Source organism: Cupriavidus sp. SZY C1 (genome assembly GCF_032190535.1).
In the GTDB taxonomy this organism is placed as follows: Bacteria; Pseudomonadota; Gammaproteobacteria; order Burkholderiales; family Burkholderiaceae; genus Cupriavidus; species Cupriavidus pauculus_C.
In genome coordinates, this window is record NZ_JAUANU010000007.1 from 1 (window position 1) to 112,736 (window position 112,736).

At 66.9% G+C, this 112,736-nt stretch carries 108 protein-coding genes and 1 tRNA gene (1 of these 109 running past the window's edge); 52 read left to right on the forward strand and 57 right to left on the reverse strand.

Annotated features, from left to right (window positions below):
* Positions 1–389: 389 nt before the first annotated feature.
* From QTN24_RS12640 to QTN24_RS12660, 5 genes are all read right to left on the reverse strand, one after another.
* Positions 390–1,583: a class I SAM-dependent rRNA methyltransferase gene (locus tag QTN24_RS12640; RefSeq protein WP_124682610.1), complete on the reverse strand. Its 1,194-nt coding sequence runs from the start codon at positions 1,581–1,583 to the stop codon at positions 390–392.
* A gap of 4 nt (positions 1,584–1,587) precedes the next feature.
* Entirely contained in the window at positions 1,588–1,896 is a 309-nt protein-coding gene (locus tag QTN24_RS12645; RefSeq protein ID WP_124682609.1) for a DUF493 family protein, read from the reverse strand.
* A 16-nt stretch (positions 1,897–1,912) separates the two neighbouring features.
* On the reverse strand, positions 1,913–3,118 hold the full coding sequence (locus tag QTN24_RS12650) for a D-alanyl-D-alanine carboxypeptidase family protein (RefSeq protein ID WP_124682608.1): 1,206 nt from the start codon (positions 3,116–3,118) through the stop codon (positions 1,913–1,915).
* 44 nt (positions 3,119–3,162) lie between these two features.
* The gene (locus QTN24_RS12655) at positions 3,163–3,807 is read right to left on the reverse strand and encodes an alpha/beta hydrolase (RefSeq protein WP_313837481.1); all 645 of its coding nucleotides are present in this window, start codon (positions 3,805–3,807) and stop codon (positions 3,163–3,165) included.
* Between the two features lie 76 nt (positions 3,808–3,883).
* Complete coding sequence (locus QTN24_RS12660; RefSeq protein ID WP_124682606.1) at positions 3,884–4,204, reverse strand: (2Fe-2S) ferredoxin domain-containing protein; 321 nt, start codon at positions 4,202–4,204, stop codon at positions 3,884–3,886.
* Between the two features lie 473 nt (positions 4,205–4,677).
* On the opposite strand from QTN24_RS12660, the gene QTN24_RS12665 reads away from it, so the two are divergent.
* The 3 genes from QTN24_RS12665 (at position 4,678) to QTN24_RS12675 (ending at position 9,493) form a co-directional block, all read left to right on the forward strand.
* Entirely contained in the window at positions 4,678–5,967 is a 1,290-nt protein-coding gene (locus tag QTN24_RS12665) for a dicarboxylate/amino acid:cation symporter (protein ID WP_124682605.1), read from the forward strand.
* Positions 5,968–6,109: 142 nt separating this feature from the next.
* The gene (locus QTN24_RS12670) at positions 6,110–8,137 is read left to right on the forward strand and encodes a sensor histidine kinase (RefSeq protein ID WP_313837483.1); all 2,028 of its coding nucleotides are present in this window, start codon (positions 6,110–6,112) and stop codon (positions 8,135–8,137) included.
* Between the two features lie 33 nt (positions 8,138–8,170).
* Positions 8,171–9,493: a sigma-54-dependent transcriptional regulator gene (locus QTN24_RS12675; protein WP_124684990.1), complete on the forward strand. Its 1,323-nt coding sequence runs from the start codon at positions 8,171–8,173 to the stop codon at positions 9,491–9,493.
* A gap of 350 nt (positions 9,494–9,843) precedes the next feature.
* Here the strand turns inward: QTN24_RS12675 and QTN24_RS12680 are convergent, their stop codons facing one another.
* The 3 genes from QTN24_RS12680 to QTN24_RS12690 form a co-directional block, all read right to left on the reverse strand.
* Positions 9,844–12,045, reverse strand: coding sequence for an ATP-dependent helicase (locus QTN24_RS12680; RefSeq protein ID WP_313837485.1), 2,202 nt, complete (start codon positions 12,043–12,045; stop codon positions 9,844–9,846).
* Between the two features lie 95 nt (positions 12,046–12,140).
* A complete protein-coding gene (locus QTN24_RS12685; RefSeq protein ID WP_124682602.1) occupies positions 12,141–12,677 on the reverse strand; it encodes a TlpA disulfide reductase family protein in 537 nt (178 codons plus the stop codon).
* Between the two features lie 132 nt (positions 12,678–12,809).
* Positions 12,810–13,304, reverse strand: coding sequence for a thioredoxin (locus QTN24_RS12690; RefSeq protein ID WP_124682601.1), 495 nt, complete (start codon positions 13,302–13,304; stop codon positions 12,810–12,812).
* Between the two features lie 117 nt (positions 13,305–13,421).
* Between QTN24_RS12690 and QTN24_RS12695 the strand changes: the two genes are divergently transcribed.
* Both QTN24_RS12695 and QTN24_RS12700 read left to right on the forward strand, forming a co-directional pair.
* Positions 13,422–14,030 carry a hypothetical protein gene (locus tag QTN24_RS12695; protein WP_313837489.1) on the forward strand — a complete coding sequence of 203 codons (609 nt, stop codon included), beginning with the start codon at positions 13,422–13,424 and terminating at the stop codon, positions 14,028–14,030.
* Positions 14,031–14,058: 28 nt separating this feature from the next.
* Positions 14,059–14,712: a LysE family transporter gene (locus tag QTN24_RS12700; protein WP_313837491.1), complete on the forward strand. Its 654-nt coding sequence runs from the start codon at positions 14,059–14,061 to the stop codon at positions 14,710–14,712.
* Between the two features lie 242 nt (positions 14,713–14,954).
* On the opposite strand, the gene QTN24_RS12705 is transcribed toward QTN24_RS12700, so the two are convergent.
* Both QTN24_RS12705 and QTN24_RS12710 read right to left on the reverse strand, forming a co-directional pair.
* On the reverse strand, positions 14,955–16,493 hold the full coding sequence (locus QTN24_RS12705) for a YifB family Mg chelatase-like AAA ATPase (protein ID WP_313837492.1): 1,539 nt from the start codon (positions 16,491–16,493) through the stop codon (positions 14,955–14,957).
* An 82-nt stretch (positions 16,494–16,575) separates the two neighbouring features.
* Positions 16,576–16,839 carry an accessory factor UbiK family protein gene (locus QTN24_RS12710; protein ID WP_124682597.1) on the reverse strand — a complete coding sequence of 88 codons (264 nt, stop codon included), beginning with the start codon at positions 16,837–16,839 and terminating at the stop codon, positions 16,576–16,578.
* Between the two features lie 528 nt (positions 16,840–17,367).
* Between QTN24_RS12710 and QTN24_RS12715 the strand changes: the two genes are divergently transcribed.
* The 4 genes from QTN24_RS12715 to QTN24_RS12730 all read left to right on the forward strand — a co-directional run bounded on the left by QTN24_RS12715 (position 17,368) and on the right by QTN24_RS12730 (position 20,328).
* Positions 17,368–18,171 carry a TorF family putative porin gene (locus QTN24_RS12715; RefSeq protein WP_124682596.1) on the forward strand — a complete coding sequence of 268 codons (804 nt, stop codon included), beginning with the start codon at positions 17,368–17,370 and terminating at the stop codon, positions 18,169–18,171.
* A 66-nt stretch (positions 18,172–18,237) separates the two neighbouring features.
* Positions 18,238–18,576, forward strand: coding sequence for a P-II family nitrogen regulator (locus QTN24_RS12720; RefSeq protein WP_124682595.1), 339 nt, complete (start codon positions 18,238–18,240; stop codon positions 18,574–18,576).
* A 32-nt stretch (positions 18,577–18,608) separates the two neighbouring features.
* A complete protein-coding gene (locus tag QTN24_RS12725; protein WP_313837497.1) occupies positions 18,609–20,144 on the forward strand; it encodes an ammonium transporter in 1,536 nt (511 codons plus the stop codon).
* Between the two features lie 31 nt (positions 20,145–20,175).
* On the forward strand, positions 20,176–20,328 hold the full coding sequence (locus tag QTN24_RS12730; RefSeq protein ID WP_313837498.1) for a hypothetical protein: 153 nt from the start codon (positions 20,176–20,178) through the stop codon (positions 20,326–20,328).
* A gap of 254 nt (positions 20,329–20,582) precedes the next feature.
* Here the strand turns inward: QTN24_RS12730 and QTN24_RS12735 are convergent, their stop codons facing one another.
* The 13 genes from QTN24_RS12735 to QTN24_RS12790 form a co-directional block, all read right to left on the reverse strand.
* Positions 20,583–20,978 (reverse strand): hypothetical protein, encoded by a 396-nt coding sequence (locus tag QTN24_RS12735; protein WP_313837500.1) that lies wholly within the window; start codon positions 20,976–20,978, stop codon positions 20,583–20,585.
* Between the two features lie 28 nt (positions 20,979–21,006).
* Positions 21,007–21,543, reverse strand: a complete 537-nt coding sequence (locus QTN24_RS12740; RefSeq protein ID WP_313837501.1) for a hypothetical protein — start codon at positions 21,541–21,543, stop codon at positions 21,007–21,009.
* Positions 21,544–21,656: 113 nt separating this feature from the next.
* Positions 21,657–21,932, reverse strand: coding sequence for a hypothetical protein (locus QTN24_RS12745; protein ID WP_313837503.1), 276 nt, complete (start codon positions 21,930–21,932; stop codon positions 21,657–21,659).
* Positions 21,933–22,157: 225 nt separating this feature from the next.
* On the reverse strand, positions 22,158–22,499 hold the full coding sequence (locus QTN24_RS12750) for a DUF2489 domain-containing protein (RefSeq protein ID WP_313837504.1): 342 nt from the start codon (positions 22,497–22,499) through the stop codon (positions 22,158–22,160).
* A gap of 1,087 nt (positions 22,500–23,586) precedes the next feature.
* Positions 23,587–23,943, reverse strand: coding sequence for a hypothetical protein (locus QTN24_RS24940; RefSeq protein ID WP_409559018.1), 357 nt, complete (start codon positions 23,941–23,943; stop codon positions 23,587–23,589).
* Positions 23,944–24,160: 217 nt separating this feature from the next.
* A complete protein-coding gene (locus QTN24_RS12755) occupies positions 24,161–24,619 on the reverse strand; it encodes a hypothetical protein (RefSeq protein WP_313837506.1) in 459 nt (152 codons plus the stop codon).
* Entirely contained in the window at positions 24,616–25,185 is a 570-nt protein-coding gene (locus QTN24_RS12760; RefSeq protein WP_313837508.1) for a VENN motif pre-toxin domain-containing protein, read from the reverse strand. Before QTN24_RS12760 ends, QTN24_RS12755 begins: the two co-directional genes overlap by 4 nt.
* Positions 25,185–25,457, reverse strand: a complete 273-nt coding sequence (locus QTN24_RS12765) for a hypothetical protein (RefSeq protein WP_313837510.1) — start codon at positions 25,455–25,457, stop codon at positions 25,185–25,187. The genes QTN24_RS12760 and QTN24_RS12765 overlap by 1 nt, the downstream gene beginning before the upstream one ends.
* Before the next feature lie 585 nt (positions 25,458–26,042).
* On the reverse strand, positions 26,043–26,579 hold the full coding sequence (locus QTN24_RS12770) for a hypothetical protein (protein ID WP_313837512.1): 537 nt from the start codon (positions 26,577–26,579) through the stop codon (positions 26,043–26,045).
* 330 nt (positions 26,580–26,909) lie between these two features.
* The gene (locus QTN24_RS12775) at positions 26,910–27,275 is read right to left on the reverse strand and encodes a hypothetical protein (RefSeq protein ID WP_313837514.1); all 366 of its coding nucleotides are present in this window, start codon (positions 27,273–27,275) and stop codon (positions 26,910–26,912) included.
* Positions 27,272–28,315: a VENN motif pre-toxin domain-containing protein gene (locus tag QTN24_RS12780; protein WP_313837516.1), complete on the reverse strand. Its 1,044-nt coding sequence runs from the start codon at positions 28,313–28,315 to the stop codon at positions 27,272–27,274. The genes QTN24_RS12775 and QTN24_RS12780 overlap by 4 nt, the downstream gene beginning before the upstream one ends.
* A 246-nt stretch (positions 28,316–28,561) precedes the next feature.
* Positions 28,562–36,196, reverse strand: coding sequence for a hemagglutinin repeat-containing protein (locus QTN24_RS12785; RefSeq protein ID WP_313837518.1), 7,635 nt, complete (start codon positions 36,194–36,196; stop codon positions 28,562–28,564).
* A gap of 32 nt (positions 36,197–36,228) precedes the next feature.
* Positions 36,229–38,010 (reverse strand): ShlB/FhaC/HecB family hemolysin secretion/activation protein, encoded by a 1,782-nt coding sequence (locus QTN24_RS12790; protein WP_313837520.1) that lies wholly within the window; start codon positions 38,008–38,010, stop codon positions 36,229–36,231.
* Between the two features lie 381 nt (positions 38,011–38,391).
* On the opposite strand from QTN24_RS12790, the gene QTN24_RS12795 reads away from it, so the two are divergent.
* The 8 genes from QTN24_RS12795 to bfr all read left to right on the forward strand — a co-directional run bounded on the left by QTN24_RS12795 (position 38,392) and on the right by bfr (position 45,316).
* A complete protein-coding gene (locus QTN24_RS12795; RefSeq protein ID WP_124682582.1) occupies positions 38,392–38,754 on the forward strand; it encodes a NirD/YgiW/YdeI family stress tolerance protein in 363 nt (120 codons plus the stop codon).
* A gap of 418 nt (positions 38,755–39,172) precedes the next feature.
* The gene (gene gshA, locus QTN24_RS12800; RefSeq protein ID WP_124682581.1) at positions 39,173–40,468 is read left to right on the forward strand and encodes a glutamate--cysteine ligase; all 1,296 of its coding nucleotides are present in this window, start codon (positions 39,173–39,175) and stop codon (positions 40,466–40,468) included.
* A gap of 92 nt (positions 40,469–40,560) precedes the next feature.
* Positions 40,561–41,514, forward strand: a complete 954-nt coding sequence (gshB, locus tag QTN24_RS12805) for a glutathione synthase (protein ID WP_313837522.1) — start codon at positions 40,561–40,563, stop codon at positions 41,512–41,514.
* A 123-nt stretch (positions 41,515–41,637) separates the two neighbouring features.
* Positions 41,638–42,093: a PTS sugar transporter subunit IIA gene (locus QTN24_RS12810; RefSeq protein WP_124684986.1), complete on the forward strand. Its 456-nt coding sequence runs from the start codon at positions 41,638–41,640 to the stop codon at positions 42,091–42,093.
* Positions 42,062–42,331: an HPr family phosphocarrier protein gene (locus tag QTN24_RS12815; protein ID WP_019449710.1), complete on the forward strand. Its 270-nt coding sequence runs from the start codon at positions 42,062–42,064 to the stop codon at positions 42,329–42,331. Before QTN24_RS12810 ends, QTN24_RS12815 begins: the two co-directional genes overlap by 32 nt.
* 49 nt (positions 42,332–42,380) lie before the next feature.
* Positions 42,381–44,138 (forward strand): phosphoenolpyruvate--protein phosphotransferase, encoded by a 1,758-nt coding sequence (ptsP, locus tag QTN24_RS12820; protein WP_124682578.1) that lies wholly within the window; start codon positions 42,381–42,383, stop codon positions 44,136–44,138.
* 239 nt (positions 44,139–44,377) lie between these two features.
* The gene (locus QTN24_RS12825) at positions 44,378–44,683 is read left to right on the forward strand and encodes a bacterioferritin-associated ferredoxin (RefSeq protein ID WP_124682577.1); all 306 of its coding nucleotides are present in this window, start codon (positions 44,378–44,380) and stop codon (positions 44,681–44,683) included.
* Positions 44,684–44,836: 153 nt separating this feature from the next.
* Positions 44,837–45,316, forward strand: coding sequence for a bacterioferritin (gene bfr, locus QTN24_RS12830; protein ID WP_313837527.1), 480 nt, complete (start codon positions 44,837–44,839; stop codon positions 45,314–45,316).
* A gap of 227 nt (positions 45,317–45,543) precedes the next feature.
* Here bfr and QTN24_RS12835 read toward each other — a convergent pair whose 3' ends face one another.
* The 3 genes from QTN24_RS12835 to gpmA form a co-directional block, all read right to left on the reverse strand.
* Positions 45,544–46,296, reverse strand: a complete 753-nt coding sequence (locus QTN24_RS12835) for a molybdopterin-synthase adenylyltransferase MoeB (protein ID WP_313837528.1) — start codon at positions 46,294–46,296, stop codon at positions 45,544–45,546.
* Positions 46,297–46,389: 93 nt separating this feature from the next.
* Positions 46,390–48,000, reverse strand: a complete 1,611-nt coding sequence (locus QTN24_RS12840; RefSeq protein WP_313837529.1) for a S41 family peptidase — start codon at positions 47,998–48,000, stop codon at positions 46,390–46,392.
* Positions 48,001–48,202: 202 nt separating this feature from the next.
* Positions 48,203–48,949, reverse strand: a complete 747-nt coding sequence (gpmA, locus tag QTN24_RS12845) for a 2,3-diphosphoglycerate-dependent phosphoglycerate mutase (protein WP_313837530.1) — start codon at positions 48,947–48,949, stop codon at positions 48,203–48,205.
* Between the two features lie 145 nt (positions 48,950–49,094).
* Here gpmA and QTN24_RS12850 point away from each other — a divergent pair, with 145 nt between their 5' ends.
* From QTN24_RS12850 to QTN24_RS12870, 5 genes are all read left to right on the forward strand, one after another.
* Positions 49,095–49,508 (forward strand): rhodanese-like domain-containing protein, encoded by a 414-nt coding sequence (locus QTN24_RS12850; protein WP_313837532.1) that lies wholly within the window; start codon positions 49,095–49,097, stop codon positions 49,506–49,508.
* An 85-nt stretch (positions 49,509–49,593) separates the two neighbouring features.
* A complete protein-coding gene (gene grxC / locus QTN24_RS12855) occupies positions 49,594–49,851 on the forward strand; it encodes a glutaredoxin 3 (protein WP_124682572.1) in 258 nt (85 codons plus the stop codon).
* Between the two features lie 191 nt (positions 49,852–50,042).
* Positions 50,043–50,561 carry a protein-export chaperone SecB gene (gene secB, locus QTN24_RS12860; protein WP_124682571.1) on the forward strand — a complete coding sequence of 173 codons (519 nt, stop codon included), beginning with the start codon at positions 50,043–50,045 and terminating at the stop codon, positions 50,559–50,561.
* Positions 50,562–50,733: 172 nt separating this feature from the next.
* Positions 50,734–51,759 (forward strand): NAD(P)H-dependent glycerol-3-phosphate dehydrogenase, encoded by a 1,026-nt coding sequence (locus QTN24_RS12865; RefSeq protein WP_313837536.1) that lies wholly within the window; start codon positions 50,734–50,736, stop codon positions 51,757–51,759.
* A gap of 76 nt (positions 51,760–51,835) precedes the next feature.
* The gene (locus tag QTN24_RS12870; protein WP_313837537.1) at positions 51,836–52,816 is read left to right on the forward strand and encodes a tripartite tricarboxylate transporter substrate binding protein; all 981 of its coding nucleotides are present in this window, start codon (positions 51,836–51,838) and stop codon (positions 52,814–52,816) included.
* Between the two features lie 21 nt (positions 52,817–52,837).
* Here the strand turns inward: QTN24_RS12870 and trmL are convergent, their stop codons facing one another.
* Both trmL and QTN24_RS12880 read right to left on the reverse strand, forming a co-directional pair.
* Complete coding sequence (trmL, locus tag QTN24_RS12875) at positions 52,838–53,308, reverse strand: tRNA (uridine(34)/cytosine(34)/5-carboxymethylaminomethyluridine(34)-2'-O)-methyltransferase TrmL (RefSeq protein WP_124682568.1); 471 nt, start codon at positions 53,306–53,308, stop codon at positions 52,838–52,840.
* A gap of 52 nt (positions 53,309–53,360) precedes the next feature.
* Positions 53,361–54,173, reverse strand: a complete 813-nt coding sequence (locus tag QTN24_RS12880; protein ID WP_313837539.1) for a ComF family protein — start codon at positions 54,171–54,173, stop codon at positions 53,361–53,363.
* On the opposite strand from QTN24_RS12880, the gene QTN24_RS12885 reads away from it, so the two are divergent.
* From QTN24_RS12885 to QTN24_RS12920, 8 genes are all read left to right on the forward strand, one after another.
* Positions 54,162–55,100 carry a methyltransferase domain-containing protein gene (locus QTN24_RS12885; RefSeq protein WP_253699966.1) on the forward strand — a complete coding sequence of 313 codons (939 nt, stop codon included), beginning with the start codon at positions 54,162–54,164 and terminating at the stop codon, positions 55,098–55,100. The genes QTN24_RS12880 and QTN24_RS12885 overlap by 12 nt on opposite strands.
* Positions 55,101–55,362: 262 nt before the next feature.
* A complete protein-coding gene (locus tag QTN24_RS12890) occupies positions 55,363–55,944 on the forward strand; it encodes a DUF2244 domain-containing protein (protein WP_124684984.1) in 582 nt (193 codons plus the stop codon).
* Positions 55,941–57,209 carry a cytochrome c oxidase subunit II gene (gene coxB / locus QTN24_RS12895; protein WP_124682566.1) on the forward strand — a complete coding sequence of 423 codons (1,269 nt, stop codon included), beginning with the start codon at positions 55,941–55,943 and terminating at the stop codon, positions 57,207–57,209. The genes QTN24_RS12890 and coxB overlap by 4 nt, the downstream gene beginning before the upstream one ends.
* 42 nt (positions 57,210–57,251) lie before the next feature.
* Positions 57,252–58,862 carry a cytochrome c oxidase subunit I gene (ctaD, locus tag QTN24_RS12900; protein WP_313837543.1) on the forward strand — a complete coding sequence of 537 codons (1,611 nt, stop codon included), beginning with the start codon at positions 57,252–57,254 and terminating at the stop codon, positions 58,860–58,862.
* A 57-nt stretch (positions 58,863–58,919) separates the two neighbouring features.
* Positions 58,920–59,066, forward strand: coding sequence for a cytochrome oxidase small assembly protein (locus QTN24_RS12905; RefSeq protein WP_313837545.1), 147 nt, complete (start codon positions 58,920–58,922; stop codon positions 59,064–59,066).
* A gap of 37 nt (positions 59,067–59,103) precedes the next feature.
* Positions 59,104–59,703 carry a cytochrome c oxidase assembly protein gene (locus tag QTN24_RS12910; protein WP_313837547.1) on the forward strand — a complete coding sequence of 200 codons (600 nt, stop codon included), beginning with the start codon at positions 59,104–59,106 and terminating at the stop codon, positions 59,701–59,703.
* Between the two features lie 13 nt (positions 59,704–59,716).
* Positions 59,717–59,932: a DUF2970 domain-containing protein gene (locus QTN24_RS12915; protein WP_124682563.1), complete on the forward strand. Its 216-nt coding sequence runs from the start codon at positions 59,717–59,719 to the stop codon at positions 59,930–59,932.
* A gap of 96 nt (positions 59,933–60,028) precedes the next feature.
* Positions 60,029–60,889, forward strand: a complete 861-nt coding sequence (locus QTN24_RS12920) for a cytochrome c oxidase subunit 3 (protein WP_124682562.1) — start codon at positions 60,029–60,031, stop codon at positions 60,887–60,889.
* A 91-nt stretch (positions 60,890–60,980) separates the two neighbouring features.
* Here the strand turns inward: QTN24_RS12920 and QTN24_RS12925 are convergent, their stop codons facing one another.
* On the reverse strand, positions 60,981–61,190 hold the full coding sequence (locus QTN24_RS12925) for a twin transmembrane helix small protein (protein WP_124682561.1): 210 nt from the start codon (positions 61,188–61,190) through the stop codon (positions 60,981–60,983).
* Positions 61,191–61,247: 57 nt separating this feature from the next.
* Here QTN24_RS12925 and QTN24_RS12930 point away from each other — a divergent pair, with 57 nt between their 5' ends.
* The 5 genes from QTN24_RS12930 (at position 61,248) to QTN24_RS12950 (ending at position 65,500) form a co-directional block, all read left to right on the forward strand.
* Positions 61,248–62,054 (forward strand): SURF1 family protein, encoded by an 807-nt coding sequence (locus QTN24_RS12930; RefSeq protein WP_313837549.1) that lies wholly within the window; start codon positions 61,248–61,250, stop codon positions 62,052–62,054.
* On the forward strand, positions 62,051–62,707 hold the full coding sequence (locus QTN24_RS12935) for a cytochrome C oxidase subunit I (RefSeq protein WP_313837551.1): 657 nt from the start codon (positions 62,051–62,053) through the stop codon (positions 62,705–62,707). Before QTN24_RS12930 ends, QTN24_RS12935 begins: the two co-directional genes overlap by 4 nt.
* A gap of 44 nt (positions 62,708–62,751) precedes the next feature.
* Positions 62,752–63,855: a COX15/CtaA family protein gene (locus QTN24_RS12940; protein ID WP_313837553.1), complete on the forward strand. Its 1,104-nt coding sequence runs from the start codon at positions 62,752–62,754 to the stop codon at positions 63,853–63,855.
* An 8-nt stretch (positions 63,856–63,863) separates the two neighbouring features.
* Positions 63,864–64,790 (forward strand): heme o synthase, encoded by a 927-nt coding sequence (gene cyoE / locus QTN24_RS12945; protein ID WP_409559024.1) that lies wholly within the window; start codon positions 63,864–63,866, stop codon positions 64,788–64,790.
* Positions 64,791–64,885: 95 nt separating this feature from the next.
* Complete coding sequence (locus QTN24_RS12950) at positions 64,886–65,500, forward strand: SCO family protein (protein WP_313837557.1); 615 nt, start codon at positions 64,886–64,888, stop codon at positions 65,498–65,500.
* A 92-nt stretch (positions 65,501–65,592) separates the two neighbouring features.
* On the opposite strand, the gene rpoH is transcribed toward QTN24_RS12950, so the two are convergent.
* Entirely contained in the window at positions 65,593–66,528 is a 936-nt protein-coding gene (gene rpoH / locus QTN24_RS12955; protein ID WP_124682556.1) for an RNA polymerase sigma factor RpoH, read from the reverse strand.
* A gap of 369 nt (positions 66,529–66,897) precedes the next feature.
* On the opposite strand from rpoH, the gene QTN24_RS12960 reads away from it, so the two are divergent.
* A complete protein-coding gene (locus tag QTN24_RS12960) occupies positions 66,898–67,770 on the forward strand; it encodes a pirin family protein (protein ID WP_124682555.1) in 873 nt (290 codons plus the stop codon).
* 42 nt (positions 67,771–67,812) lie between these two features.
* On the opposite strand, the gene ybiB is transcribed toward QTN24_RS12960, so the two are convergent.
* The 5 genes from ybiB to QTN24_RS12985 all read right to left on the reverse strand — a co-directional run bounded on the left by ybiB (position 67,813) and on the right by QTN24_RS12985 (position 73,028).
* Positions 67,813–68,814 (reverse strand): DNA-binding protein YbiB, encoded by a 1,002-nt coding sequence (gene ybiB / locus QTN24_RS12965; RefSeq protein ID WP_313837562.1) that lies wholly within the window; start codon positions 68,812–68,814, stop codon positions 67,813–67,815.
* 88 nt (positions 68,815–68,902) lie between these two features.
* Positions 68,903–69,706, reverse strand: a complete 804-nt coding sequence (locus QTN24_RS12970; protein ID WP_313837563.1) for an ABC transporter ATP-binding protein — start codon at positions 69,704–69,706, stop codon at positions 68,903–68,905.
* 15 nt (positions 69,707–69,721) lie between these two features.
* Positions 69,722–70,630 (reverse strand): nitrate ABC transporter permease, encoded by a 909-nt coding sequence (ntrB, locus tag QTN24_RS12975; protein WP_313837564.1) that lies wholly within the window; start codon positions 70,628–70,630, stop codon positions 69,722–69,724.
* A 37-nt stretch (positions 70,631–70,667) separates the two neighbouring features.
* Positions 70,668–71,978 (reverse strand): CmpA/NrtA family ABC transporter substrate-binding protein, encoded by a 1,311-nt coding sequence (locus QTN24_RS12980; protein WP_124682552.1) that lies wholly within the window; start codon positions 71,976–71,978, stop codon positions 70,668–70,670.
* Between the two features lie 414 nt (positions 71,979–72,392).
* On the reverse strand, positions 72,393–73,028 hold the full coding sequence (locus tag QTN24_RS12985; RefSeq protein ID WP_124682551.1) for an ANTAR domain-containing response regulator: 636 nt from the start codon (positions 73,026–73,028) through the stop codon (positions 72,393–72,395).
* A 177-nt stretch (positions 73,029–73,205) separates the two neighbouring features.
* On the opposite strand from QTN24_RS12985, the gene QTN24_RS12990 reads away from it, so the two are divergent.
* From QTN24_RS12990 to QTN24_RS13005, 4 genes are all read left to right on the forward strand, one after another.
* Positions 73,206–73,907: a fumarylacetoacetate hydrolase family protein gene (locus QTN24_RS12990; protein WP_313837566.1), complete on the forward strand. Its 702-nt coding sequence runs from the start codon at positions 73,206–73,208 to the stop codon at positions 73,905–73,907.
* A 7-nt stretch (positions 73,908–73,914) separates the two neighbouring features.
* Positions 73,915–74,559 carry a maleylacetoacetate isomerase gene (gene maiA / locus QTN24_RS12995; protein ID WP_313837759.1) on the forward strand — a complete coding sequence of 215 codons (645 nt, stop codon included), beginning with the start codon at positions 73,915–73,917 and terminating at the stop codon, positions 74,557–74,559.
* Positions 74,560–74,707: 148 nt separating this feature from the next.
* Positions 74,708–75,607 (forward strand): PAAR domain-containing protein, encoded by a 900-nt coding sequence (locus tag QTN24_RS13000; RefSeq protein WP_313837568.1) that lies wholly within the window; start codon positions 74,708–74,710, stop codon positions 75,605–75,607.
* 25 nt (positions 75,608–75,632) lie between these two features.
* Positions 75,633–75,914 carry a hypothetical protein gene (locus QTN24_RS13005; protein WP_313837570.1) on the forward strand — a complete coding sequence of 94 codons (282 nt, stop codon included), beginning with the start codon at positions 75,633–75,635 and terminating at the stop codon, positions 75,912–75,914.
* 116 nt (positions 75,915–76,030) lie between these two features.
* On the opposite strand, the gene ftsY is transcribed toward QTN24_RS13005, so the two are convergent.
* The gene (gene ftsY, locus QTN24_RS13010; protein ID WP_313837571.1) at positions 76,031–77,284 is read right to left on the reverse strand and encodes a signal recognition particle-docking protein FtsY; all 1,254 of its coding nucleotides are present in this window, start codon (positions 77,282–77,284) and stop codon (positions 76,031–76,033) included.
* Positions 77,285–77,344: 60 nt separating this feature from the next.
* Here ftsY and QTN24_RS13015 point away from each other — a divergent pair, with 60 nt between their 5' ends.
* From QTN24_RS13015 to QTN24_RS13035, 5 genes are all read left to right on the forward strand, one after another.
* Positions 77,345–78,880: a M16 family metallopeptidase gene (locus QTN24_RS13015; protein WP_124682546.1), complete on the forward strand. Its 1,536-nt coding sequence runs from the start codon at positions 77,345–77,347 to the stop codon at positions 78,878–78,880.
* A 14-nt stretch (positions 78,881–78,894) separates the two neighbouring features.
* Positions 78,895–80,259 (forward strand): pitrilysin family protein, encoded by a 1,365-nt coding sequence (locus QTN24_RS13020; RefSeq protein WP_313837574.1) that lies wholly within the window; start codon positions 78,895–78,897, stop codon positions 80,257–80,259.
* Between the two features lie 73 nt (positions 80,260–80,332).
* Entirely contained in the window at positions 80,333–80,974 is a 642-nt protein-coding gene (gene rsmD, locus QTN24_RS13025; protein WP_313837575.1) for a 16S rRNA (guanine(966)-N(2))-methyltransferase RsmD, read from the forward strand.
* A 237-nt stretch (positions 80,975–81,211) separates the two neighbouring features.
* Complete coding sequence (gene coaD, locus QTN24_RS13030) at positions 81,212–81,697, forward strand: pantetheine-phosphate adenylyltransferase (RefSeq protein ID WP_124682544.1); 486 nt, start codon at positions 81,212–81,214, stop codon at positions 81,695–81,697.
* Between the two features lie 67 nt (positions 81,698–81,764).
* Positions 81,765–82,025, forward strand: coding sequence for a YfhL family 4Fe-4S dicluster ferredoxin (locus QTN24_RS13035; protein WP_124682543.1), 261 nt, complete (start codon positions 81,765–81,767; stop codon positions 82,023–82,025).
* Positions 82,026–82,159: 134 nt separating this feature from the next.
* Here the strand turns inward: QTN24_RS13035 and pth are convergent, their stop codons facing one another.
* From pth to QTN24_RS13070, 7 genes are all read right to left on the reverse strand, one after another.
* Complete coding sequence (gene pth / locus QTN24_RS13040; protein ID WP_124682542.1) at positions 82,160–82,756, reverse strand: aminoacyl-tRNA hydrolase; 597 nt, start codon at positions 82,754–82,756, stop codon at positions 82,160–82,162.
* Between the two features lie 101 nt (positions 82,757–82,857).
* Positions 82,858–83,469, reverse strand: coding sequence for a 50S ribosomal protein L25/general stress protein Ctc (locus QTN24_RS13045; RefSeq protein ID WP_124682541.1), 612 nt, complete (start codon positions 83,467–83,469; stop codon positions 82,858–82,860).
* 167 nt (positions 83,470–83,636) lie between these two features.
* The gene (locus tag QTN24_RS13050; protein ID WP_124682540.1) at positions 83,637–84,590 is read right to left on the reverse strand and encodes a ribose-phosphate pyrophosphokinase; all 954 of its coding nucleotides are present in this window, start codon (positions 84,588–84,590) and stop codon (positions 83,637–83,639) included.
* Between the two features lie 94 nt (positions 84,591–84,684).
* Positions 84,685–84,761, reverse strand: a tRNA-Gln gene (locus QTN24_RS13055).
* Positions 84,762–84,821: 60 nt separating this feature from the next.
* The gene (gene ispE, locus QTN24_RS13060) at positions 84,822–85,709 is read right to left on the reverse strand and encodes a 4-(cytidine 5'-diphospho)-2-C-methyl-D-erythritol kinase (protein WP_172966004.1); all 888 of its coding nucleotides are present in this window, start codon (positions 85,707–85,709) and stop codon (positions 84,822–84,824) included.
* Complete coding sequence (gene lolB / locus QTN24_RS13065; protein WP_313837580.1) at positions 85,709–86,323, reverse strand: lipoprotein insertase outer membrane protein LolB; 615 nt, start codon at positions 86,321–86,323, stop codon at positions 85,709–85,711. The genes ispE and lolB overlap by 1 nt, the downstream gene beginning before the upstream one ends.
* Positions 86,324–86,436: 113 nt before the next feature.
* Complete coding sequence (locus tag QTN24_RS13070; protein ID WP_313837582.1) at positions 86,437–88,257, reverse strand: tetratricopeptide repeat protein; 1,821 nt, start codon at positions 88,255–88,257, stop codon at positions 86,437–86,439.
* 269 nt (positions 88,258–88,526) lie between these two features.
* Here QTN24_RS13070 and mutM point away from each other — a divergent pair, with 269 nt between their 5' ends.
* From mutM to mutY, 3 genes are all read left to right on the forward strand, one after another.
* Positions 88,527–89,426, forward strand: a complete 900-nt coding sequence (gene mutM / locus QTN24_RS13075) for a bifunctional DNA-formamidopyrimidine glycosylase/DNA-(apurinic or apyrimidinic site) lyase (RefSeq protein WP_313837584.1) — start codon at positions 88,527–88,529, stop codon at positions 89,424–89,426.
* Positions 89,427–89,786: 360 nt separating this feature from the next.
* Entirely contained in the window at positions 89,787–91,730 is a 1,944-nt protein-coding gene (locus QTN24_RS13080; protein ID WP_124682535.1) for a dynamin family protein, read from the forward strand.
* A 137-nt stretch (positions 91,731–91,867) separates the two neighbouring features.
* Positions 91,868–93,019 (forward strand): A/G-specific adenine glycosylase, encoded by a 1,152-nt coding sequence (gene mutY, locus QTN24_RS13085; RefSeq protein ID WP_313837587.1) that lies wholly within the window; start codon positions 91,868–91,870, stop codon positions 93,017–93,019.
* A 24-nt stretch (positions 93,020–93,043) separates the two neighbouring features.
* On the opposite strand, the gene QTN24_RS13090 is transcribed toward mutY, so the two are convergent.
* The 11 genes from QTN24_RS13090 to QTN24_RS13140 form a co-directional block, all read right to left on the reverse strand.
* Positions 93,044–93,697: an LON peptidase substrate-binding domain-containing protein gene (locus tag QTN24_RS13090; protein WP_313837589.1), complete on the reverse strand. Its 654-nt coding sequence runs from the start codon at positions 93,695–93,697 to the stop codon at positions 93,044–93,046.
* Between the two features lie 56 nt (positions 93,698–93,753).
* Complete coding sequence (gene rapZ, locus QTN24_RS13095) at positions 93,754–94,644, reverse strand: RNase adapter RapZ (RefSeq protein ID WP_124682532.1); 891 nt, start codon at positions 94,642–94,644, stop codon at positions 93,754–93,756.
* 126 nt (positions 94,645–94,770) lie between these two features.
* Entirely contained in the window at positions 94,771–95,106 is a 336-nt protein-coding gene (locus QTN24_RS13100) for a PsiF family protein (protein WP_124682531.1), read from the reverse strand.
* A 189-nt stretch (positions 95,107–95,295) separates the two neighbouring features.
* On the reverse strand, positions 95,296–96,267 hold the full coding sequence (gene hprK / locus QTN24_RS13105; protein ID WP_124682530.1) for an HPr(Ser) kinase/phosphatase: 972 nt from the start codon (positions 96,265–96,267) through the stop codon (positions 95,296–95,298).
* Positions 96,268–96,334: 67 nt separating this feature from the next.
* Positions 96,335–96,790 (reverse strand): PTS IIA-like nitrogen regulatory protein PtsN, encoded by a 456-nt coding sequence (gene ptsN, locus QTN24_RS13110; RefSeq protein ID WP_066739687.1) that lies wholly within the window; start codon positions 96,788–96,790, stop codon positions 96,335–96,337.
* Positions 96,791–97,265: 475 nt separating this feature from the next.
* Entirely contained in the window at positions 97,266–97,619 is a 354-nt protein-coding gene (hpf, locus tag QTN24_RS13115) for a ribosome hibernation-promoting factor, HPF/YfiA family (protein ID WP_019449655.1), read from the reverse strand.
* A gap of 50 nt (positions 97,620–97,669) precedes the next feature.
* A complete protein-coding gene (locus QTN24_RS13120) occupies positions 97,670–99,151 on the reverse strand; it encodes an RNA polymerase factor sigma-54 (RefSeq protein ID WP_124682529.1) in 1,482 nt (493 codons plus the stop codon).
* A 144-nt stretch (positions 99,152–99,295) separates the two neighbouring features.
* Positions 99,296–100,096 carry an LPS export ABC transporter ATP-binding protein gene (gene lptB / locus QTN24_RS13125; RefSeq protein WP_124682528.1) on the reverse strand — a complete coding sequence of 267 codons (801 nt, stop codon included), beginning with the start codon at positions 100,094–100,096 and terminating at the stop codon, positions 99,296–99,298.
* A gap of 21 nt (positions 100,097–100,117) precedes the next feature.
* Complete coding sequence (gene lptA, locus QTN24_RS13130) at positions 100,118–100,765, reverse strand: lipopolysaccharide transport periplasmic protein LptA (protein WP_124682527.1); 648 nt, start codon at positions 100,763–100,765, stop codon at positions 100,118–100,120.
* A gap of 64 nt (positions 100,766–100,829) precedes the next feature.
* Complete coding sequence (lptC, locus tag QTN24_RS13135; protein ID WP_124682526.1) at positions 100,830–101,459, reverse strand: LPS export ABC transporter periplasmic protein LptC; 630 nt, start codon at positions 101,457–101,459, stop codon at positions 100,830–100,832.
* A 3-nt stretch (positions 101,460–101,462) separates the two neighbouring features.
* Positions 101,463–102,446 carry an SIS domain-containing protein gene (locus QTN24_RS13140; protein ID WP_124682525.1) on the reverse strand — a complete coding sequence of 328 codons (984 nt, stop codon included), beginning with the start codon at positions 102,444–102,446 and terminating at the stop codon, positions 101,463–101,465.
* A gap of 149 nt (positions 102,447–102,595) precedes the next feature.
* Between QTN24_RS13140 and QTN24_RS13145 the strand changes: the two genes are divergently transcribed.
* Positions 102,596–104,575, forward strand: a complete 1,980-nt coding sequence (locus QTN24_RS13145; RefSeq protein WP_313837599.1) for a monovalent cation:proton antiporter-2 (CPA2) family protein — start codon at positions 102,596–102,598, stop codon at positions 104,573–104,575.
* Between the two features lie 12 nt (positions 104,576–104,587).
* On the opposite strand, the gene QTN24_RS13150 is transcribed toward QTN24_RS13145, so the two are convergent.
* Both QTN24_RS13150 and QTN24_RS13155 read right to left on the reverse strand, forming a co-directional pair.
* Positions 104,588–105,010 carry a ribbon-helix-helix domain-containing protein gene (locus QTN24_RS13150; RefSeq protein ID WP_313837601.1) on the reverse strand — a complete coding sequence of 141 codons (423 nt, stop codon included), beginning with the start codon at positions 105,008–105,010 and terminating at the stop codon, positions 104,588–104,590.
* Between the two features lie 48 nt (positions 105,011–105,058).
* Positions 105,059–105,637, reverse strand: a complete 579-nt coding sequence (locus tag QTN24_RS13155) for a DJ-1/PfpI family protein (RefSeq protein WP_313837603.1) — start codon at positions 105,635–105,637, stop codon at positions 105,059–105,061.
* Between the two features lie 118 nt (positions 105,638–105,755).
* Between QTN24_RS13155 and QTN24_RS13160 the strand changes: the two genes are divergently transcribed.
* Both QTN24_RS13160 and QTN24_RS13165 read left to right on the forward strand, forming a co-directional pair.
* A complete protein-coding gene (locus QTN24_RS13160; RefSeq protein ID WP_124682522.1) occupies positions 105,756–106,328 on the forward strand; it encodes an adenine phosphoribosyltransferase in 573 nt (190 codons plus the stop codon).
* A 160-nt stretch (positions 106,329–106,488) separates the two neighbouring features.
* Entirely contained in the window at positions 106,489–108,165 is a 1,677-nt protein-coding gene (locus QTN24_RS13165) for a Na/Pi cotransporter family protein (RefSeq protein ID WP_124682521.1), read from the forward strand.
* A gap of 175 nt (positions 108,166–108,340) precedes the next feature.
* Here the strand turns inward: QTN24_RS13165 and uvrA are convergent, their stop codons facing one another.
* Positions 108,341–111,205: an excinuclease ABC subunit UvrA gene (gene uvrA / locus QTN24_RS13170; protein WP_313837606.1), complete on the reverse strand. Its 2,865-nt coding sequence runs from the start codon at positions 111,203–111,205 to the stop codon at positions 108,341–108,343.
* A 398-nt stretch (positions 111,206–111,603) separates the two neighbouring features.
* Between uvrA and QTN24_RS13175 the strand changes: the two genes are divergently transcribed.
* On the forward strand, positions 111,604–112,736 hold the 5' portion of the coding sequence (locus QTN24_RS13175) for an MFS transporter (protein ID WP_124682518.1). 118 nt of this gene lie beyond the right edge of the window; the window shows 1,133 of its 1,251 coding nt (coding positions 1–1,133); it begins with the start codon at positions 111,604–111,606; the stop codon falls past the right edge of the window.

Here is a 112,736-nt window from a genome sequence, read left to right on the forward strand (position 1 = left end):
TGTGTGGGGGGGGGGGGGCGGCCCCGGGCGCGGGGGGGGGGGGGGGGGGGGGGGGGGGGGGGGGGGGGGGGGGTGGCCCCCCCCCCGGGGGGGGGGGTGGGGGGGGGGGGGGGGGGGCGTCGAGGCTCTGCTTGCCGACCTGTGGCAATTGGCACCGCCGGCCCTCTCCCCCGGCCCCTCTCCCGCGCGCGGGAGAGGGGAGGCAACAAGGCGCGATCGGCTTGCCCCACGCCCAAAAAAAACCCCGCTGCAAGAGCGGGGTGATTACCACGAAGACTGATAAGAAGAGACGGTCAGGCACCTGCCAATGCCTTACCGCGAGACGAATGTTAGAGGGCGTATGTGACCACCAGAAGACAGTTCCGAGGCAGTTCCGGTAAATCCGGGGCTCAGACCTTTTCCAGCAGCAGGCCCTTCAGGTATTCGCCTTCGGGGAAGGCTGCCGACATCGGGTGGTCGGTGCCCGCCGACAGCCGGCGCAGGATGCGGGCATCGGCGCGGGCGTCGGTGGCGGCGCCGGCCACGATCTTCTGGAACAGCTCCATGCTGATGGCGCCCGAGCACGAGTACGTGAACAGCAGGCCGCCCGGCCGCAGCAGCTGCATGCCCACAAGGTTGATCTCCTTGTAGGCCCGCGCGGCGCGGTCGATGTGCTGGGCCGATGGCGCGAACTTGGGCGGGTCCAGCACGATCAGGTCGAACTGGCGGCCCTCGGCGCGGAATTCGCGCAGCGTCTTGAAGACGTCGGCGTCCAGCCACGTGGCCCGGTCCGGGTCGAAGCCGTTCAGCGTCACGTTGCCGGCGGCAATCTTCAGCGCCTCGCCAGACGAATCGATCGACGTGACCGCCTTCGCGCCGCCGCGCAGCGCGGCCAGCGAGAAGCCGCCCGTGTAGCAGAAGCAGTTCAGCACCTCGCGGCCCTCGGCCAGGTCGCCCACCAGCTTGCGGTTGTCGCGCTGGTCGACGTAGAAGCCGGTCTTGTGGCCGTTGCGCACGTCCACGTAGTAGCGCACGCCGTGTTCGGTCACCGACAACTGCGGGTCCGGTTCGGCGCCGGCCAGCACGCCGGTCACCAGCTCCAGGCCCTCGCGCTGGCGCACGGCGGCGTCGGAGCGCTCGTAGACGTTCGGGCAGCCCGTTTCCTTGACCAGCGCCTGCACCAGCGCGTCCTTCCACTGCTCCACGCCGGCGGCGTTGAACTGGCAGACGAGCTGGCCGGTCTCGCCCTGGCCGTAGTAGTCGACGATCAGGCCCGGCAGGCGGTCCGATTCGCCGAACACCAGGCGCACGGCGTCGGTGTCGCGCACCCAGCGCTTGCGGTGCGCCATGGCGGCCGCCACGCGGCGCTTGAACATGGCGTGGTCCACCGGCTCGTTCTCGTCGAAGGTCCACACGCGCGCGCGGATCTGCGACTCCGGGCTGTAGGCGCCGCGCGCCAGGAATCGGCCGTCCGCGCTGCGGATGACCACGGTGGCGCCCGGCTCGCAGCGGCCCTCGGTGGAGGCGATGCCCGTGGCGTAGACCCACGGATGGCGCCGCAGCAAGGACTTTTCCTTGCCCGGCTTCAGGGTGATGACGTTCATGTGGCTACAGCACCACCTTGACCATCGGGTGCGACGTCAGCGCGCGGTACACGCTGTCCAGGTGGTCGCGGCTGGTGACCCAGACAGTCACGGTCAGCCCCAGGTAGTTGCCGTTGCGGGACGGGCGCATCTCCATCTTGCCGGCGTGGAAGTTCGGGTCGAACTCCTGCAGCAGCGTCACGATGGCCTCGGCAAAGCCGTCCTGCATCGCGCCCATGACCTTGATGGGGAAATCGCTCGGATATTCGATCAGCGACTGCTCGGGCGGGATGTCGCCCGGGATCAGCGGACCGTCTTTGGAATCTGTCGTCATGTCAGCACCTGAGGCGTTACTTGCGCTTGAACCAGAGGCGGATCGTATCCCACAGCCGGCCGAAGAAGCCGGCCTCTGGCACTTCTTCCAGCGCCACCACGGGGAATTCGCCCACCTTGTTGTTGCCGTCCATCAGCTTGACCGTGCCCACCTGCTGGCCGGCCGCGATCGGGGCGATCAGCAGCTCCTGGCGCTCCAGCACCGGCTTCAGGCGCCCGCCCGTGCCCTTGGGCACCGTGACGAACGTCTCGTTGGCCACGCCGATCTTGACCGTGCTGGCGCGGCCCTTGTAGATGTCGGGCGTGGCCAGCACCTGGCCCTTGTCGTACAGGCGCAACGTGTCGAAGAACTGGAAGCCGTAGTTCAGGATCTTCAGGCTTTCCTGCGTGCGGATCTGCTCGGACGCCGTGCCGATCACGATCGACACCAGGCGGCGCTGGCCGTTCGGCACGTTGGCCAGCGGGCGCTGGGCCGACGAGATCAGGCAGTAGCCGGCGGACTTGGTGTGGCCGGTCTTCACGCCGTCCACGGTCGGGTCGATGTACAGCAGGCGGTTGCGGTTGGGCTGCCTGATCTTGTTATAGGTGAACTCCTTCTGCGAGTACATCGCGTAGTACTCGGGGAAGTCCTTGATCAGGCGCGTGGTCAGCGTGGCCAGGTCCACCGCCGTGGTGTAGTGGTTCGGGTCGGGCACGCCGTCGGTGTTGGTGAAGTGCGTGCCCTTCATGCCCATGCGCTGGGCCTCGCGGTTCATCATCGCGACAAAGCCGTCCTCGGACCCGCCCACGGCCTCGGCCAGCGCCAGCGCGGCGTCGTTGCCCGACTGCACGATCAGGCCCAGCAGCAGGTCGTTGACGGTGACCGGCTTGCCGGCCTCGATGAACATGCGCGACTCATCGCTTTTGACCTTGCGCACGATCTCGGTGGGCGTCACGGTCTGGTCCAGCGTCAGGCGCTTTTCCTTGAGCGCCTCGAACGCCAGGTAGGCGGTCATCAGCTTGGTCAGCGACGCGGGCTCGATGCGCAGGTCGGCGTTCTGGGCGGCCAGGGCCTGGCCGCTGGTCACGTCGTACAGCATCCAGGACTTGGCGGCCACCTGCGGCATCGGCACGCCCTGCGCCAGCACGGCGGCGGGGGCGGCGGCAAGCGCGGCGGCGAGCGTCGCGGCAACGGCGACGGGAGCAAGGGCGGATGCGAAGTGCGGCGTGGCTCTGTTCAGCATATGCGGTTATCCAACGAGAAAAAGAGAAGCGCGGGCGGGACGGTTCACCGTTCCCACGCGCTGACGACAAGCTGCTTGATCAGGTGCAGCTTGCGATGAAAAAAGTGGTCGGCGCCGGGAATGACGATGACCGGCAGCTCCTGCGGGCGCGCCCAGTCCAGCACGCTGGCCAGCGGCACGGTGTCGTCCTGCTCGCCATGGATCACGATGGTGTCGGCCGGCACGGTGGCCACGTCCCAGCGGCTCGTGGCCGTGCCCACCAGCACCAGCCGCTGCGCGGGCGTGCCGGCTTCGGCCAGGCGGCGCGCCACGTGCGTCTGCACGAAGCTGCCGAACGAGAACCCGCCCAGCGCCAGCGGCAGCGCGGCCACGTCGGCCGACCACGCGGTCTGGGTGCGCATCCAGTCGATCGCGGCCAGCAGGTCGTCCTGCTCGCCCATGCCCTGGTCATGCTCGCCGGCCGTGCCGCCCACGCCGCGGAAGTTCGGCCGCACCGTGGCGTAGCCCAGCGCCACGAACGTGCGTGCCAGCGTCTGGGCCACCTTGTTGTCCTTGGTGCCAGCGAACAGCGGATGCGGGTGCGCCACGAGCGCCAGCCCGCGCACGGGTTCGTTCTGGGGCAGATCGATCGAGATGTCGATGGCGCCGACGGGGCCGGCGATGGTGGTGACCTGGGTATGCGCGTTCATGGTGACGGGGCAGGAGGAACAACGGCACAACAAAAAACCGGGCATCGGACCCGGTACGGCCTGCGGGTACGCGGCTTCAGCGATCCACCATCAGGCGCTCAACGGGCTTGCCGTTGACCAGATGGCTGTCGATGATCTCGTCGATGTCCTGCTCGTCGACGAACGTGTACCAGACGGCCTCGGGGTAGACCACCAGCACCGGGCCGAGTTCACAGCGGTTCAGGCAGCCGGCCTTGTTGATCCGCACGCGGCCCTCGGCGCCGGCGATGCCCAGCGCCTTGCAGCGCTTCTTGGCGTATTCCTGCATGGCCTGGGCGTTGTGGTCGGCGCAGCAGGCCTTGCCGTCGTCGCGCTGGTTCAGGCAGAAGAAAACGTGGTGTTTGTAGTAGCTGCTCATGGCGGCGAACGGAACTGCGCGGCGCCGGGGCCATGGAGCGGGCACCGGGACACGGCGTGAATCGGGGAAGGTCGGAATTATACGTGCTCGCGCCACGCGTTCCCCGCCGCGCCGGTGCCCGGAAATCCGGAATGGCCGCCATCGATCGATGCCGGATGCCACCCGCCGGGCCCCGGTCGGGCGTGGTGGATGCCTCCGGCGACACTTTTCGGCCGAAACCCTGCCGGCCGGGCGCCCCCCCCGCGTCCGGATCCCCGGAGCCGGCCATTCCGGAATTCCGGAATCCCGGAGCAGTGGGGCCGTACCGCCGCCTCGCTTTCCTTGCAAATCAACGACTTGGCCGCGCCACGCCCCGTGGCACGGCCGTTGCAAATAGTTACGTCCAGACGCGCCCCCCGGCTCCTCCGGGCCCAGGCGCGCAACGTGGACGCCGCCGAGCGTCCGGCACCGGTCAAAACACCGAGGAAGACATCATGAGGAAACCCTTCTACAAGATCCTGTACGTGCAGGTGCTGGCGGCCATCGCCATCGGCATCCTGCTCGGCCATTTCGCGCCGGCCACCGGCGTGGAGATGAAGCCGCTAGGCGACGCTTTCATCAAGCTGATCAAGATGATCATCGGCCCGATCATCTTCTGTACCGTGGTGTCCGGCATCGCCGGCATGCGCGACATGAAGAAGGTGGGCCGCGTGGGCGGCAAGGCGCTGCTGTACTTCGAGGTGGTTTCCACGTTCGCGCTGCTGATCGGCCTGGTTGCCTCGCACGTGCTCAAGCCCGGCGTGGGCTTCAACATCGACCCGGCCACGCTGGACACCAAGTCGATCTCGCAGTACGTGTCGAAGGCGCACGGCCAGAGCACGGTCGAGTTCTTCATGCACATCATCCCGGACACGATCTTCAGCGCGTTCGCCAACGGCGACATCCTGCAGATCCTGCTGGTCTCGCTGTTCTTTGGCTCGGCGCTGGCCGTGGTGGGCGACCGCGCGCGCGTCATCCACGAGATGGTCGACCAGGTGTCGAAGGTCTTCTTCCACATCGTCCACGTGATCACCAAGGTGGCCCCGATCGGCGCGTTCGGCGCCATGGCGTTCACCATCGGCAAGTACGGACTGGGCTCGCTGGTGCCGCTGCTGAAGCTGATCGGCACGTTCTACTTCACCGCCATCGTGTTCGTGCTGGTGGTGCTGGGCACCGTGGCGCGCTTCACGGGCTTCTCGATCATCCGCTTTGTCGCGTACATCAAGGAAGAGCTGCTGATCGTGCTGGGCACCAGCTCGTCGGAGGCCGCGCTGCCGCACCTGATGGAGAAGATGGAAAAGCTGGGCTGCTCGAAGTCGGTGGTGGGGCTGGTGGTGCCCACGGGCTACTCGTTCAACCTGGACGGCACCAACATCTACATGACGATGGCCGTGATCTTCATCGCGCAAGCCACCGGCATCGAACTGACGCTGCTGCAGCAGCTGACCATCCTGGCCGTGGCCATGGTGACGTCCAAGGGCGCCAGCGGCGTCACCGGTTCCGGCTTCATCACGCTGGCGGCCACGCTGGCCGTGGTGCCGACCATCCCGGTGGCCGGCATGGTGCTGATCCTGGGCATCGACCGTTTCATGAGCGAATGCCGCGCGCTGACCAACATCATCGGCAACGGCGTGGCCACCGTGGTGGTGTCGGCCTGGGAACGCGAGCTGGACCGCGCCCGCCTGAACCGCGTGCTGCGTGGGGGCGGCGATGACAGCGTCGAACTGGCAGACGCCAACGCCTGACGTGACCTCCGGGCCCGCCGCCGGCACCCCCGCCGGGCGGCCCCAGCCGGGCGCGGCTGGCCCGGGCCCGCATCCCGCTGGCCAGCCCCACCCGGGCGCCGGCCAGCGAGTATCATCGGCGCGACAGCTCCCCCGCGCGCCGATGCCCCATTCCGACGACTTCCTTGCCGTGCACGATTCCGCTGCGCCAGGCTCCGTGCACGCGCCGGAGAACCCCGCGCGCTGGTGGCGCTTTGCCGTCCTGCTGGTGGCGGGCCTGCTGGCGCTGTGCGCGCTGACGTGGCTGGTGTCCGTCCAGCGCGGAATCGCCGCGCTGCAGCAGTCCACCGCCATGCGGGCCGACCGCTATGCCGGCACGCTGGAATCCACGCTGGACCGCTACGAATTCCTGCCCGCGCTGGTGTCGCTGCACCCGTCGGTGCGGGCGCTGCTGGCCGCGCCGCAGGACGCCGCGCGCATTGCGGCGGTCAACGACTACCTGTCCGAGGTGAACGGCCGCGCCCGCGCGTCGGCCACCTACGTGATCGCCGCCAACGGGCTGGCGCTGGCCGCCAGCAACCACGGCGAGCCGGGCAGCTTCGTCGGCACCGACTACCGCTTCCGCCCGTACTTCCAGATGGCCTCGCGCGGCCAGGTGGGCCGCTTCTACGCCATTGGCGTCACCAGCGACGAGCCCGGCTACTACATCGCCCAGCCGATCGAGGCCGGCGGCAAGGTGATTGGCGTGACCGTCGTGAAGCTGAACCTGGAGTGGTTCCAGCGCGCCGGTTCGGGCCGTGGCGAGCCGCTGATGGTGTCCGACGACCATGGCGTGATCTTCCTGTCGTCGGTGCCGGGCTGGCAGTACCGCACGCTGCGCCCGCTGCCGCCCGCGCTGCAGGCCGAAATGCACCGCACGCGCCAGTACCACGATGTCGACGTCACGCCGCTGCCGCTGCAGCCGCTGACGTCGCCGGTCATGCGCTGGCTGGCGCGCAACACGCTGGCGGACAACCAGCGGCTTGTGCGCGTGGGGCCGACGGACCGGGGCGGCGCCGATGCCGCCGCGTCGGAGGCCGCGCCGGACGGCATCGACGGCATCGGCTGGAGCCTGGCCGAACTGTCCGGCGGCGGCGCCGACCGCTACCTGGAGATCAGCCGCGCGGTGGGCCCGGCCGGCTGGAACATGCAGGTCATGGCCCCGCTGGACCCGGTGCTGGCCAACGCCCGCAGCGCGACGATCGGCGCGGCGCTGGCCTACGCGTGCGTCTGCCTGCTGCTGGTGAACCTGCGCCAGCGCCGCCAGCGCGCGCGCGACATGCTCTACAGCCGGCGCCTGCTGGAGGCCGCCTATGACGAGCTGGAGCGGCGCGTGGAAGCCCGCACCGCCGACCTGATGGCCATCAACGAACAACTCGAAGCCGAGGTCGCCGAGCGCACCCGCGCCGAAAGCGAGCTGCGCGCCACGCAGGACGAACTGGTGCAGGCCAGCAAGCTTGCCGCGCTGGGTCAGATGGCCGCCGGCATCACCCACGAACTGAACCAGCCGCTGGCCGCGCTGCGCACGTTTTCGGACAACACGCGCGTGCTGCTGGAGCGCGGGCAGCTTGACGCCGCCACGGGCAACCTGTCGGCCATCGCCGACCTGACCGAGCGGATGGGCAAGATCACGGGCCAGTTGAAGCTGTTCGCCGGCAAGGCGCGCCCGCGCCGCCACGCGGTGGCCGTGCGCGCGGCGGTGGACCATGTGCTGCAGCTCATCGCGCCACGCCTGGGGCCGGTGGCGCTGACGGTGCGCGGGCTGGACGGCGACGCGGGCGACCTGGCCGTCTGGGCCGACGAACTAAAGCTGGAACAGGTCCTGCTGAACCTGGTGGGCAACGCGCTGGACGCCATCGCCGCCCAGGGCCGCCCCGACGGGCGCGTCGGCATCGACATCGACGCCGACGCCGAGCGCGTGCGCATTGCCGTGCACGACAACGGCACCGGCATCGCCCCGGACGCGCTGCCGCACCTGTTCGAACCGTTCTATACGACCAAGGAGATCGGTCAGGGGCTGGGCCTCGGGCTGGCGATCTCGTCGTCGATCGTGCGCGAATTCGGCGGCCAGCTCGTGGCCGGCAATGCCGCGGGCGGCGGCGCGGAATTCGTGGTGACGCTGCGCCGGGCGCGCCAGCCGGTGGCGGCGTAGCGCGGTGTGATGGGGATAAAGGACATGATTGCGATGCAAGACGGGCTGCGGGTGCTGTTTGTCGAGGACGAGCCGCTGGTGCGGCAGGCCACGGCGCAGAGCCTGGAACTGGCCGGGTTCGCGGTGCTGGCGCTGCCATCGGCCGAGGCGGCCATGCCGCACCTGGCGGCCGACTTCCCGGGCGTGCTGGTGACCGACGTGCGGCTGGGGGGCGCCAGCGGGCTGGACCTGCTGCACCACTGCCGCAACGTGGCGCCGGGCGTGCCCGTGATCCTGGTCACCGGCCATGGCGACATCACGATGGCCGTGCAGGCGATGCGCGAAGGCGCCTACGACTTCATCGAGAAGCCGTTCGGCGCCGACCGCCTGACCGACACCGTGCGCCGGGCGCTGGAGCGCCGCGCGCTGGAACTGGAAAACGTGGCGCTGCGCCGCGAACTGGCCGGGCCGGCCGCCGGCACGCGGATCATCGGCCGGTCGCCGGCCATGGCCCAGGTGCGCGACCTGATCGCCAACGTGGCCGAGACCGACGTGCCGGTGATGATCAACGGCGAGACCGGCACGGGCAAGGAACTGGTGGCGCGCAGCCTGCACGCGCTGTCCACGCGCCGCGACGCACCGTTCATCGCGCTGAACTGCGGTGCCGTGCCCGAGGCCATCTTCGAGTCCGAGATGTTCGGCCACGAGGCCGGGGCGTTCACCGGCGCCGGCAAGCGCCGCATCGGCAAGCTGGAGCATGCGTCGGGCGGCACGCTGTTCCTGGACGAGATCGAAAGCATGCCGCTGGCGCTGCAGGTGAAGCTGCTGCGCGTGCTGCAGGAGGGCACGCTGGAGCGGCTGGGCTCGAACGCGTCGCTGCCGATCGACGTGCGGATCATCGCCGCCGCCAAGGGCGACATGGAGGGGCTGGTCGCGCAGGGCGCGTTCCGGCAGGACCTGCTGTACCGGCTGAACGTGGTCACGATCCCGCTGCCCCCGCTGCGCGACCGCCGCGAGGACATCGTGCCGCTGTTCGAGCATTTCATGCTGGTGGCCGCCGTGCGCTACCAGCGGCCCGCGCCGATCCTGTCGGAAATGCAGCGCCAGCAGCTCATGCAGCGCCCGTGGCCCGGCAACGTGCGCGAACTGCGCAACGCGGCGGACCGGCTGGTGCTGGGCGTACCCGAAGGCGGCCAGGCCGCCCGCACCGAATCCGCCGACGAAACCACCCCGCTGCGCGAGCGCATGGAACGCTACGAACGCGCCGTCATTGCCGACACACTGGCCCGCACCGGCGGCGCGGTCAGCCAGGCAGCCGACCTGCTACAGGTCGGCAAGGCCACGCTGTACGACAAGATCAAGCGGTACGGGCTGTAGGGGCTGCCGGGTTTGCTCCCCTCGCCGGCATCGCGGGAGAGGGGTTGGGGGAGAGGGCAAGGCGGTGCAAATAGCCACCGTGGCATCTCGACACGCCGGCCCTCACCCCCAACCCCTCTCCCGCAGGCGGGAGAGGGGAGCGAAAACCCAGCGAAAACGCTGGCCTGGCTCCCGGGTTTCTCCCCTCTCCCGCATCGCGGGAGAGGGGCCGGGGGAGAGGGCCAGGCGGTGCAAATAGCCGCCGTGGCATCTCGACACGCCGGCCCTCACCCCCAACCCCTCTCCCGCAGGCGGGAGAGGGGAGCGAAAACCCAGCGAAAACTCAGCGAAAACGCTGGCCTGGCTCCCCGCTACTTCCACATCCCGCGCATCCGGCTGGCCAGGTCGACCTGGGGCAGCGCGGGCTTGGGTTGGCCTTCGCCAAGCATGGGCGGGGGCGGCCAGGACCGGCTGTAGAAATTCGGCATCACGCGGTTCGGCAGGAAGCGCGTGCGCGACGCGTAGACGTGGCGGTCGCCGAAGCCCACCTGGTTGTGGACGTAGAAGCGCTGCGGCACCACCACGTCCAGATGGTCGCGCGCGCGGGTCATGGCCACGTACAGCAGGCGGCGTTCCTCCTCGATTTCCTCGGTGGTGCCGGTGGCCAGGTCCGACGGCATGCAGCCGTCCACGGCGTTGAGCACGTAGACGGCTTTCCATTCCTGGCCCTTGGCCGAATGGATCGTGGACAGGATCAGGTAGTCCTCGTCGCGCGACGGTACGCCCGATTCGTCGCTCGATGCGCTGGGCGGGTCCAGCGTCAACTCGGTCAGAAAGCGCTCGCGCGAGGCGTACGTGGCGGCAATGCGCTCGATCTGCTGCAGGTCGGCCTGGCGCGCGGCGGCGTCGTCGTGCATGCGTTCCAGATGCGGCTGGTACCAGGCGATGACCTGCTCGAACTCCGACGGCCACGGCGACGCCGGCGCCATCAGCGTGCGCGCCAGCGCCAGCAGGTCGTGCCAGGCGGGCGCGGCCGCGGGCGGGGCTTCGAACGCCTCCAGCGCCACCAGCGGCTCGGTGGCCGCTTCCAGCCCTTCCAGCACGCGCGCGGCCGTCTTGGGGCCGATGCCGGGCAGCAGTTGCAGCGTGCGGAAGCCGGCCATGCGGTCGCGCGGGTTTTCCAGCCAGCGCACCACGGCCATCACGTCCTTGACGTGGGTCGATTCCAGGAATTTCAGGCCGCCAAACTTCACGAACGGGATGTTGCGGCGCGCCAGTTCGATCTCCACCTGCGCGCTGTGGTCGGCCGCGCGGAACAGCACGGCCTGCTGCATCAGCGCCAGCCCGGCCTCGCGGCGCGCCAGGATCTGCTCGACGATGTAGCGCGCCTGGTCGGCCTCGTCGTTCACCACCACCACGCCCGGCTTTTCCGCCGACTCGCGCAGCGACCAGAGGTCCTTGGTGAACCGTTCGGCGGCCAGCCCGATCACGGCATTGGCGGCCTGCAGGATCGGCTGCGTGGAGCGGTAGTTCTGCGACAGCGTCACCTGCTGCGCGGCCGGCGTGAACTGCGCGGGGAAATCGAGGATGTTGCGCACCGTGGCGCCGCGGAAGGCGTAGATCGACTGGGCGTCGTCGCCCACCACGGTCAGGCCGCGGCCGTCGGGTTTCAGCGCCAGCAGGATCGACGCCTGCAGCGCGTTGGTGTCCTGGTATTCGTCGACCAGCACGTGGTCGAAGCGCGCGCCCATGTCGCGCGCCAGCGCGGGCTCGGTCATCGCCTGCGCCCAGTAGAGCAGCAGGTCGTCGTAGTCCAGCACCTGCTGCTTCTGCTTGGCCTCGACGTAGGCGGCGAACAGCGTCTTGAGCGCGTCGGCCCACATCGCATAGCGCGGGAACTGCGTCTTGAGCACCACTTCGATCGGCAACTGGGTGTTGACCACGCGCGAATAGATTGCCAGGCAGGTTTCCTTGCGCGGGAAGCGCGACGCCTGCTCGGACAGGCCCAGGTCGTGGCGCACCACGTGCATCAGGTCTGCCGAGTCGCCACGGTCGCTGATCGTGAAGGTCGGCGCCAGGCCCAGCGTCTCGGCGTACTCGCGCAGCAGCCGGGCGCCGATGGCGTGGAACGTGCCCGACCACTGCAGTGCCGCGCGGCCCGCGCCGGACTGGATGCCCAGCGCCTGGTCGACGATGCGCTCGACGCGGCGCCCCATCTCGGCGGCGGCGCGGCGCGAGAACGTCAGCAGCAGGATACGGCGCGGATCGGCGCCGCCGACCACGAGGTGCGCCACCCGGTGCGCCAGCGTATTGGTCTTGCCCGACCCCGCGCCGGCGATGATCAGCAGCGGGGCGTCGCCCGCGTATGTCACGGCGGCGCGCTGTTCCGGGTTCAGCTTGGACAGATAGGCGGGCGCCTCGGACGCCTCGGACGAACCGGCCCCGGCCGGGGCGTGGGCATCGGGGGCGGCTTCCGGGGCGTTATCCGGGGCAACTTCGGGGACGAGATCCGGCAACACGGCGCGATGGTATTGGGCGGGATGAGAAAAATCTGGCGCCCACTGTATATCCATACAGCTTTGGCTGGCAAGCCGCAGACGCCCGCGGCGCGCCTGCGCAACAAAAAAGGTGCCGCATGGGCACCTTTTTGGCTCGGGGGGCGGCTACGTCAGGCCGCGCTGGCCAGCGCGCCGTCCAGCAGCTTGTGCAGCGCGTCCCACTCGGGCTCGCCGACGTAGCGCTTGAGAATCTTCCCGTTCTTGTCGACGACGAACGTGGTCGGCGTCAGTTGCACGTCGCCGAACGCCTTGGCCGCCGAGCCGTCCGAGTCCATCGCCACCTTGAACGGCAACTCGCGCGTCCTGGCGTAGTTGGCCACGTACATCGGCGGGTCGTAGTTCATGGCCACGGCCACGAAGTCCAGGCCCTTGTCCTTGTATTGCTTGTAGGTGTCGATCATCTGCGGCATTTCCTTGACGCAGGTGACGCAGCTCGTGGCCCAGAAGTTGACCAGGTAGACCTTGCCCTTCAGGTCGCCGGTGCTGACCTTCTGGCCCGACAGCAGCGTGAAGGTGGCGTCTGGGACGCTGCTGGCCGGGGTCATCGCCCGGTAGCCAAAGACGCCAAGCACCGCGGCGATCACGATCGCGGCGACGATGGGCCAGCGCTTGCGCGCGGGGCGGGCGGGGGTTGCGGTATTGGACATGGGATGACGGGGTTGGGGGCCAGGGCCCGGAAGCCAGCGGCGGACAGCGGCCATTCTACCGCCGGGCGCCGCCGTCGGCAGCGCGGCCGGGGCGGCGGTGCGCGGCTGCGGCAATTCGCCGCGCGCGCCGGTTCAGGGGCGGGCGGCGGACTTGGCGGCCACCTTGGCGCGTGCCTCGTCGATGGCCTGCTCCAGGTAGGCGCCGTAGAAATCGGCCTGCATGCCGCGCAGCGGGGCGGCCAGGTTGCGGCCGTTGCGGTCGAGGAACAGCACGGTTGGCGCCACCGAGATATTGCGCGCGCTGGCCCACTGGCGGGCCGTGGTCATCGTGCCGTCGGCGTCGCGGATCGGCGTGTCGGCGGTCATGTCGATCTCGCGCGCGGCAATCTCGCCGGCCGCGAGCTGCGGACCCAGGTAGTTGCGCCGCACCGTGTCGCAGTAGCTGCAGCCGGGCAGGCTGACCAGCACCACCAGCGGCTCTCCATGCCGCGCGGCCGCGGCGGACTGGGCGCCGATATCGGTCACGGGCGGCAGGTGGGCGGTGGCGGCAGCGGCGCCGGCGCAGGCCAGCAGCGCCACGGCGGCGAACGCGGAAGACAGGAAACGGGGCAGGGGGCGTACGGACATGGGCACCTCACGAACTTGCGGCGGCCCGCCAGCGGCATCGGGTGCAACGTGCGCGATGCGCGGCCGGGCGGCTTCCCGGATAATAGCGGCTTGCGCCCGATCGCGCCGACCTTGCCGATGCCCCCGACCCCGTTCCCGTCCCATTTCCGCCCCGGCCTGCGCCACCTGCTGCTGCTGCTGCTGCTGGCCGCCGCCTGGCTGGCGCTCGCGGGCTGCACGCCGCGCTATGACTGGCGCACGATCGTGTCCAGCGACGGCAAGTACGCGGCGCTGTATCCGGCCAAGCCGACCAATGCGGCCCGCGACGTGTCGATCGCGGGGCGCAAGCTGCCCATGACGATGGAGGCGGCCAATATCGACGGCACGCTGTTCGCCGTGGGCGTGGTGACGCTGCCCAGCGACGACGCCGCGCTGCGGCGCGAGGCGCTGGACGCCATGCAGGCCGGGCTGCTGGCCAACCTGGGCGCCCAGCCGGGCCAGCCGGCCAGCGCGCGGCCGGTCACGGTGATGTCGGCCGCCCAGCCGCCGGTGTCGCTCGACGGGATGGAATTGACCGTCGCCGGTGTTTCGCCGCAGGACAAGGCGCCGCGCCGGCTGACGGCCCGGCTGGTGGCGTCGGGCGCACGGGTCTACCAGGCCGTGGTGCTGGAAGCCGGCGACGCCGCGCGCGATACGCGCCAGGCCGAGCAGGTCGAACAGTTCCTGACCGGCTTTCATCCGTTTTGACCATTTTTCTGGATCGAGGAGTGCAGTGATGCGTTGGGAAGTGTGGCTGGCCTATTTCGCCGCGTGCTGGGTGATCGCGGTATCGCCGGGGTCCGGCGCGGTGCTGTCGATGAGCCATGGGCTGTCGTATGGCCTGAAGAAGACGTCGACGACGATCCTGGGGCTGCAGACCGGGCTGGTCATCATCCTGCTGGTGGCCGGCGGCGGGCTGGGCGCGCTGCTGCTGGCGTCCGAGCAGGCGTTCCTGGTGGCCAAGACCATCGGCGCGATGTACCTGATCTACCTGGGCATCCAGCAATGGCGCGCCCGGGTGGAGACGGCCCCGGCCGACGCCCCCGGCGGCCAGCCGGGCACGGTGCGCGTGGCCGGGATGAGCCGGCGCCGGCGCTTTGCCACGGGCCTGCTGACCAACGTGACCAACCCGAAGGGCATCATCTTCATGGTCGCCGTGCTGCCGCAGTTCATCGACCCCGGCCACCCGCTGGCCATCCAGCTCGCCATCCTGGCGGCCACGATGTGCTGCGTGGACCTGATCGTGATGCACGGCTACGCGCTGCTGGCATCGCGGATGCAGGGCCTGTTCCGCAACGCGCGCGCCGTACGCTGGCAGAACCGCTTCTTTGGTGGCGTGCTGGTGGCGGTGGGCACGGCGCTGTTCTTCGTGCGCCGGCACCACGCGTAAGCCGCAAGCCGCTGGCATAGTGCGCCGGCCTTTGCTTCAATGGGAGTGACCTGGAATTCATGGAGACCCAGATGCGCGATGCCGGCCTGAACGCCCACCGGGAACCGCCCCCCGGCGAACCGCCGCCCCCCGGCTTCCCGCCGGACCAGGCACCCATCGAGGACCCACCCCCGCCGCCGGTGGAACCGCCGGTGTAAGGCCATCAGCCCGCTTTCGCGGGCTTTTTTGTTTCCGAGCACTTTTTAGCCCGTCCGCAGCACCCGCCGGTACTGGATGGCCTCGGCCACGTGGCCGGCGTCTAGTGTGTCGGCGTCGGCCAGGTCGGCGATGGTGCGGGCGACCTTCAGTACGCGGAAGTACGCGCGGGCGGACCAGGCCAGCTTTTCCATGGCGCCGCGCAGCAGGGCCTGGGCGTCGGTGGTCAGCGGGCAGTGGGTGTCGATCTGGCGGCCGGACAGTTCGCTGTTGGGCGTGCCCTGGCGGGCAATCTGGCGCGCGCGGGCGTCCATGGCGCGGGCGCGGACGGCGGCGCTGGGTTCGCCAGGCGGGCCGTCCAGCACGTCGCGGTGGTTCTGGGCGGGCACTTCGATCTGTAGGTCCACGCGGTCCAGCAGCGGGCCGGAGATGCGCGACTGGTAGCGCTGCACCTGGTCGGGCGTGCAGCGGCACATGCGCGTGGGATGGCCCAGGTAGCCGCATGGGCACGGGTTCATGGCGGCGATGAACTGGAAGCGGGCGGGAAAGTCGACCTGTGCGGCGGCGCGCGAGATGGTGATGTGGCCGGTTTCCAGCGGCTCGCGCAGGACTTCGAGCACACGCCGGTCGAACTCGGGCAGTTCGTCAAGGAACAGCACGCCGTGGTGGGCCAGCGAAATCTCGCCGGGGCGCGGATTGCCGCCGCCGCCCACCATGGCCGGGCCGCTGGCCGTGTGGTGCGGACTGCGGAACGGGCGCCGGCCCCATTGCGACGGCTGGAAGCCGCCCGGGGTCAGGCTCAGCACGGCGGCGGCTTCCAGCGCCTCGGTTTCGGTCATCGGCGGCAGCAGGGCCGGAAAGCGCTGCGCCAGCATCGACTTGCCGGTGCCGGGCGGGCCTACCAGCAGCACCGAGTGCTGGCCCGCGGCGGCCACTTCCATGGCCCGGCGGGCCTGTAGCTGGCCGCGCACGTCGCGCATGTCGGGGTTGGCGCCGGGGTCGGTGGCGGGCGGGGCCGGCCGGGCGCGGGGCAGCGGCTGCTCGGGCAGCATGCCGACGTGGTGGCAGATGTCGCGCAGCGTGGCGCCGGCGTGGACGGTCAGGTCATCGACCAGTGCGGCTTCCGGGCCGTTGTCGGTGGCGACGATGAACGCGCGCGCGGGCTCGCCGGCCGCCAGCCGGGCGCGGTTGTCGCGTGCCAGCCCCATCGCCATCGCCAGCGCGCCGCGCACGGGCCGCAGGTCGCCGGCCAGCGACAGCTCGCCGGCAAACTCGAAGCCGTCCAGCGCGGTGGCCGGCAACTGGCCGCTGGCCGCCAGGATGCCCAGCGCGATGGCAAGGTCGAAGCGGCCGGACTCCTTGGGCAGGTCGGCCGGCGCCAGGTTGACCGTGATCCGGCGGTTCGGGAATTCGAACTCGCAGTTCAGCAGCGCCGCCCGCACGCGCTCGCGGCTTTCGCGGACTTCGGTGTCGGCCAGCCCGACGATGTTGAAGGCCGGCAGGCCATTCGCCAGGTGGATTTCGACGGACACGGGCGGCGCGTCGATGCCGTTCAGCGCGCGGCTGCGCAGGACTGCGAGGCTCATACGTTTGCGGAAGTGTTAAAGAAAAAGGCCACCGGAATCCGGTGGCCTTTCTGGCGATGCGTGGGTGGCTGGGCGCCGGGGCTCATACCCCAGGGGTGGGCGGGATGCCGCCGCTGCCGCGGGCTTCCAGCGCGGCGATGCGCGCTTCCAGCTCCTCCAGCCGGGCCCGGGTGCGCGCCAGCACCTGCGATTGCACGTCGAATTCCTCGCGCGTGACGAGGTCCAGGCGCGCAAAGCCCTGGGTCATCATGCTGCGGACGTTCTTCTCGATGTCCTTGGCCGGCGAGTTGCGCAGCGCTTCACTGACCTTCTGCTGCAGGTCGTTGAAGAGATCGGTCGGTTTCATGGTGAAGCTCCTGTGTTGACCAATTTGGATCGTTCGGGTCAGCGGCCGGCGGCGGCTACGCCGCCTGGCACCCGCGATGCACCGCCATGGGGCGTCCGGGGCGGTCCTCCCGCACACCGGTATCCCCGGTCGATGCACCTGAGTGGGGCGCGGCGACCCGGTCGACCGTGCCCGGGCCCGGTCTGGCCGGCGGGACGCCAAGCGCGCAGCACTTGACCCTTCATGACGCGGATTATGGCGCGTGATCGGCCGCCATGAAAGCGCCAGCAAGGCCCGGACACATCTTTTAACGCCTTTTGCCCGCCGCGGCGCCGCCCGCGTGCCGCCCCGCCGGGTGGAGAAGCGGGCGCCCGGCCACCTCTTCCGACTGTTCCCGTCCGTGCGCCGCCACGGGGCGCCTGCCCTGGCACGGCAGTTGCAGTACCAGAGCCAGGAGCGTCAAGACCCAAAAAGCAACAAGCCATCAAGGCAAGCAGCAGTCCCTCAAGAACGAGCCCGCGAAGATTTCAAGGAAAAGGAGAGAACCAGATGAAGACGTCGAGCCTCGCAGTCAGCGCCGCTGCCCTTCTGCTCAGCCTGGCAGCCCCGGTGGCACTGGCCCAGACCGCCCCGGACGCCGCCGCGCCTGCAGCCGCACCGGCCGCGGAGCCGGCATCGCCGCACACCTTCACGGCCAACGTGTCGGTGGTTTCCGACTACCGCTATCGCGGCATCAGCCAGACCAACCTGCGTCCGGCCATCCAGGGCGGGTTCGACTACGCGCACGAGAGCGGCTTCTACATCGGCAACTGGAACTCAAGCATCAGCTGGCTGGAAGACGCCGATTCGTCGGTGTCGGCGCCGATCGAGATGGACTTCTACGGCGGCTACAAGAACAAGTTCGCGCTGGGCGGCCAGGAATTCAACTATGACGTGGGCGTGCTGGAGTACTTCTACCCGGGCGGCTACACGACCACGCGGCCGTACACGACCGAGCTCTACGCCGGCATCGGCTGGGGCCCGGTGTTCCTGAAGTACTCGCACGCGGTGACCAACCTGTTCGGCATCGACGACAGCAAGAACAGCTACTACGTCGACCTGACCGCCAACGTGCCGCTGAACTTCTGGGACCTGACGCTGAACGCCCACGTGGGCTACCAGGGCGTGACGCACCACAGCGACGCGTCGTACACCGACTGGAAGATCGGCCTGACCAAGGACCTGGGCAAGGGCTTTGCGCTGTCCGTGGCCTATGTCGACACCAACGCCAAGGAGTCGTTCTACACCAGCGCCAACCGGGGCCGCTATCTGGGCAAGGCCGCGGCGTGGGCATCCATTACCAAGACTTTCTGATTCCAAACAGCACACATCCGGAGCCGGGCGGCATGACCCGACAAGCCGCCCCCAAGGAGAATCCCAATGAAACTCATCATTGCAGTCATCAAGCCGTTCAAGCTCGACGAGGTGCGTGAAGCGCTCTCCGACGTGGGCGTGTCCGGCATCACCGTGACCGAGGTCAAGGGCTTCGGCCGCCAGAAGGGCCACACGGAGCTGTACCGGGGCGCCGAGTACATCGTCGACTTCCTGCCCAAGGTGAAGATCGAGGTGGCGGTACCCGACGACGTGGTCGAGCGCGCCATCGAGGCAATCGAGAAGTCGGCCCGCACGGGCAAGATCGGCGACGGCAAGATCTTCATCGCGCCCGTCGAACAGGTCATCCGCATCCGCACCGGTGAGACCGGCGGCGATGCGCTGTGACACCAGAACTACGAGAGACAGAGGTTAGACACATGAAAACCTGGTTCAAGCGATTCCTGACGGCTGGCGCGATGGCGCTGGCGCTCGGCACGGCCGGTCTCGGCCTGTCCACCCATGCCGTGGCGCAGGACAAGCCCGCCGCCGAGGCATCGGCCCCGGCAGCGGCCGCCGCCCCCGCGGCCGCCCCGGCAGCCGCTGCGGCAGCCCCCGCGGCCGCGGCCCCGGCAGAAGCCGCACCGGCCGCCGCGCCGGCCCCGGTGCCCAACAAGGGCGACACGGCCTGGCTGCTGGTGGCCACCGCATTCGTGATCCTTATGACGCTGCCGGGCCTGGCACTGTTCTACGGCGGCCTGGTGCGGTCGAAGAACATGCTGTCGGTGCTGATGCAGTGCCTGGTGATCTTCTCGCTGGTGGCGATCCTGTGGGCCATCTACGGCTACAGCTTCGCGTTCACGGAAGGCAACGCGTTCTTCGGCGGCACGGACCGGCTGTTCATGAAGGGCCTGAACGTCGACGCCGTGGCGGCCACGTTCAGCAAGGGCGTGGTGATCCCGGAACTGGTGTTCTTCGCGTTCCAGTGCGCGTTTGCCTGCATCACCTGCGGCCTGATCATCGGCGCCTTTGCCGAGCGCGCCAAGTTCTCGGCGGTGCTGGTGTTCGTGGTGCTCTGGTTCACGTTCGCCTATATCCCGATGGCCCACATGGTCTGGTTCTGGCCGGGTCCTGACGCCTACACCGATGCCGCCGCCGCCACCGCGGCCACGGCCAAGTCGGGCTGGCTGTTCCAGAAGGGCGCGCTCGACTACGCGGGCGGCACCGTGGTGCACATCAACGCCGCCGTGGCCGGCCTGGTGGGCGCGTTCATGTTCGGCAAGCGCATCGGCTTTGGCCGCGAAGCCATCCGCCCGCACAGCCTGACGTTCACGATGGTGGGCGCATCGCTGCTGTGGTTCGGCTGGTTCGGCTTCAACGCCGGCTCGGGCCTGGAAGCCAACGGCGGCGCCGCGCTGGCGTTCGTCAACACGCTGCTGGCCACCTGCGCCGCCGTGCTGTCGTGGACGTTCGGCGAGTGGATCGGCAAGGGCAAGCCGTCGATGCTGGGCGGTGCCTCGGGCGCCGTGGCCGGCCTGGTGGCAATCACCCCGGCCGCCGGCTTCGTCGGCCCGATGGGCTCGATCGTGATGGGTCTTGTGGCCGGCCTGCTGTGCCTGTGGGGCGTGAGCGGCCTGAAGCGCATGCTGGGCATGGACGACTCGCTGGACGTGTTCGGCGTGCACGGCGTGGGCGGCATCGTCGGCGCGCTGCTGACCGCGGTGTTCGCGGCCCCGAGCCTGGGCGGCGTGGGCATCTACGACTACGTGGCCAACAAGGTGGCGGACGACTACTCGATCGCCGGCCAGCTCTGGATCCAGTTCGAAGGCGTGCTGACCACGGTGGTGTGGTCGGGCGTGGTCGCGCTGGTTGCCTACAAGCTGGTGGACATGCTGATTGGCCTGCGCGTGCCGGAAGAAGAGGAGCGCGAGGGCCTGGATATCACTTCGCACGGCGAAACGGCCTATGAAGCCTGATATCCACAACAGGGTTGTGCTGGAGAGCTGATTGGGAATCTTCTCTCAGGAGTTTTGCCCCGGCCATGTGCCGGGGCTTTTTTATTGGATCAACGAGGCGTTCCGGGGATACATCATCGACATGCGCCAATTTGTCTTTGTCGAATGTATTAATGCCGATCTGGGCGGGTGGGATTATCGCTAAGGCAAGCATTCGCAACGGCTCGAGGCAATTCCGATTTTAAGGCGTCATCCACCTCGGACTGTGAAATTCTCACTATGTCCTGATATTCATCGTCATCTGACTATTGCACTTCGCACTCACGTAGCCATCGAAGCAACCTCGGAAAATCGGTTCCGCAATATTCCACTGGTTGTAAAGGAGTTAGGATCCAGTTACGGTGCGGGTATCGAATGCATTACCATTCTCGATGAGCCTCCGCCCTCATTTCACTCAAATTATTCAACATAGCCATATTCCTCGGGAATATTAAAACCGTCTGGAATCTCTGGCCATCTCATATCTGGATTGGTCGCGGCGCGTCGCAAATCGCTCATCAAATCATCGAAAAATCCCTCCAACTTGTGCGCAAAAATCGAAGCCCGTAACAAGGCGACACACTGAGTAAGTTCATCATTCTTGCGGCTAGCCAAATCAAACAATTTCATTGCTCGCATCAAATGTTCTACATCTTTCTCAAAAGCTCTGTCGAGATCATCACTCAGAATCAACGTCCAATCATATTTCCCCGTCATCTCATCAAATTGTCGTAGCTGGTCTTCGACTAAACCGCGAGATAATGCCAAATCCAACAATGCAATCCGAATGGATTCAAAACCGTTACCACTATTCATTTTAATCTCCTGCCTTCCTTTATTGCCTTCACGGTTTTAACTTCATTGACTGAGCCATCCAGATTAAGCACGACCCTAATCTTCCCTTATTATCGAAGACTTCAAGGTGGTTCATATGCGCGCTGTCAATATAAAATTGATCGCCGGTGCGAATCTTTTCACCAACGTCCTTTCTCGCCACGAATATCCTGGATCCCTTGTAAATTCTGGGCGTTCCGCGTGACCCGCCGTTCAATTGAGAACCAAATCCATCACTGGAGAGAAACTTCCTCATATTGTCAACCCTACCGGCGTTCGGGGAATATTTATCGGTCGCCCCACCGACCCCAAACCCCGCTGCCGCCCCAATCCCCACATCCGCCACCAGCCGGGCGACCTCTTGCGGATCCAGAGGCTGATCGCCTGCCAGCTTATTTGCATTGGCCATAGCGACGGTTCGCAATTGATTTAGGCTGGCATCGCCAAACCGTATATCTGCGTACTCGGCCTTCTCTGCGTCTGACCAATTGCCAGGCCCTTTTTCCCGGAGTTCGGCCATTCTCTCGCCCTGGGCCTGTTGTTCCAATCGCAGGTCCCGCGCGAGCGAGTTCAATGTCAGGTTTTTGAATCCGCTTTGGGGCAGAGTATTGCAATGTCATATTTGAACACGGCCCCAGCCATAACCTTCGCGCAATAGGTTTAGTGTGAGCGATTATATGTCAGTAATTCATTTGCCACTTCCTTTGCGATCGCCAACCTCACAGGGAGACCAATTCTCTCCGCCTCTACCCAGACCAAGTAACTTGACAGAACATCCAAGTCCGCACCTCTTTCTATTAGTTCTAAGATTGCAGGAATGTACGAGTCGTATTCATCCCACGCCTCGGGCACGTCCTTGATGCCTATAGGATCCCATTTATTAATCAATACATTTCTTATTTTTAGCTCACGACCCTCATCGCTATCGTGCTTCATTTTCCTGGGCTCCCTAGAATGACTGTAGTACTGCGGCGGCGCCTGCCGCGCCCGCCACAAACTTGCCCCATTGCCTCAGCCATCAAACCGCCGACGAGGGCGTGCACCGCGACCTTCGCTTTAGTCGGTTGGCGCTGGATCAGATCATCCACCGCCGTGTAAATCAAAGGGGCCGCCTGCTGCGCCACCTCGCTCTTGAGCCGGTTCAGGTTGGCTCTACGACCATCACGTCGCAGTCAGTCGCCGAAGCAAATTCCGACAATCAGCCTCAGCAAACTGCTTCGCCCACTCTTCCGACTCCGTTATTTTTCCTTCAAGATCCTTGAGTGCCTGTTCCGACCAGAACTTGCGTTGCGCGTGCCTAGGTAAGGCATCAGTTTCCGATTGAATCAGCAAGAACATATAAAAATCCTTGGAGTCGAAGATCGATAATCCTTGGCTTTCAAACCAGCGGATCATCGCATCAGCACCCTCAATATACGAAACACGCCCCTCGACCATGTCTTCCAGCAACGATATACATTCGTCGAGATGCTCACATTTATCTTTATCGAAAATTATCGTCATAACACTATGGCGTACTCTTCCTCGGAATTGATTTTGGTTCTACCAATTGGCCCGTGACGGGGTTTATCGGAATCAAAATCTGCAATAAGTTGCAATTTATTCCATTGCCAACTCGATGCCGTGGTAACCGTTCCGGGCCGAGCCGTACTCCAAGAGGTACAGCCCTGAAATCGCCACCAATTGTTCCCTGTGGTCCACGAAGCGCCTTTTGGAATCCAAAGCAGGTGCGTCAAGTCATACGCCGGCTTCCCTTACCTCTCCAAAAGAGTATGCGGTTAGTCATTGGCCGAAGGCCGAGAACTCCATCCATGAAATTTCTCGGCTCTCCGGACAACCTCGGATAACACCGATCCGGCACGGAGGTCGCCATCATAAAACCTATCCCAAAAATCTCCTCCGAATTCGGTTGGTCTCAGGCCGTATCCCACTGCCTCGAATGGGATAACCGCCCAGTTAGGTGGTATAGAACTATCGACAATATCGAAAAACGCCAACTCAATTAGAACTGGGCTTCGATCTTCGTCACATAGGATGGAAACCGTAGACTCACGCCCATCGGTGCGGAATGACATTCCCAATGCAATATATTCTTTGCCAACTGTAAAATATGGATCGACCGCGCCAACATAGCCACGACCACCTTTATATTTGACTATCACGGATTCGCCACTCCTTTAACTCTAAAATCTAAAGTTTCGTAGTCGATCTTTCCTGTTGCATTATTCATTTAAAATGAACCTGCAATGATTGTCCATTCGATCGGATAGAGCGAGTTGTATATTTTCCCCAGTCCGCAATATTTGAACCATCGCTAGTCAACGTTTTTACCACCTCTGGATTTCTGATTACTTCATCAGTCAAAATTATTCTCGTAGATTGACGTACAGCGTCCTTGGTCAGACGACCATTCCCGTCCAGAATCCCTCCTTGCGGTAATCAAAGCTCCACACGCATTTTAGTTGCCGAGGTCATGCTCGTAGCACTCCGAGTCGCCCCACCAACCCCGATCCCCGCTGCCGCCCCAATCCCCACATCCGCCACCAGCCTGGCGACCTCTTGCGGGTCCATGGGCTCATCGTCTGCCAGCTTATTTGCATTGGCGATAGCGACGGTTCGCAATTGATTTAGGCTGGCATCGCCAAACCGTAGATCTGCGTACTCGGCCTTCTCTGCGTCTGACCAATTGCCAGGCCCTTTTTACCTGGAGTTCGGCCATTCTCTCGCCCTGGGCCTGTTGTTCCAATCGCAGGTCCCGCGCGAGCGTCAGACATTTTGACTGCGTCGAACAGTCCGTCACTTCCCGCTTGTTCTTCTCCCATACGGCGGCGTATTCGGCGCGGACTTTGTCCCGGCAGGCTTTGTCCGCGCAGGCGGCCATGGCTTCGGCGCGATCTCGTTTTTGCGTATGGTTCAGGTAATTATTCTCCGTCGCCACCTTCCCCACATTCGCCCCGGCCGCCGCGTCTCAAATCGTCACGTCTGCACCGGACGTCCGGTCTTGGAAATATCCAGAGAGATCGACCGTCGCCCCGGATCGGGTTTCAAATTATGATGTAATAATCTACTGGGGCCAGAGGTTAGAACGGAGACCGTGCGCTGTCCATGGAAATCACCGCGATCTTCCACCCTGCTGATCAGCAGTCTAAAAATAAATCCTCCACTCATTGGCACTCTCGCCACTCGTGACATGTGGTATCCCTTTTATATATCTTCCCGTTAAATGAAACGAGCTTCTCTGCCTCTCGAAGCCGGTATGTCGGCGAGTATTCAAACCGATCCGGAAGTTCAGGCCAATCCAGATTCTTCATTCCTGTACGATTAAGTCCGTCCTCGGCTGCCCGCAGGAGGTCTTCTTTCAGCGCGTAGAACAATGAACTGATATTGTGCGCGAATCCTTGCGCCTCCACGAGAGCGCATCGAGCCGTCAGCAAATCACCTTTTGCTATGGCCTCTTGATGCACGCGCATTAATTCCATGAGCTCTATTATATCTGTCGTAAAATCGACATCCATATCTCTCGTATAGTCCAGCCCCCAATCATCCTGCATCTTGCCGATGCTAATACCACGCGAATTTGCTAGTTGTGCAATTACTTGTTTAATGTTTTCGAGAAACTTCATTTATCTAACCTCCTTCCTCTTGCGCCCATCGTTTTCTTCTCATTTATTGAACCATCTAGATTTAGAACCCACTTAGATATTTTCATGCTGTCGTACACTTCCAAATGGTCCCCATGTTTTCCGTCAAGGTATACAAAATCACCCTTCTTTATATAGTCTCCGACCTTAACTTTAGCTTCGTAAACGCTTTGCCCGTGTTTGAGCTCTTTAGTCTTGCGAATTGCATCACTTAGCGCTGAGCCAAACCCCTTGTCCCGGCAGGCTTTGTCCGCGCAGGCGGCCATGGCTTCGGCACGATCCCGTTTTTGCGTATGGTTCAGGTAGTTATTCTCCGTCGCCACCTTCCCCACATTCGCCCCGGCTGCCGCGTCTCCAACCGAACCGCCCGCAATACCTCCCGCAGCCCCTCCCACGATCGCCCCGGCCAGTTGCACCAGCGCCTTGCGGTCCGATTCACTGAGGTCTTTTTGGTCGAGCAGGGCCTGGCCGAACGCCTCCATGGCCAGTGAGGCGGCTGCGCCGCCAGCCGCGCCGGCGGCGAAGTTGCCTCCCATGGCTTCGGCCATCAAGCCGCCCACCAGCGCGTGGACGGCGGCTTGGTCCCGGGGGAGCTGCCTACCAACACATCGCCGACCTTGTTGTAGATCAAAGGCGCCGCCTGCTGCGCCACCTCGCTCTTGATCCGGTTCAGCTCTTGCTGGTCCTTGACCTTCTGCTCGTCGAAGATCTTGTCGATGCTGTCGTGCGCGTTTTCGGTGTCGCGGTTCAGGTTGGCGAGGGTTTCGTCGGCGGTCTGGCCGGCCTTGGCCAGTAGGCCGGCCTCGTCGGTGATCTGCACCGTGCCCGCCGCGATGGCGCTCCCGATCTCGCCGGAGGCGTCGCCGCCAAGGTCTGTCTGGGCATTGCCGGCACGGGGGGAGCAACCACAACGGGCCTAAGGCTCTAATCCAAGAGGTAGAGCCCTGAAGCACCCACCGATTTCTCGACAGTGGTCCATGAGGCGCCTTTAGGGAGCCATAGTAGATGTGTCAAGTCATACGCCGGCTCCCATATAACCCCAGCGCCGTCGAAGCAGACAGAATATCCGTCGATTTCTCGCATTACCTCTTTGCCAAGTTTTATTGTGTCTTCAAGATCTCCAAGTTCACAAATGCGTCCAGATCGAATCGTGAAGTTCTTGCCTTGGCCTGCAAAAAAGCTCCATAAATACATTAATCTATCCTCTGTCACATAATACGAAGCTAGAGTGTTACTTCTCTTTGCCAACTCATAATATATATAGTTACAATTTTCCGCGACACTTAGAAAATGATCAAAATACGAGACTCGACGACATGTAAAAGCCGCATCGAAACTCGGAGTCGAATCCTCGTCGAATTTTATCAGTGGAATCAACGGAATTTTATTAATTATACTCACCTTATCATTTCGAAACGCGCACCATCTGTTTACCATCCCAGATCGCCGTACCTAGTCTATTTCCCTTCTTATCAAATATCTTCCATGCATTATCCGCGCGACGACCCGTCTTATCCGGCGAATAGTACAAACCATCCTTCGGATTATAAAAAACTGGATAATCTCCTGCCGCTTTCTTTACGTTATCCGGACTAGTTTTAGACCAACCATTGGCGACTACAATTTCCTTTGCCTGGGGGTTCGTAAGTACATCGTACTTTCCAGGGTCGCTGAAAATCGCCCCCAACCCCTCCACCAGCTCAACCGGATTGGGCAAGACACCGCCAACAACTCCGGAAAGCAGATCACCCGCCTCCTTCAACCGATCGACAGCATCGGCTATGGGTTGATACATCGGAAGCTTGTCGTTCGCCGCTGACTCGTCCGGGGTGCCCGTGAGCACGCGCTCCCCGCCACCGTCAATCGGCTTTCCTGGTGGAGATTTCTGCCCCTGACTGTCAGCCGGGGTCGGCGGAATACCCGGGTCCTTGGGGACATGCATCAGCCAATTGAACTGAGTACCCAGCCCCCCCCAACCGCCCCCGCAGCAGCGGCATCCTGCGTGGAACCACCCGCCGCCGCCCCGGCACCGGAGGCGATGATCGTGCCGGCGACGGGGGAGAGGGTGGTGTTTTGATCGCTGCGGCTGTTACACCGGCGCCTTGAAGCCCGATTCGCTAAGTGCTTCTGATTATGATTTATTTATCGAAAATACCAACCACCCCAACATTTCCCGACGGGGACTTTCAGTATGATCCACCCGAACATATTCCACATGACACCGGCTGCATGATGCATTGATCCAGATAAAACGATAACCAGCAGAAAAAGCTTATCCGTTATCTGCATCGATTCTACCGCCGAAGATTTTTAGGTCATCCAGGGCATCCGATGCTGCCCCAGAAATTTTTGGGTCATTTGCGAACTGCTCAAGAATGTGCCTCATAATGTCAGTGTTCGCTGTGGGATTTGTCCGCACGACGTGTCCAATACAGGTGACGGCGAGATTCCTCAATGAACTCAATTGGCTTACATCATTGGCGACCCCGCACAGTCTCTCCAGAACCCACTTCCAGTCTTTCTCGAAGTGAGCAATGCTAAGGCAAGCATTCGCAACTGTCTCCGGCAAATTAGATCCCAATGCGAGGTCTACCTGGGACTTCGGAAGTTCCATAATATCTTGATACTTCATCGTCATTTTACTTTTCCCTTCCGATTCACATAGCCTGCTCTAACCAAAGCATTCTGCATATCGACGCCAAGATCGTCCCATGCGCGGACGTGGCCATGGTAAACATTCCCCAACGTGCGATCGAATACCACAAATTCTCCGGTTTTCGAATCAAATCCTACACGTCGTGGTGATGTCCCTTTTACCCGTACAGATTTCTCGAGCGCGTCTTGTCCATTGACAGGACCGCGGCTCTTAATCGGGTTGTCAGTGGACCCGTGATACGGAGCCGCTTGATAGGCAAGATTCTTGGGAGTGGTTGATCCACCAATCCCCGCTGCCGCCCCAATCCCAACATCCGCCACCAGCCGGGCGACCTCTTGCGGGTCCATCGGCTCATCGCCAGCCAGCTTGTTTGCATTGGCGATAGCGACGGTTCGCAATTGATTCAGGCTGGCATCGCCGAACCGTAGATCAGCGTACTCGGTCTTCTCTGCGTCTGACCAATTGCCAGGCCCTTTTTCCTGGAGTTCGGCCATTCTCTCGCCCTGGGCCTGTTGTTCCAATCGCAGGTCCCGCGCGAGCGTCAGACATTCTGACTGCGTCGAACAGTCCGTCACTTCCCGCTTGTTCTTCTTCCATTCGGCGGCGTATTCGGCGCGGACTTTGTCCCGGCAGGCTTTGTCCGCGCAGGCGGCCATGGCTTCGGCGCGATCCCGTTTTTGCGTATGGTTCAGGTAGTTATTCTCCGTCGCCACCTTCCCCACATTCGCCCCGGCCGCCGCGTCTCCAACCGTCCCGCCCGCAATTCCTCCCGCAGCCCCTCCCACGATTGCCCCGGCCAGTTGCACCAGCGCCTTGCGGTCCGACTCGCTGAGGTCTTTCTGGTCGAGCAGGGCCTGGCCGAACGCCTCCATGGCCAGTGAGGCGGCTGCGCCGCCAGCCGCGCCGGCGGTGAAATTGCCACCGATGGCTTCGGCCATCAGGCCGCCCACCAGCGCGTGGACGGCGGCCTTGGTCCCGGGGGAGCTGCCTACCAGCACATCGCCGACCTTGTTGTAAATCAAAGGCGCCGCCTGCTGCGCCACCTCGCTCTTGATCCGGTTCAGCTCCTGCTGGTCCTTGACCTTCTGCGCGTCGAAGATCTTGTCGATGCTGTCGTTCGCGTTTTCGATGTCGCGGTTCAGGTTGGCGAGGGTTTCGTCGGCGGTCTGGCCGGTCCTTTCCAGCTGTGCGGCATCGTCGGTGATCTTGACCGTGCCGGCGGCGATGGCGCTCTTCGTCTTGCCCGACGCGTCGCCGCCGAGGTCCTTCTAGGCGTTGCCGGCGGCAGTGGCCGCGAGGCTGCCGGCCACGCCCTGCAGCAGGTTGCTGTCGCCGCCCCACTTCACCTGGGCCGGGGCGACCGGGCCGACGTCGGGGGTGTCGGCCGGCACGCTCTTGCCGCCGCTGTAGCTGCCGACGAACGTCGACGAGCCGCTCGTGTACGACGCGTGGTTGTCGATATCGCTTGTGGTCAGCGTGCCGGTGACCAGGCGGTTCTTCTCCGGGTCCGCCGTGCTGGCGAGGATGCCGCCACGGAGGTCGGTGTTGCCCTTGACCGGGATGTCGAAGCCGCCTTGGCCCGCGTAGATGCCGCTTTGTTCCCTGACCGAGCTGTAGGTGCTGTCGGTCTTGCCCTGTGTGTGGGTGCCGCTGGCGTTGACGGTAGTGCCGACGCAGAACGGTGGTACGCAGATACTGGCCTGCATGCCCGATGACGTTTCGCGCGAGGTGAAGTCGTCGGTATCCGGGCGGCTCTCGATGTTGAAATCGCGGCCCACCGAGCCGCCGATGGTGTCGGCGATCAGTTGTGCGCCCCGGAGATTGGCGTCGCGGCCGCTCGTGACGGTCAGCTTGTCGGCGGCCGTCACGCTGGCATTGCGGTTCGTCACCGAGTTGCCCCGCGCGTTCCCCTGCTGCTGGCTCGCGGCCAGTTCGAGGGTGAAGCCGTTCTGGTCGCCGCCGATGCCGAAGCCCACGCCCACGCTGGCGTTGTTGCCGCTGCTGCGGCTGTCCAGGCTAGTGCGGTCCCGGGCGCTTTCCAGATCGACATCCAGAGCGGCGCTGAGGTCCACCGTCCTGCCGCTGATCTGGACGCCACGGCCGCTGATGGTGCCGTCGCTGGCAAAGCCGTCCGCGTCCTTGCCGCCCGATCCGGTCGCCACGATGGCCACGGCGTTGCCGGCCTTCACCGTCGTGCCCTGGAACGTGTTCGACTGGCTGCGCGATTCACTCGACTGGCTGCCGCCGCCCACGCTCGCCGTCACCTTGATCGCGGCGGTGGGGCTGGTGCCACCGCTGGTCACCGCCTGGATGCCCTGCACGCCATTGGCCACGGCCAGGCCGGCCTGCACGCCGTACAGCGTCGCCACGCGGCCGTCCTTCTTCTCCTCCACCGCCCGCGCGGCGTTCTCGACGGCCTGCGCCGCCGTGACCGTATAGCCGGACAGCGCGAGCGTGGTGCCGTACTGACTCACGCGGTGGCGCTCGTTCAGGCTCGCCGCATCGTCGGCGGGGTCAAGCACGACGTTGCGGCCGATCATCGTCAGGTCGTTGCAGGCGGCGATGTCGGCGCCGCGCGCGGTGATGTCGTCCTTCGCCACCATCGTCACGTTGCCGGTCTGGCTGACCACCTGGCTGCGGATCGTGTTCTGCGTGGCCTGCGTGCCGTCCGCATGGCGCGATTCGCTGCGCATGCCCACCGTGCCCGCGTAGCCGGTGCCGCCCAGGTCGCCGATCTTCCGGCTGGCGCTGTCGCTGCGTTGTGACAGCGTGTCCTGGCCGGACAGGATGTCGATCCTGCCCTGGGCGGCCGACAGGCCGATGTCGCCCTCGGCTGCAAGGCCGCTGCCTGTCAGCGTGATGTCGCCAGTGCGTGTCTTGATGCCGACGGTATTGCCCGTCACCATGCTGGCGTTCTGCCGGCTGCTGGCAACCTCGCCGCTACTGCTGGCGCGCTCGGTGCCGAAAGGCACCATGCCCACGCCGCTGTTGTTCGGTCCGCCGCCGATATGCCGGGCCACGTCGCCGAGCGAGGGCGAGGCGCCACTGATCTTCCAGCCGCTGTTGCGGGCGCTGCTGCGCTCGCTGTAGGTGTCGGTCGAGGCCTGTATCGTCACGCCGCGCTCGGCGTCCAGCAGCGCAGCGCCGCCAGCGCTGATGGTGCTGCCCGAGGCGAGGATATTGCCGTCGAGCGCCTTGCCGGCAGCATCGGTCTCTCCGCTGCCGATTGCGCGGACGCGAACGTTGCCGGCGCCCGTCAGGCTGCTGCCGCTACTGACCGTGGCGACGCTGGAGAACTCGCTGCTGCTGCGCTGGCTTCCGGCCGACACGGCGATCTGGGGCGTGGTCAGCGCCGAGGCGCCCAGTTCCTTGACGGTGCCAAGCGCGCGGGACACGGCGCTGCCGTCCTTGTGCACCGCGTCGAGGTTCTTGTAGGTGTCGAACGGCGTGCCCACCAATGCCACCGACAGGCCGCTCGACCTGCGGCTGGCGCTGGCATCCTGCGCGATACGATCCACGCCCTCGGCGACCATCACGTTCTTCGCCTGGATATCGATGTTGCCCGCCGCTGGATCGGCTTCGGCGGCATGGCGCCCAGCCACGAGATCGCTGCCGATGATCGCCGCGTCCTTGCCGGCCACGATCACCACGTTGCCGTTGCTGGCGCCGACCATGCTGCGCGCGTCGCTCTGGGTGACGGCCAGCGCATGGCTCGCGCTGCTGGCGCGGCTGCTGCCTACGCCCACGCCGATGCCGCCCTGCCCGGCGAAGCCGGACACGCCCGAGGTCTTGCGCGATTGCGACTGGCTTTCCTCGCGGATGTTCTGTCCGGCCGTGACGAGTACGTTGCCCTCGGTGGCACGCAGGGTCACGCCGGTGGTGCCGGCAATCTGGCTCTGGCGCACCAGCAGGTCGTTGCCGGCCTGGATCTTGACGGAATCGCCGGACAGCGTGCTGCCCACGCCGAGGTCGGCGTGGCTGCTCGTGCTGGCATTCTTCGACGTGCGGCGCACGAAGCTGCCGCTGCGCGAGCTGACATCGAGGCTGCTGTCGTGCAACTCGCGCGCTTCGGCCACGGTGACGTTGCGGTCACCCACTACCGTCAGGGCGCCTTCGCCCTTGCCATCGGCGCCGGCCGTGACCGTCGCACCGATCAGTTCGACGTTGCCCTTGCCGTCCGTGCGCTTGACGCCGCCGCCGTTGTCGCCGGCCTTCACGGCCGCCAGCGTGGCGTTGCCGCCCGCCGAAATCGATACACCCACCGTGGTCTGGTCGCGGCTGTGTTCTTCGCGCTGGTGCTTGCGGCTGCGGCCGACGCTGTCGTGCGTGCGCTCGTCGGTCACGGCCTGGGCGACGAAGTCACCGCCGGCGATCATCGTCAGGTCCGCCCCAGCCTGCACCTGGGCGCCACGCAGCGTGGTGTCGCCGCCGCTGCTCGTGGCAAGGCTGCCGCCTGACCGGAGGCTCGACACGGCGTGCCGCACCTCGCTGTCGGCGCTGTTCTGCCTCGGGCTCTCATAGACCGACTGCGCCGTCCGGCCGGCTAGCGCGTCGAGCGTCAACTGTCCGCCGGCCACCACCGTGCCGTTTCCGCCGGCTGCCAGCGTGGCGCCCGCCAGCCTGACATCGCGCCCGGCGGAGACCAGCAGGTCCCCGGTCGAGGTGATGCCAGCCTGCCTGCCGAACAGGCTCGCCGACGCCTTCGCGTTGCCCACCGCGTGCGTCACGCCTTGCTGGTCGAACAGCGTCTCGTTGCGCATGTCGCGGCCGGCCACGAGCCCGAGCTGGTCGGCCCGGATCTGGCCTGACTCGTTGACGATGTCGCGACCCGCCGTGATCGCCGCCACGCCCGCGCTGCGCAGCATGCCGCCGCGGTTGTGCAGGTCCTGCGCGGCGCCGATCGACAGCCGGCTGCCGGCGTCGATCACGCCACTGTTGCGCATCGATCCCGACTCGCGCAGTTCGATATCCTCGGCGGCGATCAATGCCCCGTTGGGCTTCAGGTCCGCGGCGTTGGCTTGCGCCAGGTAGACACGCGGGACCATGACGCTCTGCTTACCGCCATCGGGCAGCGTGACCGTCTCGGAGACCAGCCAGACAATGTCGGTGGTCAGCGCCGACATCTGCGCGGCGGTCAGCGCCATGCCGGGCAGGATGTTGAACTGCTGTGCTGCCTGCACGCCCGACGCCATCAATGCCGTGTACTGGTCCTCGGCATTGTCATGGCCGGCCAGGTACACGCGGCCGCTCAGTTCGGTAATCTGGTCGCGGATCAGCTTCTGCTCGTAGAAGCCGTCGCCAAGGCGCTTCTGCGTCAGCGATGGATCGATGCCGAGCAGACCCAGCATGTAGTCCGACGACAGGAAGTTGCCGTAGTTGGCGAAACGCGGGTCCGACTCGATCAGGTACGTGGCGTCTGGGTCGCTGCGATAGTGGAACAGCCCGTTCGACGGCAGCGTCAACGGGGTATTGGCCAGCGACGCCGTGCCGCCCGTGGCCCCGCCATCGATGCCCGGCAGGCCGGTGCTGCCCGTGCCGGCCTGCGGGTCCAGCTTGCCGACGTCCTCGTTGCGGATGCCGCCGCCGTATATCGTCAGCCTGTTTCCGGCGGTGATCGTGCCGCCGATCGAGCCGACTTCCTTCGGCGTTTCGATGATGCTCGGCTGCACCACCGGCCCCACGTCCTTGTCGATCTCCTTGTTCCAGGCGTAGGTCGAGACAATGTCATGGCGCGTGCGTTCGAACAGCGTGCGGCCCGTGTTGACGACCTTGGTGGAGCCGAACTGGCCGGAGGCGACATCGCCCGACTGTTCCATGTCGCCGATCAGCATGTCGCCGCCCGAGGCGATCTGGCTGTAGGCGTTCGTCAGCGTGCCGACGTTGGCCAGTATCATGCCCCCGCCGCTGATCAGGTTGGCGCCGCGCTGGTCGGGATTGGCGTCGCGCTCCGTAGTGGTGGTGGTCGTGGTGTCCCGGGCGATCTCCACCCGCTGCCAGTTCTTGCGCGCGTCGTTGCGCGTGGCGTACTCGCTGGCCGGGTCGTAGTGGATGTCGCGGTCGTAGCCGTCCCAGTAGTTCACGGCCAGCACGCCATCGGCGTCTGTCAGCGTGTTGTAGTCGATCCGGGTCGCCACGCCGTCGATGTTGACGACCAGCCGCTTCTTGCCGGTATCGTGCGAGACAATCTGCGCCGCGTCGAACGTGCCGTCGACAGGCGTCTTGTAGGGCCCGGCCCAGACCGCCCAAGTACATCCCATCTGCGGGTAGGCGTTGGACGTGGCGCAATGCACGTACTTTTCGCGCTTCCGCTCGTGCTTCGTCTCGGTGGTGGTGTCGCTCTCCACCACGGGCGCGGGGCGCTGATTGACCAGTTCCTGCGCGGCGATTTCCACCACGCTGCTGCTGCTGCCGGCCTCGATGGTGCTGCTGTCGTTGACCACCCGCGCGGCGCGGTGCTTCAGCAGGCCCCGCTCGTCGCGCTCGCCATCGGCGGCGATGTTGATATCGCCGAGGCTGTAGACCGTGGCGCCGTTGGTGTTGCTGACCAGCGCGCTGCCGTACAGGTTCAGCACGCCGGTAGCCGCCATCACGGCATGGGGGCCATCGTTGCCGATGCGCTCCGCCTGGCTGGTCAGCACATCGGCGAGCATGGTGCCGCTGTTCGCGAGCGTGGCGCTGGAGGTGGTCAGCGTATCGCCCTCGATCCGGCCCGCGTTGCTCAGCGCCCCCAACGTGGTCAGCGTGGTGGTGCCGGCGTGGATGACGGCACCGGCCTGATTGTCGATGCGAGCGGCGTCGAGCTGTAAACCCCGTACCGCTTCCAGCCGCGCCTGGTTCGTGAACGCCCCGTGCGCCTTGATTGTCAGGTCCCGCTCTGCCCTCAGCACGTTGCCGGCGGCATTGACATAGGCGCCGCCAAGCGTCAGTGCGAGATCACGGCCGGCATGGATCGTGCCGGGGCCCGTGAGCCGGCCGGTTTCGAGCGCGATATCGGCGTCCGCGAGGACTTTGCCGCCCGCGTTGCTCAGGCTGCCTGCACGCAGCACCGCACTGGTGCCGGCCGCCAGGCTGCCGCCATCGTTACTGACGGCCGCGTCCTGCGCGTCAAGCGCCAGGCCGGTGCCGGCGTAGGTCTTGCCGCCGGCATTGTCGAAGGACTCGCCTGCCGCGATGGCGAGCGCACCGCCCGATACCAGTTGGCCCCCGGCGGTGTTGGCAATCCGATCCGCCCGGATGCTGGCATCGCCATTGCCGCCCAGCATGGCCTCGCCCGTGTTGTCGATCGTCGCGGCCGCCACCTGCGTGCTGCCCGTGCCGGTGTTGATGATCCGGCCGTTGGCATTGGCGAGTTTGCCGCCGGCTTCCACGTCCAGCGAGCCGGTTGCCTCCAGCGTGCCGCCCGAGTTGTCGATGTCGCCTGATGCCTTCGCGTCGATCGTGGCCGCCGCAACCTGGGCGCCGCGCGTGTCGATCGATCCGCGCGCTTCGGCCTCCAGCCTGCCCGCTGCGTACACGCGCGCGCCGGCCAACCCCACGCCGCCGCTGCGCGCCGTCAGGGCGATATCGGCCCCGGCCTGGGTCCGGCTGCCGCCGAGCTGGATGCGGGCCGCATCGATCTCCACGCGTTGGCCGGCGAGGTTGTCGCCAGTCGCCGTGGCGACGCTCGCCGCCTTCAGGCGCAGGCTGCCGGACTGGCTGGCCTTGCCGTTCGCGTCGATGCCTGCCGCGAGCGTGCCAGTCGAGTGCACCGTCTGCCCCGCCAGGGCGAGATCGCCGCCGGCAATCAACGTGCCGGTGTTATCGACCGAGGCGTCACTGACCAGCGTCATCGTGCCGCCAGCCGCCGTCGACCCCGCGTTGTCGATGCCCTGTGCACCCCGTATTGCCAGCGCGCCGGTGGCCGACGTGGCACCACCAAGCACCACGCGCCCGGCGCTGTCGATCGAGAAGTCCCCCGCCTGGGCTGCCAGGGTGCCTGCGTTGCGTACGCCGACGCCACCCTCGGTGCCCACCAGCCGGATACGGTTGGCGTACATGCCGCCGAGGCTGGCCACGTCGATGCCCACGGTGGGCCGCGCCCCCGCTCCTTCGATCACCTGCACGCCAAGGCCCGGGTAGTCCACGCGGTTCGCTCCGGAGACCACATTGGCGCTGTCGGCCCAGAGCTTGCCATTCAGCGTGACCGAGCGCGCCACGAGGTCCACCTGCTCCAGGCCCGAGCCGTTGAAGCCTGCCCCTTCCACCTGGATGCCGCCGCGGGTGACCCGGAAGGCGGCCAGGCTGCCATCGCCCCCGAATACCGGTGCGCCCGTGGTCAGCGTGGCCCGATTGGCGTTGATGAAGCCCCCGCCGTTCACTGAGATGCCATTGCCGTTCGAGATCACCACATCGGCACGCTGGCCCGCCACTTCCACGAAACCGTTGAGCCGGGACGGACTGCCGCCAGTTACCTCGTTCAGGATGATCCGGGCCGGGCCGCTCGTGCCAAGGTTGGCGTTGCCGGGCACATGGCCGCCGAGTTGGGTCTGGCTGATCGCGGCGCCGTTGTTGAGGATCGCGCCCCGGCCATCGACCGAGAACTGCTGGTACTGGTTGTGCGACACCCCGGCGCCCGAAGGCCGGTTGATGTTGACCAGGGGCACGCCGTTCGGTGCCGTGGTCACGCCCGGCCCCCGCCCGGCGGGGTCGGCCACGATCTGGGCCGCCGCCCCGTGCACCACGCCGAGCAGCAGCAGTGCGCTCCAGGCGATGGCACGCAGCGTCGCGAGCACGGGCGAGGCCGGCGCGGCACGCGCTCCAGACTGGCCCCCGGCGGACTTGCCGCGCGATGCCGCGCACTCGGCAACAGCCACGAGCATGCCGCGCATCTTGTTGAAAACCAGGCGATAGCGATTGCTGTTCATGATCGACGATTCAGGCGCGCAACGGGCCGCGTTCAGTACTGATAGGAGACAGAGAAACCACCGGTCGGCTTGCGGGTCGGGAAGGTGTCGGGCTGGTAGAGCGGCCAGCCGAGAAAGGCGTCGAAGTACAGGCCCCGGAACGGGCTGCCGCGCAGGCCCACGGCGGTGCCGGCCAGCGTGCGGCCAGCCAGCCATGCAGCGCTGGGACCGCCCACGGTGCCCGCGTCGAGCGCCAGGTAGGCGGTGTAGCCGCTGCCGCCGAGCGGCACTTCGAGGTCGTTGCGCCAGTAGGCACCGCGCTCGGCGGCCAGCGTCAGGTCACCGTCGAAGCCGCGCACGGTCCAGCGGTTGCCGATCGACAGGAACTCGCTGGAGAACGTGGCTTGCCCGGTGTACTGGCCATGAACCGTGGTGACGTAGCGCAGCGGCAGACGGCGCGAATCGCCCACGGGCAGGCTGAGCGGCACGGCCAGCGTGGCATCGAGCACCGCCACGCGATAGAGGAACCTGTTGCGCAGGCCTGGCGCGTCGGGTTCCAGCGTGCGGACCTGCGTCTGGCCGCCAAACCACGGCACGCCAAAGCGGTAGGCCAGTTGCAGATCGAGCTGGGCCGGGCCCAATTGCCGCCGATGCAGCCACGCCAGCTCGGCGAACGTGGTGTTGCGCTGCTGGTTCAGGATCTCGGTATCGGCGATGAACGCGTGGCTCCACCGCCGGCCAAGCCGGAACTGCAGCGTGTTCTTCTGGAACTGGTCGCGCTGCAGCAGGTACTGGGCCTTCAGCTCGGCGGATCTGGAATCGCCGCTCGACTCGAACGTCTCGTTGTGGCCGGCGATGCGCTGGAAGTACTGATAGGTGCTGGCGCTGGCGCCGAAGGTCCAGTTGCCCCAGGGCACCGAGTAGCTGGCATTGGCGCCCCAGGTGCCGCGACCGCCCTGGCCAGTGTTGGCATCGTGGCTGCCGCCGAGGTTGAACAGGTCGTTCAGCCCCAGAAGATTGTCGATGCCCACCGAGGCGTTGGCTTGCAGCTTGCCGGTGCCCGGGCTGCCGCTGTCGTCGAATCCGGCCACCAGCTTCCACGGTTTCTGCCGTCTCACCGTGATCACGACATCGGATTCGCCGGGCAGCTCGGCGGGCACGATCTGCATTTCAACGTCCTGGCTCGGCACGCGTTTCATCTGTTCGAGACCCTGTTCGAGGTCGCGGATGTCGAGCAGGTCGCCCGGGCGCGCCGGGAAGGCCGTGCGCCACGTGCCACGCGTAGCCGCGTCGGCGAAGCGGATCTGCCGGATCACGCCGGGTATCAGCGTGAGGCGCAGCGTGCCGGAAGCCAGGTCCTGTGCCGGTACGGCCACGCGCGTCGTGGTGTAGCCACGCCCGAGAATTTGGGCGCCGAGCCGGCGGACGATGGTGTTGATGCCTTCGCGGCCGATGCACTGGCCCGCGAAGCGGTCGAGGTAGTCTTGTGCAAAGCGGAAAGGGTCCATCGGCAAAGCGCTGGCGCCGAGGCGTTGGGTCTCAGGCGACATCTGTGCCGGTACTTCGAGCAGCAACGTGGCGATGTCGAAACACGCTGACTCCGCGGGAAGGTCTGCCGAGAACGCGTCCGAAGGGCGGGCGCCGCTTTCCAGCGCCACGGTGGGCGCCTGAACCTGACGGGCACGCTCGCTGGCGTCCTCGACACTGCGCTCCCGCTGTAACTGCTGGCTCTGCTCGCGCTGCATCCGGCGCACCGCATCCGCGACGTCGGGCGGCACCTGCGCCAGCGCCAGTCCGCCCCACCACACGCCCGCCGCTGAAATGGCGCGGCTCAACCAATAAACCGAACTTCGACCCATGCTGCGATTTTTTATGCCAAGTAGGAAACTGGCCGACCCTCGCGCCGGCAGATGTCACACGCGCGGAGAAGCGTGGCGTGCAGGCTCCGGAAACTAGCAGCGGACTGTCCTGGCAAAAATCGCAGAAACACGAAAATTTGCGATGTTGGAACAAAGAAGAAAAGGTCCGCATGGAAGCGGACCTTTTCGGGTGATGCGGTGGTGGCGGGTGTGGCCGGGTAGGGCCTTACTGGCTTGAGTTGATACACCTCAAGCCCCGGCCATGTGCCGGGGCTTTTTTATTGGATCAAGACCGGGCGTGGCGGGCAGGCGTATGGTGGTCGGGCGTCCCCCATCCACCACATGGAGGTACCAGCCATGCCACGATTCTCCAGATGGATTCTTGTCGCCGGCGCCGTGCTGGCGTCCGCCGCCGCCCAGGCGCAGTACGCGGGGCCGGGCGCTGTCTCTACCACCACCACGGTCAAGGACCTGTTGGCGCAGGGCCGTGACGACCAGCAGGTGTTGCTGCAGGGGCGGATCGTCCGGCACCTGGGCGGAGAGGACTACGAGTTTGCCGATGCCACCGGCAAGATGCGTGTCGAGATCGACCACCAGTTGCTGTCCGGACACCATCCGGCGATCGACGACAAGCGCGAGGTCAGGCTGACCGGCGAATTCGAGCGTAAGGTCATCGGGCAGCCGCACGTGGAGGTCGACCGGCTCGAAGTCGTGCGTTAGCCGGCGTTGATGTGGATTAGGCGATACTTTCGCCGGCGTTGGGCCCGCTGGCGACCCGATGCAGATGTTGCCCCGGCGATATTCGCAGGGTGCTTAAATCGGATCTTAAAAAGTCTCAATTGTCTTTAAGGGGGCGCGGGCCTAGAGTGCCAATGAGGCAGTTTCCTCCACCTGCAGAACGCTCCCCGTATCTGTCAGACCATTTGAAAGCGCGGCGTGATGCCGCGCTTTTTTTTTATGCCCATTACGGCCCACGGCGCCGCGCCGGGCCGCGCCGGCCTTTGAAATTGGGCCATCGTCCCCATCTCCCCATCCCCAAAGCCGGCCGCCGCATATGGTTATGCGGCCGGAGCCAGCAGGGTGATAGCCGTTCCCTTACAATCGGGGCGGACAATAAAGCTGATTCCTTAGGATGGATATGGTCCCGCACCTCATCACCGCGCTGAACGGTCCGCTGCTCGAGCTGGAAAAGAAGATCCTGGACGCCACCCCGTCCATCGAGCGCTGGTTCAGGCTGGAATGGCAGGAACATACCCCGCCGTTCTATTGTTCCGTCGACCTGCGCAATGCCGGCTTCAAGCTGGCGCCCGTCGACACGAACCTGTTCCCGGGCGGTTTCAACAATCTCGCCCCCGAAATGCTGCCGCTGGCCGTGCAGGCCGCCATGGCCGCGATCGAGAAGATCTGCCCGGACGCCAAGAACCTGCTGCTGATTCCCGAGCGCCACACCCGCAACATGTTCTACCTGCAGAACGTGGCGCGGCTGTCGCTGATCATGCGCCAGGCCGGGCTCAACGTGCGGCTAGGGTCGCTGTCCGAGGAAATCACCGAGCCTACCCCGATTGAACTGCCCGACGGCCAGACGCTGGTCGTGGAGCCGCTGGCGCGGCTGGGCTCCAAGGGCCGCCGCCTGGGGCTCAAGGATTTCGACCCGTGCTCGATCCTGCTGAACAACGACCTGTCGGCCGGCATCCCGCCGGTGCTGGAGAACATCCAGGAGCAGTACCTGCTGCCGCCGCTGCACGCGGGCTGGTCCACGCGCCGCAAGAGCAGCCACTTTGCCGCCTATGACGAGGTGGCCAAGAAGTTTGCCAAGCTGATCGACATCGACCCGTGGATGGTGAACCCGTACTTCGCGCGCCAGTCGGGCGTGAACTTCCACGAGCGGATTGGCGAGGAAGAGCTGGCCGATGCCGTGGAAGGCGTGCTGAAGAAGATCGCCAAGAAGTACCGCGAGTACGGCATCAAGGAAACGCCGTACGTGGTGGTCAAGGCCGATGCGGGCACCTACGGCATGGGCATCATGACCGTGCGCGACCCGGCCGAGGTCAAGGGCCTGAACCGCAAGGAACGCAACAAGATGAGCGTCGTCAAGGAGGGCCTGGAGGTCTCCGACGTCATCATCCAGGAAGGCGTGCACACGTTCGAGAAGGTCAACGAGGCCGTGGCCGAGCCCGTGGTCTACATGATCGACCGCTACGTGGTGGGCGGCTTCTACCGCGTGCACACCGGCCGCGGCAACGACGAGAACCTGAACGCGCCGGGCATGCATTTCGTGCCGCTGGCCTTTGCGCCGAACGGTATTCCGGACAGCCATGCCAAGCCGGGCGCGGCCGTGCCGAACCGCTTCTACATGTATGGCGTGGTGGCGCGGCTGGCGCTGCTGGCGGCGTCGCTGGAACTCGAGAAGACCGACCCGAACCCGATCCTCTGATCCCCGGGCGCCGGCCCGCCGGTCATGCCCGCACACGGCCCGGCACGCCCGGGCCGGTCCTTTTCACCTGACGCCGAACGCGACGAGCCATCATGCGCATCCTCTTCATCACCGATCCGCTGGAAACCTTCAAGACCTACAAGGATTCCACCTACGCCATGATGACCGAGGCGGCGGCGCGCGGGCACGAGCTGTTCTTCTGCCTGCAGTCGCAGCTTTCGCTGGCCGCCGACGTGGTGGAAGCCGTGGTCCGGCCGCTGGAACTGCTCGACGACGCGCACGACTGGTTCCGCCTGGGCGAGGCCGCCGTGCAGCCGCTGGCCACGTTCGACGCGGTGCTGATGCGCAAGGACCCGCCGTTCGACATGGAGTACGTGACCAGCACCTGGCTGCTGGAACTGGCCGAACGCCAGGGCGCGCGCGTGTTCAACCGGCCGCAGGCCATCCGCGACCATTCCGAGAAGCTGGCGATCGGCCAGTATCCGCAGTTCGTCACGCCGACGCTGGTCACGCGCGACGCCGGCCGCATCCGGGCCTTCCACGCCGAGCACCAGGACATCATCGTCAAGCCGCTGGACGGCATGGGCGGGATGGGCATCTTCCGCGTGGGCGCGGACGGCATGAACCTGGGGGCCATCGTCGAGACGCTGGGCAACAACGGCGCCCGCACGCTGATGGTCCAGCGCTACATCCCGGCGATCAAGGAAGGCGACAAGCGCATCCTGCTGATTGGCGGCAAGCCCGTGCCGTACTCGCTGGCGCGCATCCCGCAGGGCAGCGAGATCCGCGGCAACCTGGCGGCGGGCGGCATCGGCCGCGCCCAGGAACTGAGCGCGCGCGACCGCGAGATCGCCGAAGCGCTGGCGCCGGGCCTGTGGAAGAAGGGCCTGCTGCTGGTGGGGCTGGACGTGATCGGCGACTACCTGACCGAGGTAAATGTGACGAGTCCGACCTGTTTTCAGGAAATCACGCAGCAGACGGGCTTCAACGTCGGCGCGATGTTCATCGACGCGCTCGAAGAGGCGGTGGCCAGCGAGCGGCGCTGACATCGGCCGGACTGTGGTGCCGCCATGATGCGACGGCACCACAGTCCGGCGGGCGTACCAAATCGCGGGGAGGGCCGGGGGGCTGCCTGCTACAATCCGAGGCAATCCAACGGATTCACCATCATGGCAGGAATTCTGATCATCGCGCATGCGCCGCTGGCTTCGGCGCTGCGCGATTGCGCTGCCCACGTCTACTGTGGCCAGCCGCCCCGGGTCGAGGCAATCGACGTCGTGGCCGATGCCGATCCGGCTGCCGTGCTGGCCGACGCGCAGCGCAGCCTGGCAGCGGTCTGCGAGGAAAACGGTGCCCTGGTGCTGACCGATATCTTTGGCGCAACGCCCGCCAACATCGCCGCCCGCCTGGCCGAACCCGGCCGCGTGAAAGTGCTGGCTGGCGTGAACCTTCCCATGCTTGTGCGCGCCATCTGCTACCGGGCCGAGAAGCTCGACCAGCTTGCCACCAAGGCGCTGGCCGGCGGCGCGCAGGGCGTGCTGCAGATTGGCACCACCACCGTCCAGAACCAAACCGCAAACCATCCCGATAAATATGCTGCAGAGGGACACCACCATCATCAATAAGCTCGGGCTCCATGCCCGCGCGTCCGCCAAGCTCACGCAACTGGCGGGCAGTTTCAACAGCCAGGTCAAGATGTCCCGCAACGGGCGCCAGGTCGACGCCAAGAGCATCATGGGCGTGATGATGCTGGCCGCCGGCATTGGCTCGACGGTCACGATCGAGACCGACGGCCCCGACGAGCAGGAAGCGATGGACGCGCTGCTGGCGCTGATCGCCAACCGCTTTGGCGAAGGCGAGTGAGGCCCGGCACCCTTAACAGAATTCCTCAACGTTCCTGACGGAGCGGGTCATGCCCTTTGCCTTGCACGGCATTCCGGTTTCTCGTGGGGTCGCCATCGGGCGGGCCCATATCCTCGCGCCGGCGGCGCTGGACGTATCGCACTACCTGGTCGACGAAGACCGGCTCGATGCCGAGGTGGAGCGATTGCGCGCGGCGCGCGCGGCCGTGCGGGCGGAACTGGCGGTCCTGAAGCGCGACCTGCCGCGCGACGCGCCCGAGGAAATGGGCGCGTTCCTGGACGTCCACACGATGATCCTGGACGACGAGGCGTTGTCGCGCGAGCCCGAGACGCTGATCCTGCAGCGCCGCTACAACGCGGAGTGGGCACTGACCACGCGGCTTGAGGAACTGATGCGCCAGTTCGACGAGATCGAGGACGAATACCTGCGCGAGCGCAAGGCCGATATCCAGCAGGTGGTGGAGCGCATCCTGAAGGTGCTGGCTGGCGCGCCGGTGCTGGCGCCGGCCCCGGTGCCCGCGCTGGCGCCCGACGGCGAGGCGGCGCCCGGCGTGATCGTGGTGGCCCACGACATCGGCCCGGCCGACATGCTCCAGTTCAAGCACACGATGTTCCACGGGTTCGTGACCGACCTGGGCGGGCGCACGTCGCACACGGCCATCGTCGCGCGCAGCCTGGACATTCCGGCGGCCGTGGGCGTCAAGAGCGCCAGCGAGCTGATCCGGCAGGACGACTGGATCATCATCGACGGCGACGCGGGGCTGGTGATCGTCGACCCGTCGGCCATCATCCTGGAGGAATACCGGCACCGCCAGAGCGAGCGGGCGCTGGAAAAGAAGCGGCTGCAACGGCTGCGGCACATGCCGGCGGTGACGCTGGACGGGCTGGAGATCGAACTGCTTGCCAATATCGAACTGGCCGAGGACGCCGGGGCGGCGCTGTCGGCCGGCGCGGTGGGCGTGGGGTTGTTCCGCTCTGAATTCCTGTTCATGAACCGGCGCAGCGAGATGCCGGACGAGGAGGAGCAGTTCCTGGCCTACCGCAACGCCGTGGAGGCCATGCACGGCCTGCCCGTGACGATCCGGACCATCGACGTGGGCGCCGACAAGCCGCTGGACGGCCTGGCCGACGAATTCGAGACCGCGCTGAACCCGGCGCTGGGGCTGCGGGCAATCCGCTGGTCGCTGTCCGAGCCGGCCATGTTCCTGACCCAGTTGCGTGCGCTGCTGCGGGCGTCGGCCTTCGGCCCGGTGCGGCTGCTGATCCCGATGCTGGCCCACGCCAGCGAGATCGACCAGACGCTGGACCTGATCGCCCAGGCCAAGCGCCAGCTGGACGCGCGCGGCCAGCCGTACGATCCGGGCATCAAGATCGGCGCGATGATCGAGATCCCGGCGGCCGTGCTGCTGCTGCCGCTGTTCCTGAAGCGGATGGATTTCCTGTCCATTGGCACCAACGACCTGATCCAGTACACGCTGGCCATCGACCGTGCCGACAACGCGGTGGCGCACCTCTACGACCCGCTGCACCCGGCCGTGCTGCAACTGATCGCCCGGACGATCCGCGACGCCAACCACGCGGGCGTGCCGGTGGCGGTGTGCGGGGAAATGGCGGGCGACCCGGCCATGACCCGGCTGCTGCTGGGCATGGGGCTGCGCGAGTTCTCGATGCACCCGGCCCAGCTGCTGCGCGTGAAGCAGGAGGTCATCCACGCCGATTGCGGGCGCCTGAGCAAGGTGGTCGACCAGATCCTGGCCTGCTACGAGCCCGACGAGCTCGCGGTGGCCCTGAAGCAGTTGCAGGGCTGACGCGGCGCCGCAACAACCCTGCACTGGCGAGGGGTATTGGGCAACCGAATCGGCGTCGAAAACGGCACTTTTCTCCCGAAAAGTGGCGCTGAAAATCCTTGCAGGATGCTTGGCCGTGGCACGCGTGCAGAGGCGGGCGCATCGCGTTTAATGGGAATTGTTATCATTTTCGATCTCTGTTATTCTGCCTTCCATCGCGTACGGCATGCCGGTGCCGACGCAGCCCCCAGGAGGTAGTTGTGTACGTCTGCATCTGCAATCAGGTTACCGACCATGAGATCCATGGTGCCGCTCATCTTGGCGTGACCACGCTGGACGAGCTGGCCGAGACGCTGGGCGTCGGGACCTGCTGCGGCCGCTGCCGCGACTGCGCGAGCCAGGTGCTCTGCGAAGGCGTTGCCGCCGTGCAGACGATGAAGGCCTCCAAGCTGTCTACCATCCAGGTCGTCGAGATTCCGGCCTGTTCGCCGGCTGCGTCACATGCCATAATGGAGGCTCGTGACCCGGCAGTCGCGAACGATCAACGCACCGCGCTGGTGGCGTGATCCGTTAAGCAGAATCTCACCGAACAACGCGTGAATTGAGAAGCGCGCCCACGGACTGGCTCCGCGGCGCGTTTTGTCATTTCGCGCGCTTGTCTATTTGCTGAGTCGCCTCTCGTACGCCGGGTCCATCGTTGTCTGCAACCGGAGCCCCCTATGAAAGGTGACAAGAAAGTCATCCAGCACCTGAACGCCCAGCTCAAGAACGAGCTGACCGCGATCAACCAGTATTTCCTCCACGCACGCATGTACCGTCACTGGGGCCTGAAGAAGCTCGGTGACGTCGAGTACAAGGAATCGATCGGCGAGATGAAGCACGCCGACCGCCTGATCGACCGCATCCTGATGCTGGACGGCCTGCCGAACCTGCAGGACCTGCACAAGCTGCTGCTGGGCGAAGACACGCCCGAAATGCTCAAGTGCGACCTGAAGCTGGAGCAGACTGCCCACGCCACGGTCAAGGAAGGCATTGCGTACTGCGAATCGGTCGGCGACTACGTCAGCCGCGAAATCCTGGTCAATATCCTCACGGACACCGAAGAGCATATCGAGTACCTGGAAACGCAACTGGACCTGATCGACAAGGTCGGCCTGCAGAACTACCTGCAGTCGCAGATGGAGCCGGGCGAGCAGTAAGCCGCCGGCAGGGCCCGGCCGCTGCCGCCACAGGCAGGCGCGGCCCGGTCAGGCGCGTGGCGCGGCATGGCGCCACGCCCGGGTGCGGACCAGGTGAATAACCGTTCTCATTCGGATTCTTGTCTTCATCCAGACCGATCGCGGACTGGAAACAAAAAAAGGCGACCACGCGGGGAGGGGGCTCCACCGCCTGGTCGCCTTGTTTTTTGGTGCGAAGGCGCCGCGGCTCAGTGCCGTCCGCCGCAGACCTCGCAGCCGGGCGTGCGCGCCAGGCGCATCGTCGTCCATTCCATCGTCATCGCATTGACCATCAGCAGCCGTCCGGCCAGCGTCTGGCCCATGCCGGTCAGCAGCTTGAGCGCCTCGGCGGCCTGCACCGTGCCGACCATGCCGACCAGCGGCGCAAAGACGCCCATCGTCGCGCACGCGGCTTCGGGGGCTGGCTCGGACGGCGGGAACAGGCAGCCGTAGCACGGCGCCTCGGGGTCGCGCAGGTCGTAGACGCTGACCTGGCCGTCAAACCGCAGCGCCGCGCCCGATACCAGCGGTTTGCGGTGCTTCAGGCAGGCCCGGTTCACCGCCTGGCGCGTGGCGAAGTTGTCGCAGCAGTCCAGCACGACGGTGGCGTCCGCCACCAGGGCGTCCAGTTCGGCATCGCCCACGCGCCGGGCCACCGTCTGCACGGCGATGTCGGGATTGATCCGCAGCAGCCCTTCGCGGGCCGATTCCACCTTGGGGCGGCCGACATTGGCCGTGGTGTGCAGGATCTGGCGCTGCAGGTTGGTCAGGTCCACCGCGTCGTCATCGACGATGGTGATGCGGCCCACGCCGGCCGACGCCAGGTAGGGCAGCGCGGCCGCGCCCAGCCCACCCGCGCCGATGACCAGCGCATGGCCGGCCAGCAGGCGCTCCTGGCCTTCGATCCCCAGTTCGTCCAGCAGGATATGGCGCGAGTAGCGCAGCAGCTGATCGTCGTTCATGGCTCGGCTTCCAGCAAAAACGGCCCGGCGGTGCAATACCGCGGGCCGCAGGATGGTGGCGTGCCGCGCGCCGGGGCGCGCGGCCTGACGCCGTTACTTCTGGCCGGTGGGCGTGCCCAGGGGCTGGCCCATCGGCGCGCTCGCGGGCGGCTGGCTGGCCGGCGCGGGCTTGGACGGCGCCGGAGCGGGCTTGGCGGCCGGCTTGGCCGCGGGCTTGCCGGCCTTTTCTTCCTTGGTGTCCGGCTTGCCGGCGGTGCCGGTGGCTTCCAGGCGCGACTTCGAACGCTGCACCGGCTTGCCGTCGAGCTGGGCGATGGCCTGCTGGAGCATGAAGTCGTCGGCCGAACCGAATTCCACCGGCTTCTTCTTGCGATCCTTCTCACGCTCTTCCGGCGTCTTCTTGGAGTTTTCTTCCTCCAGGCGGCGCAGTTCGTCCACGCGGCGGCGCTCGCGCTCGTTCATTTCCGGCTCTTCCGATTCCTGCTTGTTATGCAGGTGGCGCTCGGTGTCGATCTCGCGCGTGATCAGTGCGTCATCCGGATCGCCTTCGGGATTCTGGTCGACCGGGATGTCCGGGCGGATGCCCTTGGCCTGGATCGACTTGCCCGACGGCGTGTAGTAGTACGCGATGGTCAGCTTGATGCCGGTGTCGTTGGTCAGCGGGCGCACGGTCTGCACCGAACCCTTGCCGAACGTGGTCTTGCCCATGATCAGCGCGCGCTTGTGGTCCTGCAGCGCGCCGGCCACGATCTCGGACGCCGACGCCGAGTAGGCGTTGGTCAGCACGATCATCGGCATCTTCTTGAACTGCGGCGGCAGGTCCTTGAGCGGATCGTCCTCCAGCGACGACAGGCGGTAATTGTTGAACGTCGCCTTGTAGACGCGCTTGGCGTCGGGCACCTGGCCGTTGGTCGACACCACGGTGGCGTCGTCCGGCAGGAACGCCGCCGCCACGCCCACGGCGCCCTGCAGCACGCCGCCGCCGTTGTTGCGCAGGTCCAGGATGATGCCCTTCAGGTTCGGGTTCTTCTCCGCCATGTCCTTCAGGCGGCGGCCCAGGTCGGCAACGGTGCGCTCCTGGAAGCTCGTCAGGCGCACCCAGCCGATGGTGTTGTTGTCGAGCATCTTGGTCTTGACCGACTGCACGCGGATCTCGGCGCGCGTGATCGAGACCGGGAAGGTGCGTTCCTCGCTCTTGCGGTAGATCGTCAGCGTGACCTTGGTGCCCGGTTCGCCGCGCATGCGCTTGACCGCCTGCTCCAGCGGCAGGCCGCGCACGGGTTTGTCGTCGATCCGGGTGATCAGGTCGCCGGGCTGGATGCCGGCGCGGAAGGCGGGGGTGTCCTCGATCGGGTTGATGACCTTGACCAGGCCCTCCTCCTGCGAGATCTCGATGCCCAGGCCGGCAAAGCGGCCGCGGGTGCCTTCCTGCAGTTCCTTGAAGTCCTTCTCGTCCAGGTAGGCCGAGTGCGGGTCCAGGCTGGCGACCATGCCCTTGATGGCCTCGGTCAGCAGCTTCTTGTCGTCCACCGGCTCCACGTACTCGCGCTTGATCTGCCCGAAGATATCGGACATCAGCCGCAACTGGTCCAGCGGCAGCGGCCCGGAGCTGTTCTGCGCGGTCGCGGAGATCTGCAGCGTGGCCAGCACGCCGGCTACGACACCGACTGAGACAAGGCTAATGTTCTTGAGCGTCTTACGCATGAGGGCTGCCTGAACTTTTGTGGGTGGTGCGAAAGGATAAACCCGGGCCGCACGGGCGGTGTCCGGCGCGGATTGACCGACAGTATAAGAGGGTGCGCGGAAAAAGACCTGCGGGCCACCCGGCCTGGGTGGGGGCGGCCACACATGGCCGGGCCGCGCCTACCCGGGGGCCGGGCGGGACGGCACGGCCGCGCACGGTGCCTCAGCGGGCCTTGCCCTGGTTGGCCACGGCGGCCAGCGACGCGGCGATGGCGTCCTGGTCGCCCAGGTAGTAATGGCGCAGCGGGCGCAGGTCGGCGTCCAGCTCGTAGACGAGCGGGGTGCCATTGGGGATGTTGAGGCCGACGATATCGTCATCCGAGATCTGGTCCAGGTACTTCACCAGCGCGCGGATGCTGTTGCCATGGGCGGCAATCACCACGCGCTTCCCGGCTTTGATGTCGGGAGCGATCGATTCGTTCCACAGCGGCAGCACGCGGGCCACCGTGTCCTTCAGGCATTCGGTCAGCGGCAGCTGCTCGCGCGGCACATTGGCGTAGCGCGGATCGTTGTACGACGCGCGCTCGTCGGTGGGCTCCAGCGCCGGGGGCGGGGTGTCGTAGCTGCGGCGCCACACCAGCACCTGGTCGTCGCCGTACTTCTTCGCCGTCTCGGCCTTGTTCAGGCCGGCCAGCGCGCCGTAGTGGCGCTCGTTCAGGCGCCATTCGTTGCGCACCGGAATCCACATCAGGTCCATTTCGTCCTGCACATGCCAGAGCGTGCGGATGGCGCGCTTGAGCACCGACGTGTAGGCCACGTCGAAGGCGAAGCCGGCTTCCTTGAGCAGCTGGCCGCCCTGGCGGGCCTGGGCCACGCCGGTGTCGGTCAGGTCGACGTCGACCCAGCCCGTGAAGCGGTTTTCGAGGTTCCACGTCGATTCGCCGTGGCGGATGAGAACGAGCTTGTACATGCTGCTGCTTCCAGGGTAGTGAGTAAGCTGCGGCGCGCGGCGCCGGCGTCACGCCGGGCGTGGCAGGCGCCGCCCGAAATAATCGGCGCTGGCGCGAAACCGCGTATTTTATAATGCCGCCGACCCAACCCAACGGAATGCCAACGTGAATTTCTTCGCCGATTACAACAACCTGGCCCTGATCGCGATCGCCGTGGTCTCGGGCGGCCTGCTGGCCTGGCCGCAAATCAAGGCCGGTACGGGCGGCAAGCGCGTCAACACGGCTGCGGCCACGCAGCTCATCAACCGGCGCAACGCCGTGGTCGTCGACGTACGCGACGCGGCCGAGTTCGCCAAGGGCCACCTGCCGCAGGCAAAGAGCGCGCCGCTGGCCGACATTGCCGGCCGCGCCCCCGGCCTTGCAAAGGACAAGGCGACCCCCATCATCGTCATCTGCCAGACCGGCCAGCGCTCGGGCAAGGCCCAAGCAGCGCTCAAGGAAGCCGGTTACAGTGAGGTCTATGCGCTGGAAGGCGGCATGGCTGCCTGGCAGCAGGCCGGCCTGCCGGTCATCAAGTAACAGCCCCATTCAACATGCAGCGCGCGGCGCGGCACTGCCCTGGGCGGTGCCGCGCCGCGGCTTTTTGCAGTCAAGGAGATTCCGCATGGCCCGCGTCGTCATGTACAGCACGGTAGTGTGTCCCTATTGCCAGATGGCCGAGCGCCTGCTCAAGCAGCGCGGCGTCGAGACGATCGAGAAGATCCTGATCGACCGCGAGCCCGGCAAGCGCGAGGAAATGATGACCCGTACGGGTCGTCGCACCGTGCCGCAGATCTATATCGACGACACCCACGTGGGCGGCTTCGACGACCTCTCGGCGCTGGACCGCCAGGGCGGCCTGGTGCCGCTGCTGGCCGCCTGAGGCGCCACCGGACGGCCCGCCCCGCGCCGCCGGGCCGGGTCCCGCCATGGGACGATTCTGATTCCGCCGCCGAACGGTGAATTCGCCATCGGCGTCATGTACCATATGCGCTTTCCAGACCGCCACGGGGGCCCCGGCACCTGGCGGCGCATGGCGCAGCGCGCCCAAACCGATCCATCCGGAAGCCTTTCATGAGCGACCAGCAACAAGCCACCCAGCAGGACGACCAGCCCTTCTTCAACATCCAGCGCGTGTACCTGAAGGACATGTCGCTCGAACAGCCGAACTCCCCGGCCATCTTCCTGGAATCGGAAGCCCCGTCGGTGGAAGTGCAGGTCAACGTGGGTGCCGCCCAGCTGCAGGAAGGCATCTTCGAGGTGGTGGTGACGGGCACCGTGACGACCAAGGTGCAGGACAAGGTGGCGTTCCTGGTGGAAGCACACCAGGCCGGCATCTTCGACATCCGCAACGTGCCGGCCGAACAGCTGGACCCGCTGCTGGGCATTGCCTGCCCAACCATCCTGTACCCGTACCTGCGCGGCAACATCGCCGACGTGATCACGCGCGCCGGCTTCCAGGCGATCCACCTGTCGGAAATCAACTTCCAGGCGCTGTACGAGCAACGCCTGCAGGCCGCGATGGAAGAAGCGCAGGGCCAGGCCGGCGAGTCGGGCATCGTGCTGCCGGACGGCAGCCAGGCGCGCCACTGATCCGCGCCGCGGCCGGATCTGCTGAAAAACGGGGCTGCGGCCCCGTTTCCGTTTTCTGATTTCCGATGTGGCCGGCGGGCGTCCATACTTCCGGCACACGTGCGGGCACACCTTCGGGCACACCGCGCCTTCATCGGACCTTCCACCCATCCACCCATCCCTCGGACCTGCCATGAAACTGACCATCCTGGGCGCCGGCGCATGGGGCACCGCCCTGGCCAGCCACGCCGCTTCCGACAGCCGGCATGACGTGGTGCTGTGGGGCCGCGACGCGGACCAGCTTGCCGCCCTGGCCGCCACTGGCACCAATGCCGCGTACCTGCCGGGCGTGACGCTGTCGCCCCGGCTGGCGTGCCAGCCCGACTTCGGCGCGGCCGTCGACCACGCGCTCGGCGATCCGCAGGGGTTGATCGTGGTGGCCACGCCGGTGTCCGGCCTGCGCGAGATGACGCGGCGGCTGGCCGGGCGCCGCAAGGGGCCGCTGGCGATGCTCTGGCTGTGCAAGGGCTTCGAGGCCGACACCCACGCGCTGCCGCACCAGATGGTGCGCGAGGAACTGGACGCGCTGGGCGGCGCTGCCGACGACGTCCGCTACGGCGTGCTGACCGGGCCCAGCTTCGCCCGGGAAGTCGCCCAGGGGCTGCCCTGCGCGCTGACGGTGGCGGGCACCACGCACGACCTGACCGATCTGGCGCAACTGGCCTTCCACCATCATGCGATGCGGATCTATGGCAGCGACGACTTGATCGGCGTGGAAGTGGGCGGCGCGGTGAAGAACGTGCTGGCCATCGCCACGGGCGCCAGCGACGGGCTGGGCCTGGGGCTCAACGCCCGCGCCGCGCTGGTCACGCGCGGGCTGGCCGAGATGACGCGGCTGGGTCTGGCGCTGGGCGGACGCACCGAGACGTTCATGGGCCTGGCCGGCATGGGCGACCTGATCCTGACCGCCACCGGCGACCTGTCGCGCAACCGGCGCGTCGGCCAGCAACTGGCCACGGGCCGCACGCTTGACCAGATCCTGCACGACCTGGGCCACGTGGCCGAGGGCGTGCGCTGCGCCCAGGCCGTGGCGGCGCTGGCGGCGCGGCATGGCGTGGAGATGCCGATCACCCGCGCGGTCTGCGCCGTGCTGTTCGACGGCCTGCCCGTTGCCGATGCGGTGGCGCGGCTGCTGCAGCGCGACGCGCGCGACGAATAGCCATACCGCCACGCCGGCGTGCCGCGCCGGCCGTCCTTTTCCTGCCCTTTTCCTGCCCTTGTCCAAGCCGACCATCATGGCCAGTCGCCGTCAGGCCCTTCGCATTCTCGCGGCCACCGCCGCCACCGCTTCGCTGCCCGCCTTTGCCGATGCCGCGTGGCCGGCCCGTCCGATCCGCATGGTCGTGCCGTTCCCGGCGGGATCGTCGCCGGACCTGATCGCGCGGATCGTCACGGAGAAGCTGGCGGCCGTGCTCGGCCAGCCGGTGGTCGTGGAAAACCGGCCCGGCGCGGGCGGCAACATCGGCACCGGGCTCGTCGCCAAGGCGGCGCCCGACGGCTACACGCTGCTGTTCACGATCAACGGCCCGCTGGTGACGGCGCCGTCGCTGTACCGGCACCTGAGCTACGACCCGATGAAGCAGTTGGCGCCGGTGACGCTGGTGGCCACGTCGCCGAACGTGCTGGTGGTCGATGCCCGGCTGCCCGCCCACACGCTGCGCGAGTTCGTGGCGCTGGCGAAGGCGCGGCCGGGCGTGCTGAACTATGGCTCGGTGGGCAACGGCAGCGCGGCCCATCTGGCGATGGAGCAGCTGAAGGCGGCGGCTGGCATCGACCTGCAGCACGTGCCGTATGCCGGTTTTCCGCAGATCACGACGGCGATGGTTGGCGGGCAGGTGCAGGCCGGGTTCATGGTGCCGGCCATTGCCATGCCGATGGTGACGGCCGGCAAGCTGCGTGTGCTGGCGGTGACGTCGGCGGGGCGCACGGGCGTGCTGCCGTCGGTGCCGACCGTGGCGGAATCGGGCTATCCGGGCTTCGAGGCCATCTCGTGGCAGGCAATCCTGGCGCCGGCCGGCACGCCTGCGCCGATCGTCGACCGGCTTTACCGCGAACTGGTGCGGATCATCGGCAGCGACGACGTGCGGGAGCGGATGCGCGCGCAGTATTTCGTGCCGGCCGGCACGGCGCCGGCATCGCTGCGGCAGACCATGGTCACCGAGAAGGCGCGGTGGGACAAGGTGATTCGCGCGGCCAACGTACAGCCGGAGGACTGACGGCCGGCGGGGCGGGCCGGCTCAGGCGCCGCCCGCGAAGCCGTGCTGGCGCCAGGCCTCGAACACCACCACGGCGACCGTGTTGGACAGGTTGAGGCTGCGGTTGTTGGGGCGCATCGGCAGGCGGATGCGCTGCGCGGCGGGAAACCACTCGCGGCGCTCGGGTGCCAGGCCGCGTGTTTCCGATCCGAACACGAACCAGTCGCCAGGCTGGAAGCTGACCTCGCCGAACGGCGTGGAGCCGTGCGTGGTCAGCGCGAACATCCGCGCGGGGTCGGGCTGCTCGGCGGCCATCAGCGCGTCCCAGCTATCGTGCACGCGCATGGTCGCGTACTCGTGATAGTCCAGGCCGGCGCGCCGCATCCGGGCGTCTTCCAGCGGAAACCCGAGCGGCTTGACCAGGTGAAGCTGCGCGCCGGTGTTGGCGCACAGTCGGATCACATTGCCGGTGTTCGGCGGGATTTCGGGTTCGACAAGGACGACGTGGAACATGGGATGGCCTGCAAAAAACCGGTCCGCAGCTTACCGCGGGCGCCGCGCCGTGTCACGGTGTGCGCAGCGCCGCCACGGCCGTGACGCGGGCGGCGCCGTGGGCCTTCAGGGCGCGCGCGGCCTCGCGCAGCGTGGCGCCGGTGGTCATCACGTCGTCGACCAGGGCGATGTGCAGCCCGTCCAGCCGGGCCGCGGGGCTGACCGAGAACGCCTGCCGCAGGTTGGCCAGACGTGCGGGCAGGTCGAGCGTGCGCTGGCTGGCGGTATCGCGAAGGCGCCACAGCATCGACGGTGACGCCGGCACGCCCAGCCGCCGCGCCAGTGGCCGGCCAATTTCCCACGCCTGGTTGAAGCCGCGTTCTGCCAGGCGCGACGCCGACAGCGGAATCGGGACCAGCAGGTCGGGCCGGGCGTGGTCGCGCATGGCGTGGGCCAGCCGCTCGGCCAGCCACGCGGCGGCGGGCAACTGGCCGCCGAACTTCAACTGCAGGATCAACCGGTCGAACGGCGCGGTGTAGTCGCCCAGCGTCAGCGTCGCGTCGATGGGATCGTCGTCGGCGCACTGGCCGCACGGGCCGTGGCTGTGCGGCGTGGCGCAGCGGGGGCAGCGCGGCACGGGCTGCAGCAGGCGGGCGGCGCAAGCGGCGCAGACCACGTCGCGCTGCACGGCCGTGCAGGCCAGGCAGGCCGATGGCAGCAGCGCGCGCCACAGGTGGGCCGCATGCCGGGCAAAGACCCTTCGGGCGCGCGGGAGCCCCGGCGCGTATACTTCCGGCGGCCCGCCCCGCGTGGCGCCCGATGGTGCGGCACTTTGCCGCACCTGCCGATCCGACCCTTGCTGCCCTGTCCGTCCGTGTCCCTGCATGCCACCGATTCTCCTGATGCCTGGTTGCCGCCCGCGCGGCTGACCCGGCTTGCGTTCGACCGCCGTAGCCCGCGCTTCGGCCAGCTCGATTTCCTGCTGGGCGAGATTGGCCAGCGCATGCAGGAGCGGATGGAAGTGGTCCGGCTGGCGCCGCGGCGTGCGCTCGATATCGGCTGCGGCCACGGCCAGGGCCTGGCGGGCTTGCGCGCGCGGTTTCCCGACGCGCAGATCGCCGGCCTGGACATCTCCGGCGCCATGCTGCAACAGGCCGGCCAGCGCGACCCGCAGCGCCGGCCAGGCTGGATCGGCCGCCTGCTGGGCAAGCGCCCGATGTTCGACCTGGTGCAGGGCGATCTTGCCACACTGCCGTTCGCGCCGGCCAGCTTCGACCTGCTCTGGTCGAACCTGGCGCTGCACTGGCATCCCGAGCCCCATCGCGTCTTTCCGGAATGGCACCGCGTGAGCGCCGACGACGGGCTGGTCATGTTCTCTCTGTTCGGCCCGGACACGCTCAAGGAGCTGCGCGCCGCGTTTGCCGAGGTGGACCTGGACGCCCATACGCTGCGCTTCGTCGACATGCACGACATTGGCGACATGCTCGTGCACAGCGGCTGGTCCACGCCGGTCATGGACATGGAAACGCTGACCATCACCTACGAGACGCCCGAGAAGCTGCTGCGCGAGGTGCAGGCGTTCGGCGGCATGCGCCGCCCGGGCGCCGCCGGCCTGCGCGGGCGCCGCTGGCACCGCGCCGTGCTGGCCGCGCTGGACCGGCTACGTAACCCGGATGGCGTGATCCCGTTGACGTTCGAGATTGTCTACGGCCATGCCTGGAAGATTCCGGCGCGCGGCAAGCAGGCAACCGACGATCAGGGCCGCGCCATCATCCCGGTCGACAGGATCGGCCGCACCCCGCCGCGCCGCTGACGCGCGCGGGCAGTCCGGTCGCCCGACAATCGGGCCGCATCGTTTGTGTTGCCTATCGGGGGCTTGAAGGTCATGCACAAATACTTGAACAGCGCAAGCACTTCGGTCAAATCCTATGTTGTTCAGGTATGCGAAGCGCCATATAATGGGCCGGTTTGTCGCAGTGGTCCCCTGGCACAAGAACGCCCCGGCATGCACTTCGCACGTGCTCCCCTGAGGCGGATTTCGTCCCGGGTGTGCATCCGATGCAGAGTGGTTGGCGATGCAAGACTTGGGTATCGCATTCCAGACGGCAGTAGGTGACTCCGGCGGAAATCTCGACGGACGCACCCCCTTGCCGGATATCGACTGGCTGATGAAGCGGAATTGTTCGCTTTCCCCACGCCAGGTTGGCTGGTTCTACTTCTCCATCGCATGTTTCTCGATTGCCATATCGGCGCTGATGGCCGTGTGGCTAGGGGCCTGGCTCGTGCTGCCGTTCGCCGGCCTGGAACTGGCCGGGCTGGGGATTGCCCTGCTGGCGTATGCGCGCCATGCGACGGATTATGAACGCGTGAGTGTGACCGACGGCATGCTGGTCGTGGAGACAGCCAGCGCCAGTCGGGTCACGCGGGAAGTCTTCAATCCACAGTGGGTGCGGATTGAACTGGGTGAATCGTTCCGGGCGCTCGTGGTTCTGCGGTCGGACAGGCGCACCGTGCGGGTGGGGTCGTATCTGGACCCGTACCGGCGGCGCAAGTTCGCGCAGGAACTCGCGGCGGCCCTGCATGGCGTCCATCCCGGACGCCGGGCAGGGCAGGGCGGGGACAGATTTGAATCTGTAAATTGGGTAGATAAACAATGAAAATGTGGAAGAAGGCATCCGCAGCATGTCTGGCAGGCGCGTCCCTGCTTGTCAGCCAGGCGGCCTCCGCGGTCAGTGACATGCCGGGCGGCCCCGCCGTCCGACAGCTCAACCTGACCGAACCCGTTACAAAAATCGCCGAACAGATTCATTGGCTGAACTGGATGATGCTGATCATCTGCACCGTGATCTTCATCGCGGTGTTCAGCGTGATGTTCTATTCCATCTTCAAGCACCGCAAGAGCAAGGGCGCGAAGTCGGCCTCGTTCCACGAAAGCATCACCGTGGAAGTGGTCTGGACCATCGTGCCGTTCCTGATCGTGATCGCGATGGCGCTGCCCGCCACCAAGACCGTGGTGGCGATGAAGGACACCACCAACTCGGACATCACGATCAAGGCCACCGGCTACCAGTGGAAGTGGGGCTACGACTACCTGAAGGGGCCGGGCGAGGGCATCTCGTTCGTCTCCACGCTGACCACGCCGCGCGAGCAGATCAACAACCAGCAGGAAAAGTCGAACACCTACCTGATGGAGGTGGACAACGAGCTGGTGGTGCCGGTCAACAAGAAGATCCGCATCGTCACCACGGCCAACGACGTGATCCACGCCTGGATGATCCCGGCCTTCGGCGTCAAGCAGGACGCCATCCCCGGCTTTGTGCGCGACACGTGGTTCCGGGCCGAGAAGACCGGCATCTACCGCGGCCAGTGCGCCGAGCTGTGCGGCAAGGAACACGCGTTCATGCCGATCGTGGTGCGCGTGGTCTCGGACGCCGAGTACACCAAGTGGGTGGACGACCGCAAGAAGCTGATGGCCGCGGCCGCCGACGATCCCAACAAGACCTGGACGATGGACGAGATCAAGGTGCGCGGCGAGAAGGTCTACGCGGCCAACTGCGCGGTCTGCCATCAGCCCAACGGCAAGGGCGCGGGCGCGTTCCCGGCGCTGGACGGCTCCAAGGTCGTCACCGGCCCGAAGGCCGGCCAGATGCACGTCCTGCTGGAAGGCAAGGGTGGCATGCCGTCGTGGAAGCAGCTCTCGGATACCGAGCTGGCGGCCGTGATGACCTACACCCGCAACAGCTGGAGCAACAAGACCGGTGAAGTGATCCAGCCGGCGGACTTCGTGAACGCTCGCGCGGGCAAGTTCCCCGAGGGCGGCGGCGCGCAAGCCGGCGCTGGCGACGCGGCCCCCAAGGCCGGCAAGCCGGCCACGTCCAACGACAAGCAGGCCAGCCTCGCGGGCAACCGCGTCGCGGGCTGACCCGCGGCAGCCCCGCATTCAGGAATTGATGGAGTCATTGCGATGAGTACCGCTACCCCGGAGACACTGGGCCATCCGCACGACCACGCGCACGATCATGACCATGCGCACGATCACCCGCATGGCTGGCGCCGCTGGCTGTTCGCGACCAACCACAAGGACATCGGCACGCTGTACCTGCTGTTCTCGTTCACGATGCTGCTGTCGGGCGGCGTGCTTGCGCTGCTGATCCGCCTGGAGCTGTTCGAGCCGGGCCTGCAGTTCTTCCGCCCCGAACTGTTCAACCAGTTCACCACGATGCACGGCCTGATCATGGTGTTCGGCGCGATCATGCCGGCGTTCGTGGGCTTTGCGAACTGGATGATCCCGCTGCAGATCGGCGCCTCGGACATGGCCTTCGCACGGATGAACAACTTCAGCTTCTGGCTGATGCCGCCGGCCGCGCTGCTGCTGGTGGGCTCGTTCTTCGTGCCGGGCGGCGCCACCGCCGCGGGCTGGACGCTCTACGCGCCGCTGTCGGTGCAGATGGGCCCGGGCATGGACATGGCCATCTTCGCCATGCACATCATGGGCGCGTCGTCGATCATGGGCTCGATCAACATCATCGTGACCATCCTCAACATGCGCGCCCCGGGCATGACGCTGATGAAGATGCCAATGTTCTGCTGGACGTGGCTGATCACGGCGTACCTGCTGATCGCCGTGATGCCGGTGCTGGCTGGCGCCATCACGATGGTGCTGACCGACCGCCACTTCGGCACGAGCTTCTTCTCGGCGGCCGGCGGCGGCGACCCGGTGATGTACCAGCACATCTTCTGGTTCTTCGGGCACCCCGAGGTGTACATCATGATCCTGCCGGCGTTCGGCATCATTTCGCACGTCGTGCCGGCGTTCGCGCGCAAGCGCCTGTTCGGCTACAGCTCGATGGTGTACGCCACGGCGTCGATCGCGATCCTGTCGTTCATCGTCTGGGCCCACCACATGTTCACCACGGGCATGCCGGTGACGGGCCAGCTCTTCTTCATGTACGCGACGATGCTGATCGCGGTGCCCACGGCCGTGAAGATCTTCAACTGGATCGCCACCATGTGGCGCGGCTCGATGACGTTCGAGACGCCGATGCTGTTCGCCATCGGCTTCATCTTCGTGTTCACGATTGGCGGCTTCACGGGCCTGATGCCGGCCGTGGCGCCGATCGACATCCAGCTGCAGGACACCTACTTCATCGTGGCGCACTTCCACTACGTGCTGGTGGCGGGCTCGCTGTTCGCGCTGTTCGCGGGCTTCTACTACTGGGGCCCGAAGTGGAGCGGGTTCATGTATGACGAGATGCGCGGCAAGATCCACTTCTGGGGCTCGCTGATCTTCTTCAACGTGACCTTCTTCCCGATGCACTTCCTGGGCCTGGCCGGCATGCCGCGCCGCTACGCGGACTACCCGACGCAGTTCACGGACTTCAACGCCGTGGCCTCGCTGGGCGCGCTGGGCTTTGGGCTGATGCAGGTGTACTTCTTCTTTGCCGTGGTGCTGCCGTCGTACCGCGGTGGCGTGGCCGCCGGCGACAAGCCGTGGGATGGCGCCGAAGGGCTGGAATGGACCGTGCCGTCGCCGGCCCCGTTCCACACCTTCGAGGAACCCCCGGTGGTGAAGTAATCCGCAGTGACGAGGTCGGATGCCCGCGGGCGTCCGGCCGCATCGAGACAGAAAGACATGCAGCCCTCAGCAAAAAGCCCATCGCAGCAGGCACGCGAAGCCAGCCAGAAAGCCGCCAACCGGCGCCTGGGCTGGATCCTGCTGTCCATCGTGATGGTCTTCTTCCTGGGATTCGTGGCCAAGATGAAGTTCCTTGGCGGCTGACCCGAGCAGCAAGACGGACAAGACCGGAGACAACGCCGTGCAAGCGCAGGACAAGGCCCTGGAGAAGCGGTTCAACCGCGGCATGCTGATGCGGCTGCTGGTGGTGGTCACGCTGATGTTCGGCTTTGGCTACGCGCTGGTGCCGCTGTACCGGGCCATCTGCGACCTCACCGGCATCAACGTGGTGACCACGCGCGACCTGTACGGCGCCAGCAACGCCGTGCGCAACACGCAGGTGGACCGTAGCCGCACGATCACCGTGGAGTTCGATTCGAACACGCGCGGGCCGTTTGCGTTCCGGCCGGTCAGGCATTCGATGGAAGTGCACCCTGGCGAGCTGACGACGATTGTCTACGAGGTGGCGAACGGCCAGCCGCGCGACATCTCGGCGCAGGCGATCCCGAGCTACGCGCCCAAGCAGGCCACGGAGTACTTTCGGAAGGTGGAGTGCTTCTGCTTCAAGCAGCAGACGCTGAAGGCGAACGAGGCGCGCGAGATGCCGGTGGTCTTCGTGATCGATCCGAAGCTGCCGAAGGACGTGAAGAACATCACGCTTTCGTACACGTTCTTCGAGATCGGCACGCCGGTGGCACAGGCCCCGGAAGCCGGCGCCGCGGCGGCGGCCCAGGGCGGCTGAGGGAGGCCGGGCCATGGCGACGGACGATCCGGTGCACCGCAAGGCGTCGTTCGCACAGACGGTGCGGGCGGTGCTGTGGTCGTTCATCGGGCTACGCAAGGGGTCGGAGCATGAATCGGACATGGCGCGCCTGAACCCGGTGCACGTGATCATCGCCGGGCTGATGGCGGCGGCAGTGTTCGTGGCGGTGCTGATCGTCATCGTGCGCGCCGTGGTCAGCCAGGCATAGCAGGGCAGCAGATACAAAGCGAGCACGCCGCCGGCCAGATGTCGGGGTCGGACGGGCGGATAACATGAATCGAGACTTTGAGCTGGAGATAGAAGAATGAGTGCGAATCGCGCAAACGCCCCGTACTACTTCGTGCCGGGCCCGTCGCGCCATCCGATCACGGCGGCGTTCGGGCTGCTGCTGACCGGTGCGGGAGCCGCCGGCTGGGTCAACGGGCAGCCGTGGGCGCCGTATGTCTGCGGCTTCGGCCTGATCTGGTTCCTGTTCGTGCTCAAGAGCTGGTTCGGCGACGCCATCGGCGAGTCCGAGGGCGGGCTGTACGGCAAGAACATCGACGTGTCGTTCCGCTGGTCGATGGGCTGGTTCATCTTCTCCGAGGTGATGTTCTTCGCGGCATTCTTCGGCGCGCTGTTCTACGCCCGCACCATCGCCATGCCGTGGCTGGGCGACCTGAACAACAAGATCATCTGGCCGGATTTCGCGGCCGTGTGGCCCCACACCGGCCCGGCCGGCACCGTGGAGTCGTTCCAGACCATGGGCCCGTGGCCGATCCCGACGATCAACACGGCGCTGCTGCTGACCTCGGGCGTGACGCTGACCTGGGCGCACCACGCGCTGCTGGCCGGCAAGCGCAACCAGGTGATCCAGGGCCTGGTGCTGACGATCCTGCTGGGCGCGCTGTTCATGTGCCTGCAGGTCTACGAATACATGCACGCCTACCAAGAGCTGAACCTGAAGCTCACGTCGGGGGTCTATGGTTCGACGTTCTTCCTGCTCACGGGCTTCCACGGCTTCCACGTGACGATGGGCGCCATCATGCTGGCCGTGGTGCTGGGCCGCGTGCTCAAGGGCCATTTCACGCCGGACCACCACTTCGCGTTCGAAGGCGCAGCCTGGTACTGGCACTTCGTGGACGTGGTCTGGCTTGGGCTGTACGTGGTCGTGTACTGGTTGTAATGCAGGGGCCGCCGCCCGACGGCGGCGTTGCAAGACAAGCGAGAAGCGCCGCGGGAGCCATCCTTCGCGGCGCTTTTTTCTTGGGCCCGGCTCAGGGCGACATCTGGATGCCGGTGCTCTGGATCCAGCCCATCCAGTGCGAGAACAGGATGAACAGGAACAGCGCCACCGAGAAGCCGACGCGCAGCATCAGCGAGCGCATCATGTTGGGGGTGCGGCCGCGGTCGCGCATCATGAAGAACAGCGCGGAGGCCAGGCTGCCGATGATCAGGATGAAGGCGACGATGATGACGAAGCGCATGGGGGGGCTCTTTTCGGCGAGCGCCCATTATCGCACCGTGCCCCACGGAGAACACCCGTGACGACCCGCAGGCGCTGGCGCGCGCCGGGCCCGGTGCCGACGGTGGCCGCGCTGGTGGTCATCGCCGTGACCTGCGCGCTGGGCAACTGGCAGCTGCGCCGCGGCCACGAGAAGACCGACCGCGCCGCGCGGCTGGCCACGCTGGCCGCACAGGCCCCGGTGGCGCTGCGGGCCGGGCAGGCCGATGCCGGCGCGCTGGTGGACCGCCGCGTGGTGGCGCGCGGCACGTTCGAGGCGGCGCGCACCGTGCTGCTGGACAACCGCCCGCACGGCAACGGCACCGACAGCCGCGCGGGATTCCTGGTCCTCACGCCGCTGCGGCTGGCCGATGGCGGGCACGTGCTGGTGCTGCGCGGATGGCTGCCGCGCGACGCCCAGGACCGCACCCGCATCGCGCCGTTCGCCACGCCGGCGGGCGAGGTGTCGGTGGCCGGCATCGCGCTGGCCGCCGTGCCGCGCGTCTACAGCCTGGGCCAGGCCCCGTCGGCCGAGGCCGGCCGCAAGATACGTCAGAATATCGACCTTGCCGCGTTTGGCGGCGAGATCGGGGCGCCGCTGCTGCCCGTGGTGGTGCAGCAGGCCACCGACACCGGGGACGGCCTGGCGCGCGACTGGGCGCCGTCCGACCTGGGCGCGGACCGCCACTTCGGCTACGCCGCGCAGTGGTTCGGCCTGGCCGGGCTGACCGTGGTGCTGGTGGCGGTGCTGGGCTGGCGCAGGGCCCGGCGCGAAGACCGGCAGGATGAACCGCAGGCAGGCCGGCAGAACGACGCCGGACCCACCAATCGAATGATCGAACGATGAACGTACAGACGCCTCCCATGTCGCAGCCCGACCCCTCGGCCACGCCCGACCCCCGCATCGACGCGCGCACGCGCCGCGGCCGCCTGCAGATGCTGATGCTGCTGCTGGTCTGCGCGTCGCCGGTGCTGTTCTCGTATTTCACCTATTACGTGATCAAGCCGACCGGCGGATCGACCAACTACGGCGCGCTGGTCGATCCGCAGCGCCCGATGCCGCCCGTGCAACTGGTGGACGAACGCGGCGACGCGCTGCCGCTGGCGTCGCTGCGCGGCAAGTGGCTGATGCTGATGACCGACGGCGCCGCCTGCGACGAAGCCTGCGCGCGCAAGCTGTTCACGATGCGCCAGATCCGGGCCGGGCAGGGCGAGGGCCGCGAGCGGATCGTGCCGGTCTGGCTGATCCAGGACGCCGGCAACGTGGACGGCCGGCTCGTCGACGCCTACAACGAACCCTATGCCGGCGTGCGATTCCTGCGCATGGACCGCGCCGCCATCGCGCAATGGCTGCCGGCGGCGCCCGACGGGCGCGTGGAGGACACGATCTACCTGGTCGACCCGCTCGGCAACCTGATGATGCGCTGGCCGAAGGACCCCGACCCCAAGAAGATGAGCGGTGACCTGAAGAAGCTGCTCAAGTATTCCCGCATCGGCTGATGGGCCGACCGCTCCATTCCTTTGTCTGACCTGGCTGTACCGAAATGCTGCTCCAGCTCGCCATCATTGGCATCCTGATCGCCCTGCTGCCGCTGTCCTACGTGATGGTGCGCGGCAGCCGCGACAAATACCGCAGGCTCGTGTGGATCACGGCGTTCCTGACGCTCGACCTGATCATGTTCGGCAGCTTCACCCGGCTGACCGATTCCGGCCTGGGCTGCCCCGACTGGCCGGGCTGCTACGGCCATTCCAACCCACACGCGGCGATGGAGCCGATCCGGGCGGCCGAGACCGCGCTGCCGAGCGGCCCGGTGACGCTGGCCAAGGCGTGGATCGAGATGATCCATCGCTATTTCGCCATGGCGGTGGGCGTGCTGATCATCTCGCTGATGGTGCTGGCGTGGGTCCGGCGGCGGGAACTGAAGCAGTCGCCGTGTTACGCCACCGGCGTGTTCGTGCTGGTCTGCGTGCAGGGCCTGTTCGGCGCGCTGACCGTGACGATGAAGCTGCAGCCGATCATCGTGGTCACGCACCTGATGCTGGCGATGCTGCTGCTGGCGTCGCTGATCTGGCTCGGCTCGCGCAACGAAGCGCCGCATCCGGTGGCGCCGCAGGCCGCGGCGCTGCGCCGGGCCGGCGTGCTGGGGCTGGTGCTGCTGGTGATCCAGATCTTCCTGGGTGGCTGGGTGAGCACCAACTACGCGGTGCTGGCCTGTACCGATTTTCCGCTCTGCAACGGCCAACTGGTGCCCGAGATGGACTTCCGGCACGGCTTCACGCTGTGGCGCCAGCTGGGCATGACCGCCGACGGCGCCTACATTCCGCACGCGGCGCTGGTGGCCATCCACTGGGTGCACCGGGGCTTTGCGTTCGTGGTGCTGGGCTACCTGCTCTGGTTCGGCCTGCGCGCGCGGCGGCTCGAGGGGCTGTCGCGCCACGGGAAGTGGCTGCTGGCCGTGCTGGCGCTGCAACTGGCCACCGGGATGTCGAACATCGTGTTCGACTGGCCGCTGGTGGCCGCCGTGGCCCATAACGGCGGGGCGGCGCTGCTCCTGATGCTGTTGCTCCGTCTCAACTACAATATCGGCCTCGCGACCCGCTCCGCCGGCGCCGCCGCCCAACCCGCCGTGGCGGCGCGCGCCACATGAAAGACAAGATGCCCCCCGTGGTTACCGCTACCCATCCCCATTCCTCCGTGGGCCGATTACGACACCTGGCCCGCCAATATGCCGCGCTGACCAAGCCGCGCGTGACGCAGCTGGCCGTATTCTGCTCGGTCATCGGCATGTTCCTGGCTACGCCCGGCATGGTGCCGTGGTCCGTGCTGATCGGCGGTGCCGCCGGCATCTGGCTGCTGGCCGGTGCCGCGTTTGCCATCAATTGCCTGGTCGAGCAGAAGATCGACGCGCTGATGCGCCGCACCGCGTGGCGGCCGTCGGCCACGGGCGAGATCACGACGGCCCAGACGCTGGTGTTCTCGGCCATCCTGGGCGGCGCCGGCATGTGGCTGCTGCACGTCTTTGCCAATGACCTGACGATGTGGCTGACGTTTGCCACGTTCCTGGGCTATGCGGTGGTCTACACGATCCTGCTGAAGCCGGCCACGCCGCAGAACATCGTCATCGGCGGGCTGTCCGGCGCCATGCCGCCGGCGCTGGGCTGGGCCGCCGTGGCGGGCACCGTGCCGGCCGAGGCGTGGTTCCTGGTGCTGATCATCTTCACGTGGACGCCGCCGCATTTCTGGGCGCTGGCGCTCTATCGCCGCGCCGACTACGCCAAGTCGGGCCTGCCGATGCTGCCGATCACCCACGGCGAGCGCTACACGCTGCTGCACATCCTGCTGTACACGCTGGTCATGATCGCCGCCACGCTGCTGCCGTTCGTCTATGGCATGAGCGGCTACATCTACCTGGCGGCCGCGCTGGGGCTCGGGCTGGTGTTCCTGGGCTATGCCTGGAAGCTGTTCCGCAACTATTCGGACCAGTTGGCGCAGCGCACCTTCCGCTATTCGATCCTGTACCTGTCACTGCTGTTCGCGGCGCTGCTGGTGGATCACTACTTCAAGTTCGTGCCGCAGGTCTGACCCGCCTGTCCTGCGGCATCTTGCCGCGCCCGGAAGCCATGGCCGATGTGATCAGCGATACTTTCGGGCGTCTCCCCTCCTACCCGCCTCCACGCATGCCGACTCCCGCCCCCGGCCTTCTGGCCACGTTCCGCCGCCTCTGCCTGCTGGCGCTCTGCACCGCGCTGCTGGCGGCCTGCGGCCAGCCGAAACCGTCGTTCAAGAACGTCGACATCTCGGGCGCCAGCGACTTCGGCAAGGATTTCGCGCTGCTGGACCCCGCGGGCAAGACCCGCACGCTGGGCGACTTCAAGGGCAAGGTGGTGCTGATGTTCTTCGGCTACACCCATTGCCCGGACGTCTGCCCGACGACGATGGTCGAGCTGAAGCAGGTCATGGAGCAGATGGGCCCCGACGCCGACAAGGTGCAGGTGCTGTTCGTCACCGTGGACCCGGAGCGCGACACGCCGGCGCTGATGGCCCAGTACGTGCCGGCCTTCGACGCCCGCTTCCTGGGCCTGCGCCCGGCCGACGAAGCCGCGCTGAAGAAGCTGGCCAAGGACTTCAAGGTCTACTACGCCAAGGTGCCGGGAACGTCGCCCAACAACTACACGATGGACCATTCGGCCGGCAGCTACGTGTTCGACCAGAACGGCCAGCTCCGGCTGTTCATCCGCCACGGCCAGGGCCCCGAGCCGATCGCGCACGACCTGAAGGCGCTGATGTCCTGACGGGGCGGGGTGCGGCGCGCTGCGGCGCGCAGGCAAACAAAAAGGCCGGTCAATCGACCGGCCTTTTGCATGGGGCGCGTGGCCCGGAAGGATCAGGCAAACGCGGCCAGCGCGCCCTTCATCTTCTTCATCGCGGCCACCTCGATCTGGCGGATGCGCTCGGCGGACACGCCGAATTCGTCGGCCAGCTCATGCAGCGTGGCGCCGCCCGAGCCGTCGTCGTTCACGTCCAGCCAGCGCGCCTCGATGATGCGGCGGCTGCGCGGGTCGAGCTTGCCCAGCGCCTCTTCCAGCCCTTCCACCTGCAGGCGGTCGCGCGTCTTGGCCTCGATGACCTTGGTCGGCTCGTTATGGTTGTCCGCCAGGTAGGCGATGGGCGCGAATTCCTCCTCGCCGTCGTCGACCTGGCCTTCCAGCGCCATGTCGCCACCCGCCATGCGGGTTTCCATCTCCATCACTTCCTCGGGCTTGACGTTCAGCTCGCGGGCGACGGCTTCTACCTGCTCGGGGGTGAAGGTGTGCAGCCCCTGCTTGTGGCTGCGCAGGTTGAAGAACAGCTTGCGCTGGGCCTTGGTGGTGGCCACCTTGACCATGCGCCAGTTCTTCAGCACGTATTCGTGGATCTCGGCCTTGATCCAGTGCATCGCGTACGACACCAGGCGCACGCCCTGTTCGGGGTCGAAGCGCTTCACGGCCTTCATCAGGCCGATGTTGCCTTCCTGGATCAGGTCGGCGTGCGGCAGGCCGTAGCCCAGGTACTGGCGGGCGATGGACACCACGAGGCGCAGGTGCGACATCACCAGGCGGCGCGCGGCATCGACCGATTCGTTGTCGCGCAGGTCGCGCGCCAGGCGAAGCTCTTCCTCGGGCGTCAGCATCGGGATGCGATGCACCGCCTGGATGTAGCTTTCCAGATTGCCCAGCGTGCCCGGAAACGTCAGCGCAAGGCTGTTCGCGGCAGCACTCTGGGGCGCCGTCGGCAGACGGCGGGAAACTTGGGTGGGATCGGCAGACAAGACTGCGTTCACTATGACTCCTTTCGCATCCGGCGGTGGGTTGCCGGTGTGTCCCAGAAGGACACCGCATTGCAACGCATATTAGCACTCGAACCGGACGAGTGCTAAGTTAGAAGGCCTATGGGGTTGATAGTTCCACCCGATTAAAACCGGGTTGTTGATAGCGGTAAGTTGCCATCACAATTTCGCCAAGCCCCAGTCCTGACAAGGCCTCCCGGGCCATGGGCCCGCTCGACAGAAAGATTAGAGGGGCGCGGCACCCATCGGTTTCCGATGATTTCCTCGCATTTGCGGGATGGTGAATTGCGGGATTCGCTACACTGAAGCCCATTGGCAGCCACATCGTCCATTCGCATTGCACCATTCCCCGGAGACGTTCTCATGTCTGCTATCGAACACTTGCTGAAACCCCATGTGCGGGACATCGGCGAGTTCACCGTTCGCCGCCTGCTGCCCGCCGCCACGACCCAGACGGTCGGGCCGTTCATCTTCTTCGACCACATGGGCCCGGTGGTGATGGAGGCCGGCCACGGCATGGATGTGCGTCCACATCCACATATCGGACTGGCCACGGTCACCTACCTGTTCGAGGGCGCGATCCTGCACCGGGACAGCCTGGGCAGCGAGCAGGTGATTCGCCCCGGCGACGTGAACTGGATGACGGCCGGCACCGGCATCGTTCATTCCGAGCGCACGCCCGACGACGAGCGCGAAGCCGGCCCGCGCGTGCACGGCATCCAGACCTGGGTGGCGCTGCCAAAGGCGCATGAGAATGATCCGCCGTCGTTCCACCACCATCCGGGCGCGACGCTGCCCAAGCTGGAATTGCCGGGTGTGCGGATGACGGTGATTGCCGGCGATGCATTCGGCGCGGAATCGCCGGTGCGGGTCTATAGCCGCACGCTGTACGTGGCCATCGAGATGGATGCTGGCGCCACCCTGGTCATCCCGCCCGAGCACGTGCAGCGGGGCATCTACCCGGTGGACGGCAACCTGGAAATGGACGGCGAGACGCTGCCCGCCGAGCACCTGGTGGTGCTGACGCCGGGCGAGCCGGTGACGATTACCGCGACGCTGCCGTCGCGCGTGATGCTGCTGGGGGGCGATCCGACCGACGGCCGCCGGTTTATCTTCTGGAACTTCGTGGCCAGCAGCAAGGAAGCCATCGAGGAAGCCAGCCAGCGCTGGCAGGACGACAAGTTCCCGCACGTGCCCGGCGAGACCGAGCGGATTCCGCTGCCGGTGCGGCGCTAGGGCCCCCGGGGCCCCAAAAGCCCCAGGACCGCCGGCCGCCGCTCAGACCGGGCTGGCCCAGGCGACGCGCGTGGCCTGCGCCAGGCAGTCCTTGATCGTGGCGATCTGGGTGGCGATCGGGGCCGGCACGGGCTCGGCGCCATCGAGCACCTTTCGGATCCACGCCGCCGTGTCGGCCACGTCGGTCCCGGCCGGCAGCGCCGGCACCTCGCCGATGGAGCCGCCCACCGGGTCCACCATCGTCCGCTGATGCCCGTCGTGCAGCCAGTCGATCCGCGTGCTGCGGCGCGCGTCGGCCACCACCTCGCCCTCGGTGCCCCGGCCCAGCAGCACGTTGGCCGGCTCGTGCGAGAAATAGTCGGTCAGCGTCTCGCGGTACTCGGGGTGGGTATAGCTGTACAGCCGCAGCGCCTCGGCCGGCGTGTGGGCGCCCACCGGCTGCAGCATCTTGACGATCGTGTGCGACGAATTGCGCAGGCCGATGATCGCGCGCTTGTCCAGCAGGGCCGCCAGCGGGGGCGAGAGCACGTCGATCGGCAGCACGGCCAGCGGGTTGGTGCCAGCGCGCAGCTGGTCCTGCGCGGCGCCGGTGGTCGCGCACAGCGGCACGCCCAGCGCCTCGAACAGGGCGAGGCTCGTCACGCGGCCATGGAATGCCCGCACGCCATGCACCAGCGTGGGGACGCCGTCACGCGCCAGCAGCATCGCCAGCAGCGGCACCAGGTTTGGCTGCTTGCGCGCGCCGTTGTAGCTGGGGATGACCACCACGGGCGTGTCCGGCGGCGCGGCCAGCGGCTGGCAGTGCCGGTGCGCGGCTTCGAGCATGCCCGCCAGTTCGTGCGGGGCTTCGCCCTTGATGCGGTACGCCATCAGCACGGCGCCCAGTTCGATGTCCGAGACACGGCCGGCCAGCATCGCGTCGAACAGCGCCTGGGCGTCCTCGCGCGGCAGCGCGCGGGCGCCATTGACGCCACGGCCGATTTCCTTGATGTACTTGGCCGCCGAGAACGGGGCGGACTCGGGCGCAGCGGATGCGGTAGTCATGGTGCGGCGGGGAATCGTGGGGTGGGTTTGGGGTTCATGATAGCCCACGATGCCCGCCGGATCGCGTCCGCGGCGGCCCGGGGCGTGCTCAGGCGGCCTCCTGCAGCGCGGGGTTGCGCTGCTTGCGATACAGGAAGTCCAGCACCGCCGTACGGCACGCGTGGTAGGTGCGGTCGTCGGCCAGCGCCACGCGGTCGCGCGGGCGGGGCAGGTCCACGGCCAGGATCTCGCCGATGGTGGCCGCCGGGCCGTTGGTCATCATGACGATGCGGTCGGCCAGCAGCACGGCCTCGTCCACGTCGTGGGTCACCATGACCACCGTGCTCCGGGTGCGGGCGACGATCTTGATCAGCTCGTCCTGCAGGTGGGCGCGGGTCAGCGCGTCGAGCGCGCCAAACGGCTCGTCCATCAGCAGCACCTTCGGCTGCATCGCCAGCGCCCGCGCAATGCCCACCCGCTGCTTCATCCCGCCCGAGATCTCGTGCGGATACTTCGCTTCCGCGTGCGTCAGGCCGACCAGCGCCAGCGCGTCGTGCGTGCGGGCCTGGCGCTGGGCCTTGCTCTCGGTGGCGCCGAACACGCGCTCCACGCCCAGGTGGACGTTCTCGAAGCAGGTCAGCCACGGCAGCAGCGAATGGTTCTGGAACACCACGGCGCGCTCGGGGCCCGGCCCGGCAATCTCGCGGCCGGCGCAGATCAGCGCCCCGGCCGTGGGCAGCGTGAGCCCGGCGATCAGGTTCAGCAGCGTGGACTTGCCGCAGCCCGAGTGCCCGATCAGCGTGATGAACTCGCCTTCGGCGATGGACAGGTCGATGTCGCGCAGCGCCACGAACGGGCCCTTGCGCGTCTTGAACGTCTGGCCGACGCCTTCGATGCTGACAAATCGTTCCATGTGGTGGCTCCCCGGTCAGTTGTTGCCGTAGCTGAAGCGGCGCGCCAGGGCCAGCAGCAGGTGCTCCAGCACCAGGCCCACGACGCCGATGATGAAGATGGCGATGACGATATGTTCGACCTTGAGGTTGTTCCACTCGTCCCAGAGCCAGAAGCCGATGCCGGTGCCGCCCGTCAGCATCTCGGCGGCCACGATCACCAGCCATGCCGTGCCGATGGACAGCCGCACGCCGGTCAGCATGTACGGCAGCACGGCCGGGAACAGCACCTTGCGGAAGACCGTCCACTCGGACAGGTCCAGCACGCGCGCCACGTTCAGGTAGTCCTGCGGCACGCGCGTCACGCCCACGGCCGTGTTGATGATCATCGGCCAGATCGAGCAGATGAAGATGGCCCAGATGGCCGCCGGGTTGGCCGCCTTGAACAGCAGCAGGCCGATGGGCAGCCACGCCAGCGGCGACACCGGCCGCAGCAGGCTGATCACCGGCGCGGCCATCGCGTTCAGGAACGCAAAGCGCCCGAGCAGAAAGCCGGCCGGGATGCCGATCACGGCTGCCATGCCAAAGCCGGCCGCCACGCGCGCCAGCGACGCCAGCACGTTCCAGCCGATGCCCTGGTCGTTGGGGCCGTTGCGATAGAACGGGTCCGAGAACAGCGGCACGGCCGCGTTCCACGTGGCGCCCGGCGTGGGCAGCGCCGGGATCAGCGTGGCGATGCCGTGCCAGACCAGCAGGAATAGCACGAAGCCGGCCAGCGGCGGCACGCAGCCCAGCACGCCGCGCGCGACGGCATCGCGCCGCGCGGCCAGCCTTGCCTGGCCGGCCAGTTCCTGCGCGCGGCGGCGCGTGTGTTCCTTGGCTTCCGGGTCGATGGCGTCTGCGTCCATGGCAGCACCCTTGGGAGACGTCGAGGCGATGGCGTTCACGGCAAGCTCCTTTCCGAAGAGCGGTGAGTAGTCGGGATCAGAGGGCGGCTGCCTTGATCCTGAAGCCGTCGGCGTACGCCTTCGGGTCCTTGGTGGCGTCCCAGGTAACGCCGTCGATCAGCTTCGCGGTGCGGAAGTCGCCCTTGGGCAGCGGCACCTGCGCCGCGGCGGCGCCCTGCTTGTAGATGTCGATCCGGTTCACCTGCCGCGCCACGGCCAGGTAGTCCGGATGGTCCTTGAGCAGGCCCCAGCGCTTGTGCTGGGTCAGGAACCACATGCCATCGGACAGGAACGGGTAGTTGGCCTGGCCGTCCTGGTAGAACTTCATCGCGTCGGGGTCGTCCCAGGTCTTGCCCAGGCCGTTGCTGTAGCGGCCCAGCATGCGGTCCAGGATGATGTCCATGTCGGTGTTGACGTAGGACTTGGCGGCGATGGTCTCGGCGGTCTTGCGGCGGTTCGAGGCCGACGCGTCGATGAACTTCGACGCCTCCAGGATGGCCGCCACCATCGCGCGCGCCGTGTTCGGGTGCTTCTGCACGAAATCGGCCGTGGTGCCGAGCGTCTTCTCCGGGTGGTCCTTCCAGATCGACTGCGTGGTCTCGGCCGTGAAGCCGATCTTGTCGGCGATCGCCCGCGCGCCCCAGGGTTCGCCCACGCAGAAGCCGTCCATGTTGCCCACGCGCATGTTGGCCACCATCTGCGGCGGCGGCACGGTGATGGCCTTGGCGTCCTGCATCGGGTTGATGCCGTTGGCCGCCAGCCAGTAGTAGAGCCACATCGCATGCGTGCCCGTGGGGAAGGTCTGGGCGAACACGTACTCGCGCTTTTCCTTCGCCATCTGCGCCTTCAGGCTGGCGCCGTCGCGCACGCCCTTGTCGGCCAGCTTCTGCGACAGCGTGATGGCCTGGCCGTTGTGGTTCAGGTTCATCAGCACGGCCATGTCCTTCTTGGGACCGCCGATGCCGAGCTGCACGCCGTAGATCAGCCCGTAGAGCACGTGCGCGGCGTCCAGCTCGCCGTTGACGAGCTTGTCGCGCACGGCCGCCCATGACGCCTCCTTGCTCGGGGTGATCTTGATGCCGTATTTCTTGTCCAGGCCCAGCGTGGACGCCATCACCACCGAGGCGCAGTCGGTCAGCGGGATGAAGCCGATCTTGACCTCGGTCTTCTCCGGCGCGTCGGAGCCGGCCGCCCAGGCGCCGCTGCGCACCAGCGGGTCCACCAGCGTCATCACGCTGGCGCCGGCGATGGTGGCCAGCGCCCGGCGGCGGCCGTTGCTGGCGGGGGCGTGGTCGGCGGCGGCGTTGTCGGCGACGTCTGGCTTGGCGATCTTGAGGCGAGAGGGCATTGCAAGGGCTCCGAAAAGAAAAAAGGCGTCCCGACCGCCGCCGGCCATCGTCGATGAGAGGCCGGGGACGGTGCAGGACGCCGTTGTCCGATGCCGCGCGGGTCGTCGTTGATCCGCGTGCAGTCATGTTGTGGTGATGCCGGTGATGCCGGTGCTACGGGGTGAGGCTCGGGACTGCCGGCCGTCGTTGGCCTTGGATGCCAATCACGCAAGCGCCATGCCATGCTCGTTGCGGTGCACAAATTCCTGGCCGGGCGGCGGTTTTCCCCATCCGGAGGCGCAAAGCCTGCGGACGGTGCACGCGGCGGGCATGGCCCGGCACGCGCCGGGGTGGCGGCGGGATCGTGGCAGTGCGGCGGGGGAAAGTGGTGCGGCACCCGGCTTGTGCATGCACAAGTCCGGGCAGGGCGGGCGTCAGCCCATTACGTCGATCACGCGCTGGGCGGCGTCCGCCAGCTTGATGCCGCGTTCCATGGCCATCGAGCGCAGGCGCTTGAACGCTTCGTCCTCGCTGATGCCGCGCGCTTCCATCAGCAGGCCCTTGGCGCGCTCGACGGTCTTGCGCTCGGCAAGCTGCAGCCGGGTGGCGTCCAGCTCGGCGCGGAGCTGCTGGTCCAGTTCGAAGCGAGCGTAGGCCACGTCCAGCACGGTCTTGACGCGCTCGGCGCGCAGCCCGTCGACGATATAGGCCGTGATGCCGGCCGACAGCGCGGCCTTGATGCGCTGGGCGTCGTCGTTGTCGGTAAAGAGCACGATGGGCCGCGGCGCGTGCTGGGTCGACACGCAGACATGCTCGATCGTGTCGCGGGCGGCCGATTCGGACGCGATGATGACGAGGTCCGGCAGCGTGGCGGCGATCACGTCGGGCAGACGCAGGTCCGCCTCGACGGTCTGCACCGCCGTGAAGCCGGCCTGCGCCAGTCCGGCGCGGATGGTCTCCACGTTGAGCGGATCGGCGTCGTGCGGGTCCCGCACCAGCAGGATGCGCAGGATGCGGGGTCCCGCGGCCGGCGGCGGACTGGCAGGTGGGGGCGGATGGCGGCGGGTCATGGCGGTCGCTAAGTTGCAGTGCAATATGCAAGATTCGCGCCGGGTCTGCACCCCCTGTATGCCGCCGGACGCCGGGTGTATGCTTGGCCCCTGCCGCGCCGCCCAACCCCTGACACCGGGGAGAAGCCGAATGCACCGGCGTGGCGTCCCATCAAAAATAGAAAGCAGGAGAGTTGGATGACCGAGTTCGTCTTTGCCCCGCAGGCCCCCGTGGGCGTACCGGTGCGTGGCAGCAATGCAAGCTTCCCCGTGCGCCGGGTCTATTGCGTGGGTCGCAATTATGCCGCGCATGCGCGCGAAATGGGCTCGGACCCCGACCGTGAACCGCCGTTTTTCTTCTGCAAGCCGTCCGACGCCGTCAGCTACGTGGCCGACGGCGCCGAGGGCACCTTCCCGTACCCGCCGGGCACCGGCAACTGCCACTACGAGGTGGAGCTGGTGGTCGCCATCGGCAAGGGCGGTACCGACATCCCCGTGGACCAGGCCGCCAGCCACGTCTACGGCTACGCCATCGGCCTGGACATGACCCGCCGCGACCTGCAGAACGAGTCGAAGAAGACCGGCCGGCCCTGGGAAACCGGCAAGGCGTTCGACAAGTCGGCCCCGATCGGCCCGATCGTGCCGGTGTCCGCCATCGGCCATCCGCAGAAGGGCGCCGTGACGCTGGCCGTGAACGGCGTGGAAAAGCAGCGCGGCGATCTGTCCGACCTGATCTGGTCGGTGCCGGAGATGGTGTCGTACCTGTCGAAGCTGTTCGCACTGCAGCCGGGCGACCTGATCTACAGCGGCACCCCCGAAGGCGTGGGCCCGGTGGTCAAGGGCGACGTCATGCAGTGCCACATCGAGGGCGTGGGCGACCTGACCGTCAAGGTGGCGTAAGGCCATGCTGGCACTCCACAGCTACTTCCGCAGCTCGGCCTCGTTCCGCGTCCGCATCGCCCTGAACCTGAAGGGTCTGCCCTACGACTACAAGGGCGTGCACCTGCTCAAGGACGGCGGCATGCAGCTCAAGCCCGAGTACCGGGCGCTGAACGCCGACGGCGTGGTGCCGACGCTGGTGGTGGACGGCCGTCCGCTGATCCAGTCGATGGCCATCATCGAATACCTCGACGAGACCCATCCCGAGCCGGCACTGCTGCCCCGCGACCCGTTCGACCGCGCCATCGTGCGCGGCCTGGCCCAGGAAATCGCCTGCGAGATTCACCCGCTCAATAACCTGCGCGTGCTCAAGTACCTCAAGCAGACGCTGAAGGTGGAGGACGACGCCAAGGATGCCTGGTACCGCCACTGGATCGAACAGGGCTTTGCATCGCTGGAAATCAACCTGTCGCAACTGGGCCACGTGGGCCGCTACGCGTTCGGCGATACGCCGACGCTGGTCGACCTGTGCCTGGTGCCCCAGGTGTTCAACTCGCAACGCTTCAACATCGACCTGACCCCGTTCCCGACCATCGCCCGCATCCACGCGCACTGCATGGAACTGGAAGCGTTCCAGAAGGCGGCACCGGGAGCGCAGCCGGATAGCGAGTGAGGCGATCTGGCGGTTTTCTGATGTGAGCGACAAAAGGCCCGGCTCGATGCCGGGCTTTTTCTTGCCACGTGGCGCAGGGTTGCGATAGCGCAGGGAAGGCTTCCGGCAGGCGGATTAGGGTGGTGGCCTTCGACTATCGGGAGACACCGTGCCGGAATTCCGCTACGCATTATTGGACGGCGACAAAACGACGACCGGCGGCGTTCTTGCTGCAGCCTGCCCGCTGCCTTTTCGACATCAGGGGACACTGGCAGCGGTGGAGGGCAACATTGCCACTTGCCCAAAGTGCCAGAGCGCGGGCCCGGTATGGAACGATTGCGATGCAGGTTTCGAAGTTGCGGGCAAGCGGATTCTGGTCAGCGGCGCAAAGGTGTACTGCAAGTGCCCTACGCCACCATTGGTCATACATTCCCAGACCACATTTCGGGTCGAGGTTCGCTCGGGCGGGGAGCCTCAATTGCCATCCCGCCAAACCGCTTATGCCGAGTCCGGCCAAGCGCCCCAGGGGCTTCGGCCAGCGGGATTCGTACGCGCTCGCGCCGCGCAGGCGGAAGAAGATATCGAGGTCTTTATTTTTGACAGTCGATATTGGCCGCCAGAGTCGTCGTTTGGCCATGCGGCGATCGGCATCGACCAAGTCGTCTATAGTCGAGCGCACCGCAGGTACTACAAGGGCTCTCTAGCGGATTACCTTCGGTCGAATACGAGAGATCGTTGGTGGGACAACATTCTCCAGCGATGGCGGGGCATGCACCGGGACGTGGTTGGTTTGGTTCTCAGGGTGTCTCCAGCGGAGAAGAAGACCATCAGAGATGAACTGGACCGCCGTGTTTTGGAAGATGCGCCATACAGCCTGACGCGCAATTCCTGCAGTACCAACGTCGCCGATGTATTGGAGATGATTGGCGTTCTCGCCAGCGATCCGCGTTATCTGGCAACCCCGGTCTCTCCTGCTGAACTCATGCGTGTTCTGGAAAAATCGGATCGGCTTATTGAAAGAAGGTTTTATCCCAAAGGTTATCAAGGTGGTGCGTCGGACAATTGGTAGATTTGCCAAACTAGCGGCGGCGACCGTGCTTGCCCTCGGCGCATGGTTTTACCTGGGCGGCTATGTCCTCGATGTCCCGGGGCGCGTGACGGCAAAGCCGGTTCCCCTGTACAGGCATTTTGAAGGCATGCTCGGTCGTGACGCGCCTGTCCATATCGTGCCGCCTGGCACGCGATGCCGGGCGTTCCAGGCCAATATGAAGGTGCTTTTCAATTTTCGCGTCTGGTGTGGCGGCGCCATATACGGCTGGACCGATGATACGGCCGCGTTCGAGCCACCACTTGATATGGACTCGGCTGTGCAATAACGAAGAATGATGGATTCCCAAACCATCGACAGGGGCCCGAAATCAGACTGCCAAGAAAAAACCCCGCCAAGGCGGGGTTTTTTCTTGCCGGTGGGCGTCGCGAGCGGGCGGCCGTCTCACCCCAGCAACGCTTCCGCGAACTCCTCCGCCCGGAAGGGCTGCAGGTCTTCCACCTTTTCGCCCACGCCGATGAAGTACACGGGTACCGGGCGCTGGCGGGCGATGGCTGCCAGGATGCCGCCCTTGGCCGTGCCGTCCAGCTTGGTCACGATCAGGCCGGTCAGGCCCAGGGCGTCGTCGAAAGCGCGGGTCTGGGCCAAGGCGTTCTGGCCGGTGTTGGCGTCGATCACCAGCAGGCATTCGTGCGGGGCGGTAGGCATTGCCTTGCCGACCACGCGCTTGACCTTCTTGAGTTCTTCCATCAGGTGCAACTGCGTAGGCAGGCGGCCGGCCGTGTCGGCCATCACGATGTCGATCTTGCGGGCGCGGGCGGCGTTGACCGCGTCGAAGATCACGGCGGCCGGGTCGCCGCTTTCCTGGGCGACGACGGTCACGTTGTTGCGTTCGCCCCAGATCGTCAGCTGCTCGCGCGCGGCGGCGCGGAAGGTGTCGCCGGCGGCCAGCAGCACGGACTGGTGGTACGACTGGAAGTGCTTGCAGAGCTTGCCGATGCTGGTGGTCTTGCCCGCGCCGTTGACGCCGGCGATCATCATCACCAGCGGCTGCTCGCGGCCCAGTTCCATGGTCTTTTCCAGCGGCTTGAGCAGTTCCACCAGCAGGTCCTTCAGCGCGGTCTTGACGCCTTCGGCCGTCTCGATGCGGTCGTTCTTGACGCGGCGGCGCAACTGGTCGAGCAGGTATTCCGTGGCCTCCACGCCGGCGTCGGACATCAGCAGCGCGGTTTCCAGTTCCTCGAACAGTGCCTCGTCGACCTTCACGCCGACGAACAGCACGCCGATGTTGCGGCTTGTCTTCGACAGGCCCGCCTTCAGGCGCGTCATCCAGCCGCGCTTGGCCTCGGGCGTGGGCGCGGGCGGGGGAACCAGTTCGAGTTCCTCGACCACTGGCGGCTCGTAGGCGACCGGGGCGGGCGGGGGCGGCGGGACCTGCGCGGGCACCGGGACCGGGACGGGAACCGGCACCGGGCTTGGCGCCGGCTGGGGCGCGGGGGCCGGCGCCGGCATCGGCACAGGCACCGGAACGGGGACTGGCACCGGCACCGGGGCGGGCGCGGGAAGCGGGGCCGGCGCGGGGGCGGGCGTCGGGACCGGAGCCTGGGCGGGCGCGGACACGGGTTCCGGCGCGGCAACCGGCGGCTCGACGGGCGCGGGAGCCGGCTCGGCCTTGCGCTTCTTCCAGAAACTAAACATTGGGAAAGGGGTCAATACCCCGGTAGAATCAATCGCCAAAATTCTAGCAGACGGGGTCGCATGAACCATTGCGCTGACTTGTCCGGAGCGGGCGCCGCCCGCATCGTTTCGCCCTCCACCGGCGCCGCCCGATTCTCCCGGCGCCTGATCTCCACCCTCATCGTTGCCACCCTTGCCGGTCCGCTGGCGGGCACCGCCATGGCGCAGGCGCAGGGCGAAGCCGCCCGGGCCACCACGCCGCAGGGGCCGCCGTCCGGCATGGCGACGGCGGGCAAGGTGGGCCAGACGGAAGCCGGCACCACGGAATTCCGCCTGGCCAACGGCATGCGGGTCATCGTCAAGGAAGACCACCGGGCGCCCACCGTGGCGCACCAGATCTACTACCGCGCCGGCGGCAGCGACGAGGTCAGCGGCACCACGGGCGTGGCGCACATGCTCGAACACATGATGTTCAAGGGCACGCCGAAGGTGCCGATCGGCGAGTTCTCGCGCCAGATCGCGCTGCTGGGCGGCCGCGAGAACGCGCTGACCAACCGCGACTTCACGCTCTACTACCAGCAGATCGCCAAGCAGTACCTGCCCAAGATGATGGAACTGGAGGCCGACCGCATGGCCAACCTCATCATCAAGAAGGAGGAATTCGAGCGCGAGATGAAGGTGGTGATGGAAGAGCGCCGCCTGCGCACCGACGATTCCCCGCGCGGCAAGGTCTACGAACAGCTACTGGCGACGGTCTACACGGCGATGCCGTACCGCCATCCGGTCATCGGCTGGATGGACGACCTGGTCAACATGCGCGTCGAGGACGTGCAGAACTGGTACAAGACCTGGTACGTGCCGAACAACGCGCTGCTGGTGGTGACCGGCGACGTGAAGGCCGACGAGGTGCGCGCGATGGCCGAGCGCTACTTCGGCAAGCTCAAGCCGCGGCCGCTGCCGCTGCGCAAGACGCAGCTTGAGGCGCCGCAGCAGGGCATCAAGCGCATCTGGGTCAAGGCGCCGGCCGAGAACCCGTACATCGTGCTGGCCTACAAGGTGCCGCGCCTGCACGACGTGGAGAAGGACGTCGACCCGTACGCGCTGGAAGTCCTGTCGGCCGTGCTCAACGGCTACGACAACGCCCGGCTGACGCGCGAACTGGTGCGCCAGCAGCGGCTGGCCGACGACGTCAACGTCGGCTACGACAGCATCAACCGCAACGAGTCGCTGTTCGTGCTCGACGGCACGCCGGCCAACGGCCACACCACCGAGGAAATCGAGAAGGCGCTGCGCGAGGAGATCCAGCGCATCGCCAAGAACGGGGTGTCCGAGGAAGAACTGAAGCGCGTCAAGGCGCAGGTGGTGGCCGGCCAGATCTACAAGCGCGACTCGGTCTTCGGCCAGGGCATGGAGATCGGCGTGGCCGAAATCTCCAATATCTCGTGGCGCCAGATCGACCGGATGCTCGACAAGATCAAGGCCGTCACGCCGGCGCAGGTGCAGGCCGTGGCCGGCAAGTACTTCAGCGACGACAACCTGACCGTGGCCACGCTGCTGCCGCAGCCGATCGACCCCAACAAGCCCAAGACCGCAGCGCCCGAAGGCCTGCGTCACTGAGGAGAGAAGCAGCGATGTCCCTGTCCGTCATGACGATTGCGTCCCCGCGCCTGCTGCGCCGCCTGGCTGGCGCGGCCTGCGGGGCGGCCGCGCTGCTGGCCGTCACCGTGGCTCACGCGGCCATTCCCATCGAAAGCTGGACGGCGTCCACCGGCGCCAAGGTCTTCTTCGTGCCGAGCCCGTCGATCCCGATGCTCGACGTCAACATCGACTTCGACGCCGGCAGCCGCTACGACCCGCCCGGCAAGGCCGGCCTGGCGACGCTGGCCGCCGCGCTGCTCGACAAGGGCAGCAGCGCCCAGAACGGCCAGCCCGCCCGCAACGAGGCGCAGATTGCCGATGCCTTTGCCGATACCGGCGCCGACTTTGGCGGCGCGGCCGGCGGCGACCGCGGCGGCATCGGGCTGCGGACGCTGACCACGTCGCCCGAGCGCGAGCAGTCGCTGCGGCTGGCGTCGCAGCTGATCAAGGCGCCGTCCTACCCGGACGACGTCGTCGCGCGCGAGAAGCAGCGCCTGATCACGGCCATCCGCGAGGGCGACACGCGCCCGGGCGTGATTGCGGACAAGACGCTGTCGAAGGCGATGTACCCGAACCATCCCTACGGCGTGTCGGCCACGCCGGAGTCGGTGGGATCGATCACGCGCGAGGACCTGCTCAAGTTCTGGCGCGACAACTACACGGCCAAGCGCGCCGTGGTCACGCTGATCGGCGCGATCGACCGCAAGCAGGCCGAGCAGATCGCCGAGGACATGACGCGCGGGCTGCCCGAGGGCGCCGCGCCGCCCAAGCTGCCTGACGTGCAGATGTCGATCCCGGCCAGCGAGAAGCGGATTCCGCATCCGGCCCAGCAGGCCAGCGTGGCCATCGGCGCGCCGTCGATCGCGCGCGGCGATCCGGACTACTTCGCCCTGCTGGTCGGCAACTACGTGCTCGGCGGCGGCGGCTTCAGCTCGCGGCTGACCGACCAGGTGCGCGAGAAGCGGGGACTCACCTACGGCGTGGACAGCTATTTCGCGCCGTCCAAGCAGCCGGGGCCGTTCAGCGTCACGCTGCAGACCAAGAAGGAAAACACCAACGAGGCGCTGGGCCTGGTGCGCCAGATCCTGGCGAAGTACGTGGCCGATGGCCCGACCGATGCCGAGCTGAAGGCGGCCAAGGACAACCTCGTCAACGGCTTTCCGCTGCGGATCGACAGCAACCGCAAGCTGCTGACCAACGTGGCCAACATCGGCTGGTATGGCCTGCCGCTGGACTACCTGGACACCTGGACCGCGCAGATCAACAAGGTCACGCGCGACCAGGTGCGCGCGGCCTTCCAGCGCCACGTGCATCCGGACGCGCTGGCGACCGTGATCGTCGCCGGGCCGGAAAAGTGATGCCGGGGGCGGATGGTGGGCGAGGGCACGCGGCGCCGCTGTGCCGGCGTCCGCCACGCTCTACAATCACGGCATGAATTCGCAATCCCGACCTTCGCCCGCTCCGCGCGGGCGAACTTCTCTGTCCCGCCAGCCCCGCCAGACACCGGCCCAGGTGCGCATCATCGGCGGCCGCTGGAAACGCTCCCTGCTGCCGGTACTGGAGGCCGAAGGGCTCCGGCCCACGCCGGACCGCGTACGTGAAACGCTGTTCAACTGGCTGGGACAGGACCTGACCGGGCTGGCCTGCCTGGACCTGTTCGCCGGCTCCGGCGCGCTGGGTTTCGAGGCCGCCTCGCGTGGCGCGGCCACGGTGACGCTGGTGGAAGCCAATCCGCGCGTGGCCAAGCAGTTGCGCGACAACCAGTACAAGCTCGATGCGCCCCAGCTACGCGTGGTCCAGGCCGACGCGTTCGCCGCCGCCGCGCAGATGCCGGCCGACAGCTTCGACGTGGTGTTCCTGGACCCGCCGTTTGCCGAGGACTGGATCGGCCCGGCGCTGGAACACGCCGCGCGGCTGACGCGGCCGGGCGGCGTGGTGTACGTGGAATCGGACAAAGCGCTGGTCGGCGCCGATGCGCCGGTGCCGGCGTCGCTGGAGGTCGTCCGCCAGGCGCGCGCCGGGGCCGTCCATTTCCATCTGCTGCAGCGTCGCGAGGGCCACGGCGCCGACTGAGCGAAGGGCGTCGCGCCCGGGCCAGTCATATGACGACTGCCAGGCGGATTGCCGCGCCGGACAAGCGTTTGCGCCTCTGCTGCAATGCGGCAAAAATGCGGCCGGGCGGACTTCCAAAAGCGGCAATTGGGGTTACACTACGCCGCTGTTGATTGTCCAACGCCCGTCGCGCAGCCAGTATTCGAAAGCGGTCTCCCGCAGGGGAAGGCCGCCAGCGGGCAGCCCTAAGGAGGAAACATGGTCGTCGCCGTCTATCCCGGTACTTTTGATCCCATGACCCGGGGACACGAGGATCTCGTCCGTCGTGCGTCGAATATCTTCGACGAACTCGTGGTCGGCGTGGCGCACAGCCCCAACAAGCGCCCGTTCTTCTCGCTGGAGGAACGGATCGGCATCGCCCGCGAAGTGCTGGGGCACTACCCGAACGTCCGCGTGGAAGGCTTCTCGGGCCTGCTCAAGGATTTCGTGCGCAAGAACAATGCGCGGGTGATCGTCCGCGGTCTGCGCGCGGTGTCCGATTTCGAGTACGAGTTCCAGATGGCGGGCATGAACCGCTACCTGCTGCCCGACGTCGAGACGATGTTCCTGACGCCGTCTGACCAGTACCAGTTCATCTCCGGCACGTTCGTGCGCGAGATCGCCGTGCTCGGCGGCGACGTCAGCAAGTTCGTCTTCCCCTCCGTGGAGCGCTGGCTTAACGAGAAGATCGGCAAACCGGAATAAAATACGACCTTCGACCCCGTCGACGTGGCCAGTTCGGGCATGGGCGGGGTTGCTGGAAGGAACCATCATGGCGCTACTGATCACCGACGACTGCATCAATTGCGACGTTTGTGAACCCGAGTGCCCGAACGAAGCCATCTCGATGGGGCCCGAGATCTACGAGATCGACCCCAACAAGTGCACCGAGTGCGTCGGCCACTTCGACGAACCGCAATGCCAGCAGGTCTGCCCTGTGGCTTGCATCCCGAAGGATCCGAACCGCATCGAATCGCACGAGGTGCTGATGCAACGCTACCGGCTGCTGACCGCCGCCAAGCACGTGGCCTGAAGCCGGAGAGAAATCCGGCCCCTTCGTTCCGGCCCCCACAAGCAGAAAAAGGAAAACCCCGCGCAGCCGCAAGGCTGGCGGGGTTTTTTCCGTTCCGCGCTCGTTCAGGGGACGAAAACGCCACGTCCCGGCCCCTAGCGCCCCGTATGCAGTTCCATCATCGCCCGCTCGCTCTCGCCGCGGGCCAGCACGCCGATCGGGCCGATGCTGCGGTCGATCGCCTCGTCAATGGCCTGCTGCTCTTCCTTGCGTGGCGGCTTGAGCACAAAATTGACGACGTCCTCGCGCCCGCCGGCCGCGCCGCCCGGCGCGTTGCGCGGATGGCCCACGCCGATGCGCAGGCGCCAGTATTCCTGGGTGGTCAGGTGGGCCGAGATGTCCTTGAGCCCGTTGTGGCCGCCCGAGCCGCCGCCGCGCTTGAGCTTGACCGCGCCGGCCGGCAGGTCCATCTCGTCGTGCGCCACGAGGACCTCGTCGGGCAGGATCTTGTAGAAGCGCGCCAGCGATACCACCGACAGGCCCGAGCGGTTCATGAACGTCGACGGCTTGAGCAGCCAGACGTCCTGGTCCCACAGCCGCGCGCGGCCGGCCAGGCCGTGGAAGCGGCCTTCCACCCGGAGCGTGGTGCTGCCCATGCGGGCGAGCTGGTCGACGAACCAGAAGCCGGCGTTGTGCCGGGTGGCCTCGTATTCCGCCCCGGGGTTGCCGAGGCCGACGATGAGCTTGATCATGCGTGGAAGAAAGCGGAAAGCAGGCGTGAAGGATACGCGAAAACCGCGCACGAAAAAAAACCGCCGGCGAACCGGCGGTCTTTGCTGGCAACGCTGGCAGCTTAGGCAGCCGGCGTTTCGCCTTCGCCTTCGGCGGCTTCGGCCGACTGGGCGCCAGCCGGCAGCGAGATGTTCGCCACGGCCGGGTTGTCATCACCGTGGGTGATGGCGGTCACGCCCTTCGGCAGCTTCAGGTCCGACAGGTGGATGGTCTGGTTCAGCTCGACAGCACCCAGGTCCACTTCGATGAACTCGGGCAGGTCGGCCGGCAGGCACGACACTTCCAGGTCGTTCAGGATGTGGTTCACGATGCCGTGGCCCAGCTTCACGCCAGGAGCGGTTTCCTGGTTCATGAAGTGCAGGGGCACCTTCACGTGGATCTTTTCCGACGCCGACACGCGCTGGAAGTCGACGTGCAGCACCATCGGCTTGAACGGGTGCATCTGGAAGGCGCGCAGCAGTGCCTTCTCGCTCTTGCCAGCCACTTCCAGGTCCAGGATCGACGAGTGGAACGCTTCCTTCTTCAGGGCGTGCCACAGTGCGTTGTGATCCAGTTCGATCATCTTCGGCTCGGCGGCGCCGCCGTAGATGATGCCGGGCGTCTTACCCGAATTGCGCAGGCGGCGGCTCGCACCCGTACCCTGTACGCTACGTTCGAAAGCTACTACTTTCATGTCCAACTCCAGATGTGAAGAAGGCTGTCCGCGACCAGACAGCCTCGACTAGGCGATACGGCAACCAAACCGTACCGCATGAATCACATTGGCCACCCTGAAGGTGGCCAATGCGGTAAAGCCCAAGATTCTAGCAGGCTTTCGCCTGCCTTGCGCCAGCTTGCCGCTCAGTGGTCGGCAAACAGCGACATGATCGAGTCGCCCTTGACGATCCGGGTGAAGGTCTCGGCCAGCAGCGGGGCGGTGGAGACCTGGCGGATCTTGCCCGACTGGCGCGCTTCGTCCGACAGCGGGATCGTGTCGCAGACCACCACTTCGTCCAGCGAGGACGCGGCGATGCGGGCGGCGGCGCCACCGGACAGCACCGGGTGGGTACAGTAGGCGAACACCTTCAGCGCGCCCCGCTCTTTGAGCACCTGGGCGGCCTTGCACAGCGTGCCGCCGGTGTCGATCATGTCGTCCATGATCACGCAGTTGCGGCCGGCCACTTCGCCGATGATGTTCATCACCTCGGAAACATTGGCCTTCGGGCGGCGCTTGTCGATGATGGCCAGGTCGCAGTCGAGCTGCTTGGCCAGCGCACGGGCGCGCACCACGCCGCCGACGTCAGGCGACACCACCAGCAGGTCGCCGTAGTTCTTCTCGCGCAGGTCGCCCAGCAGCACCGGGGACGCGTAGATGTTGTCGACGGGGATATCGAAGAAGCCCTGGATCTGGTCGGCGTGCAGGTCCATCGTCAGGACGCGCTCGACGCCGGCCACTTCCAGCATGTTGGCCACGATCTTGGCCGAGATGGCCACGCGCGCCGAACGCGGGCGGCGATCCTGGCGGGCATAGCCGAAGTAGGGCATGGCGGCGGTGATGCTGCGGGCCGAGGCGCGCTTCAGGGCATCGACCATCACCATCAGTTCCATCAGGTTGTCGTTGGTCGGCGCGCAGGTCGACTGCAGCACGATGACGTGCTTGCCGCGAACGTTTTCCTGGATTTCGACCTGGACTTCTCCGTCGGAGAATCGGCCCACAAGTGCCTTGCCCAGCGGGATGCCGAGGTGCTGTACGACAGCCTCCGCGAGTTTAGGGTTGGCGTTGCCGGTAAATACCATCAAGCCTTCGACGCTCATTCGGGGCACCTGTCTTGCTGCTGGGGGAGCTTTGTGCTACCGGCCGGTGCCGGTAGCGAGTTCTGCATGTCCGTTTGGACACTATAGGAAGTAATGGCAGGGGAAGAAGGATTCGAACCTTCGAATGCCGGAATCAAAATCCGGTGCCTTGACCAACTTGGCGACTCCCCTACACAACCTTTGTCGTCTCTCGCCGAACCTGACTGCGGTCCGTCGCCAGACGAAAACCTGCTATGCGAACGTTGCGAGCGGGTGTTGCGACAAACTTCTCACACACCTGCCGTCCCACTCGGGCGGCAACCTTTCCATCACCTTCCGCGCCTCTGCCTCGTCTTCGAAACGGGCAAAAACACAGGCTCCGGAACCGGTCATCCTTGCATGCGGACTGTATTCTGTCAGCCATTCAAGGGCTCGGGCAACCTCGCCGAATTTCGCTGTTGCTACCGCTTGCAAGTCGTTGCGACCGAAAGCGAATTTGTTTGTGCAAGCAGCGAAGTCCGCAACTATAGAGATCGGGGAATTTCTTGTCAAGCGTTCGTCCGAAAAAATTGCCGCAGTCGGTACATGCTGGCGCGGATGGATAACGACGAACCAGCTGGCGGGCAGCGCCACCGGCGTCAGTTCCTCGCCCACGCCTTCGGCAAAGGCATTCTGGCCGAACACGAACACGGGCACGTCGGCGCCCAGCGCCAGTCCGATGCGCATCAGATCGGCGCGCGGCAGCGCCGTGCCCCACAGGTGGTTCAGCGCCAGCAGCGTGGTGGCTGCATCGGACGATCCGCCGCCGATGCCGCCGCCCATCGGCAGGATCTTGTCGATGGCGATGTCGGCGCCGAAATGCGTGCCGCTGGCCTGCTGCAGCGCGCGGGCCGCGCGCACCACGAGGTCGGTGTCGGCCGGCACGCCGGGGATGTCGGTCGCGCGGGCGATCACGCCGTCGTCGCGGCGGCGGAAGTGCAGCGTATCCGACCAGTCGATCAACTGGAACACCGTCTGCAGCGTGTGGTAGCCGTCGGGGCGGCGGCCCGTCACGTGCAGGAACAGGTTGAGCTTGGCCGGCGCGGGGCAGTCGCGCAGGTCCGGGGGCGGCAGCGCGGCGCCGGCGGTCACGGTTTGCATCATTGTTCGGACTTGGGATCGATCACGAGCCGCACGGACAGCGGCGCTTCGTTGCCGTCGCGCGCCATGTCGATGCGGCGCGGCTGTGCGGCCCCCTGGGCGGCGCCTTCGGCGGGCTCCTGCCACGCCACGTAGCGCACGGTCCAGCCGTTCTGCTTCAGCGTGTCCGGGCGGCCGTTCGCGTCGCGCGTGACGCTGGCGGGCCGGCCAGCGGCGGGGCGGCCGTGCAGCCAGTCGCGCATGCCCGATACGGGCAGCGAGAAGCCCAGCGCCTGCTCCATCAGGCTGTCCACCTCGGGCGCGTTGCGCGGCGCCTCGTTGGGCAGGTCGAGCGTGGCGCCGGACGGCGTGCTGGTGACCACGGCCAGCGTCTGGCCAAGCGGCGATACCAGGTCCAGTCGCACGTTGCGGCCCTGTTCTTCCCAGCGGAAGCTGCCCTGCACGCCCTCGCTGCGGCCGTAGCGCGTGTAGTTGGCGGCAAAGCGGCCCGTGTACTGTTCGCTGCGGGCGGCTTCGCCGGCGTCGAAGTTGCGGGACGGGGTGATGGTGCTGCACGCGGCAAGCCAGAACGGGGCGGCCACGCAAAGCAGGGCCAGGCGTCGGGATCGGAGCATGTGCGACGTTCGCGGGTAGTGGTCGGGAAGGAATCGGAAAACGGCCGGGGCCGTCAGAACGAAGCGCCCGGGCGCGGGGCCCGGGCGGCAATCGGCATGATACGCAAGGCCAGCTACTTGGACAGCAGCAGGTTCTGGTTGTAGCGGCGCAGCGTGTCGATCAGCGTGGGATTCTCGGGCTCCACCTTGGCGGCCTCGTTCCACGTCTTGCGGGCTTCCTCGTGCTGGCCCAGCTGCCAGAGCACCTCGCCCAGGTGGGCGCCGATCTCGGCCTCGGGCGCCTTCGAATAGGCCGATTTCAGCAGGTCGGCCGCGGGCTGCAGCTCACCCTGGCGGTACTTGACCCAGCCCAGGCTGTCCATGATGTACGGATCGTCCGGACCCAGCTCGGATGCCCGCTCCAGCAGCTTGCGGGCCTCGGGCAGGCGCTCGTTGCGGTCGGCCAGCGAATAGCCCAGCGCGTTGTAGCCCTGCTTCTGCTCGGGCTGCAGCGCGATGACCTTGCGCAGGCCGCGCTCCATGCTGTCGTAGCGCTTCTCGCGCTCGTCGAGCATGGCCAGCTCATAGAGCCAGTCGGCGTTGTCTGGCTCCAGCTTCACGCGCTCGTCCAGCACCTTGCGGGCGCGGTCGTAGGCCTTGCCTTCGAGCAGCGCGCCAACCTCGGCCTGGCGGATCGCCGTCATGCGCTGCTTGCGCTGGCCCGGGTCGGGAATGTCCTCGGCATCGGCCAGCAGTTCGCCGAACACGGCCTGCGCGTCGTCGAGCTTGCCCATGCGCGCCAGCAGCTGGCCGCGCTTGGCCTGCGCGGCCGTGGCCAGCCGGCTGTCCTCGATGCGGTCCAGCCAGCCGATGGCGCCCGCGTAATCCTTCTTTTCCTCGGCGATCTGGGCCAGGTACTGGAACGCGACGTCGGGATTGGCGGCCGGCGACTTCTCGGCCATCTGCAGGTATTCCTTCAGGTAGCGCTCGGCGTCGTCGTAGCTGCGCGCCTGCAGGCTGGTCAGCCCCAGCGCCAGCGGCACGCGCGGGTCGTTCGGCGCCACCTTGCGCAGTACCTCGAACTCGGCGCGTGCGGCCGGCATGTCGTTCTTCTGCAGGTACAGGCGGGCCAGCGTGATGTGGCCGTTCACCGACTGCGGGGACTTGGCCAGGAAGCGCTTGAGCACGTCGATCGACTTGTCCGTGGCCGATTCGGCCTGCAACTCGGCGGCCATCAGCGCGGCGGGCTCCAGGTCGGGCTTGATGCGCAGCGCCTGGTCCAGCTCGGCCAGCGCGCCGGCGTTGTCGCCGGCGGCCTCGCGGGCGCGCGCCAGGGCCAGGTGCGTTTCAGCCAGCTTGCTGTCGTTGGCGGTGATGCGCTGGAGCACGCCCACCGCGCCGGCCGGGTCGCTGGTGCGCGACATCTGCTGTTGCAGCAGCAGGATGGCCTCGCCGCGATGCGCCGCCGGCGCCGCGGCCAGTTGCTGCACCAGCAGCGGCTCGGCATCTTCCCAGCGGCCGTTGAGCACCAGCAGCGTCGACAGGACCTGCCGCGCGGCCGGCGACTTGGGCGCCAGTTCGGACCACAGCCGGGCGCCGTCCAGCGCCTGCTGCGCGACGCGGGCGTTGAACGCGATCTCCGTGGCGCGCTGCGCCAGGCGGGGGTCGCGCGTCTCGCGCGCCAGGTCGATATAGGTGCGGTAGGCGGGGCCGACCAGCCCGCGCTGCAGCGAGATTTCCGCCGCCATCACGCGGTACAGGATGTCAGGCGTCAGCGCGACGTTGGGCAGCGGCGTGCGCGCCGCGCGGGCCGCCGACGACGGCGCCGGCACCTCGATGGCCTCGTCGTCGTTCTGCGCCACCGTGGCGGGCGCGGCATGGGCCAGCGGGGCGATGGCCAGGCACGCGGCCACGCCCAGGGCGCGCGCATGGCGACGGATGCGGAATGCACTCATGGGGATGGCTTCCGGGCGCATGGCCTGAGAGGGCAAGATTTGGTCCGGCATGAATCAAAGCTCCGGCGCACGGGGGCGTAGGAATGGATGGAGGCATTGTAGCCTGCCGCTACAATGCGCTGCTTGCCTTGCGGGGCGCTTACGTATGGGAACCCGCACACGGGCGGCGCGGGGGCAGGCATCCCTGCGTGCTTGGAGCGTGAAAGCCCCCCATAGGTTCTGCGGGGCGGTGGTGCCGGGCGCAAATCCGGCCGGAAAGACAGGGGCGTATGCCAGAACTACCGGAAGTCGAAGTCACGCGGCGCGGATTGCTGCCGCATGTGGTGGGCCGCCGCATCGCCGGGGTGACCGTGCGTCACCGCGGGCTGCGCTGGCCCGTGGAGCCCGAGCTGGAGGCGCGCCTGACCGGGCGCGTGATCGGCCGCATCGAACGGCGCGGCAAGTACCTGCTGCTGGAATGCCTGCCGGCGGACGCCCGGCCGGATGCCGATGGCGATGACGCGGCGCCCGGGTGGTTGCTCGTGCATCTGGGCATGACGGGCACGCTGCGCGTCTATCCCGATGCGCCGGCCGCCGGCGCGCACGACCATCTCGACCTCGAACTGGTGCCGGCCGATCCGTCAGGTTCCGCCGACGCCGGCGCCCGCATGGTGCTGCGGTTCCGCGACCCGCGCCGCTTCGGCGCCATCATCTGGACGCCGCTACCCGAGGCGTCGCTGCCCGAGCACCCGCTGCTGCGGCGGCTGGGCATCGAGCCGTTCGACCCGCGCTTCGACGGCGCGTGGTTCCACCGGCTCACGCGCGGCCGCTCGGTGGCGATCAAGCAGGCGCTGCTGGCCGGCGACATCGTCGTGGGCGTGGGCAACATCTATTGTTCCGAAAGCCTGTTCCGCGCCGGCATCCGGCCGACCACGCCGGCGGGCCGTATCAGCCTGCCGCGCTACGAGAAACTGGCCGCCGCCGTGCGCGAGACGCTGACCGAGGCGATTGCCCGGGGCGGCAGCACGCTGCGCGATTTCGTGGGCAGCGACGGCAGCACCGGCTACTTCCAGCTCGACTGCCTGGTCTATGACCGCGCAGGCGAACCGTGCCGCGTCTGCGGCACCCCGATCCGCCAGATCGTGCAGGGCCAGCGGTCGACGTTCTACTGTCCGCACTGCCAGCATTGAGTCAACGCTGAGGCGCCGCCCAAGGCGCCGAGCGGGGGGTGAATCGCACGACACATCGGCCGATTCGCAAGGCGCCACAACATGGCAATCCGATGGCGACACGGCGTTGCCATATTGCGCCGATGGCTCGGCGCAACACTCCCGACACAGTTGCCGGCCAAGGGACGCGAATTCCACAAAATCCGGCCAGAAACCTGTATCGTGTGCGCAGACATAAAAAGTTACAAAAACTGCCGGTTTTGCCACTTCGACGGGGCAGGCCGGCAGGGCGCCTGACACCGGGTCCGCGGGTCAACGGAACCACCCGGCACAGGCGCGGCATGCGCCCAAAACCATAAAGAGCCGAAACAGCGAACCGCCATGACGAGCCTCGCCCATCAATTCGAACAATATGGCGCCTGGAGAACCGGGGTCCTTCAGTCCCTTGCGGAATTCCAGTCCTGGCTGCAACAGTGCGACCTCCATGACGCCACCGCCGACGATCGCGCGCAACGCATCCAGAGCGTGCTCAAGAGCGACCGGCTCAAGGTGGCGTTCATCGCCGAGTTCTCGCGCGGCAAGAGCGAGCTGATCAACGCGATCTTCTTTGCCGACTACGGCCGCCGCATCCTGCCGTCGTCCGCCGGCCGCACCACGATGTGCCCGACCGAGCTGCGCTACGACGAACACGAGCCGCCGTGCATCCGGCTGCTGCCGATCGAGACGCGGCTGCAGGACGCATCGACCGCCGATTTCATGGAGCCCGGCGCGTCCGGATCGCACTGGACCACGGTGCCGCTGGACCCGTCGTCACCCGAGGGCATGCTGGCGGCGTTCCAGCACGTGGTGGAAACCACGCGCGTGACGCCGTCGATGGCCGAGTCGCTGGGCCTGTACAACGAGAACGACCCCGACGCCGCGTACTCGGTCGATGCCGACGGCATGGTCGAGATCTCGCGCTGGCGCCATGCGGTGATCAACTTCCCCCATCCGCTGCTGCGCCAGGGGTTGGTGATCCTGGACACGCCGGGCCTGAACGCGATTGGTACCGAACCGGAACTGACGCTGCGGCTGATCCCGGACGCGCACGTGGTGGTCTTCGTGCTGGCCGCCGACGCCGGCGTGACCAAGAGCGACCTCGCGCTCTGGCGTAGCCACGTGGGCGCCGGGCACCGCCGCGGCTGCCTGGCCGTGCTCAACAAGATCGACGGGCTGTGGGACCCGCTCAAGTCGTCGCCGGAGATTGCCGACGAGATTGCGCGCCAGGTGCGCTCGACCGCCCAGACGCTGGGTATCGAGGAGCGCCGCGTGTATCCGGTGTCGGCGCAGAAGGGCCTGGTGGCCAAGGTCACGCACGACCAGCCGATGCTGGTACGCAGCAACCTGATGCAGTTCGAGCACGTGCTGTCGGACCAGCTGATCCCGCAGCGGCGCGAGATCGTGTCGGACCAGGTGCAGCGGCTGGTGCAGGACATGTCGCGCGGCGCCCAGCAACTGCTGCAGAGCCGCCGGCGCGACATCGTCGAGCAGCTTTTCGAGCTGCGCGGCCTGCGCGGCAAGAACCACGCGATGGTCAAGCACATGCTGATGCGCGTGCAGAGCGAGAAGGAAGAGTTCGAGCAGAGCATCGCCAAGTTCCAGGCGCTGCGGCTGGTGTTCGGCCGGCATAGCGCCGACATCATCAAGAGCCTGCAGCTGCGCGACGTGCGGCGCACCATGCGCGACCGCCGCGAGCAGATGAAGGAGCGCTTCTTCTCGCGCGGCCTGCGCGAGGACATGGAAGGGCTGTTCGCCCAGTTGACCGGGCTGATCCAGGACGCCGACCGCAAGATCGCCGAGCTGCACCAGCTTGTGGAAAGCATGTACCGCCGTTTCAACGCCGAGCACGGCTTCACGCTGCCGTCGCCGATGCAGTTCGTGACGTCGCGCTACACGGCCGAGCTGCAGGAGACGCTGGCGCTGGTCAACGCCCATTTCGGCACGGTCAACATGCTGACGCGGTCGCGCCCGCAACTGGTCCAGAACGCGTTTGCGACGATGGCCAGCCGCGTGCTGGAGAACTTCCGCGACCTGAACCGCGACATCGAGATCTGGCTCAAGTCCGTGATGACGCCGCTGGAAGCCCAGGTGCGCGAGCACCAGAAGCAGTTGCGCCGCCGTGTGGATTCGATCGAACGGATCCACGAAGCCACCGACACGCTGGAAAGCCGCATCGCCGAACTGGAGGAAGTGCTCAACGGCCTGGACGAGCGCAGCACGAAGATCGAGCAGTTCACGCGCAAGCTGGTGGAAGCGCCGGTGGAAGAGGCGGTCAGGGCGGCCTGAGCGCGGGGTGGGTTTTTTCCCCATTCCCGCCTGCGGGAGAGGGGCGCCACCATCGCGCAGCCGGCGGCGGCCGCCATCGCACGCTGTATCATGTCACGCCGCCTCCCGCGCGGCGTTTTTCATTTCCCGACTCCGCAATGCCCCGCAAGCCAGCCGCCGTTCCCGTGACCCCGGAAGCCATCGCCGTACCGCCCGATTTCGGCATGCGGGTGGTCCGGTGGCAGCGTACGCACGGGCGGCACGACCTGCCGTGGCAGAACACGCGCGATCCGTATCGCATCTGGCTGTCGGAGATCATGCTGCAGCAAACGCAGGTGGCGGCCGTGATCGAATACTTCCAGCGGTTCGTTGCCGCGCTGCCCACGGTGGCCGCGCTGGCGGCGGCGCCGGCCGATCAGGTCATGGCGCTGTGGGCCGGGCTGGGCTACTACTCGCGGGCGCGCAACCTGCATCGCTGCGCCAAGGCGGTCATGGACGACCACGGCGGCGTGTTTCCGACCGATCCGGACGTACTCGTGACGCTGCCGGGCATCGGCCGGTCGACGGCGGCGGCCATCGCCGCGTTCAGCGCCGGCGTGCGGTCTCCCATCCTGGATGGCAACGTGAAGCGCGTGTTCGCGCGCGTGTTCGGCATCCACGGCTACCCGGGCGAGCGCGCCATCGAGACCCGCATGTGGACGCTGGCCGGCCAGGCGCTGCCGCCGGCCGGGCCGGATCAGGCCGAGGACATGGTCGCCTACACCCAGGGCCTGATGGACCTGGGCGCCACGATCTGCTCGCGCGGCAAGCCGGCGTGCCTGGCCGATGCGGCCAACTGCCCGCTGTCGGCCGATTGCGTGGCGCGCCGCGACAACCTGACCGCCGTGCTGCCGACGCCCAAGCCGCGCGCGGCAATTCCGGAACGGAGCACGGTGATGCTGATCGCCCGCCATGGGCGCGACGTGCTGGTCCGCCTGCGGCCCGGCAGCGGCATCTGGGGCGGGCTCTGGAGCTTGCCCGAGATCGCGCTGGACGCCGTGCCGTTCGACGCCGAGGCGGCCGAGGACGCCGCGCTGGAGGCGGTGCGGCCGTTTGGCGAGCCGGCCCGGGCGTACCTGGCCGGCGAACTGACGCACGTGTTCACGCATTTCCGGCTGCTGATCCGCGCGATCCGGGTCGACCTGACGGCCGCGGCCCCGCGCCTCGATGCGGATAGCCGCTGGCTGTCGCTGGACGATCTGGATGCGCTGGGCACGCCCGCGCCGGTGCGGCGCCTGCTGGAAGACCAGGCGCGCATCGGGCTGTTCTAGCGGAAGGCGGCGGCGCCGCCCGGATCAGACGATATGGTGCTGCCGCATGTAGCGGTGCACGATCTCGATGCGCATGCCGGCGTCGGGCAGCGCCATCAGCATCTGCTTGGCCTTGAGCGGCACGGGCAGCAATTCGCACAGGCGATTGGCCACCCAGCTCGGGTCGTCCCAGAGATAGGGTTCGGCAAAGGGCAGCTTGGACTTGTCGGGCTGCTCGCTGTGCAGCGAGGCGACGATGCGGCGCAGCGCGTCCAGGCACTCGCTCAGCAGCTCCAGCTTGCAGTCGATGATGTCGTCGGGCAGGACTTCGGCCTGGGCGACGATCAGGCCGTCGTCGCGCGTGGCATGGGACAGCACGCGAAAGCGCTGCCGCCCGCGCGTTTCGATCAGCAGCACGCCAAGCTGCTCCATGTTGCAGTCGACGATCTGCGCCAGACAGCCGATTTCCTCGGGCACGGCATCCACGCCGGGCCGCGCCACCTCGTCGCCGCTGGCCAGCAGGCAGACGCCGAACGGCGCGTCCTCGCGCATGCACTGGCGCACCATGTCGACATAGCGTTTTTCGAAGATGCGCAGGGGCAGGCGGCCGTCGGGAAACAGGACCGTGTTCAGCGGGAACAGCGGCAGCGCGTCAAGGACGGTGCCGGTGGGTGCGGTGCCGGAGGGAAGAGTCGACATGCGTTGGCCGCTCCAGTGGCGGGCGGGCCGTGACGGCCGCCCTTCAAGCCCGCATGTCAGCCGGCCGGGGCCAACTCGCGGTGTCTGACCAGCACATTACCATGGGCCCGGAAATAGTTGGCGAGCCGTTCGGCGATGAAGACCGAGCGGTGCTGGCCGCCGGTGCAGCCGATGGCCACGGTCAGGTAGCTGCGGTTGTCGGCAATGAAACTCGGGAGCCACTTTTCCACGTAGGCGCGGATGTCTTCCGCCATCGCCAGCACCATCGGCTGGCTCTGCAGAAAGTCGACCACCGGGGCGTCGCGGCCGGTGAGCGGTCGCAGCGCCAGGTCGTAGTAGGGGTTGGGCAGCGAGCGGACGTCGAACACCAGGTCGGCATCGCTGGGCACGCCGTGCTTGAAGCCGAACGATTCGAACAGCAGCGTCAGCGACTGGCCGCTGGTGCTGTCCACGCGGATCAGCTCCTTGACCCAGCTACGCAGCGTGTTGGTGCGCACGTTGCTGGTGTCGATGCGGTGCGCCGATTCGGCCAGCGGGCTCAGCAGCTCGCGCTCCATCTCGATGGCCTCGATCAGCGACGTGCTGGCCGCGGCCTCCGCCTCGGCGCCGCTGCCCGATTCCAGCCGCGTCGACAGCGGGTGGCGGCGGCGCGTTTCCGAATAGCGCTGCACCAGCGCGTCGGTATTCGCCGTCAGGAACAGCACCTGGACCTGGTGATGCGCCGACAGCTCGCGCACCGTGTCCGGCAACCGCGCCAGCGACTCGCGGCTGCGAATGTCGGTGGCCACGCCCAGGTGCGTGTAGCCCTGGTCGGCCAGGTAGGCGGTGAGATCGGGGATGAACTGGGCGGGCAGGTTGTCGACGCAGTAGTAGCCTGCATCTTCCAGGACGTTCAGGGCGACAGACTTGCCGGAGCCGGAAATTCCGGTAATGAGAATGATCCGCATAGCGACGCAAGGATAGCACCGCATGGTGGCTGCGTCATGACAGCCGGCTGACGCGAACATGGCGAATCACGGGAGATTCGCCATGTTCGCGGGAAAACCGCCGGATGCGGGGCGGCGGGGTGGGGCTCAGGCCGCCGGCTTGGCCGAGAGGCAGTCGCTCATCGCCTTCTTGTACTCGTCGCCCTTCTTGCCCTTGTTCTGCTTGCTGCAGGCCGACATCTTGTCCTGCTGCGTCTTGGGCTCGGCCGCGGCGGCCGGGCCGTTGCCGGACAGGCATTCGCTCTGGGCCTTCTTGTACTCGTCGCCTTTCTTGCCCTTGTTGGCCTTGGCGCAGGCGGCCATCTTTTCCTGCTGGGCCGTCTTGCCGGACTTCTCGGCCGCCGGCGCCGACGCGCTCTGGGCAAACGCGCCCGTGGCGAACAGCGGGGTCACCAGCACACACATCGCGATCAGCTTCTTCATGCTTCTCTCCTCTGTGGAAACACATCGTGGCCGCGCGCCGTGGGTCTGGCTGGCGGAAATGGGCACGATGCCCATTACAGCACAAAACGATGACGGTCCACGGCGCGTTGACGCCGGCCGCGCGGGGCTTGTAAGCAAATGAAAACGCCCGCTGGGCAGCGGGCGTCCGGGCGGGCAAGGCGGGGGCGGTCAGAGCAGCCGGCCCTGGCTGCGTGAAACCACGTCGGCCTGCATGGCGGCGCGCTGGCGGTCCATGAAGTCGCGCAGCGTGTCGATGCCGCGCAGGCGCAGGATCGTGTTGCGCACGGCCGCTTCGACCAGCACGGCCAGGTTGCGGCCGGCCGCTACCTGGATCTTGACCATGTGGATCGGCAGCCCCAGCACGTCCAGGTACTGGGAATCGAGCGGCAGGCGTTCGAACTCGCCGTCGTTGCGGCGCACCAGTTGCACCACGAGCTTGAGCTTCATCTTCCGGCGCACGGCCGTCTCGCCGAAGATCGTCTTGATGTCTAGCAGGCCCAGGCCGCGCACTTCCAGCAGGTTCTGCAGCAGCGGCGGGCAGCGGCCTTCGATGAAATCGGGGCCCAGGCGCACGAAGTCCACGGCGTCGTCGGCCACCAGGCCGTGGCCGCGCGAGATCAGCTCAAGGCCCAGTTCGCTCTTGCCCAGGCCCGATTCGCCCATGATCAGCACGCCCATGCCCAGGATGTCCAGGAACACGCCGTGCATGGTCACGCGCGGCGCGGAGATGCGGGACAGGTAGAGGCGCAGGTGGTCGATCACGGCCGCCGAGGACACCGGCGTGGTGAACAGCGGCGTGGACGAGCGCGTGCAGCGCAGTTCTAGGTCCGGCGGGGGCTCCATGCCGTCGGCCACAACCAGGAACGGCGGCTCCAGCAGGATCAGCTCGCCCATCTGGCGCTTGCGCGGCTCGTCGTCCAGGCGCTGGTAATACTGGATCTCCGGCTTGCCCAGCACCTGGATGCGGTTCGGGTGGATCAGGTTCAGGTGGCCGACCAGGTCGGCGGCCGAGGTGGCTTCGCGGGCGAATTCGACGTCGAAGGCACGGTCGGCCCCTTCGAGACCGGCGACCCACGACAGTTTGATGTCGGCTGCGTTGTCGTCGAAGATCGACTGCGAGGTGACGCCGGTGAGTTCCATGCGGGATGACTTTCTACTTGGGGGCGGGTGTGGCTTCAGGCGGCGCGCCGGGCCGGCCTGCGGGTCGTCACGGGTGCCATTCGGTCAGCAACTGGTGCACCGCCTCGGGCGTGGGCAGCGTGGCCAGGCCCTCGCGCATTTCGCGGTCCGAGAGCAACTGCGCGATTTCCGAAAGGATTTCCAGATGCTGTTGGGTGGCCTGTTCGGGCACCAGCAGGAAGATCAGCAGCGACACGGGCTTGCCGTCGGGCGATTCGAACGGAATCGGCTCGGCCAGGCGCATGAAGCCGGCCAGCGGCTGTTTGAGCCCCTTGATGCGGCCGTGCGGAATGGCCACGCCGGCGCCCAGGCCGGTGGAGCCCAGCGACTCGCGCGCAAACAGGTTGTCCGTCACGGTGGCCCGGGCAACGCCATGGTTGTTCTCGAACAGGAGCCCGGCTTGCTCGAAGACCCGCTTCTTGCTGGTGACGGTGACGTCGAGATGGATGTTGCCGGGTGGCAGCAATTTGGCCAAACGATTCATGGGCGATGCACGAGAAGTCAGGGTGGCGATGCGGCGTGTCGTCGCCGTCCCGCCGGAATGGGGCAATTCAGGATTCGAGTGCTATGGACGCCCGCATTGGAGCGTCCGGCCATTATAGAGCAGGGCCACAGCGCGCTTGTGCACTGCAGCGCCGGCGTCGCGGTGGTTGCCGTCGACGAACCGGCCGGTTAGCCCACCCGGCTGCCCGCCGCGCCGCCGGCTGATCGCCATGCGGCATGCGGTGCGGTACACCGGGACCGTTCTGCCTGTCGTTCTTGTATGGCGCAGCATACACCGAGCGGCGCCGGATGCGAACACCCCGGCTGCCGGGGCGCGCCGGACGTGGCGCCAAGGTAACGCGGCACGCGCGGCCGGGACATCAAAAAAGCCGCGCAGATGCGCGGCTTTGCTCTCTTCCTATCAGTCCTCTCGGGGACGCTCGCGTCCGCCTCAAGGGGCAGTCGGGTTTGCCAGCCTATTGTTGCTGCAGCTGGGCGGCGGCCATCTGGTACTTGACCGCCTCGCGGTCATGTCCCTGCACCCGGTCCTTGTAGCGGATCACCTGACGGTCGAGCTTGTCGACCAGACAGTCGATCGCGGCGTACAGGTCTTCATGGTGCGCTTCGACGAAGATGTCCTTGCCCTTGAGATGCAGATTGATTTCCGCGTACTGACGCCTGTCCTTTTCCTTGTGGTTGTCGACCGATAGCAGCACGCTCACGCCAATGACCTGATCGAAATGCCTGACAATTCGCTCCAGTTTCGTTTCCACATACTCACGCAGCGGCGGCGTGATGTCGAGGTGGTGTCCACTGATCTTGAAGTTCATAGCGCTTCTCCTTCTGAAAGAGCCGCACCAGGCAGGCGGTTGCGGCTCGGCTACAAAGACTTGCGGAGATTCACTGCGGGGATCTTCAGCGCTTCGCGGTATTTGGCCACCGTGCGGCGTGCGACCACAAAGCCCTGTTCGCCCAGCAATTCGGCGATGCGGCTGTCGGAAAGAGGATTCCTGGGGTCTTCGGCTCCTATCAGTTGCTTGATCAGCGCGCGGATCGCCGTGGATGAGGCCGCGCCGCCCGTCTCGGTGGAGACGTGGCTGCCAAAGAAGTACTTCAACTCGAAAGTACCCATCGGCGTGGCCATGTATTTGTTCGTCGTCACCCGGGAAATGGTCGACTCATGTAAACCGAGTGTATCGGCTATTTCCCGCAAAACCAAGGGTCGCATCGCTATTTCGCCGTGCGAAAAAAAGTTCTTCTGACGCTCCACAATTGCCTGCGCCACCCGCAGGATCGTGTCGAATCGCTGCTGGATGTTCTTGATGAGCCACCGCGCTTCCTGCAGCTTCTGCTGCAGCCCGGCCGCCCCGGCCTCGCCCTTCGCGCCGCGCAGGATCTGCGCGTACATGTCGTTGATCCGCAGCCGCGGCATCACGTCGGGGTTCAACTGGGCGATCCAGCCGCTGCCGCTCTTGCGCACGAACACGTCCGGCACCACGAAATCCGCTTCAGGACGACTGTACGCATGTCCCGGGTACGGCGCCAGCGAACGGATCAGCTCGTGCGCGGCCTTCAAAGCTATTTCGTCCACCTGGAGCGCTTTCTTAAGCCGCGTGTAGTCGCGCACGGCCAGCAGTTCCAGGTGCTGGTTGACGATGGTCAGGGCCAGCTCGCGCTGCGGGTGCTGCAGCCGCTTCAGTTGCAGGCTCAGGCATTCCGCGGCATTGCGGGCGCCCACGCCAGGCGGGTCGAAGCTCTGCAGCAGCGTCAGCATCGCGTGCACTTCATCGTGTTCGAACTCGAGTTCTTCAGGAAGTTCGCTGCAGATTTCCTCGAGTGACGCACTCAGGTAGCCGTCGTCGTCCAGCGATTCGATCAGGAAGATGGCCAGGCCCTTGTCGCGCGCCGAGATCTTGAGGGGCGTCAATTGCTCCATCAGGTATTCGCGCAGCGTGGGATCCGCGTCGCGCAACTGCATCGGCGTCTTCTCGTCCTCGTCGCCCTGCGGGCGGCGCGCGAAGTCGTCCAGGCTCCAGTCGTTGCCGTAGTCCTCGCTGCCCGAATCGCCAAAACCCTCGTCCTCGCTGCCAGCGGCGCGATCGGTGCGGTCGTCGCCGTTGGCCTGGGGCTCGGCGGGAGCCGGCGCCGGGGCGCTCTGCAGGTTGACGGACCCGTCCGCGGCCACCCGCAGCGGGCTTTCGATCCAGTCGTTCTCGCGTTCGAGCAGCGGGTTTTCCGTGAGGGCCTGTTCCACCTCCTGCTGGAGTTCGAGCGTGGAAAGCTGCAGCAACCGAATCGATTGCTGCAGTTGCGGCGTCAGGGCCAGATGCTGGGAGAGTCGGAGCTGAAGCGAAGGTTTCATGCGACCTATTCTATGCGCATCTTTCCGTTGTTGGAACGGAATTTGCTAGAACCTATCGTTTCGGCTTCGCTGATCGGAAACGGCTTTGGAAAAGCCGTGTGCAGGTGCGGTAAAAATGACCTGCGGGCGGCGCGGGGCCGCGCTTTACATGCGGAAATTCTCGCCCAGGTAGACGCGCCGGACCGACTCGTTGGCGATGATTTCCTCGGGCTGGCCGGCCGCCAGCACGGTGCCTTCGCTGATGATGTACGCGTGGTCGCAGATGCCCAGCGTCTCGCGCACGTTGTGGTCGGTGATCAGCACGCCGATGTTGCGCGCCTTCAGGAAGCTGACGATGCGCTGGATCTCGCCCACGGCAATCGGGTCCACACCGGCGAACGGCTCGTCCAGCAGGATGAAGCGCGGCGACGACGCCAGCGCCCGGGCGATTTCCACGCGCCGCCGCTCGCCGCCGGACAGCGACAGCGCCGGGTTGTTGCGCAGGTGGGCAATCTGCAGGTCGTCGAGCAGCGAATCGAGCCGGCGCTCGATTTCGGCCTTGGACAGCGGCTTGCCGTTGTCGACCTGCAGTTCCAGCACCGCGCGGATGTTTTCCTCGACGTTGAGCTTGCGGAACACCGACGCTTCCTGCGGCAGGTACGACAGCCCCATGCGGGCGCGCTCGTGGATCGCCAGGCCGCTGATGTGCACGTCGTCCAGCACGATGTCGCCTTCGTCCAGCGCCACCAGCCCCACGATCATGTAGAACGACGTGGTCTTGCCCGCGCCGTTGGGGCCGAGCAGGCCCACCACCTCGCCGCTCTTCACGTCGAGCGACACGTCCTTGACCACGGTGCGCGTGCCGTAGCGCTTCTTCAGGTGGCGCACGACCAGCGTGCTGCTGTCGGTGCGGACGGCCGATGCGGAGGACGGGGCGGCGGCGGCGAGCGTGGCGGTATCGTTCATCAGGGACTGGCTGGTCAATCGTTAGGGCTTGGCGGGCGTGGCCGACGGCCGCAGGTCGAGCTGCGGGCCGGCCGCGGCGGGCGCGCTGGCATCGGTGCGCGGCGACAGCACCGCGCGCACGCGGCCTGACGGGTTGCCGGCGGTCGTGTTGTTGTCGCCGCCCGTGGCCGTGTAGTACTCGTTGCGGCTGTCGTAGGTGATGACCGCGCCGCGGATCTCGTCGATGATCTTCGCGCCCGCGCCGGACACGCGCGCCGCGCGGGCATGGCCGATCAGCTTGTTGACCTCCGACTTGCCGTCGTATTCGATGCGGTCGCCCCAGCCGTCGATGTACTCGTCCACGCCGTCGCGCTTCTGGCGGATGTACGCCTGGCGGCCCGGCTTGGCGGTGGCGATGGCGTACTGGTAGCCCTCGGGGTCGGTGCGCAGCTCGGCGGCGTCCGACTTCAGCACCATCGTGCCCTTGGTCAGCACCACGTTGCCGGTGAGCGTGTAGATCTGCTTGACGTCATCGTAGCTGGCGTTGTCGGCCTCCAGCACCAGCGGCTTGCCCTGGTCCGCGCGTTCGGCAAAGGCCGGCGCGGCCAGCGTCAGGCCGATGGCGGCAAGGGCGCCCAGCAGGGCGGGCGCGAGGCGGCGACAGGACGATGTCGTCAGGGATGCGGTCATGTTTGGCGAATGATGAGATGAAGACGGCGACCAGGGCGCGCCGCCGCGTGGGCGGCTGCCGGCGTCACTGGGTCCTGGTCTGCCCCTGCGGCGGGTTCATGATGATCGTGCCGCGTACGTTGCCCAGCAATTGTACTTCGCGGGTGACGTTGTTGAAGATCATGCCGTTGGCGGTCATGACCGACGGGCCGCGCGTCAGCTCCACGGCCTTGTCGGTCTTGACGATGTCGTCGTTGACCAGCAACTGGAAGTATTGCGAGGCGGCGGTCATGCGCGGGTCCTTGGACGGATCGGCGCCGGCCTGCCGGATGACGAAGGCGTTGCCGTACAGGTCGATCACCGACCCCTCGGCGTTCATCACGCCGCGGTCGGAATTGGCCGTCACGGGCGGCCGGTCGGCCTCGTACGAGCGCATGGCCGGCGTGGTCACCTCGTAGGTCTGGTCGTCCTCGAAATGGATCATCCTGACGCCGGTGAAGCGCAGCTTGGTGGATCCGTCCTCGGCCAGCTCGGTGGCCGAGAAGCGCTCCATCCAGTAGTCGGGCTCGTGGCGCTTGGCGCGCGACTGCTCGGCGTCCTCGCGCGGGGAGTTCAGCTGCACGAGCCAGAACGTGCTGCCGGCGACGATGGCCATTAGCAGCAGCGGCAGCAGCCGCATGACCATTCCGGTGAGTCTGGACAGGAAGTCCGGCATCGTTCAGATGACCTTGGCGCGCGTCAGGTCATGGATATGGAGCGCGCCCACCAGGCGGCCGTCGCCATCGACGACCAGTAGCTGGTTGATGCGGTTCGTTTCCATGATCTGCACGGCTTCCACGGCCAACTGGTCCTGGTTCACCGTGCGCGGGTTATGGTGCATGACGTCCCCGATCGGCACGGTCTTCCAGTCGCGCGGGGTTTCCAGCAGGCGGCGCAGGTCGCCGTCGGTGAACACGCCGATGGCGCGGCCATCGGGGTCCACCACGGCCGTCATGGCCATGCCCTTGCGCGTGATTTCCATCAGCGCCTGGGCCAGCGGCGTGCTTTCGCGCACCTCGGGTACCGCGTTGCCGGTGCGCATGACGTCGCGCACGTGGGTCAGCAGCTTGCGGCCCAGCGCGCCGCCTGGATGGGAGCGGGCGAAATCCTCCTCGCCAAAGCCGCGCGCGTCGAGCACGGCCACCGCCAGCGCGTCGCCCAGGGCCAGCGCGGCCGTGGTGCTGGCCGTGGGGGCCAGGTTCAACGGGCAGGCTTCCTGCGCGACGGCGCCGTCCAGGTGGGCGTCCGACAGCTTGGCCAGGTTCGACCCGGCATTGCCGGTGATCGAGATCAAGCCGGCGCCGATGCGCTTGACGATCGGCACGATCGACAGCAACTCGGCGGTCTCGCCCGAGTTCGAGAACGCGATCAGCACGTCGTCGCGCGTGATCATGCCCAGGTCGCCGTGGCTGGCCTCGGCCGGGTGGACGAAGAACGACGGCGTGCCGGTGGAGGCCAGCGTGGCGGCCACCTTGCGGCCGATGTGGCCGGACTTGCCGATGCCGGAGACCACCACGCGCCCGGTGCAGCCGAGAATCATCTCGACCGCCTTGGTGAACGCGGGCGTCAGCCGGCCGGCCAGCGCCGAAACGGCGTCGGCCTCGATCTGGAGGGTGTGGCGAGCGAGCGCGAGTGCTCGATCCGCATCGAAATTGGCTATCATGGCGCTGGAGTATACCAACGAATGCGATGGCGTCTGGCCCGGCGATCCGCCCGGCCGCCATGACGACCGCCGCGCTTGCCGTCTCTTGCCGGCGGGGTGCCGATGCCGGCTCAGGCGCGTGCCCGGCCGGTGTTTCCAAAGCCTGCCGAATGCATTCTCCGCTGGAACTGACCCTCGTGCTGCTGGCCGCCGCCGTCTTCGGCGTGGTGGCGTTCCGCATGCTGCAACTGCCGCCCATGCTGGGCTACCTGGCGGTGGGCATCCTGATCGGCCCGCACGCGCTGGGCCTGGCCAGCGACACCGGCCAGACCAAGTACCTGGCCGAATTCGGCGTGGTCTTCCTGATGTTCTCGATCGGCCTGGAGTTCAGCCTGAGCAAGCTGCGGGCGATGAAGCGGCTGGTGTTCGGGCTGGGCGGGTCGCAGGTGGCGCTGTCGATGCTGGCGGTGGTGCCCGCGAGCTGGCTGTTCAACTGGCTGTTCCCGCTGTCCTGGCAGGCGTCGGTGGCGCTGGGCGGGGCGCTGGCCATGTCGTCGACGGCCATCGTCGTCAAGATGCTGTCCGAGCGGATGGAGCTGGAAAGCGAGCACGGCCGCAACATCATCAGCGTGCTGCTGTTCCAGGATCTGGCCGTGGTGCCGCTGCTGATCATCATCCCGGCCCTGTCGCGCGATCCGGGCGACCTGGCCGCCGCGCTGGGCCTGGCCACGGTCAAGATCGTCGTGGCGCTGAGCCTGATCTTCTTCGTGGGGCAGCGCCTGATGAGCCGCTGGTTCCACATCGTGGCGGCGCGCCGGTCGCAGGAACTGTTCATGCTGAACCTGCTGCTGGTGACGCTGGGCATGGCGGCGCTGACCGAGCGGCTGGGCCTGTCGATGGCGCTGGGCGCGTTCATGGCCGGCATGCTGATCTCCGAGACGCCTTACCGCCACCAGGTGGAAGAAGACATCAAGCCGTTCCGCGACGTGCTGCTGGGCCTGTTCTTCGTCACCATCGGCATGCTGCTGAACGTGCGCGTGGTGTTCGACCACGTCTGGCTGGTGCTGGGCCTGCTGGTCATCCCCATCGTGTTCAAGCTGGTGCTGATCACCGGGCTGGCGCGGCTGTTCGGCTCGCGCCAGGGGGTGGCCATCCGCACGGGCCTGGGGCTGGCGCAGGCCGGCGAGTTCGGGTTCGTGCTGCTGAACCAGATCGACGGCATGGGGCTGGTGGACCCGGTGCTGATCCAGGTGATCCTGGCGTCGATGCTGCTGTCGATGCTGGCCGCGCCGTTTCTGATCCAGTACAGCGACGCCATCGTGCTGCGCTTTGCCGCCAACGAATGGCTGATGCAGTCGCTGAACATGACGCGCATTGCCGCCCAGAGCCTGCAGACCGAGAAGCACGCGATCATCTGCGGCTACGGCCGCAGCGGCCAGAACCTGGCGCACATGCTGGAGCGGGAGGGCATCAACTACGTGGCGCTGGACCTGGACCCGGACCGCGTACGCGAGGCCGCCGCCGCCGGCGATACCGTGGTCTATGGCGACGCCGGCCGGCGCGAATCGCTGATCGCGGCCGGTATCCACCGGGCGGCGCTGGTCGTGGTGACCTACGCCAACACGCCGTCGGCCGTGAAAGTGCTCCATCACGTGCAGGAACTGGAGCCCGCCATGCCGGTGATCGTCCGGACCGTGGACGATTCGGAGCTGGACACCCTGCAGAAGGCCGGCGCCACCGAGGTGGTGCCCGAGATCATCGAGGGCAGCCTGATGCTGGCGTCCCACGCGCTGGTGCTGCTGGGCGTGCCGATGCGCCGCGTGGTGCGCGGCGTCCAGCAGGCCCGCGACGCGCGCTACAGCCTGCTGCGCGGCTACTTCCACGGGCGCGACGACGAGGAAGACATGGTCGAGCGCGATACCGTGCGGCTGCATTCGGTGTCGCTGGGCCCCGAGCACACGGCGGTGGGCCGCCGGCTGGGCGCGCTGGGGCTGGAGCGGATTGGCGTGGAGGTGACGGCGGTGCGCCGGCGCGGTATCCGCGCGTTCGATCCGCAGCCCGAGACCGTGCTGGAACCGGGCGACATCATCGTGCTGCGCGGCACGCCCGAGGCGCTGGAGTCTGCCGAAGTCCGGCTGTCGCAGCAGTAGGCGCGGGCGGGCTCAGGCCGAGCCGGTGCGCCGGGCCTCGGCGGTTGCGGGGGTGGGACGGCGGGTGCCGCCGTTGTCGACCCAGGATGCCGGCAGGCTGTCGAGCACCGCGCGGGCGTCGAGCGACCGGATCGGCACATGAGGATCGGTCGGAATGCGTCCCTCGTTCTGCAGTAGCAGGTAGCGCATGCAGCACACGCGCAGAAAGGACGCGAAGTTGGCCGACAGCGACGCCTCGCCGCGATATTCGGCCAGCTCGTCGTGCAGGCGCGCCAGCAACTGGTTGACGCTCATCGCGTCGCGCCGGGCCAGCTCCTCCAGCACCTCCCAGAACAGCGTTTCCAGCCGGATGCTGGTAGCCACGCCGTGCAGGCGCAGCGAGCGGGACTGGGTCTGGTACGAGTCCGGATTGGCCCGGACAAAGATTTCACACATGCGGCCACTCCCGTGCGCAGCGGCCGGACCGGCCGCGTTCGGAAGCCTCTACTCTACGATCCGCGTTCCCAGCACGGCAAGAAACTGCGCGAGCCACGCGGGATGCGCCGGCCAGGCGGGCGCCGTCACCAGGTTGCCGTCGGTGTGGGCCTGGTCGACCGGGATGTCTGCATAGGTGCCGCCGGCCAGCCGCACTTCCGGGGCGCAGGCCGGATAGGCCGAGCAGGTGCGGCCTTCGAGCACGTCTGCGGCGGCCAGCAGCTGGGCGCCGTGGCAGACCGCCGCGATCGGCTTGTTGGCCTGGGCGAAATGGCGCACGATCTCGATCACGCGGTCGTTCAGGCGCAGATACTCGGGCGCCCGGCCGCCCGGTATCACCAGCGCGTCGTAGCTGGCCGGCTGGACATCGGCAAACGTGGCATTGAGCGTGAAGTTGTGGCCGCGTTTTTCGCTGTAGGTCTGGTCGCCCTCGAAGTCGTGGATGGCCGTGGCGCAGTGGTCGCTGGCCTTCTTGTCCGGGCAGACCGCGTGGACCGTGTGGCCCACCATCTGGAGTGCCTGGAACGGCACCATGGTCTCGTAGTCCTCGGCGAAGTCGCCCACCAGCATCAGAATCTTCTTTGCCATAGCTGTCTCCTGTATGGTTACGGGTTGCGGCCGCCCGGGCAGCCCGGCCATTGTGCGGCGGCCCGGCGCGGCGCGGGTGGTAGCCCGTTACCGCATGACCCTTTCCTACAGATTCCCCATGGCAGATTCCATCATCCAGTCCCCCGACCTCGGCGATGTCACCGGTTACCTGCGTGACCGCATCCGCACCGTGCCGGACTGGCCGCAGCCCGGCGTGCAGTTCCGCGACATCACGCCGCTGCTGCAGAACCCCAAGACCCTGCGCGTGCTGATCGACGTGTTCGTGCACCGCTACATGGACCAGCAGCTCGACCTCGTGGCCGGCATCGACGCGCGCGGCTTCATCCTGGGGTCGATCATCGCCTACGAGCTGAACCTGGGCTTCGTGCCGATCCGCAAGAAGGGCAAGCTGCCGTTCCAGACCGTGGCCGAGGAGTACGAGCTGGAGTACGGCAGCGCCACGGTGGAGATCCACGCCGATGCCTGCAAGGCCGGCGACCGCGTGCTGCTGATCGACGACCTGATTGCCACCGGCGGCACGATGATGGCCGGGCGCAAGCTGCTGGAGCGGCTGGGCGCCACGGTGGTGGAGGGCGCGGCCATCGTCGATTTGCCCGAGCTGGGCGGCTCGAAGCTGTTGCACGCGGCCGGGCTGCCGCTGTTCACGGTCTGCAAGTTCGAGGGGCATTGACCGGCACGCAACGCCGCGGCCCTGTCAGACCTGGGTGTCATTGCCCCACATGTCCGCGCGGCGCATAATGCCCCATTGATAACATCGCGATGACCGGGCGGGCCGCCCTTTTTCGCTTGCCAAGCCTCGCCAGCCGGCACCGGTCACGAAGGGACGCGCAATGGGCGTACTGCTTCATCTTCTCTCCGGCGTGGCGCTCCTGGTCTGGGGCACCAACATCGTCAAGGTCGGCATCCTCCGGGTGTACGGCGCCAACCTGCGCCAGGTGCTGTCGGTCAGCGTTTCCAACCGGTTCAAGGCGTTCGCGGCCGGCCTGGGCGTGACCGGCCTGGTGCAGAGCAGCAACGCCACCGCCGTCATCGTCAGCTCGTTCGTGGGCCAGGGCCTGATTGCCGTGGCGCCGGCGCTGGCCATCATGCTGGGCGCCAACGTGGGCACGGCGCTGATGGTGCAGGTGTTCTCGCTGGACCTGTCCTGGCTGTCGCCGCTGCTGATCTTCGTCGGCGTGATCCTGCATCTGTCGTGGAAGGGCAGCAAGGCCGGCCACGTGGGGCGCGTGCTGATCGGCCTGGGGCTGATCACGCTGGCGCTGGAACTGATCTCGATCGCCACGCGGCCGGTGGTGCAGGCCGCCGGGGTCAAGGTGCTGTTCAGCACGCTGACCGGCGACGCCGCGCTGGACATGCTGATCGGCGCCTTCCTGACCATCCTCTGCTATTCGAGCCTGGCCGTGGTGCTGTTCTGCGGCGCGCTGGCCAAGGCGGGCGTGGTGTCGATTCCCGTGGCGCTGGCGCTGGTGCTGGGGGCCAACCTCGGCTCGGGCATCTCGGCGCTGCTGACCACCTCGGGCAACAACCAGCCCGGCAAGCGCGTGACGCTGGGCAACCTGCTGTCGCGGCTGGTGGGCTGCCTGGTGGCGCTGCCGCTGCTGATCCAGGCGCAGGACCTGCTGGCGCTGGTCGATACGGACCCGCAGCGGCTGGTCGTCAACTTCCACCTGCTGTTCAACGTGGCGCTGGCGGTGCTGCTGCTGGGCGCCACCGGGCCGCTGGCGCGGCTGTGCGAGGCGATCCTGCCGGGCCGCAATACCGGCGACAGCCAGGTGACGCCGCGCCACCTGGACGCCGCCGCGCTGTCCACGCCCACGCTGGCGCTCTCCAACGCCGCCCGCGAGGTGCTGCGCATCGGCGACCGCATCGAGCAGATGCTGGACAACCTGCTGCGCGTGCTGCGCACCAACGACCTGAAGCTGGCCAACGCCACCTGCCGCATCGACAACGAGGTGGATGACCTCTACACGGCCATCAAGCTCTACCTGACCCAGATCAGCACCGAGGCGCTGGACGAGCGCGACGGCCAGCGCTGGACCGAGATCATCTCGCTGACCATCAACCTGGAGCACGCGGGCGACCTGATCGAGCGGGTCATCATGGACGCCCGCGAGAAGAAGATCGCGCACAACCTGTCGTTCTCCGAGGCCGGCATGGAGGAAATTGCCGAGATGCACCGGCGGGTGGTCGGCAACCTGCGGCTGGGCCTGTCGGTCTTCCTGACCGGCGACATCCGCAGCGCCCAGCAGCTGATGGCCGAGAAGGCCAACTTCCGCGACCTGGAACGCCAGTACGCCCGCTCGCACCTGCAGCGCGTGGCCGTGCAGACCGCCGAAAGCATCGAGACCAGCTCGCTGCACCTGGACGTCATCAGCGAACTGAAGCGCCTGAACTCGCTGTTCTGCGCCACGGCGTACCCGGTGCTGGAACAGGCGGGCCTGATGAACCGCAGCCGGATGAAGGAAGACACGCCTGGCGGCGTGGGGGACGTGGCGGAAGTGCGGTAGTGGCTGGCCTGGCCGGTGGTGGTGGCTCCCTCTCCCGCACGCGGGACAGGGGCTTGGGGGTGAGGGCGTTGAGGTGCAAATTGCGACAAGTCGACGCTTGCACCGCCGGCCCTCACCCCCGACCCCTCTCCCGCCTGCGGGAGAGGGGAGAAAGAAGGTACCTGAGCGGGGCCCCTTATCCCCGCTTCAGCAACGGCTTCAGATACTTCCCGGTGAAGCTGGCCTTGCTGGCCGCTACCGTTTCCGGCGTGCCCTTGGCGATGACCTGGCCGCCGCCGGCGCCGCCTTCGGGGCCCATGTCGATCAGCCAGTCGGCGGTCTTGATGACGTCGAGGTTGTGCTCGATGATCACGACCGTGTTGCCGTGGTCGCGCAGCTTCTGGATGACCTTGAGCAGCAGCTCGATGTCGTGGAAATGCAGCCCGGTGGTCGGCTCGTCGAGGATGTAGAGCGTGCGGCCCGTGTCGCGCTTGGACAGTTCGAGCGACAGCTTCACGCGCTGCGCCTCACCGCCGGACAGCGTGGTGGCCGACTGGCCCAGCCGGATATAGCCCAGCCCCACGTCCAGCAGCGTCTGCAGCTTGCGGCGCACCACGGGCACGGCGCTGAAGAACTCGTGCGCCTGTTCCACGGTCAGGTCCAGCACCTCGGAGATATTGCGCCCCTTGTACTGCACTTCCAGCGTCTCGCGGTTGTAGCGCTGGCCGTGGCAGACGTCGCACGGCACGTAGACGTCGGGCAGGAAGTGCATCTCCACCTTGATCACGCCGTCGCCCTGGCACGACTCGCAGCGCCCGCCCTTGACGTTGAACGAGAACCGGCCCGGGTCGTAGCCGCGCTCCTTGGCCGACGGCACGCCCGCGAACAGCTCGCGGATCGGCGTGAACAGGCCCGTGTAGGTGGCCGGGTTCGACCGCGGCGTGCGGCCGATCGGGCTCTGGTCGACGTTGATGACCTTGTCGAAATGCTCCAGCCCGTCGATATGGTCGTGCGGCGCCGGCTCCGCCGTGGACCCGTACAGGTGGCGCGCCACGGCGTTGTACAGGGTGTCGTTGATCAGCGTCGACTTGCCCGATCCCGAGACACCGGTAATGCAGGTCAGCAGCCCGACCGGAATCTCGGCCGACACGTTGCGCAGGTTGTTGCCCGTGGCGTTGACGATGCGCAGCATGCGCTCCTCGTCGGGCGCGGCGCGCTGCTTCGGCACCTCGATCGTGCGCTGGCCGGACAGGTACTGGCCCGTCAGCGACGCCGGCGACTGCTCGATCTGCGCCGGCGTGCCCTCGGCCACGATCATTCCGCCATGCACGCCGGCACCCGGCCCGATGTCGACGACGTAGTCGCACGCGCGGATCATGTCCTCGTCGTGCTCCACCACCAGCACCGAGTTGCCGATATCGCGCAGATGCTTGAGGGTGCCGATCAGGCGGTCGTTGTCGCGCTGGTGCAGGCCGATGGACGGCTCGTCCAGCACGTACATCACGCCGGTCAGCCCCGAGCCGATCTGCGACGCCAGCCGGATGCGCTGCGCCTCGCCGCCCGACAGCGTGTCGGCGCTGCGCTCCAGCGACAGGTAGTCCAGTCCCACGTTATTGAGGAAGTTCAGCCGCGCCGAGATCTCCTTGACGATCTTGTCGGCAATCTCGCGCTTGGCGCCGTGCAGGTTCAGCGTCAGGAACCACGTCAACGCGTCGCGCAGCGGCAGGCTGTTGATCTCGTAGATGGCCCGCGCCTGCGCGTCCTCGCCAATCTTGACGTGGCGCGCCTCGGTGCGCAGCCGCGTGCCGTGGCAGACCGGGCACGCCTGGTTGTTCTGGTACTTGGCCAGTTCCTCGCGCACGGCCGCCGAATCGGTCTCGCGGTAGCGGCGCTCCAGATTCGGGATGATGCCCTCGAACGCATGCTCGCGCACCGTGGTGCGGCCGCGTTCGTTGATGTACGTGAACGGGATTTCCTGCTCGCCCGACCCCTGCAGCACCACCTGCTGCACCTCGGCGGGCAGGTCCTCGAACGCGGTCTCGGTGTCGAAGTCGAAATAGGCCGCCAGGCTCTGCAGCATCTGGAAGTAGAACTGGTTGCGGCGGTCCCAGCCCTTGATGGCGCCCGAGGCCAGCGACAGGTTCGGAAAGGCCACCACGCGCTTCGGGTCGAAGAACGTGATCTGGCCCAGCCCGTCGCAGCTCGGGCAGGCGCCCATCGGGTTGTTGAACGAGAACAGCCGCGGCTCCAGCTCCTGCAACGAATACGAGCAGATCGGGCAGGCAAAGCGCGAGCTGAAGACGTGCTCGTGGCCCGTGTCCATCTCCAGCGCGATGGCGCGGCCGTCGGCCAGCCGCAGGGCGGTTTCGAACGATTCGGCCAGCCGCTGCTTGATGTCGGCGCGCACCTTGACGCGGTCCACGACCACGTCGATCGAGTGCTTCTCGGTCTTCTTGAGCTTGGGCAGGCTGTCCACCTCGTAGACCTTGGCGGCCGCCTCGTGCGCCGTGCCGCCGCCCGAGCGGATGCGAAAACGCACGAAGCCCTGCGCCTGCATGGCATCGAACAGGTCCGTGTGCTCGCCCTTGCGGTCCGAGACCACCGGCGCCAGGATCATCAGCTTGGTGTCCTCGGGCAGCGCCAGCGCGGCGTCCACCATCTGCGAGACGCTCTGGGCCTGCAGCGCGATGTGGTGATCGGGGCAGTAGGGCGTGCCGGCGCGGGCGTAGAGCAGGCGCAGGTAGTCGTGGATCTCGGTGACGGTGCCGACGGTGGAGCGGGGATTGTGGCTGGTGGCCTTCTGTTCGATCGAGATCGCCGGGGACAGCCCCTCGATCAGGTCGACGTCGGGCTTTTCCATCAGTTGCAGGAACTGGCGGGCGTAGGCGGACAGCGATTCGACGTAGCGGCGCTGGCCCTCGGCGTAGAGCGTGTCGAACGCCAGCGAGGACTTGCCCGAGCCCGACAGGCCCGTGATCACCACCAGCTTGTTGCGCGGCAGGTCCAGGTTGATGTTCTTCAAATTGTGGGTGCGCGCCCCACGGATCTTGATTTCTTCCATATCCCGTTCGTTCGCCCGGTGGGCCGCGGCCAGCAGCATGCCGGCCGTGCCCGCGGAAATTCGATGTGCCTTGCCCGACGCCTGGAATGGCCCGCCGCACGCGGCCGCCAGCCCGCTGCCGCGCACTTTTCCGGGTCCCGCCCGCACTGCACGTGACCGGGAAAGCGCGAGAAGCAAACCTGCTAATATACCGAACTTCGGTTTCCGGGGTTGCCCGGCGCCAGACGGCCCCGCCCGGGCGCCCGGCCGCCAGCGGCGCTGGCGTCACGGCGGCGGCGGGCCGATCAATGTCCGCCACGCCAGACATGGCGGTACCTGGCAACTCGCGGGCACCGGCCCGATCGAAGCTGCCAGGCTGCCGATGCGGCGACCGGACCAGAATTCCACCAACGACCGCGATGCCGTCGATCCCGCCTTCTTCTCCTAGCCTTGCCGCCGACCCGGCCCCCGCCGAGACCCTGCGCGACCGCATGACGCGCGGCGAACTGCGCGCGAGCCTGTCGCTGGCCAGCATCTTCGCCCTGCGCATGCTGGGCCTGTTCCTGATCCTGCCCGTCTTTGCCGAATTCGCGCGCACGCTGCCCGACGGGCACGACGCCCAGCGCGTGGGCCTGGCCATGGGCATTTACGGCCTGATGCAGGCGTTCCTGCACATCCCGCTGGGCTGGCTGTCGGACCGCGTGGGCCGCAAGCCGGTCATGGTGGCCGGCCTGCTGCTGTTCGTGGCCGGCGGGCTGGTGGCGGCCTTTGCCGATACGCTGACCGGCATCACCGTGGGCCGCGCGCTGCAGGGCATGGGCGCCATCTCGGCGGCCATCACGGCCTGCATTGCCGACCTGACGCGCGAGCGCCATCGCACCAAGGCCATGGCGATGGTGGGCGGCAGCATCGGCCTGACGTTCGCGCTGTCGCTGGTGATTGCATCGCCGCTGCTGCACGCCATCGGCATGCCCGGCATCTTCGGCCTGATGGCGGTGCTGGGCGTGCTGGCCATCGGCGTCACGATCTTCCTGGTGCCAGCCCCGCCGCCGCCGCATCCGGTGCAACTGCCGTTCCGGCAGGTGCTGCTCAACGCCGACCTGATCCGCCTGAACGTGGGCGTGCTGGCGCTGCACGCCAGCCAGGTGGCGATGTTCATGGTGGTGCCGGCCATGCTGGCCGACGCCGGGATGCCGCTGGACCAGCACTGGAAGGTGTACCTGCCCGTGGTGCTGGTGTCGTTCCTGCTGATGCTCGGGCCGATGATGGCCGCCGAGCGCTACGGCAAGGTGCGGCCGGTGCTGCTGGCGTCCGTGGCGCTGATGACGGCCGTGCAGTTGCTGTTCGCCACCGTGCACGGGCTCTGGCCGATCGCCGGCGTGCTGCTGCTGTTCTTTGTCGCGTTCAACGTGCTGGAGGCCATGCAGCCGTCGCTGGTGTCGCGCTACGCGGCCGCCAGCCGTGGTGCCGCGCTGGGCATCTACAACACCACGCAGGCGCTGGGGCTGTTCCTGGGCGGCGTGGCGGGCGGCTGGCTGCTCAAGCACGAAGG

Coding starts and splice junctions, on each gene's coding strand:
- QTN24_RS13050 (WP_124682540.1), bottom strand. CDS start 84,590: ATGAGCGTCGAAGGCTTGATGGTATTTACCGGCAACGCCAACCCTAAA.
- QTN24_RS12670 (WP_313837483.1), top strand. CDS start 6,110: ATGCCCCATTCCGACGACTTCCTTGCCGTGCACGATTCCGCTGCGCCA.
- QTN24_RS12905 (WP_313837545.1), top strand. CDS start 58,920: ATGCAGCCCTCAGCAAAAAGCCCATCGCAGCAGGCACGCGAAGCCAGC.
- QTN24_RS12710 (WP_124682597.1), bottom strand. CDS start 16,839: ATGAAACCGACCGATCTCTTCAACGACCTGCAGCAGAAGGTCAGTGAA.
- lptA (WP_124682527.1), bottom strand. CDS start 100,765: ATGACCGCATCCCTGACGACATCGTCCTGTCGCCGCCTCGCGCCCGCC.
- QTN24_RS12980 (WP_124682552.1), bottom strand. CDS start 71,978: ATGCCCTCTCGCCTCAAGATCGCCAAGCCAGACGTCGCCGACAACGCC.
- QTN24_RS12835 (WP_313837528.1), bottom strand. CDS start 46,296: ATGAACGACGATCAGCTGCTGCGCTACTCGCGCCATATCCTGCTGGAC.
- QTN24_RS12775 (WP_313837514.1), bottom strand. CDS start 27,275: ATGACGATGAAGTATCAAGATATTATGGAACTTCCGAAGTCCCAGGTA.
- mutY (WP_313837587.1), top strand. CDS start 91,868: ATGCCCCGCAAGCCAGCCGCCGTTCCCGTGACCCCGGAAGCCATCGCC.
- QTN24_RS12840 (WP_313837529.1), bottom strand. CDS start 48,000: ATGCGTAAGACGCTCAAGAACATTAGCCTTGTCTCAGTCGGTGTCGTA.
- QTN24_RS13080 (WP_124682535.1), top strand. CDS start 89,787: ATGACGAGCCTCGCCCATCAATTCGAACAATATGGCGCCTGGAGAACC.
- lptC (WP_124682526.1), bottom strand. CDS start 101,459: ATGCCGGACTTCCTGTCCAGACTCACCGGAATGGTCATGCGGCTGCTG.
- QTN24_RS13070 (WP_313837582.1), bottom strand. CDS start 88,257: ATGAGTGCATTCCGCATCCGTCGCCATGCGCGCGCCCTGGGCGTGGCC.
- QTN24_RS13155 (WP_313837603.1), bottom strand. CDS start 105,637: ATGGCAAAGAAGATTCTGATGCTGGTGGGCGACTTCGCCGAGGACTAC.
- cyoE (WP_409559024.1), top strand. CDS start 63,864: ATGCCCCCCGTGGTTACCGCTACCCATCCCCATTCCTCCGTGGGCCGA.
- QTN24_RS12770 (WP_313837512.1), bottom strand. CDS start 26,579: ATGCATGTCCCCAAGGACCCGGGTATTCCGCCGACCCCGGCTGACAGT.
- secB (WP_124682571.1), top strand. CDS start 50,043: ATGAGCGACCAGCAACAAGCCACCCAGCAGGACGACCAGCCCTTCTTC.
- grxC (WP_124682572.1), top strand. CDS start 49,594: ATGGCCCGCGTCGTCATGTACAGCACGGTAGTGTGTCCCTATTGCCAG.
- QTN24_RS12920 (WP_124682562.1), top strand. CDS start 60,029: ATGAGTGCGAATCGCGCAAACGCCCCGTACTACTTCGTGCCGGGCCCG.
- QTN24_RS12960 (WP_124682555.1), top strand. CDS start 66,898: ATGTCTGCTATCGAACACTTGCTGAAACCCCATGTGCGGGACATCGGC.
- ptsN (WP_066739687.1), bottom strand. CDS start 96,790: ATGAATCGTTTGGCCAAATTGCTGCCACCCGGCAACATCCATCTCGAC.
- QTN24_RS13020 (WP_313837574.1), top strand. CDS start 78,895: ATGTCCCTGTCCGTCATGACGATTGCGTCCCCGCGCCTGCTGCGCCGC.
- QTN24_RS12785 (WP_313837518.1), bottom strand. CDS start 36,196: ATGAACAGCAATCGCTATCGCCTGGTTTTCAACAAGATGCGCGGCATG.
- QTN24_RS12725 (WP_313837497.1), top strand. CDS start 18,609: ATGAAAACCTGGTTCAAGCGATTCCTGACGGCTGGCGCGATGGCGCTG.
- QTN24_RS12890 (WP_124684984.1), top strand. CDS start 55,363: ATGCAAGACTTGGGTATCGCATTCCAGACGGCAGTAGGTGACTCCGGC.
- QTN24_RS12950 (WP_313837557.1), top strand. CDS start 64,886: ATGCCGACTCCCGCCCCCGGCCTTCTGGCCACGTTCCGCCGCCTCTGC.
- ispE (WP_172966004.1), bottom strand. CDS start 85,709: ATGCAAACCGTGACCGCCGGCGCCGCGCTGCCGCCCCCGGACCTGCGC.
- QTN24_RS12915 (WP_124682563.1), top strand. CDS start 59,717: ATGGCGACGGACGATCCGGTGCACCGCAAGGCGTCGTTCGCACAGACG.
- QTN24_RS12700 (WP_313837491.1), top strand. CDS start 14,059: ATGCGTTGGGAAGTGTGGCTGGCCTATTTCGCCGCGTGCTGGGTGATC.
- QTN24_RS13100 (WP_124682531.1), bottom strand. CDS start 95,106: ATGAAGAAGCTGATCGCGATGTGTGTGCTGGTGACCCCGCTGTTCGCC.
- rapZ (WP_124682532.1), bottom strand. CDS start 94,644: ATGCGGATCATTCTCATTACCGGAATTTCCGGCTCCGGCAAGTCTGTC.
- ybiB (WP_313837562.1), bottom strand. CDS start 68,814: ATGACTACCGCATCCGCTGCGCCCGAGTCCGCCCCGTTCTCGGCGGCC.
- QTN24_RS13120 (WP_124682529.1), bottom strand. CDS start 99,151: ATGAAACCTTCGCTTCAGCTCCGACTCTCCCAGCATCTGGCCCTGACG.
- QTN24_RS13140 (WP_124682525.1), bottom strand. CDS start 102,446: ATGATAGCCAATTTCGATGCGGATCGAGCACTCGCGCTCGCTCGCCAC.
- QTN24_RS13035 (WP_124682543.1), top strand. CDS start 81,765: ATGGCGCTACTGATCACCGACGACTGCATCAATTGCGACGTTTGTGAA.
- ftsY (WP_313837571.1), bottom strand. CDS start 77,284: ATGTTTAGTTTCTGGAAGAAGCGCAAGGCCGAGCCGGCTCCCGCGCCC.
- QTN24_RS12990 (WP_313837566.1), top strand. CDS start 73,206: ATGACCGAGTTCGTCTTTGCCCCGCAGGCCCCCGTGGGCGTACCGGTG.
- QTN24_RS12645 (WP_124682609.1), bottom strand. CDS start 1,896: ATGACGACAGATTCCAAAGACGGTCCGCTGATCCCGGGCGACATCCCG.
- QTN24_RS13045 (WP_124682541.1), bottom strand. CDS start 83,469: ATGAAAGTAGTAGCTTTCGAACGTAGCGTACAGGGTACGGGTGCGAGC.
- QTN24_RS13145 (WP_313837599.1), top strand. CDS start 102,596: ATGCATTCTCCGCTGGAACTGACCCTCGTGCTGCTGGCCGCCGCCGTC.
- hprK (WP_124682530.1), bottom strand. CDS start 96,267: ATGGAACTCACCGGCGTCACCTCGCAGTCGATCTTCGACGACAACGCA.
- QTN24_RS13150 (WP_313837601.1), bottom strand. CDS start 105,010: ATGTGTGAAATCTTTGTCCGGGCCAATCCGGACTCGTACCAGACCCAG.
- QTN24_RS12735 (WP_313837500.1), bottom strand. CDS start 20,978: ATGAATAGTGGTAACGGTTTTGAATCCATTCGGATTGCATTGTTGGAT.
- QTN24_RS12695 (WP_313837489.1), top strand. CDS start 13,422: ATGCCCCCGACCCCGTTCCCGTCCCATTTCCGCCCCGGCCTGCGCCAC.
- QTN24_RS12690 (WP_124682601.1), bottom strand. CDS start 13,304: ATGTCCGTACGCCCCCTGCCCCGTTTCCTGTCTTCCGCGTTCGCCGCC.
- QTN24_RS12810 (WP_124684986.1), top strand. CDS start 41,638: ATGGCAGGAATTCTGATCATCGCGCATGCGCCGCTGGCTTCGGCGCTG.
- lptB (WP_124682528.1), bottom strand. CDS start 100,096: ATGAACGATACCGCCACGCTCGCCGCCGCCGCCCCGTCCTCCGCATCG.
- QTN24_RS12660 (WP_124682606.1), bottom strand. CDS start 4,204: ATGAGCAGCTACTACAAACACCACGTTTTCTTCTGCCTGAACCAGCGC.
- QTN24_RS12685 (WP_124682602.1), bottom strand. CDS start 12,677: ATGTCCAATACCGCAACCCCCGCCCGCCCCGCGCGCAAGCGCTGGCCC.
- QTN24_RS12675 (WP_124684990.1), top strand. CDS start 8,171: ATGCAAGACGGGCTGCGGGTGCTGTTTGTCGAGGACGAGCCGCTGGTG.
- QTN24_RS12935 (WP_313837551.1), top strand. CDS start 62,051: ATGAACGTACAGACGCCTCCCATGTCGCAGCCCGACCCCTCGGCCACG.
- QTN24_RS12715 (WP_124682596.1), top strand. CDS start 17,368: ATGAAGACGTCGAGCCTCGCAGTCAGCGCCGCTGCCCTTCTGCTCAGC.
- coaD (WP_124682544.1), top strand. CDS start 81,212: ATGGTCGTCGCCGTCTATCCCGGTACTTTTGATCCCATGACCCGGGGA.
- QTN24_RS12665 (WP_124682605.1), top strand. CDS start 4,678: ATGAGGAAACCCTTCTACAAGATCCTGTACGTGCAGGTGCTGGCGGCC.
- QTN24_RS12985 (WP_124682551.1), bottom strand. CDS start 73,028: ATGACCCGCCGCCATCCGCCCCCACCTGCCAGTCCGCCGCCGGCCGCG.
- uvrA (WP_313837606.1), bottom strand. CDS start 111,205: ATGGAAGAAATCAAGATCCGTGGGGCGCGCACCCACAATTTGAAGAAC.
- QTN24_RS12795 (WP_124682582.1), top strand. CDS start 38,392: ATGCCACGATTCTCCAGATGGATTCTTGTCGCCGGCGCCGTGCTGGCG.
- coxB (WP_124682566.1), top strand. CDS start 55,941: ATGAAAATGTGGAAGAAGGCATCCGCAGCATGTCTGGCAGGCGCGTCC.
- QTN24_RS12760 (WP_313837508.1), bottom strand. CDS start 25,185: ATGGCCGAAGCCATGGGAGGCAACTTCGCCGCCGGCGCGGCTGGCGGC.
- QTN24_RS12815 (WP_019449710.1), top strand. CDS start 42,062: ATGCTGCAGAGGGACACCACCATCATCAATAAGCTCGGGCTCCATGCC.
- QTN24_RS13090 (WP_313837589.1), bottom strand. CDS start 93,697: ATGTCGACTCTTCCCTCCGGCACCGCACCCACCGGCACCGTCCTTGAC.
- rsmD (WP_313837575.1), top strand. CDS start 80,333: ATGAATTCGCAATCCCGACCTTCGCCCGCTCCGCGCGGGCGAACTTCT.
- ctaD (WP_313837543.1), top strand. CDS start 57,252: ATGAGTACCGCTACCCCGGAGACACTGGGCCATCCGCACGACCACGCG.
- QTN24_RS12750 (WP_313837504.1), bottom strand. CDS start 22,499: ATGACGATAATTTTCGATAAAGATAAATGTGAGCATCTCGACGAATGT.
- pth (WP_124682542.1), bottom strand. CDS start 82,756: ATGATCAAGCTCATCGTCGGCCTCGGCAACCCCGGGGCGGAATACGAG.
- QTN24_RS12745 (WP_313837503.1), bottom strand. CDS start 21,932: ATGAAGCACGATAGCGATGAGGGTCGTGAGCTAAAAATAAGAAATGTA.
- mutM (WP_313837584.1), top strand. CDS start 88,527: ATGCCAGAACTACCGGAAGTCGAAGTCACGCGGCGCGGATTGCTGCCG.
- ptsP (WP_124682578.1), top strand. CDS start 42,381: ATGCCCTTTGCCTTGCACGGCATTCCGGTTTCTCGTGGGGTCGCCATC.
- QTN24_RS12870 (WP_313837537.1), top strand. CDS start 51,836: ATGGCCAGTCGCCGTCAGGCCCTTCGCATTCTCGCGGCCACCGCCGCC.
- gpmA (WP_313837530.1), bottom strand. CDS start 48,949: ATGTACAAGCTCGTTCTCATCCGCCACGGCGAATCGACGTGGAACCTC.
- QTN24_RS12650 (WP_124682608.1), bottom strand. CDS start 3,118: ATGCTGAACAGAGCCACGCCGCACTTCGCATCCGCCCTTGCTCCCGTC.
- QTN24_RS13015 (WP_124682546.1), top strand. CDS start 77,345: ATGAACCATTGCGCTGACTTGTCCGGAGCGGGCGCCGCCCGCATCGTT.
- QTN24_RS12720 (WP_124682595.1), top strand. CDS start 18,238: ATGAAACTCATCATTGCAGTCATCAAGCCGTTCAAGCTCGACGAGGTG.
- QTN24_RS12940 (WP_313837553.1), top strand. CDS start 62,752: ATGCTGCTCCAGCTCGCCATCATTGGCATCCTGATCGCCCTGCTGCCG.
- QTN24_RS12925 (WP_124682561.1), bottom strand. CDS start 61,190: ATGCGCTTCGTCATCATCGTCGCCTTCATCCTGATCATCGGCAGCCTG.
- QTN24_RS12880 (WP_313837539.1), bottom strand. CDS start 54,173: ATGCAGGGACACGGACGGACAGGGCAGCAAGGGTCGGATCGGCAGGTG.
- QTN24_RS12640 (WP_124682610.1), bottom strand. CDS start 1,583: ATGAACGTCATCACCCTGAAGCCGGGCAAGGAAAAGTCCTTGCTGCGG.
- lolB (WP_313837580.1), bottom strand. CDS start 86,323: ATGCTCCGATCCCGACGCCTGGCCCTGCTTTGCGTGGCCGCCCCGTTC.
- QTN24_RS12680 (WP_313837485.1), bottom strand. CDS start 12,045: ATGGATATACAGTGGGCGCCAGATTTTTCTCATCCCGCCCAATACCAT.
- QTN24_RS12865 (WP_313837536.1), top strand. CDS start 50,734: ATGAAACTGACCATCCTGGGCGCCGGCGCATGGGGCACCGCCCTGGCC.
- QTN24_RS12755 (WP_313837506.1), bottom strand. CDS start 24,619: ATGAAGTTTCTCGAAAACATTAAACAAGTAATTGCACAACTAGCAAAT.
- hpf (WP_019449655.1), bottom strand. CDS start 97,619: ATGAACTTCAAGATCAGTGGACACCACCTCGACATCACGCCGCCGCTG.
- QTN24_RS13160 (WP_124682522.1), top strand. CDS start 105,756: ATGGCAGATTCCATCATCCAGTCCCCCGACCTCGGCGATGTCACCGGT.
- QTN24_RS12705 (WP_313837492.1), bottom strand. CDS start 16,493: ATGAGCCTCGCAGTCCTGCGCAGCCGCGCGCTGAACGGCATCGACGCG.
- bfr (WP_313837527.1), top strand. CDS start 44,837: ATGAAAGGTGACAAGAAAGTCATCCAGCACCTGAACGCCCAGCTCAAG.
- QTN24_RS12655 (WP_313837481.1), bottom strand. CDS start 3,807: ATGAACGCGCATACCCAGGTCACCACCATCGCCGGCCCCGTCGGCGCC.
- gshB (WP_313837522.1), top strand. CDS start 40,561: ATGCGCATCCTCTTCATCACCGATCCGCTGGAAACCTTCAAGACCTAC.
- QTN24_RS12970 (WP_313837563.1), bottom strand. CDS start 69,706: ATGGAACGATTTGTCAGCATCGAAGGCGTCGGCCAGACGTTCAAGACG.
- QTN24_RS13165 (WP_124682521.1), top strand. CDS start 106,489: ATGGGCGTACTGCTTCATCTTCTCTCCGGCGTGGCGCTCCTGGTCTGG.
- trmL (WP_124682568.1), bottom strand. CDS start 53,308: ATGTTCCACGTCGTCCTTGTCGAACCCGAAATCCCGCCGAACACCGGC.
- gshA (WP_124682581.1), top strand. CDS start 39,173: ATGGTCCCGCACCTCATCACCGCGCTGAACGGTCCGCTGCTCGAGCTG.